Annotated in this window: 97 protein-coding genes and 3 pseudogenes (2 of these 100 cut by a window edge); 42 read left to right on the top strand and 58 right to left on the bottom strand. The window is 72.4% G+C overall.

The window, feature by feature from the left end; translation table 11 throughout:
• Positions 1-311: the beginning of a class I SAM-dependent methyltransferase gene (locus tag SCAB_RS24855; RefSeq protein ID WP_037729404.1), read on the bottom strand. 430 nt of this gene lie to the left of the window's left edge; the window shows 311 of its 741 coding nt (coding positions 1-311); the start codon lies at positions 309-311; the stop codon falls past the left edge of the window.
• 192 nt (positions 312-503) lie between these two features.
• Between SCAB_RS24855 and SCAB_RS24850 the strand changes: the two genes are divergently transcribed.
• Positions 504-1,427, top strand: coding sequence for a Vgb family protein (locus tag SCAB_RS24850; protein WP_041669600.1), 924 nt, complete (start codon positions 504-506; stop codon positions 1,425-1,427).
• 192 nt (positions 1,428-1,619) lie between these two features.
• A complete protein-coding gene (locus tag SCAB_RS24845; RefSeq protein ID WP_231885117.1) occupies positions 1,620-2,177 on the top strand; it encodes a hypothetical protein in 558 nt (185 codons plus the stop codon).
• Positions 2,178-2,191: 14 nt separating this feature from the next.
• On the opposite strand, the gene SCAB_RS24840 is transcribed toward SCAB_RS24845, so the two are convergent.
• The 5 genes from SCAB_RS24840 to SCAB_RS24820 form a co-directional block, all read right to left on the bottom strand.
• Positions 2,192-2,827: an HAD domain-containing protein gene (locus SCAB_RS24840; protein ID WP_013002823.1), complete on the bottom strand. Its 636-nt coding sequence runs from the start codon at positions 2,825-2,827 to the stop codon at positions 2,192-2,194.
• A 40-nt stretch (positions 2,828-2,867) separates the two neighbouring features.
• Positions 2,868-4,343 carry an aldehyde dehydrogenase family protein gene (locus SCAB_RS24835; RefSeq protein ID WP_013002822.1) on the bottom strand — a complete coding sequence of 492 codons (1,476 nt, stop codon included), beginning with the start codon at positions 4,341-4,343 and terminating at the stop codon, positions 2,868-2,870.
• Positions 4,340-6,070 (bottom strand): N-acyl-D-amino-acid deacylase family protein, encoded by a 1,731-nt coding sequence (locus SCAB_RS24830; RefSeq protein ID WP_013002821.1) that lies wholly within the window; start codon positions 6,068-6,070, stop codon positions 4,340-4,342. The genes SCAB_RS24835 and SCAB_RS24830 overlap by 4 nt, the downstream gene beginning before the upstream one ends.
• 205 nt (positions 6,071-6,275) lie before the next feature.
• The gene (locus SCAB_RS24825; protein ID WP_078580183.1) at positions 6,276-7,403 is read right to left on the bottom strand and encodes an LLM class flavin-dependent oxidoreductase; all 1,128 of its coding nucleotides are present in this window, start codon (positions 7,401-7,403) and stop codon (positions 6,276-6,278) included.
• A 136-nt stretch (positions 7,404-7,539) separates the two neighbouring features.
• The gene (locus tag SCAB_RS24820) at positions 7,540-8,295 is read right to left on the bottom strand and encodes an SDR family NAD(P)-dependent oxidoreductase (RefSeq protein WP_037729398.1); all 756 of its coding nucleotides are present in this window, start codon (positions 8,293-8,295) and stop codon (positions 7,540-7,542) included.
• Between the two features lie 195 nt (positions 8,296-8,490).
• On the opposite strand from SCAB_RS24820, the gene SCAB_RS24815 reads away from it, so the two are divergent.
• Both SCAB_RS24815 and SCAB_RS24810 read left to right on the top strand, forming a co-directional pair.
• Positions 8,491-9,231 carry a hypothetical protein gene (locus SCAB_RS24815; RefSeq protein ID WP_013002818.1) on the top strand — a complete coding sequence of 247 codons (741 nt, stop codon included), beginning with the start codon at positions 8,491-8,493 and terminating at the stop codon, positions 9,229-9,231.
• A gap of 179 nt (positions 9,232-9,410) precedes the next feature.
• Complete coding sequence (locus tag SCAB_RS24810) at positions 9,411-10,202, top strand: hypothetical protein (RefSeq protein ID WP_013002817.1); 792 nt, start codon at positions 9,411-9,413, stop codon at positions 10,200-10,202.
• A gap of 116 nt (positions 10,203-10,318) precedes the next feature.
• Here SCAB_RS24810 and SCAB_RS24805 read toward each other — a convergent pair whose 3' ends face one another.
• The 5 genes from SCAB_RS24805 to SCAB_RS24785 all read right to left on the bottom strand — a co-directional run bounded on the left by SCAB_RS24805 (position 10,319) and on the right by SCAB_RS24785 (position 14,489).
• Entirely contained in the window at positions 10,319-10,879 is a 561-nt protein-coding gene (locus SCAB_RS24805) for a response regulator transcription factor (RefSeq protein WP_013002816.1), read from the bottom strand.
• 650 nt (positions 10,880-11,529) lie between these two features.
• Positions 11,530-11,922, bottom strand: a complete 393-nt coding sequence (locus tag SCAB_RS24800) for a hypothetical protein (protein WP_013002815.1) — start codon at positions 11,920-11,922, stop codon at positions 11,530-11,532.
• Entirely contained in the window at positions 11,922-12,173 is a 252-nt protein-coding gene (locus tag SCAB_RS24795) for a hypothetical protein (protein WP_013002814.1), read from the bottom strand. The genes SCAB_RS24800 and SCAB_RS24795 overlap by 1 nt, the downstream gene beginning before the upstream one ends.
• Before the next feature lie 61 nt (positions 12,174-12,234).
• Positions 12,235-13,218, bottom strand: a complete 984-nt coding sequence (locus SCAB_RS24790; protein ID WP_013002813.1) for an LLM class F420-dependent oxidoreductase — start codon at positions 13,216-13,218, stop codon at positions 12,235-12,237.
• Positions 13,215-14,489 (bottom strand): amidohydrolase family protein, encoded by a 1,275-nt coding sequence (locus SCAB_RS24785; protein WP_013002812.1) that lies wholly within the window; start codon positions 14,487-14,489, stop codon positions 13,215-13,217. The genes SCAB_RS24790 and SCAB_RS24785 overlap by 4 nt, the downstream gene beginning before the upstream one ends.
• A gap of 165 nt (positions 14,490-14,654) precedes the next feature.
• Here SCAB_RS24785 and SCAB_RS24780 point away from each other — a divergent pair, with 165 nt between their 5' ends.
• The 3 genes from SCAB_RS24780 (at position 14,655) to SCAB_RS24770 (ending at position 18,575) form a co-directional block, all read left to right on the top strand.
• Positions 14,655-17,657, top strand: a complete 3,003-nt coding sequence (locus SCAB_RS24780; RefSeq protein WP_041669599.1) for an AfsR/SARP family transcriptional regulator — start codon at positions 14,655-14,657, stop codon at positions 17,655-17,657.
• A gap of 203 nt (positions 17,658-17,860) precedes the next feature.
• The gene (locus tag SCAB_RS48640) at positions 17,861-18,079 is read left to right on the top strand and encodes a hypothetical protein (protein ID WP_013002810.1); all 219 of its coding nucleotides are present in this window, start codon (positions 17,861-17,863) and stop codon (positions 18,077-18,079) included.
• A gap of 94 nt (positions 18,080-18,173) precedes the next feature.
• A complete protein-coding gene (locus SCAB_RS24770; protein ID WP_013002809.1) occupies positions 18,174-18,575 on the top strand; it encodes a DUF6247 family protein in 402 nt (133 codons plus the stop codon).
• A gap of 62 nt (positions 18,576-18,637) precedes the next feature.
• Here the strand turns inward: SCAB_RS24770 and SCAB_RS24765 are convergent, their stop codons facing one another.
• Positions 18,638-20,302 (bottom strand): fatty acid--CoA ligase family protein, encoded by a 1,665-nt coding sequence (locus tag SCAB_RS24765; RefSeq protein WP_013002808.1) that lies wholly within the window; start codon positions 20,300-20,302, stop codon positions 18,638-18,640.
• 157 nt (positions 20,303-20,459) lie between these two features.
• On the opposite strand from SCAB_RS24765, the gene SCAB_RS24760 reads away from it, so the two are divergent.
• From SCAB_RS24760 to SCAB_RS24750, 3 genes are read left to right on the top strand one after another with little or no spacing between them, the layout of a single operon-like run.
• Positions 20,460-21,608: a lipid-transfer protein gene (locus tag SCAB_RS24760; RefSeq protein ID WP_041669598.1), complete on the top strand. Its 1,149-nt coding sequence runs from the start codon at positions 20,460-20,462 to the stop codon at positions 21,606-21,608.
• Positions 21,609-21,638: 30 nt separating this feature from the next.
• Positions 21,639-22,055, top strand: a complete 417-nt coding sequence (locus SCAB_RS24755; RefSeq protein ID WP_013002806.1) for a Zn-ribbon domain-containing OB-fold protein — start codon at positions 21,639-21,641, stop codon at positions 22,053-22,055.
• On the top strand, positions 22,052-22,831 hold the full coding sequence (locus SCAB_RS24750) for an enoyl-CoA hydratase/isomerase family protein (RefSeq protein WP_013002805.1): 780 nt from the start codon (positions 22,052-22,054) through the stop codon (positions 22,829-22,831). Before SCAB_RS24755 ends, SCAB_RS24750 begins: the two co-directional genes overlap by 4 nt.
• A gap of 23 nt (positions 22,832-22,854) precedes the next feature.
• On the opposite strand, the gene SCAB_RS24745 is transcribed toward SCAB_RS24750, so the two are convergent.
• From SCAB_RS24745 to SCAB_RS24725, 5 genes and pseudogenes are all read right to left on the bottom strand, one after another.
• Positions 22,855-24,225 (bottom strand): hypothetical protein, encoded by a 1,371-nt coding sequence (locus tag SCAB_RS24745; protein ID WP_148274225.1) that lies wholly within the window; start codon positions 24,223-24,225, stop codon positions 22,855-22,857.
• Between the two features lie 103 nt (positions 24,226-24,328).
• Positions 24,329-25,555 (bottom strand): CU044_5270 family protein, encoded by a 1,227-nt coding sequence (locus SCAB_RS24740; protein ID WP_013002803.1) that lies wholly within the window; start codon positions 25,553-25,555, stop codon positions 24,329-24,331.
• A complete protein-coding gene (locus tag SCAB_RS24735; protein WP_013002802.1) occupies positions 25,552-26,220 on the bottom strand; it encodes an RNA polymerase sigma factor in 669 nt (222 codons plus the stop codon). Before SCAB_RS24735 ends, SCAB_RS24740 begins: the two co-directional genes overlap by 4 nt.
• A gap of 141 nt (positions 26,221-26,361) precedes the next feature.
• On the bottom strand, positions 26,362-28,704 hold the full coding sequence (locus tag SCAB_RS24730) for an outer membrane protein assembly factor BamB family protein (RefSeq protein WP_013002801.1): 2,343 nt from the start codon (positions 28,702-28,704) through the stop codon (positions 26,362-26,364).
• Between the two features lie 501 nt (positions 28,705-29,205).
• Positions 29,206-29,886 (bottom strand): annotated as a pseudogene (locus SCAB_RS24725) (VOC family protein); the annotation flags it as partial.
• 438 nt (positions 29,887-30,324) lie between these two features.
• Here SCAB_RS24725 and SCAB_RS24720 point away from each other — a divergent pair.
• Entirely contained in the window at positions 30,325-30,972 is a 648-nt protein-coding gene (locus SCAB_RS24720; RefSeq protein ID WP_078580182.1) for a TetR family transcriptional regulator, read from the top strand.
• Positions 30,973-31,129: 157 nt separating this feature from the next.
• On the opposite strand, the gene SCAB_RS24715 is transcribed toward SCAB_RS24720, so the two are convergent.
• Both SCAB_RS24715 and SCAB_RS24710 read right to left on the bottom strand, forming a co-directional pair.
• Complete coding sequence (locus SCAB_RS24715) at positions 31,130-31,615, bottom strand: nitroreductase/quinone reductase family protein (protein ID WP_037729388.1); 486 nt, start codon at positions 31,613-31,615, stop codon at positions 31,130-31,132.
• A 56-nt stretch (positions 31,616-31,671) separates the two neighbouring features.
• On the bottom strand, positions 31,672-33,000 hold the full coding sequence (locus SCAB_RS24710) for an acyl-CoA dehydrogenase family protein (protein WP_013002797.1): 1,329 nt from the start codon (positions 32,998-33,000) through the stop codon (positions 31,672-31,674).
• A gap of 117 nt (positions 33,001-33,117) precedes the next feature.
• On the opposite strand from SCAB_RS24710, the gene SCAB_RS24705 reads away from it, so the two are divergent.
• Positions 33,118-34,341, top strand: coding sequence for a thiolase C-terminal domain-containing protein (locus SCAB_RS24705; protein ID WP_231885116.1), 1,224 nt, complete (start codon positions 33,118-33,120; stop codon positions 34,339-34,341).
• 299 nt (positions 34,342-34,640) lie between these two features.
• Positions 34,641-35,354: a pyridoxine/pyridoxamine 5'-phosphate oxidase gene (locus SCAB_RS24700; RefSeq protein ID WP_013002795.1), complete on the top strand. Its 714-nt coding sequence runs from the start codon at positions 34,641-34,643 to the stop codon at positions 35,352-35,354.
• Positions 35,355-35,534: 180 nt separating this feature from the next.
• Here the strand turns inward: SCAB_RS24700 and SCAB_RS24695 are convergent, their stop codons facing one another.
• The 6 genes from SCAB_RS24695 to SCAB_RS24670 all read right to left on the bottom strand — a co-directional run bounded on the left by SCAB_RS24695 (position 35,535) and on the right by SCAB_RS24670 (position 39,788).
• Positions 35,535-36,329, bottom strand: a complete 795-nt coding sequence (locus SCAB_RS24695; RefSeq protein WP_049875773.1) for a class I SAM-dependent DNA methyltransferase — start codon at positions 36,327-36,329, stop codon at positions 35,535-35,537.
• Positions 36,329-36,955, bottom strand: coding sequence for a GNAT family N-acetyltransferase (locus SCAB_RS24690; RefSeq protein WP_013002793.1), 627 nt, complete (start codon positions 36,953-36,955; stop codon positions 36,329-36,331). The genes SCAB_RS24695 and SCAB_RS24690 overlap by 1 nt, the downstream gene beginning before the upstream one ends.
• A 24-nt stretch (positions 36,956-36,979) precedes the next feature.
• Entirely contained in the window at positions 36,980-37,435 is a 456-nt protein-coding gene (locus SCAB_RS24685) for a Zn-ribbon domain-containing OB-fold protein (RefSeq protein WP_013002792.1), read from the bottom strand.
• 34 nt (positions 37,436-37,469) lie between these two features.
• A complete protein-coding gene (locus tag SCAB_RS24680; RefSeq protein WP_037729417.1) occupies positions 37,470-37,916 on the bottom strand; it encodes a hypothetical protein in 447 nt (148 codons plus the stop codon).
• Positions 37,917-38,018: 102 nt separating this feature from the next.
• Positions 38,019-39,506 carry an AAA family ATPase gene (locus SCAB_RS24675; RefSeq protein WP_197696212.1) on the bottom strand — a complete coding sequence of 496 codons (1,488 nt, stop codon included), beginning with the start codon at positions 39,504-39,506 and terminating at the stop codon, positions 38,019-38,021.
• A 75-nt stretch (positions 39,507-39,581) separates the two neighbouring features.
• The gene (locus SCAB_RS24670) at positions 39,582-39,788 is read right to left on the bottom strand and encodes a hypothetical protein (RefSeq protein ID WP_037729386.1); all 207 of its coding nucleotides are present in this window, start codon (positions 39,786-39,788) and stop codon (positions 39,582-39,584) included.
• 199 nt (positions 39,789-39,987) lie between these two features.
• On the opposite strand from SCAB_RS24670, the gene pglX reads away from it, so the two are divergent.
• The 5 genes from pglX (at position 39,988) to SCAB_RS24645 (ending at position 49,344) form a co-directional block, all read left to right on the top strand.
• Positions 39,988-43,584, top strand: coding sequence for a BREX-2 system adenine-specific DNA-methyltransferase PglX (pglX, locus tag SCAB_RS24665; protein WP_013002788.1), 3,597 nt, complete (start codon positions 39,988-39,990; stop codon positions 43,582-43,584).
• A 192-nt stretch (positions 43,585-43,776) separates the two neighbouring features.
• The gene (locus SCAB_RS24660; RefSeq protein WP_013002787.1) at positions 43,777-44,991 is read left to right on the top strand and encodes a flavin-containing monooxygenase; all 1,215 of its coding nucleotides are present in this window, start codon (positions 43,777-43,779) and stop codon (positions 44,989-44,991) included.
• A gap of 359 nt (positions 44,992-45,350) precedes the next feature.
• A complete protein-coding gene (locus SCAB_RS24655) occupies positions 45,351-47,603 on the top strand; it encodes an acetate--CoA ligase family protein (RefSeq protein WP_013002786.1) in 2,253 nt (750 codons plus the stop codon).
• 124 nt (positions 47,604-47,727) lie between these two features.
• Positions 47,728-48,552, top strand: coding sequence for an enoyl-CoA hydratase/isomerase family protein (locus tag SCAB_RS24650; protein WP_041669596.1), 825 nt, complete (start codon positions 47,728-47,730; stop codon positions 48,550-48,552).
• A 132-nt stretch (positions 48,553-48,684) separates the two neighbouring features.
• Positions 48,685-49,344: a flavin reductase family protein gene (locus SCAB_RS24645; RefSeq protein WP_173402904.1), complete on the top strand. Its 660-nt coding sequence runs from the start codon at positions 48,685-48,687 to the stop codon at positions 49,342-49,344.
• Here the strand turns inward: SCAB_RS24645 and SCAB_RS24640 are convergent.
• The 4 genes from SCAB_RS24640 to SCAB_RS24625 form a co-directional block, all read right to left on the bottom strand.
• The gene (locus tag SCAB_RS24640) at positions 49,334-49,870 is read right to left on the bottom strand and encodes a hypothetical protein (protein WP_106437301.1); all 537 of its coding nucleotides are present in this window, start codon (positions 49,868-49,870) and stop codon (positions 49,334-49,336) included. The genes SCAB_RS24645 and SCAB_RS24640 overlap by 11 nt on opposite strands.
• 79 nt (positions 49,871-49,949) lie before the next feature.
• Positions 49,950-50,999: a Zn-dependent alcohol dehydrogenase gene (locus SCAB_RS24635; RefSeq protein WP_041669584.1), complete on the bottom strand. Its 1,050-nt coding sequence runs from the start codon at positions 50,997-50,999 to the stop codon at positions 49,950-49,952.
• Between the two features lie 5 nt (positions 51,000-51,004).
• Positions 51,005-52,171, bottom strand: coding sequence for an acyl-CoA dehydrogenase family protein (locus SCAB_RS24630; RefSeq protein ID WP_013002781.1), 1,167 nt, complete (start codon positions 52,169-52,171; stop codon positions 51,005-51,007).
• Positions 52,172-52,239: 68 nt separating this feature from the next.
• Positions 52,240-53,151 carry an SDR family NAD(P)-dependent oxidoreductase gene (locus tag SCAB_RS24625; protein WP_013002780.1) on the bottom strand — a complete coding sequence of 304 codons (912 nt, stop codon included), beginning with the start codon at positions 53,149-53,151 and terminating at the stop codon, positions 52,240-52,242.
• 135 nt (positions 53,152-53,286) lie between these two features.
• Here SCAB_RS24625 and SCAB_RS24620 point away from each other — a divergent pair, with 135 nt between their 5' ends.
• Positions 53,287-54,219, top strand: coding sequence for a cyclase family protein (locus SCAB_RS24620; protein WP_037729379.1), 933 nt, complete (start codon positions 53,287-53,289; stop codon positions 54,217-54,219).
• A gap of 579 nt (positions 54,220-54,798) precedes the next feature.
• On the opposite strand, the gene SCAB_RS24615 is transcribed toward SCAB_RS24620, so the two are convergent.
• From SCAB_RS24615 to SCAB_RS24600, 4 genes are all read right to left on the bottom strand, one after another.
• Entirely contained in the window at positions 54,799-55,392 is a 594-nt protein-coding gene (locus SCAB_RS24615; RefSeq protein ID WP_013002778.1) for an ATP-binding protein, read from the bottom strand.
• 514 nt (positions 55,393-55,906) lie between these two features.
• On the bottom strand, positions 55,907-56,908 hold the full coding sequence (locus SCAB_RS24610) for an acyl-CoA dehydrogenase family protein (protein WP_037722606.1): 1,002 nt from the start codon (positions 56,906-56,908) through the stop codon (positions 55,907-55,909).
• Between the two features lie 71 nt (positions 56,909-56,979).
• Entirely contained in the window at positions 56,980-58,110 is a 1,131-nt protein-coding gene (locus tag SCAB_RS24605; RefSeq protein ID WP_013002776.1) for an acyl-CoA dehydrogenase family protein, read from the bottom strand.
• Positions 58,111-58,121: 11 nt separating this feature from the next.
• Complete coding sequence (locus tag SCAB_RS24600; protein WP_013002775.1) at positions 58,122-59,327, bottom strand: amidohydrolase family protein; 1,206 nt, start codon at positions 59,325-59,327, stop codon at positions 58,122-58,124.
• 144 nt (positions 59,328-59,471) lie between these two features.
• On the opposite strand from SCAB_RS24600, the gene SCAB_RS24595 reads away from it, so the two are divergent.
• A complete protein-coding gene (locus SCAB_RS24595; RefSeq protein ID WP_013002774.1) occupies positions 59,472-60,983 on the top strand; it encodes a class I adenylate-forming enzyme family protein in 1,512 nt (503 codons plus the stop codon).
• Here the strand turns inward: SCAB_RS24595 and SCAB_RS24590 are convergent.
• On the bottom strand, positions 60,962-61,474 hold the full coding sequence (locus SCAB_RS24590) for an EF-hand domain-containing protein (protein ID WP_013002773.1): 513 nt from the start codon (positions 61,472-61,474) through the stop codon (positions 60,962-60,964). The genes SCAB_RS24595 and SCAB_RS24590 overlap by 22 nt on opposite strands.
• Positions 61,475-61,668: 194 nt before the next feature.
• Positions 61,669-62,124, bottom strand: a complete 456-nt coding sequence (locus tag SCAB_RS24585; RefSeq protein ID WP_374194948.1) for an STAS domain-containing protein — start codon at positions 62,122-62,124, stop codon at positions 61,669-61,671.
• A 525-nt stretch (positions 62,125-62,649) separates the two neighbouring features.
• Between SCAB_RS24585 and SCAB_RS24580 the strand changes: the two genes are divergently transcribed.
• Together SCAB_RS24580 and SCAB_RS24575 are read left to right on the top strand one after the other, a co-directional pair.
• Positions 62,650-63,231, top strand: coding sequence for a sigma-70 family RNA polymerase sigma factor (locus tag SCAB_RS24580; protein WP_013002771.1), 582 nt, complete (start codon positions 62,650-62,652; stop codon positions 63,229-63,231).
• Positions 63,228-64,556, top strand: coding sequence for a zf-HC2 domain-containing protein (locus SCAB_RS24575; RefSeq protein WP_013002770.1), 1,329 nt, complete (start codon positions 63,228-63,230; stop codon positions 64,554-64,556). The genes SCAB_RS24580 and SCAB_RS24575 overlap by 4 nt, the downstream gene beginning before the upstream one ends.
• Before the next feature lie 229 nt (positions 64,557-64,785).
• Here the strand turns inward: SCAB_RS24575 and purU are convergent, their stop codons facing one another.
• Positions 64,786-65,667 (bottom strand): formyltetrahydrofolate deformylase, encoded by an 882-nt coding sequence (gene purU, locus SCAB_RS24570; protein WP_013002769.1) that lies wholly within the window; start codon positions 65,665-65,667, stop codon positions 64,786-64,788.
• Between the two features lie 132 nt (positions 65,668-65,799).
• Positions 65,800-66,300 carry an SCO4402 family protein gene (locus tag SCAB_RS24565; protein WP_013002768.1) on the bottom strand — a complete coding sequence of 167 codons (501 nt, stop codon included), beginning with the start codon at positions 66,298-66,300 and terminating at the stop codon, positions 65,800-65,802.
• A 128-nt stretch (positions 66,301-66,428) separates the two neighbouring features.
• Between SCAB_RS24565 and SCAB_RS24560 the strand changes: the two genes are divergently transcribed.
• Positions 66,429-67,733 carry an ABC transporter substrate-binding protein gene (locus tag SCAB_RS24560; protein ID WP_013002767.1) on the top strand — a complete coding sequence of 435 codons (1,305 nt, stop codon included), beginning with the start codon at positions 66,429-66,431 and terminating at the stop codon, positions 67,731-67,733.
• Positions 67,734-67,788: 55 nt separating this feature from the next.
• Here SCAB_RS24560 and SCAB_RS24555 read toward each other — a convergent pair whose 3' ends face one another.
• Together SCAB_RS24555 and SCAB_RS24550 are read right to left on the bottom strand one after the other, a co-directional pair.
• Entirely contained in the window at positions 67,789-69,462 is a 1,674-nt protein-coding gene (locus SCAB_RS24555) for a hypothetical protein (RefSeq protein ID WP_041669580.1), read from the bottom strand.
• A 157-nt stretch (positions 69,463-69,619) separates the two neighbouring features.
• On the bottom strand, positions 69,620-71,002 hold the full coding sequence (locus SCAB_RS24550; protein ID WP_013002765.1) for a hypothetical protein: 1,383 nt from the start codon (positions 71,000-71,002) through the stop codon (positions 69,620-69,622).
• Between the two features lie 304 nt (positions 71,003-71,306).
• Here SCAB_RS24550 and SCAB_RS24545 point away from each other — a divergent pair, with 304 nt between their 5' ends.
• Positions 71,307-71,990 carry a bifunctional DNA primase/polymerase gene (locus SCAB_RS24545; protein ID WP_037722598.1) on the top strand — a complete coding sequence of 228 codons (684 nt, stop codon included), beginning with the start codon at positions 71,307-71,309 and terminating at the stop codon, positions 71,988-71,990.
• Positions 71,991-72,222: 232 nt separating this feature from the next.
• Here SCAB_RS24545 and SCAB_RS24540 read toward each other — a convergent pair whose 3' ends face one another.
• The 3 genes from SCAB_RS24540 to SCAB_RS24530 form a co-directional block, all read right to left on the bottom strand.
• On the bottom strand, positions 72,223-73,497 hold the full coding sequence (locus SCAB_RS24540) for an IS30 family transposase (protein WP_013002763.1): 1,275 nt from the start codon (positions 73,495-73,497) through the stop codon (positions 72,223-72,225).
• A gap of 74 nt (positions 73,498-73,571) precedes the next feature.
• Complete coding sequence (locus tag SCAB_RS24535) at positions 73,572-74,429, bottom strand: alpha/beta fold hydrolase (protein WP_013002762.1); 858 nt, start codon at positions 74,427-74,429, stop codon at positions 73,572-73,574.
• Between the two features lie 2,067 nt (positions 74,430-76,496).
• The gene (locus SCAB_RS24530) at positions 76,497-77,189 is read right to left on the bottom strand and encodes a metal-dependent transcriptional regulator (RefSeq protein ID WP_013002761.1); all 693 of its coding nucleotides are present in this window, start codon (positions 77,187-77,189) and stop codon (positions 76,497-76,499) included.
• A gap of 399 nt (positions 77,190-77,588) precedes the next feature.
• Between SCAB_RS24530 and SCAB_RS24525 the strand changes: the two genes are divergently transcribed.
• The 4 genes from SCAB_RS24525 to SCAB_RS24510 all read left to right on the top strand — a co-directional run bounded on the left by SCAB_RS24525 (position 77,589) and on the right by SCAB_RS24510 (position 82,224).
• A complete protein-coding gene (locus tag SCAB_RS24525; protein WP_013002760.1) occupies positions 77,589-78,350 on the top strand; it encodes an SIS domain-containing protein in 762 nt (253 codons plus the stop codon).
• A 189-nt stretch (positions 78,351-78,539) separates the two neighbouring features.
• Complete coding sequence (locus SCAB_RS24520) at positions 78,540-80,033, top strand: PAS domain-containing protein (protein ID WP_013002759.1); 1,494 nt, start codon at positions 78,540-78,542, stop codon at positions 80,031-80,033.
• Between the two features lie 80 nt (positions 80,034-80,113).
• Positions 80,114-80,755, top strand: a complete 642-nt coding sequence (locus tag SCAB_RS24515; protein ID WP_013002758.1) for a maltokinase N-terminal cap-like domain-containing protein — start codon at positions 80,114-80,116, stop codon at positions 80,753-80,755.
• 440 nt (positions 80,756-81,195) lie between these two features.
• Entirely contained in the window at positions 81,196-82,224 is a 1,029-nt protein-coding gene (locus SCAB_RS24510; protein WP_013002757.1) for an isopenicillin N synthase family dioxygenase, read from the top strand.
• Positions 82,225-82,240: 16 nt separating this feature from the next.
• Here the strand turns inward: SCAB_RS24510 and SCAB_RS24505 are convergent, their stop codons facing one another.
• Positions 82,241-83,344, bottom strand: coding sequence for a citrate synthase 2 (locus SCAB_RS24505; RefSeq protein ID WP_013002756.1), 1,104 nt, complete (start codon positions 83,342-83,344; stop codon positions 82,241-82,243).
• A 155-nt stretch (positions 83,345-83,499) separates the two neighbouring features.
• Here SCAB_RS24505 and pdxH point away from each other — a divergent pair, with 155 nt between their 5' ends.
• Positions 83,500-84,129: a pyridoxamine 5'-phosphate oxidase gene (pdxH, locus tag SCAB_RS24500; protein ID WP_049875882.1), complete on the top strand. Its 630-nt coding sequence runs from the start codon at positions 83,500-83,502 to the stop codon at positions 84,127-84,129.
• A gap of 7 nt (positions 84,130-84,136) precedes the next feature.
• On the opposite strand, the gene SCAB_RS24495 is transcribed toward pdxH, so the two are convergent.
• The 8 genes from SCAB_RS24495 to SCAB_RS24460 form a co-directional block, all read right to left on the bottom strand.
• The gene (locus SCAB_RS24495) at positions 84,137-84,853 is read right to left on the bottom strand and encodes a TetR/AcrR family transcriptional regulator (protein ID WP_013002754.1); all 717 of its coding nucleotides are present in this window, start codon (positions 84,851-84,853) and stop codon (positions 84,137-84,139) included.
• Positions 84,850-85,596: an enoyl-CoA hydratase family protein gene (locus SCAB_RS24490; RefSeq protein ID WP_013002753.1), complete on the bottom strand. Its 747-nt coding sequence runs from the start codon at positions 85,594-85,596 to the stop codon at positions 84,850-84,852. The genes SCAB_RS24495 and SCAB_RS24490 overlap by 4 nt, the downstream gene beginning before the upstream one ends.
• Complete coding sequence (locus tag SCAB_RS24485; protein WP_013002752.1) at positions 85,593-87,161, bottom strand: 4-coumarate--CoA ligase family protein; 1,569 nt, start codon at positions 87,159-87,161, stop codon at positions 85,593-85,595. Before SCAB_RS24485 ends, SCAB_RS24490 begins: the two co-directional genes overlap by 4 nt.
• A 221-nt stretch (positions 87,162-87,382) precedes the next feature.
• The gene (locus SCAB_RS24480; RefSeq protein WP_013002751.1) at positions 87,383-88,546 is read right to left on the bottom strand and encodes an acyl-CoA dehydrogenase family protein; all 1,164 of its coding nucleotides are present in this window, start codon (positions 88,544-88,546) and stop codon (positions 87,383-87,385) included.
• A 110-nt stretch (positions 88,547-88,656) separates the two neighbouring features.
• On the bottom strand, positions 88,657-90,507 hold the full coding sequence (locus tag SCAB_RS24475; RefSeq protein WP_013002750.1) for an acetyl/propionyl/methylcrotonyl-CoA carboxylase subunit alpha: 1,851 nt from the start codon (positions 90,505-90,507) through the stop codon (positions 88,657-88,659).
• A gap of 5 nt (positions 90,508-90,512) precedes the next feature.
• The gene (locus tag SCAB_RS24470; protein ID WP_013002749.1) at positions 90,513-92,111 is read right to left on the bottom strand and encodes an acyl-CoA carboxylase subunit beta; all 1,599 of its coding nucleotides are present in this window, start codon (positions 92,109-92,111) and stop codon (positions 90,513-90,515) included.
• Entirely contained in the window at positions 92,108-93,862 is a 1,755-nt protein-coding gene (locus SCAB_RS24465) for an acyclic terpene utilization AtuA family protein (RefSeq protein WP_193789226.1), read from the bottom strand. Before SCAB_RS24465 ends, SCAB_RS24470 begins: the two co-directional genes overlap by 4 nt.
• Before the next feature lie 68 nt (positions 93,863-93,930).
• A complete protein-coding gene (locus SCAB_RS24460) occupies positions 93,931-94,728 on the bottom strand; it encodes a TIGR03084 family metal-binding protein (RefSeq protein ID WP_037722801.1) in 798 nt (265 codons plus the stop codon).
• A 230-nt stretch (positions 94,729-94,958) separates the two neighbouring features.
• Here SCAB_RS24460 and SCAB_RS24455 point away from each other — a divergent pair, with 230 nt between their 5' ends.
• Complete coding sequence (locus tag SCAB_RS24455; protein ID WP_013002746.1) at positions 94,959-95,939, top strand: EamA family transporter; 981 nt, start codon at positions 94,959-94,961, stop codon at positions 95,937-95,939.
• A gap of 64 nt (positions 95,940-96,003) precedes the next feature.
• Here the strand turns inward: SCAB_RS24455 and SCAB_RS24450 are convergent, their stop codons facing one another.
• Positions 96,004-96,777, bottom strand: a complete 774-nt coding sequence (locus SCAB_RS24450) for a GntR family transcriptional regulator (protein WP_013002745.1) — start codon at positions 96,775-96,777, stop codon at positions 96,004-96,006.
• A 2-nt stretch (positions 96,778-96,779) separates the two neighbouring features.
• Positions 96,780-97,334, bottom strand: coding sequence for a GntR family transcriptional regulator (locus tag SCAB_RS24445; protein WP_041670907.1), 555 nt, complete (start codon positions 97,332-97,334; stop codon positions 96,780-96,782).
• A gap of 452 nt (positions 97,335-97,786) precedes the next feature.
• On the opposite strand from SCAB_RS24445, the gene SCAB_RS24440 reads away from it, so the two are divergent.
• From SCAB_RS24440 to SCAB_RS45215, 5 genes are all read left to right on the top strand, one after another.
• Positions 97,787-98,053: a hypothetical protein gene (locus SCAB_RS24440; protein WP_013002743.1), complete on the top strand. Its 267-nt coding sequence runs from the start codon at positions 97,787-97,789 to the stop codon at positions 98,051-98,053.
• Complete coding sequence (locus tag SCAB_RS24435) at positions 98,050-98,367, top strand: hypothetical protein (protein WP_013002742.1); 318 nt, start codon at positions 98,050-98,052, stop codon at positions 98,365-98,367. Before SCAB_RS24440 ends, SCAB_RS24435 begins: the two co-directional genes overlap by 4 nt.
• 86 nt (positions 98,368-98,453) lie before the next feature.
• Positions 98,454-98,813 (top strand): DUF952 domain-containing protein, encoded by a 360-nt coding sequence (locus SCAB_RS24430; RefSeq protein WP_013002741.1) that lies wholly within the window; start codon positions 98,454-98,456, stop codon positions 98,811-98,813.
• 81 nt (positions 98,814-98,894) lie between these two features.
• Positions 98,895-99,476 (top strand): hypothetical protein, encoded by a 582-nt coding sequence (locus SCAB_RS24425; RefSeq protein WP_013002740.1) that lies wholly within the window; start codon positions 98,895-98,897, stop codon positions 99,474-99,476.
• A 116-nt stretch (positions 99,477-99,592) separates the two neighbouring features.
• Positions 99,593-99,802, top strand: a complete 210-nt coding sequence (locus tag SCAB_RS45215) for a DUF397 domain-containing protein (protein ID WP_078580345.1) — start codon at positions 99,593-99,595, stop codon at positions 99,800-99,802.
• Between the two features lie 130 nt (positions 99,803-99,932).
• On the opposite strand, the gene SCAB_RS24420 is transcribed toward SCAB_RS45215, so the two are convergent.
• A complete protein-coding gene (locus SCAB_RS24420; protein ID WP_041669576.1) occupies positions 99,933-103,061 on the bottom strand; it encodes an FAD-binding and (Fe-S)-binding domain-containing protein in 3,129 nt (1,042 codons plus the stop codon).
• A 260-nt stretch (positions 103,062-103,321) separates the two neighbouring features.
• On the opposite strand from SCAB_RS24420, the gene SCAB_RS24415 reads away from it, so the two are divergent.
• The 5 genes from SCAB_RS24415 to serC all read left to right on the top strand — a co-directional run bounded on the left by SCAB_RS24415 (position 103,322) and on the right by serC (position 109,082).
• On the top strand, positions 103,322-105,616 hold the full coding sequence (locus tag SCAB_RS24415; RefSeq protein ID WP_037722764.1) for an ATP-binding protein: 2,295 nt from the start codon (positions 103,322-103,324) through the stop codon (positions 105,614-105,616).
• A complete protein-coding gene (locus tag SCAB_RS24410; protein WP_013002736.1) occupies positions 105,613-106,107 on the top strand; it encodes a roadblock/LC7 domain-containing protein in 495 nt (164 codons plus the stop codon). The genes SCAB_RS24415 and SCAB_RS24410 overlap by 4 nt, the downstream gene beginning before the upstream one ends.
• Positions 106,104-106,451 carry a DUF742 domain-containing protein gene (locus SCAB_RS24405; RefSeq protein WP_013002735.1) on the top strand — a complete coding sequence of 116 codons (348 nt, stop codon included), beginning with the start codon at positions 106,104-106,106 and terminating at the stop codon, positions 106,449-106,451. The genes SCAB_RS24410 and SCAB_RS24405 overlap by 4 nt, the downstream gene beginning before the upstream one ends.
• The gene (locus SCAB_RS24400) at positions 106,432-107,715 is read left to right on the top strand and encodes a cytochrome P450 (protein ID WP_013002734.1); all 1,284 of its coding nucleotides are present in this window, start codon (positions 106,432-106,434) and stop codon (positions 107,713-107,715) included. The genes SCAB_RS24405 and SCAB_RS24400 overlap by 20 nt, the downstream gene beginning before the upstream one ends.
• A gap of 248 nt (positions 107,716-107,963) precedes the next feature.
• Positions 107,964-109,082, top strand: coding sequence for a phosphoserine transaminase (serC, locus tag SCAB_RS24395; protein ID WP_013002733.1), 1,119 nt, complete (start codon positions 107,964-107,966; stop codon positions 109,080-109,082).
• Positions 109,083-109,153: 71 nt separating this feature from the next.
• Here serC and SCAB_RS24390 read toward each other — a convergent pair whose 3' ends face one another.
• The 3 genes and pseudogenes from SCAB_RS24390 to SCAB_RS24380 all read right to left on the bottom strand — a co-directional run.
• Positions 109,154-110,773, bottom strand: coding sequence for an alpha/beta hydrolase (locus tag SCAB_RS24390; RefSeq protein ID WP_041669574.1), 1,620 nt, complete (start codon positions 110,771-110,773; stop codon positions 109,154-109,156).
• Between the two features lie 273 nt (positions 110,774-111,046).
• Positions 111,047-112,597: a cellulase family glycosylhydrolase gene (locus tag SCAB_RS24385; protein WP_013002731.1), complete on the bottom strand. Its 1,551-nt coding sequence runs from the start codon at positions 112,595-112,597 to the stop codon at positions 111,047-111,049.
• Positions 112,598-112,776: 179 nt separating this feature from the next.
• Positions 112,777-113,064 (bottom strand): annotated as a pseudogene (locus SCAB_RS24380) (ABC transporter permease); the annotation flags it as partial.
• Here SCAB_RS24380 and SCAB_RS24375 point away from each other — a divergent pair.
• Positions 113,058-113,597: pseudogene (locus SCAB_RS24375) on the top strand (TetR/AcrR family transcriptional regulator C-terminal domain-containing protein); the annotation flags it as partial. The pseudogenes SCAB_RS24380 and SCAB_RS24375 sit on opposite strands and share 7 nt — an antisense overlap.
• 61 nt (positions 113,598-113,658) lie before the next feature.
• Here SCAB_RS24375 and SCAB_RS24370 read toward each other — a convergent pair.
• Positions 113,659-114,708: a membrane protein gene (locus SCAB_RS24370; RefSeq protein WP_013002728.1), complete on the bottom strand. Its 1,050-nt coding sequence runs from the start codon at positions 114,706-114,708 to the stop codon at positions 113,659-113,661.
• 200 nt (positions 114,709-114,908) lie between these two features.
• Here SCAB_RS24370 and SCAB_RS24365 point away from each other — a divergent pair, with 200 nt between their 5' ends.
• Positions 114,909-115,066, top strand: partial view of a GDSL-type esterase/lipase family protein gene (locus tag SCAB_RS24365; protein WP_037722768.1) — the 5' portion only. It continues 526 nt past the right edge of the window; the window shows 158 of its 684 coding nt (coding positions 1-158); its start codon is at positions 114,909-114,911; the stop codon falls past the right edge of the window.

Genomic DNA, 115,066 nt, shown 5'->3' with positions numbered 1-115,066 from the left:
GTCATCGTGACGAGGTCGACCCGCAGCGGGGGAAGGGCCGTGACGTCGCCGTGGACCCACCGGACCCGGTCGGCCCCCGGTTTGGCCCGCGCGACGTCGAGGGAGGCACCGGCCGGGTCCAGCCCGACGACCTCCACCCCGCGCTCCGCGAGCAGCAGCGCGAAGACGCCCGTACCGCAGCCGATGTCCAGCACCCTCCGCGCGCCGGACTCCCGCGCGCACGCGAGGTAGGCGTCCAGGTCGCCGCGATCGGGGTCGAGCGGGTCGTACAGTTCGGCCAGCCACCGGTCCCGGAAGATCTCGTCAGCCATGCGGCCACCGTAGGGGACGGGGCGCACGCGTTACTCCAACGGGCTCCGCTCCTACGGCAATTCGGGCGACAGGGCGCGGCCCGCTCTGGAACGCTGGGCGTCGACCGCCGTTCCCCGACCCGTGACTCTTCGACGACTTCTCGACTCTTCGGCTCTCCGACTCTTCGACTCTCCGACTGAGGCTTCGCATCCATGACTTCTCGCCGCCCGGCCGTGTCCATCCAGGAGTTCCCCGTCTCCGACGTCGAGGCAGGGCCGTACGGAATCGCCGCCGGGCCGGACGGCGCGCTGTGGTTCACGCTGGTCCACGCCGGACGTGTCGGCAGGCTCACGCCCGACGGAGAGACCACGTCGTACGCCCTCCCCTCGGCGTCGGGCGGGCCCTCGGTCATCACGGCCGGGCCGGACGGCGCGCTGTGGTTCACGGAGTTCAAGGGGCATCGGATCGGTCGCATCACCACGGCCGGGGAGGTCACGTCCTTCGCCCTGCCGACGCCCGACGCCGGGCCGTTCGGGATCGCGGCCGGGCCCGACGACGCGCTGTGGTTCACGGAGGCGGGGGCAGGCCGGATCGGGCGGATCACGACCGAGGGGGAGGTCGTCGAGTTCCCGCTCCCGGTCGCCGGGGCGTTCCCGTCGGCCATCGCCGCCGGGCCGGACGGCAGGCTGTGGTTCACGATGAACCAGGCGAACGCGATCGGTGCCGTCACGCCGGAGGGTGAGGTGACCGTCCACCCGCTGCCGACGCCGGGCGCCGCCCCCGTGGGCATCGCCGCCGGTGGCGACGGGGCCCTGTGGTTCGTCGAGATCGGGGCCGGGCAGATCGGGCGGATCACTCCGGACGGGAAGACCGACGAGTTCCCCCTGCCGGACCGCGGGTCCCGCCCGCACGCCATCGTCGCCGACACCGACGGCGGTTGCTGGTTCACCGAGTGGGGCGCGAACCGCGTGGGCCGGATCACTTACGACGGCCACCACCACGAGATCCAGGAACACACACTGCCGACCCCCGCCTCGGAACCCCACGGCATCGCTCTCGGCCCGGACGGCTCGGTGTGGACGGCCCTGGAGACCGGCTCGGTGGCCCGCCTGCGGGCCGTCGCGGACGCGGGCTGACGTACGGTCGTCCGGCGCGGACCCGCACCCGTCGTCGGCGGGTCCGAGGTGGGGAGCGGGTGCCCGGCGCGTGGGCGCCGCCAACCTCAGATCATCCTCTGAACCCTCGCTTTCGCCTTGCTGCCGTGTTCGGCCCAGTGCCACGATCACCGCCTCGCCCGCCACCAACGGGCTGACAGACGGGGGCCGTTCATGTCACGCACTACACGTATGCCGCGCCGCGCACTCACCGCCCTGGCGCTGTTGTCGGGGGCCGTCCTCCTCGCCGCCACCGCTTGCTCGGCGGACGCCGAGACCGGTTCGCAGCGGCCGCCGGTACGGACGGCCGAGGCGAGCCCCGCGAGGACGACATCGGCGGCGGACTCCGGCGAGGGGGACGAGGCCGCCGTGTCCGAGGTGTCCGTGGACGCCGCCCCGGACCTGGAGATGGCCGACCGGATCGTCCTGCGGCGGGACGGCACCAGGGGCAGCGCGTCGATGGAGTTCGGCAAGGCGAAGAAGGGCGACGGCAAGGCGCTGTCCGTCGGGGCGCAGTGCGAGGGCAAGGGGGAGATCGAGGTCTCGCTGCGTCCCATGGGCGCCTCTTTCACGGTGGCCTGCCGCGACGGTGAAGTGAGCGGTGAGTACAACCAGTTCGCCGTCGAGGACGCCGACCGTGGGGGCACCGTCACCGTCGACGCCCCCTCCACCGTGCGCTGGTCCCTGTCCGTCGGCCGCGGCGAACCGGCCGAGCATGACCTCGACGACTAGGTCGTCACCCTCCTTCAGCCCGTCGTGCGGGCGAACGCCGCGAGCGTGGTGAAGTCCGGGTCCCGCAGGCCGAGGCGGGGGTCCACGCGGTGCAGCAGGGCGGAGCCGTGGTGGTGGGCGGCGACGAACTCCCGGTCGGCGGGGCCGATCTCGTCGTCGACCCAGGCGAAGGGGCGCCCGGCCGCGTGCTCGACGAGGCGCCGCGTCTTCCAGAAGATCCCGGGGTTCGCGGCCGTCCCGGACACCCGGGGCGGCCCGGACGGGCCCGGACCGGCGGGCCACTCCACCACGGGCAGTTCCGGCAGCCCGAGGACCGGCGCGATGCAGGTGTTCGCCTCGCCGGCCCATGTCGTCGCCCAGGTGACGTCGAACAGGGCTGCCAGCTGCAGGAGTTGCCGGCCGTGCTCGGGGTTGAGCCAGACCCGGAGCGGCTTGACGTACGCCTCGGGCTGTCCCGGGTGCTGGGCGAGCCAGCCCCGCGGTTTCATCCGGTGGGTGGTGTATCCGGCGGGCCGCCGCTCCGGCTTCGCGGCGTACGGGTTCAGCGGCCCGTCGACGTCGAGATAGAGGAGCGGCCGGTCCGTCCCCCGACGCTCACCCCGCTCGCCGCCCTCGTCCCGCTCACCCGGCTCGTCCGGCTCACGCAGCATGCGGACATCATCGCGTCCGGCAGGAACGGAGGGGAAGCCCTCACCCCGGCCAGACGATCGCCTGCGTCTCGCTGTACGCGTGCAGCGCGTACGACCCCACGTCGCGCCCCACCCCGCTCTTCCTGAACCCGCCGAACGGGGCCTCCATGTTGCGGCCGACGGTGTTCACGCCCACGCCTCCCGCCCGCAGGCACCGGGCCACCCGGAAGGCGCGGGCCACGTCCCCGGACCAGACGTAGTCGATGAGGCCGTAGTCGCTGTCGTCGGCGAGGGCGACGGCCTCGTCCTCGTCGTCGAAGGGGAGGACGACGACGACCGGGCCGAAGATCTCCTCCCGGACGACGCGCATGTCCGGGGTGCAGTCCGAGAGGACCGTGGGAGCGACGTAGAAACCCCGTTCGTACGGCGGCCGTTGCCCTCCGGTCACCACCCGGGCGCCCTCCTTGCGGCCCAGCTCGACATAGGTCTCGACGCGGTCCCGGTGGGCCGCCGAGATCACCGGGCCGACCACCGTGCCCGCCTCGCGCGGGTCCCCCACCGGCAACCGGGACGCGTACGCGGCCAGTTGGGTCACCAGGCGGTCGTAGACGCCCCGTTGGGCGATCACCCGTGTCGGTGCCGTGCAGATCTGCCCGCTGTAGAAGGTGAAGGTGGTCGCGATGCCGGCGACCGCCGCGCCCAGGTCGGCGTCGTCGAAGACGATCGCCGCGCCCTTCCCGCCCAGCTCCATCAGCTGGCGCTTCATCCCGCGCCCGCACACCTCCGCGATCCGCTGTCCGACCGCCGTCGAGCCGGTGAAACTCACCATGTCGACGTCCGGGGAGTCCACGGCGGCCTCGCCCGCCTCCGCGCCGGAGCCGCTCACCACGTTCACCACGCCCGGCGGGACACCGGCGGCCTCCAGGGCCTCCGCCATGCGGTAGACGGAGAGCGGGTCCTGCGGGGCCGGCTTCACGACCACCGTGTTGCCCATGGCGAGGGCGGGGGCGATCTTCCCGGCCGGGTTGGCCCAGGGGTTGTTGTACGAGGTGATGCAGGTGACCACGCCCACGGGGTGCCGTACGGCGAGGGCGCCCATCACGGCCGCCCGGCCGAAGGGACCCGCCTCGTTGATCTGCGGCGCGATGGGCTCCTCCACCGGCTCGACGCGGGAGTACCGCTGGAACCGGGCCGCCCCCACCCCGACCTGCATGGCTCGTGCCGTGCCGGTCGTCGCACCGCTCTCGGCCTGCGCGAGTTCGGCGTACGGGACGAGATGGCGCCGTATGTGGTCCGCCGTACGGGCGAGGATCGCGGCCCGCTCGGCGGCCGGCACCCGCGACCACGGCCCGAACGCCTCGCGGGCGGCGGCGGCCGCCGCGTGCACCTGCTCCCGCGACGCCTCCGGCGCCCACCCGACGACCTCCTCCGTCGCCGGGTCGACGACCTCGTGGTGCCCGCCGTCGGGCTCCACCCAGGAGCCGCCGACGAACAACCGCTGCCGCTGGGTGGACCCCGCGGACCCCGTCGGACTCACTTCGTACTCACCGTCCGGGTGTCCCGGCCGCTCCGCAGCACCTTGCCCGGCACGGCCCCGGTCACCACGTCGTCGCGGATCGCCTCGACGCCGTTGACCCAGACCGCCCGTACGCCGATCGCCCGGGAGTCGAGGCGGGGGCTGTCGCCCGGCAGGTCGTGCACCAGGGTGGCCTTGCCGGCGTCGACGCGCTCCGGGTCGAACAGGACGAGGTCCGCATGCCAGCCCTCCCGCACCTGCCCCCGTTCACGCAGCCCGAAGAGGCGCGCCGGGTCGTCGGTGAGCATCTTGACCGCCTGTTCCAGGCCGACCAGTCTCCGGCCGCGCAGACAGTCCCCGATGAACCGGGTGGTGTACGGGGCGCCGCACATCCGGTCCAGGTGGGCGCCCGCGTCCGAGCCGCCGAGCAGCACGTCCTCGTGCCGCCAGGTCTCGGCGCGCAGGGCCCAGGAGCCGGGGTCGTTGTCGGTGGGCATGGGCCACAGGACCGTACGGAGGTCGTCGGCGGCGCAGATCTCCACCAGGCACTCGAACGGTTCCTGGCCCCGCTCCGCCGCGATGTCCTTGACGACGCGGCCGGTCAGGCCCTCGTTCGCCTCGCTGTAGGTGTCGCCGATGACGTACCGCGCGAAGTGGGCGAGCCGGCGGAAGACGCCGGCCTCCTTGGAGTCCGCGCGCCGCAGCATCTCCGCCCGGACCTCGGGGTCGCGCAGGCGCGCGATCCGCTCGGGCACCGGGAGGCTCAGGACCGGGCCCCAGCCGGGGATCAGGTTGAGCGCGCAGAACGTGCCCAGGGACATGTTCATCGGGGTGAGGATGGGCATCGTCAGGGCCACCACCCGGCCGCCGGCCTTGCGCGCCCGTTCGCTGGCCTCCAGCTGGCGCGGCACGCGTTCGGGGATGGCGGCGTCGATGGTGAGGACGTTCCAGTTGAGGGGCCGCCCGGCCACCGCGCTCATCTCCACGAAGAGATCGATCTCGTCGTCGCTGAACTGGTCCAGGCAGCCCGCCACGATCGCCTCGATCTGGGTGCCCTCGTGCTCGCCCACGGCCCTCGACAGGGCGATCAGTTCGGCGGGCTTCGCGTGCCGCGAGGCGACCGGCCGGCCGTCGCCGTCGCTGTGCGTCGAGGACTGCGTGGTCGACAGCCCCCACGCCCCGGCGTCCATCGCCTCGTGGAACAGCCGGAGCATCGCGTCCAGTTGCCCGTCGGTCGGCTGTCCGCCGACGGCGTCCGGCCCCATCACGTAGCGCCGCAGCGCGCAGTGCCCGACCATGAAGCCCGCGTTGACGGCGATCCGCCCTTCTAGGGCGTCCAGGTACTCCCCGAAGCCGTTCCAGTTCCAGGGCGCGCCTTCCTCCAGCGCGACCAGGGACATCCCCTCGACCTTGGACATCATCCGCCGCGTGTAGTCCGCGTCCTCGGGGCGGGCGGGGTTCAGGGGCGCCAGCGTGAACCCGCAGTTGCCGCCCGCGACGGTCGTCACCCCGTGGTTGAGGGACGGCGTCGCGTACGGGTCCCAGAACAGCTGGGCGTCGTAGTGGGTGTGGGGGTCGACGAAGCCGGGGGCGAGGACGAGCCCGCGCGCGTCCTCCGAGGTACGGGACTCCTCCGTCACCTCCCCGATGACGGCGATACGGCCGTCGCGCATCCCGACGTCGGCGGTGTACGCGGGGGCGCCCGTTCCGTCCACGACGGTCGCGCCTCTGATCACATGGTCGAGCACGGCTACGCCCCTTCCACACAGGCGACAAGCACGGGAAACGAAGGCTGTGCTGCCGCGCCCCGAAGAGGCGCGGGGAACTGCGCGGGCCACCACGACGGGCCCGCAGCCGACGGACGAACGGCCGACCGCCGACGGGCCGACCGCCGACGCAAGACCTCGGCCTGCCGCCGAGGGCGCACCGCGGCCCGCCGGCGCCGGGCGCCCCTCAGCCGGCGCTCGCCGCGGAGCGGAACCGCGAGGTGCGGTGCACCGGATCCGTGTCGATCTTCGGGATCACGTGCTCCCCGACCAGCCGGATCGTCTGCAGCGTCGCCTCCTTGGGCACCCCCACCGGCAGTCCGAAGCTCAGCTGGTCGGCCCCGGCCTGCTCCCACCGCTTGCACTGCCGGAACACCTCGTCGGGGTCGCCGCAGATCAACAGCTCTTCCGCGATGAGGAGTTCGATGAACTCCTCGTTGTACTCGGGGAGCGTCTCCGGCCACACGGGGAAGCCGTCGGGCCGGGGGAAGGTGTCGTGGTACCGGAAGACGAGCGAGGGCAGATAGTGCAGCCCGCCGTTCACGGCGATCCGTACCGCCTCGTCGTGGGTGGGTGCGCAGATCGCGGTCGTCGTCACCATGACGTTGTCGTTGACGAAGTCACCGATGGGCTCGGCGTCGACGATCGCGCTCTTGTACTTCTCCAGCACCCACTCCATGTCGGAGACCTTCTGCACGCTGAAGCCGAGCACGCCGAGCCCCTTGCGCGCGGCCATGGAGTACGAGGGCGGCGACCCGGCGGCGTACCACATCGCGGGGTGCGACTTCCCGTACGGCTTGGGCAGGATCTTGCGCGGCGGCAGCGACCAGTGCTTGCCCTGGAAGCCGACGTACTCGTCCTGGAGCCACATCTTGGGGAACTCGGCGATGGTCTCTTCCCAGATCTCCTTGGTGTAGTTCATGTCGGTCACCCCGGGGATGAACCCGAGGATCTCGTGCGAGCCGGCCCCGCGTCCGCTGCCGAACTCGAAGCGGCCCTCGGTGAGGTGGTCGAGCATGGTGACCTTCTCGGCCACCTTCACGGGGTGGTTGACCTGGGCGAGCGGGTTGAAGATGCCGGAGCCGAGGTGGATGCGGTCGGTCGCGTGGGCCAGGTAGCCGAGAAAGACGTCGTTGGCGGAGAGATGCGAGTACTCCTCCAGGAAGTGGTGCTCGGACGCCCACGCGTACTTGAAGCCCGACCTGTCCGCCTGGATGACGTACTCGGTCTCCTCCATCAGCGCCTTGTGCTCGGCGAGGGGGTCCGTCTCGGCCCGCTTGCCCACGTATCCCTGTACAAAGAGCCCGAATTCCAAGGAGGTTCACCGTCCTCAGCGATACCCGGCGGCCTTATCTGACTGAACGTCAGATCTCGTCACGGCCGACTGTTCCACCGGCCCCGTGGAGCGTCAATAGCTGACGTGCCGTCAGATACGCCTCTGGAGCCCGCCGTCAGACCAGGCTGACCCCGGCCAGCCAGCCGCCGTCGATCACGAACGGCTGCCCGGTGATGTAGGACGAGTCCTCGCAGGAGAGGAACAGCGCCAGGCGGGCCACCTCGTCGGGGCGGCCGATCCGGCCGAGCGGGACGCGCTTGCGGTAGAGCCTGGCGACCGTCTCGGCGGACGCCTCGTCGCCCGGGTCGGTCATCGGGGTGTCGACGGACCCGGGGCAGACCGCGTTGACCCGGATGCCCTTGCGGGCCAGCTCCAGCGCGGCGACCCGCGTGAGACCGACGATCGCGTGCTTGGTCGCGGCGTACGCGCCGACGTACGCCATCCCTGTCAGCCCCGTGTACGAGGCGGTGTTGACGATCGTGCCGCCGCCGGCCGCCTCGATCTCGGGGGCCAGGGTCTTGATACCGAGGAAGACACCGACCTGGTTGACCCGTACGACCTGCATGAACTCGTCGAGCGGGGTGTCGACGAGGGAGTTGAAGCGCAGGACGCCGGCGTTGTTGACGAGGCCGTCGACACGGCCGTAGGCACTCTTGGTGGCGGCCACGGCCGCCGCCCAGTCGTCCTCGCGGCCGACGTCGAGGTGGGCGTAGAGCGCGCCGATCTCCTTGGCGAGGGCCTCCCCCCGGTCGTCGAGGACGTCGGCGACGACCACCTCGGCCCCCTCGGCCCGGAACAGCCGGGCCTCCTGCTCGCCCTGGCCGCGTGCGGCGCCTGTGACGAGGACGACACGTCCGTCGAGCTTGCCCATGTGGACTCCCTTCGCGGTGCGTTGGCCGAGGTCAGGGTATCGCGTGAGCTGACGTAGCGTCAGATACGTGCACGGCGCTTGCGTTTGCGATGCGAAGTGACCCGGGAGTAGGGACATTTGACTCTGTCCCCTGTCTGTATACGGCCCCAATAATCCTCCATCGGAAGGTAAAGCAACCCTCAAGGAGAGACAGCCATGGCAGCCAAGAGGCGCTTCAAGAACAAGAAGGTCCGGTACCTGGCGATCGGTGCCTCACTTGTGACCGGTACAGCTGTCGCGGCCGTTCTGCTGCCGTCGGCCAGCGCGGCCGAGGAGAAGACGCCGGACCAGATCATGCGAATGTGCGAGAGGACCGCCAAGCTCAACGGAAAGCAGCAGGAGACACGTGATTTCGGGGGCGGCCTCGGGGACGGCTTCGAATCCGACACCTGTGATTTCGTCGAGACGAACTTCGAGACCTTCGACGGTCCCACGGAGAAGGTCACCGTCGACTTCCCGAACTGCGAGCCGAACGCCACCGAACCGTCGAAGGTGACCACCACGTTCTCGAAGGCGGTGGGTCAGGGCGAGGGCAAGTACACCGCGACCCAGCAGGGCGCCCTCGGCGGCCTCTTCGGCGCGCTGAGCGGCGGCTGGGTGAAGCACAAGGGCACGCTGGACATGACGGTCAAGACGGCGACCGCCAGCGAGTCGGAACAGCGGGAGGTCCCCGTCGGCAAGGTGATGCACGTGACGTTCACGCCGAAGATGCAGCGCATGACCGGCGAGTGGCGCGTGCACCTGGACGCCGATCCCGGCAGCTTCGCCGTGAACCCCAGCCCCGAGCAGAACTTCGTCGCGCCGGAGGTCGTCGAGGGTCCGGTCATCCTGGAGAGCGCCGCGGGCACGCCCGGACTCGCGGACGGCACCAGCAAGGTCGTCCTGGAGGACTGCTGACCGGGGCCGGCCCCCGACGCACCCTGATCGACCCGCCTCCTCCCGCAGGCCGCTCCCCGCGCCGCACCCTCCCCACCCCTCCCGGGGCACCCCTCCCCTCCCGGGACACCTCTTCTCGGGGCAGCCCTCCAGGGCCCCCACCAGCACTCATCCCCCCTTCACCCTCGCAGGAGACCCACATGACACGCACCGGGCGCAGCGGCAACCACCGCAGCAAGAAGAAGCGCATCACCCTCATGCTGGCGCCGGTCGCCGCCCTCGGACTGGCCGGCACGCTGATGTACAGCGCGGGGGCCGCCACCCCGAACGAGGTGGCCGCGGACTGCCGTACGGACTCGGACAAGCTGGCGAACTGCGAGTTCGTCGACGTCCAGGCCAAGCGCGACAGCCTCGGCCCCAACGAGCGGGTCACCTCGGTGACCGACAACTGCGGGGTCACCACCGCGGCGACGAAGACCTTCAGCGGCACGGCGTCCGTGACCCGCGTCATCCAGCTGGAGGACGGCTTCAACACGGACGGCAGCACGAAGCTGGCCAGTTCCGTCTTCGAGATCGGCGTCAAGTTCGCCACCCAGGAGTTCAACATCAAGCGCGACGACACCACGTCGTCGTTCTCGTTCTCCCGTTCCGACACGGTGAAGGCCGACCACATCGCCTTCTTCATGTGGTCCCACAAGCGCACCGACGTGAGCGGCTTCCTCAAGGCCACCTACAAGGAGGCCCAGGACGGCCAGACGGTGTTCTTCTCGCCCAGTGAGGGGGCGACGAGCGTGCACGTCTTCTATCCGCAGCTGCTGGCCAGCGGAACTCCGGACGGCCGCCTCTGGCTGCGCAATGTGCAGTGCGGTACGCCTCAGGCCAATGGGATCATCAACAGCGAGGGAAGTGTGCGCGCCGAACCCGGATTCGAGCAGGGCGGCGAGAACGTGACCGACATCGAGATCCCGCTCTCCGAAGTGACCATTCAATAGCGTCCGGAGAAACCCGAGTAATCCCCCGTGCTCTGCGCGGGGGATTTTTTATGCGGTCTCCGATAAACGCGTCCGTACGTATCGAAGTCTTCTCCAGGACCCTCAGCCGAGTGTTCTCATACGCGAACTCCCGGTGCCGCTCCCAGCCATCTCAGCACGGCCTCCGTGCCCCCTCGGGCATCCAGCTTGGCGTAGATGTTGCTGAGGTTGTTGCGCACGGTCTTCTCGCTCAGCGACAGACGCAGGCCGATCTCCTGGGCGCCGAGGCCGGTGGAGAGCAGTTCCATGATCTGCCGCTCGCGGGGCGAGAGCAGGGAGCGCAGCCGCTCCCTCTCCTCCCCGTGCCCGGGCAGGTGCCGGGCCGCGTCCCGGATGGCGGCGCAGGCGACGGGCGAGAAGTACGTGTGGCCCACGGTGGCGGCCACGACCGCGGAGGAGAGCATGCAGGTGCAGTAGTCGCCGTCGACCAGATAGCCGGCCCCGCCCCGGAACACCTCCACGACCGTCTCGGCGTCCCGGCGGGGGCTGACGACGATCACCGGGGCGCTCATGGGCCCCATGGCCTTCAGCAGCACCGCGAAGGACTCCGCCGGGTCCTCGCAGCGCAGCACGACGACGTCGGCCCCGGTCCCGCGGAGTTCGCGGTAGGGGGGCGGGACGAGCAGCGCGCTGCTCACGTACCGGTCGTCGGGGGCCGGCCAGCCCTCGTGCGGCCACTGGCCCGGGGCACAGGCCAGGGCGACGGACAGGCCGGGGGGCGACGGTGCCGCCGGGCGGGGTGGGCGTGCCGGGACTCGGGTGGGTTGTGCGGGAACAGCCGAAACGGGGGTGCCTGCGTGCTGGGACGTTCTGACGTGCCGGGGGGATCGCACCTCGCGTGTCCTTCCGCCGAAGCCATGACTCCCCTACATACGTGACTCCGGGGTCAGTTGTTCGAAATTTCAAGAACGAAAAGCGAAGCTGTCTGACAGGTTCACCGGCCCCGCCAACGGGACGGCCGAAACCCCTCTGTCCTGAACTCCCCTGCTCAGCAGCCGAGTTCAGGTGCGGGGCGGTCTGGGTCGCGGGCAGGACGGGTTCGTGCGGAGCGGACGGGCGGTAGGGTCCGGGCGTGCGTTGATCCGCCGGGCGGCGGCCGAGTGCCGCCGCAGAGGACGCGGGCGACACCGGCGACTCCGGCGAGTCCCGTGGCCGCCCGGTTCGGCATACCCACACGACTGATGCGGCCACGGTAGGGGGGCCGGCGCGATGGCCGGAGCCGCACCCGGCCGGGCAGGTCCAGGCAGGCCCTTTGCCGCGCGGGCCGGGCGGCGCCGAGACCGCGAGGTCAGACCTTGACGATCTCGATGGCCTGCCCGCAGAGCAGACCGATGTCCTCGGGGTCGGAGGTGAGGACGGTGACCGGTCCCGGCACGGAGCGTGCGACGGCGGAGAGGACGGCATCGATGGCGTACTTGTGCCCACCGAGCCCGCGCTCGCGCAACAGTGCCGCAGCACGGTCGGTGACATCCTTGGTGACATCATGGACGTCGATCCGCGAGAGGACCCAGCGGATCCGGGCCGGATGGATGGGTTCGTAGTCCGCCTCAAGCGTTGTCATGGCAGTCGTGGCGACCCTGACACCTTCCTCCAGGGCCGCCTGGACAAGAGCCATGACCGTCCGGTCCTTGAGGTAGAGCTTGGACAAGCCCTCGCTGTCCAGAAGAAGCGTGCCGGGCATCAGGCGGCGGCACCGCCCGTGTCACGCCGATCATGGCGCAGCACAGCCCGAGCCGATTCGACTTCTTCCCGCGACAGCGGGTCATTGTCGGTCTCGAAGTCGGTGACGATGTCATGCAGCTTGTCCATGGCCACACGCTGCTCCAGCGCTTCGGCCACATAGGCCGAGAAGCCCCCGGGACCCACCTGTGCGCGCACAGCCTCGGCCAGACCCTCGGGAAGACTGACAGAATATTTCTTGCTACCACTCATACGCCACATGCTACCAGAGGTAGCAAGTTACCCCTGTCTCGCCGATCACCATCGGCAGACCTCACGAGGTCCTCGCAGAGTCCTCCTGTAGCAACGGCCCCACCTCGGCCCCGAACACCCCCACCTGGTCCACGAGTTCACTCACCCCCCGGCTCCGGAAGCGCACCTGGATCTGGTTCACCCCCATCGCCCCGTACGCGCGCAGGGAGTCGGCGAGGGCGGCCGGGCCGCCCGTGAGGGTGCGGCGGCCGACCTCCCAGGACGGGGTGCCCATGTACAGCGGCTCGGTGATCGCGCCGATGGTGAGCGGGGTGGTGACGCCGGCCTCCTCCCGCAGGCGGCGCAGGCGGGCGATCTGGGCCGGGAGGCGGTCGCGGGGGTCGCCCTGGGGGAGCCAGCCGTCGCCCCGTACGGCGGCCCGGCGGACGGCGGCGGGGGACGAACCGCCGACCCACACCGGGACGCGGGCCTGGGCGGGTCGCGGGCGCTGGCCCAGGTCCTCGAAGTCGTAGAGCTTGCCGTGGTGGGAGGGGAACTCGTCCGGGCCGAGGGCCGCGCGCAGGGCGTCCACGCACTCGTCCAGGACCGCGCCCCGGCGTTCGAAGTCCACTCCCAGCGCCTCGAACTCCTCGCGTACGTGACCGGCGCCCACGCCGAGGACCAGCCGGCCTCCGGAGAGGTGGTCGAGAGTGGCGTACTGCTTGGCCGTCAGGAGCGGGTGGCGCAGGCCGACCACCGCGACATGGCTGAGCAGCCGGACCCGTTCGGTGACGGCGGCCAGGTAGGCGAGCGTGGCGACGGGGTCGTACCAGACCGTGCTCATCGCGGGCGCGAGGCGGCGCGGTACGGCCACGTGGTCGCAGGCGGCGATGTACGCGAACCCGGCCCGGTCGGCGGCGCGCGCGATCTCCGCCAGGTCCTCCGGTCCGGCGTCCGCCTCCCAGGGCTCGGCGTAGAGGGTGCTCTGCGACTGGACCGGCAGCTGCAACCCGTAGGCGAGCCCGGCGCCGGACCCGTCCGGCCGCCCTTCCCCGGCGGCGCTCACCTCGCGCTCCCCGGCCCCGCCCACAGCCCCTCCTTCGTCAGGCCCAGCAGTTCGATCGCGTTCCGGCGCACGATGCGGTCCACGACGTCGGGGTCCAGGTGGCCCATCTGCGCCTCGCCGACCTGCCGCGACTCGGGCCAGGTGGAGTCGGAGTGGGGGTAGTCGGTCTCGTACAGCACGTTGCCGACGCCTATCGCGTCGATGTTCTTCAGCCCGAACGCGTCGTCGAAGAAGCAGCCGTAGACGTGGTCGGCGAAGAGTTCCGACGGCGGCCGGTGGACCTTGTCGGCCACCCCGCCCCAGCCCCGGTTCTCCTCCCACACCACGTCGGCGCGCTCCAGGATGTAGGGGATCCAGCCGATCTGGCCCTCGGCGTACATCACCCGGAGGTTGGGGAAGCGTTCGAACTTGCCGCTCATCAGCCAGTCGACCATCGAGAAGCAGCAGTTGGCGAAGGTGATCGTGGAGCCGACGGCGGGCGGCGCGTCGGCGGAGGTCGACGGCATCCGGCTCGACGAGCCGATGTGCATCGCCACGACCGTGCCGGTCTCGTCGCAGGCGGCGAGGAAGGGGTCCCAGTCGTCGGTGTGGACGGAGGGCAGACCGAGGTGCGGGGGTATCTCGGAGAAGGCCACGGCCCGCACGCCGCGCGCCGCGTTCCGGCGCACCTCCGCCGCCGCCAGCTCCGCGTCCCACAGCGGGATGAGGGTCAGCGGGATCAGCCGGCCCCGGGCGTCGGGGCCGCACCACTCCTCCACCATCCAGTCGTTGTAGGCCCGCACGCCCAGCAGCCCCAGTTCGCGGTCGGCCGCCTCGGTGAACGTCTGGCCGCAGAAGCGCGGGAAGGTCGGGAAGCAGAGGGCCGACTGGACGTGGTTGACGTCCATGTCCGCGAGGCGCTGCGGGACGTCGTACGAGCCGGGGCGCATCTGCTCGTAGGTGATGATCTCCAGCTTGATCTCGTCCCTGGAGTAGCCGACGGCGGTGTCGAGGCGGGTCAGCGGGCGGTGCAGGTCCTCGTAGACCCACCAGTCGCCGATCGGGCCGTCGTCTCCGGGAGCGCCCATCACGGGCTTGAAGCGGCCGCCGAGGAACGTCATCTCCTTCAGCGGCGCGCGGACGATCCGGGGGGCCGTGTCCAGGTACTTCTTCGGGAGCCTGTCCTGCCAGACGTTCGGCGGCTCCACCGTGTGGTCGTCGACGGAGATGATCTTCGGGAACGGGGCGGGGGCGGTGGCGGGATCCGTGGCGCTCGTCTCCAAGGTGTCCATGTCCGCCACGGTAGCGCTGATCTGACGACCCGTCAGTAACTCGTTCGCCCGCGTGGAGCTGGTGACACGCCGGTGGCTCCCTGTGATCGAGCCCTCCCACGGCTGACGGATCCGCCATGGGCAAGGCAAACTGGCTCGTGCACCAAGGAGGCTTGGGAGACGTCGATGGGTGGTGAACCGGGAGTGCCGCAGAGCGGTGTGCCGCGCGTGCCGGAGCAGAGGGCTGCCGTGGACGCAACGGTTCCGGAACCGGCCCCCCAGCCGCCGGCCGACCTGCGCTTCGCCGTGCTCGGACCCGTACGGGCCTGGCGCGGCACCGAATCCCTCGCCACCGGTTCGCCCCAGCAACGGGCCCTGCTGGCCGCACTGTTGCTGCGCGAGGGCCGCACGGCCACCGCGCACGAGCTGATCGACGCCCTGTGGGGCGACGACCCGCCCTCGCAGGCGCTGGCGGCGGTGCGGACGTACGCCTCGCGGCTGCGCAAGGTGCTGCCCGGGGTGCTGGTCAGCGAGTCCGGCGGCTACGCGGTCCGCGGGCTGCCCGGCGGCGCGCTGGACCTGGCCGCGGCCCAGGAACTGGCCGCCGACGCCGAGAAGGCCCGGAGCTCCGGCGATCTGCTCCGGGCCCGCGAGCTGCTGAACAGGGCGCTGGGACTGTGGGACGGCGAAGTCCTGGCGAGCGTGCCGGGACCGTACGCGGAGACCCAGCGCGCCCGTCTGGAGGAGTGGCGTCTCCAACTCGCCGAGTCCCGCCTCGACATGGACCTGGAGCAGGGCTGCCACGCGGAGGCGGTCTCCGAGCTGACCGCCCTCACCGCTGCCCATCCTTTGCGCGAGCGACTGCGCGAACTGCTGATGCTGGCGCTGTACCGCAGCGGACGGCAGGCCGAGGCCCTCGCGGTGTACGCCGACACCCGCCGCCTGCTCGCCGACGAACTGGGCGTGGACCCCCGCCCGGGTCTGCGGGAGCTGCAGCAGCGCATCCTCCAGGCGGACCCGGGCCTCGCGGAGCCCTCCGCGCCTCTCGCGGCCGAGACCTCCGCGACCCCGGTCCGGCCCGCCCAACTGCCCGCCACCGTGCCCGACTTCACCGGCCGCGCCGCGTTCGTGAAGGATCTGAGCGAGGTGCTGGCGGAGGCGTCCGGCGCCGAGGGCCAGGTGATGTCGGTGTCCGCGCTGGCGGGTATCGGCGGCGTCGGCAAGACGACACTCGCCGTGCACGTGGCCCACCAGGCCCGGTCGTCCTTCCCCGACGGGCAGCTGTACGTCGACCTCCAGGGCGCCGGCGCCCGGCCCGCCGAGCCGGAGACGGTCCTCGGCTCGTTCCTGCGCGCGCTCGGCACGGCCGACTCCGCGATCCCGGACTCCCTGGAGGAGCGGGCCGCGCTGTACCGGTCGGTCCTGGACGGCCGCCGGGTCCTGGTGCTGCTCGACAACGCGCGGGACGCGGCCCAGGTACGGCCGCTGCTGCCCGGCACGGCGGGCTGCGCGGCCCTGGTCACCGCCCGGGTGCGGATGGTGGACCTGGCCGGCGCCCACCTCGTCGACCTCGACGTGATGTCGCCGGACGAGGCCCTGCAGCTCTTCACGAGGATCGTCGGCGAGGAGCGCGTCGCGGCGGAGCGCAAGGCCGCGCTCGACGTCGTCGCGGCCTGCGGCTTCCTGCCGCTCGCCATCCGTATCGCCGCGTCACGGCTGGCGGCGCGCAGAACGTGGACGGTGTCCGTCCTCGCCGCCAAACTCGCCGACGAGCGGCGCCGGCTGGACGAGCTTCAGGCCGGTGACCTGGCGGTGAAGGCCACCTTCGAGCTGGGCTACGGCCAGCTGGAGCCCGCCCAGGCCCGCGCCTTCCGCCTCCTCGGCCTCGCGGACGGCCCGGACATCTCGCTGGCCGCGGCGGCCGCCGTGCTGGACCTGCCGCCGGAGGAGACCGAGGACCTGCTGGAGATCCTCGTCGACACGTCCCTCCTGGAATCCGCCGCCCCCGGCCGCTACCGCTTCCACGACCTCGTCCGCCTCTACGCGCGTGCATGCGCCGAACGCGACGAACAGCCGCCGAGCGTGGGGAGCGCGGCGATGTCCCGGCTGCTGGACTTCTATCTGGCGACGGCGACGCGGGTGTACGCGATCGAGCGGCCGGGGGACCGGACGGTGGACCACCTGGAGGCGACGGAGCGGGCGGGCCACGAGTTCAGTGACGACATGAAGGCACTCGACTGGCTGCATTCGGAAGCGGCCTCCATCCTGGCGTGCGTCCAGCAGTCGCTGGGCTCCGACACCCTGCGCCGCAGTGTCGATCTCCTTCTGGCGTCGAAGGATCTGGCGGAGTCGGGGGCGAGTTCGCTCCGCTACGAAACGGCGACCGTCGCCGCGCGGGACGCGGCGGCCGCGTTGGGGGACGCCCATGCGGAGGGGCGCGCCCGTACGACCCTGGCCCAGGTTCTCAGCCGCGCCGGGCGGTTCGACGAGGCGCATCCGGAAGCGGAGCGCGCGATCGAACTGGGACGGCGGACAGGTGACCCCTGGACGTGCGGCAACGCCCAGAACGAGCAGGGGATCATCGCCAACTGCCGTAATCAGCGCACCGTCAGCGAGGCGCATCTTCTCGAAGCGATCAAGGCGTTCCGTGCCGACGGCAACCGGCCGGGCGAGGCCAGCGCGCTGTGCAACCTCTCGCGCGTGCTCGTCTCGCTCGGCCGTACGGCCGTGGCCATCGACCTGGTCCGCCAGGGCATCGCCATCTACGACGAGCTGGGGCTCACCTTCCGGCTGGCCAACGCGCGGTACGCCCTCGGCATCGCGCTGAGTCATGCCGACCGCAAGGGCGAGGCCCTGGAGCAACTCGCACAGGCGCTCGGTATGTTCGTGCAGAATCGCCAGCGATTGTGGGAAGGCGCGACCCACTTCCGTATCGCCCAGGTACACCTCTCTGCCCGTAGGCCGGCCCAGGCCGCGCAGCACGCCGAGCAGGCGCTGACGACCGGGTGCATCGGCGGTGAATGGATGCGCGCCAACATCCTGACCCTGCTCGGCCGTTCACTCGACAGCCTCGGGCAGGCCGACCGCGCGCGAGCGTGCTGGCGGGAGGCTCTGGCGATCTACGAAGCGTCCCGTGCGCCCGAGGCTGCGGAACTGAGGGCGCTCCTGCGTCCGTTCGCGGCGGCCTGATCGTGATCGTCCGCGCGTTCATCGAACGTTTATGAGCAGCTGCCACTCTTCGATTCATCGATCCGTCGCGTCGGGGGGCAGGCGGGTCTCGTGGGCCTCACCCATAGGGTGAGCGCCCCGGGAACGCCCGTTCGGCGACCCTCGGGGGAGTTACCGAACGGGCGTTCCGCCCAATGCTTGACAATCTCATGGGGGTACCAGCAATGAGCACCAAGAAGACGAAGCAGGACGCGAGCACGGCGGGCACGGCGGCCGAGGAGATCAGGACCCTCGACAGCCACATGCCCGCCCCGCCGAAGGAGGGTGGCGGCCTCGCCACCCCGCAGGACAGCCACATGCCCGCCCCGCCCGCCGACGACACCATCACCACCAAGGACAGCCACATGCCCGCCCCGCCGGCTCTGGACCTGGGCGGCAAGTAGACCTTCTCCTGACGGGGGATCGGCCGCGGTGGCGCGGAGGGGGAGCCACCGCGGCCGAGGTGTGTCCGGGGGCGGTGCTCAGGGAGGGACGAGGATGATCACAGCGCCTGCCGGGCCGGGCACGCCCGTCGTGCCCCGGCCGGAGAGGACCCCGCCCGCGCTGCGCGCGGCCCTGGCGCGGGTCGCGCCGCACCGCCTGGGCGAGATGGACCGGCAGAAGGACGAGGCCATCACCCTGGCCGCCCGCACGGGCAGCCTGGGCCCGATCACGCGCTTCCTCGAAACCTGGGCCGTCACCGTCGAGATCGCCCGGCACCCCGCCACGGCCGCCCGCCTGCACACCGCGGAGCACACGGCCCGCACCGTCGGCCACGACGACCCTGCCTGGCGCGAGGCGATGCACGAGATCCGCGACCTGCACGCGACGGCCCTGAGATCGCTCGATCAGGAACCGCCCGGCCAGGAGCCGACCGAACGGACGGCGGCCGACCGGTAGCAGGCCGGCCGCGTACGGGCGCAGGCGCGGGCGCAGGCGGACGATCCCGCGCCGCCCACCCCTCACCGCCCCCGCAGCTCCCCCTTCACCACCTTCCCGCTCGCGTTCCGCGGCAGTTCCCTCATGAACTCCACCGATCTCGGCACCTTGTAGTTGGCCATCTCGCGCCGGGACCAGGCGATGAGGTCGTCGGCGGTGACGTGGGAGCCGGGGCGGCGTACGACGTAGGCCCTGCCGACCTCGCCGAGGCGGGTGTCGGGGACGCCGACGACCGCCACGTCGGCCACGTCCGGGTGGAGGCCGAGGAGCTGCTCGATCTCCGCCGGGTACGCGTTGAAGCCGCCGACGATGAACATGTCCTTGATGCGGTCGGTGATCCGGAGGTTGCCCGCCTCGTCGAGGACACCTACGTCACCGGTGCGGAGCCAGCCGTCGGAGGTGACCGCACGGGCGGTCTCGGCCGGGTCCTCGAAGTAGCCACGCATGACGTTGAAGCCGCGGACGAGCACCTCGCCCGGCGAGCCCGCGGGCAGGGCGGACCCCAGCGGGTCCACGACCCGCACCTCCGTCCCCGGTATCGCCCGCCCGGACGTCGAGGCGATCACCGACGGCTCGTCGCCACGCCGGCACATCGTGACGATGCCGGACGCCTCGGACAGGCCGTACGCCGTCAGGACGGTGTCCACGCGCAGCTCCGCCCGCAGCCGTTCGACCAGACGCAGCGGCACCACCGCGGCGCCGGTCACCACGAGGCGCAGGGAGCCGAGGTCGTAGTCGTCGCGGGCGGGGTGGTCCAGGAGGGACTGGTGGAGGGTGGGCGGGCCGGGCAGGACGGTGACGCGTTCCGCCGCCACGTTGGCCATCGCCGTCTCCACGTTGAACACCGGCTGCGGGATCATCGTCGCGCCCCGCATGAGGCAGGCGATCACGCCCGCCTTGTAGCCGAAGGTGTGGAAGAAGGGGTTCACGATGAGGTAGCGGTCGCCGCGGCGCAGCCCGGCCAGCTCGCTCCACACCTCGTACGCCCGCAGGGTCTGCGCGTGGCTGATCACCACGCCCTTGGACCGGCCCGTGGTGCCGGAGGTGAAGACGATGTCGGACGGGGAGTCCCCGGTCAGTGCCTCCGCCCGCTCCCGCACCGCCCGCTCCCCCACCCCGTCGCCGCTCGCGAGGAAGTCCTTCCAGGTGCGGAAGTCGGCGGGCGCGTCGTCGGCCAGCACCACCACCTGTTCCAGGTGCGGGAGTGCGGGCAGCGGTCCCGGCCGCTCGCACACGCTCCCGGCGCCCCGCGCCCGCAGCCGCCCGCCGTCCGCGCCGGCGGCCCGCCGCAGCGAGGCCACGTACGACGTCCCGAGGAACGTCCCGGTGACGAACAGCAGCCTTGCCCGGCTGCGCGCCAGCACGTCCGCCGCCTCGCCGCCCTTGAAGCGGGTGTTCAGCGGGACGAGCACCGCGCCCGCCGAGACCGCGCCGAGCGCGGAGACGATCCAGTCGAGGGAGTTCGGCGCCCAGAGGGCGACCCGGTCGCCGGTCCGGACGCCGTTCGCGACGCACGCGGCCGCCGCGCGTTCCACCCGCGCGCCGAGCTCCGCGTACGTCACCCGCGTACGCCCGTCGACGACGGCCTCGTCCCCGCCGAACCGCCGGGCCGCCGAGCGGACCAGCCCGGGGACGGTCCCCCACGCCTCCCGTCCCAGGTCCGCGCGTCCCTCCACCTCACCGATCACAGCAGCCTCCGTAGCGAGAAACCAGTGTCCAAGTGCTGCCCGGGCATGAGCTGACTACCCGTCAGATTAGCTGTACCCTGACGGACTGTCAGCAGCCGACAGCCCCTGTGCGGAGGTGTGCTCCGCAGCCTGTGCGGAGGTGTGCCCCATGGCTCCCATGGCCGTGCTCAAGGACGCGACGGCGATCGTCGGCATCGGCCAGACCGCCTTCGCCAGGCAACTGCCGGAGACGGAACGGACCTTGGCGTGCCGGGCGATCCTCGCCGCACTCGACGACGCGGGAATAGCCCCGGACGAGGTCGACGCGCTCGCCTCGTACACGATGGAGGAGACGGACGAGGTCGAGGTCGCCAAGGCGCTCGGTCTCGGTGACCTCACCTTCTTCAGCAAGGTCGGCTACGGGGGCGGCGGTTCGTGCGCCACGGTCGCGCATCTGGCCGCCGCGATCGCGACCGGCCAGGCCACGGTCGGCGTCGCCTGGCGGTCCCGCAAACGCGGCTCGGGCCCCCGCCCGTGGAAGAACACCACGGTCCAGCTCCCCACCCCCGCGCAGTGGACCCGCCCCTACGGTCTGCTCCGCCCCGCCGACGAGATCGCCATGCTCGCCCGCCGCCACATGCACGAGTACGGCACCACCCGCGACCACCTCTTCAACGTCGCCCTGGCCTGCCGCAACCGGGCGAACCAGAACCCGGCCGCGATCATGTACGAGCGCCCCCTGACCCGCGAGATGTACATGAACTCCCGCTGGATCAGCGAACCCCTCTGCCTCTTCGACAACTGCCTGGAGACGGACGGGGCGTTGGCCTGCGTCGTGGTCTCCGCCGAGCGCGCCCGAGACTGCCGCCGCACCCCCGTCTATGTCCACTCCGCCGCCCAGGGCCTGCCCGCCCAGCACCACGGCATGGTCAACTACTGGAACGACGACCCCCTGACCGGCCCCGCCTGGACCGCCGCCCGGCACCTGTGGAAACACGCGGACATCACCCCGGACGACATCGACGTGGCCCAGATCTACGACGCGTTCACCGCGCTGATCCCCCTCTCCCTGGAGGGCTACGGCTTCTGCGGCCGGGGCGAGGGCGGCGCGTTCACGGAGGGCGGCGCCCTGGAGAGCGGCGGCCGGCTGCCCCTCAACACCTCCGGGGGCGGCCTCAGCGAGGCGTACGTCCACGGGTTCAACCTGATCAACGAGGGCGTGCGGCAGCTGCGCGGCACGAGCACCGCCCAGGTACCGGGGGCGGCGGCCTGCCTGGTGACGGCGGGCGAGGGCGTCCCGACGTCGGCCCTGCTGCTGAGGAACTGAACACCGTTCGGAGTTGAAGGAGTTGAGCACATGCTGACCCCAGCCGTGGACGAGGACGGTGCCCCCTTCTGGGAGTACGCCGCCCGGGGCGAACTGCGCATCCAGGCGTGTGCCGACTGCGGCGAACTCCGCTTCCCGCCCCGGCCCTGCTGCCCCCACTGCCGCTCGTTCGCGACGACGTGGCGCCGGGTCGGCGGCCGGGGGCGCATCTGGTCGTACGTACTGCCCCACCCGCCCCTCCTCCCCGACTACGCCGAGCAGGCCCCGTACAACGTCGTCCTCGTCGAACTCGCCGACGCCCCCCGCATCCGCCTCGTCGGCAACCTGGTGAGCGCGCCGGGCGCCCGCCTCGACTCCGTCCCCGTCGACCGTCTGCGGATCGGCGCCCGGGTCCAGGTGGTCTTCACCGCCGACGGCCTCCCCCAGTGGGTACTGGAGCGGCCGTGACCCTGCGCACCACGACGGACAAGGACACGGGCGTCACCCTGCTCACCCTGGACCGCCCGGAGCGGCACAACGCCCTCGACCTGGCCACGGTCGGGCAACTGACCCTGACCTGGCAGGAGTTGCGGCACGACGACACCGTACGGGCGGTCGTCGTGACCGGCGCCGGCGACCGCGCCTTCTGCACGGGCCTCGACCGGGAGGCGGCGTCCTCCGTCCCCCAGCCGCACTCCCCCTTCACGATCGAGGACCCCCTCCTCCGGGTCGGCCCGAAATCCAACGACCTCTGGAAACCGGTGATCGCGGCGGTCAACGGCATGGCCTGCGGCGGCGCCTTCTACCTCCTCGGCGAAGCGGAGTTCCTCGTCGCGGACCCCGCGGCCACCTTCTTCGACCCCCACACCACGTACGGCATGGTCAGCGCCTTCGAGTCGATCCTCATGTCCCAGCGCATGCCGTACGGAGAGGCCACGCGCATGGCCCTGACGGGCACCGCCGAGCGGATGTCGGCCCGCAGGGCGTACGAGGTGGGCCTGGTCTCGGAGGTGACCGAACCCGGCGGATCCGTCACCGCCGCCCTCCGCTGCGCCGAGGTGATCGCCGGGTACCCGCCGGAGGCCGTCCAGGGCACGGTCCGCGCCTGCTGGGCCGCCCGGGAGACGGCACGGGCACACGCCCTCGCGTACGCCCCGCACCTCGTCTCGCTGGGCAACCTGCCGACGGACCGGCAGACGGAGCTGTTCACGGGCCGCCGGCCGGGTGGGTACCGGGTGCGGTGAACCCCGCACAGCGGTGGGGGACGTCAGCCCAGCCCGCGGGAGACCACCAGGCCGCAGGAGTCCATGGCGCTCTCGCACCCGGCGATGCCGGCGGCCAGGACGGCGCGCGTGCCGGGGACGCCCTCGATGTCGAAGACCGTGCTGCCCCAGCTCGTCGAGGTGAGTTCCGCCGGGAGCTCCTCGCCGGTCCAGGCGGTGCCGTCCCAGCGGGAGAACACGGTGTGGGGACCGCCCCCGGGCAGCCAGCCCGCGACCCACACGTTCCCCGAGGCGTCCACGCCCGACGCGTTCACCTCGTCGACGGTGGGAGTGGGCAGCTGACGCCACCCGCGGCCGTCCCAGCGGGCGGAGAGCAGGCCGCTCGGCACCTGGGGATCGTTGGTCTTGCCGAGCACGTGCACCGTTCCGCGCCGCGTCGACACGACGTGGTTGGCCACCCAGCCGGGGGCGTACGCGTACGGGGCGGGGACGGGCCGTACGGTCCAGCGGCGGCCGTCGTAGTGGAGGAGCAGGGGCTTGGCGACACCGTCCTTCTCGCTGTGCGCGCTGACCCACACGTCGTCCGGTCCCGTACCGGCGATGGACGAGGGTTCCACCGGGCCGCCGTCCGGCGCCTGGGGCAGTGCCGTACGGCTCCACGTGCGGCCGTTCCAGTGCTCCAGGTGCCCGGCGTACGCCTGGGCGGGATCCGTCGCCGTCGGGTTCCAGTCCAGGGTGGTCAGCCACACGGAGTTCGCGCCCAGCGACTTCATGTTCAGGACGAAGCGGATCGAGCCCTCGGCCGGCCCCGGACGCGACACCGGCTTCCAGCGGGTGCCGTCCCAGTGCTGGAGCACGATCGGACTGGCCGCGCCGGGGGGCTCGGCGCCCTCGCGCAGCCGGTTCGCCACGGCGTCGGGGAGCCGGTCCAGGAGGGCGTCGGGGAGCCGTTCGGCCTCGCGAGCGCCCTGTGCGGCGGCGACCTCGACGTCCGTGTAGGTACCGGCCGCCCAGACGTCCTCCGGCCCCGAGGCGGCCACCGCCTCCATCTGCGCGGGTCTGCCGCCGGTCCCGGCGAGCGGGACGTCGCTCCACGTGCGGCCGTCCCAGTGCTTGGCCGACGGAGCCCAGGCCCAGGAGTCGTCCAGGATGCGGCCGACCGCCCACGCGTCGTTCCGGCCCGTCGCGGCGACGTCGTAGAAGTCGGTCGACTCCGGCCCGGCCGGCCGTAGCGACAGCTTCCAGGGCGTCTTGGCGAGGGCGGCCCGCTGCTGGGCCGGTGCCTGCGGCTGCGGTCGCGGCTGCGCCTGCGCCTGCGCCTGCGCGGCGTACGGGGTGAGCGCGAGGGCGCAGACCGCGAGGACGGTGGCCACGCGGGTGGCCGGTAAGGCCGGGCGTCGTAAGGGAGTTGTCATCTTCTTCGGTGCTCCTGCTGTCCGTGGGTTCCGTGGGTTCCGTGGTCCTGTCACTGCCGCTCCTCCGTCGCCGGGTGCTTCGAAGGAGCGACCGCGGCCCCGCTCAGCGCCGGGCGTTCGCCGGCACCTCGATCTGGCTGTCGGACCAGCCCGTCCGGGTCGACGCCGTGTAGTTCACCGTCGTGCCGGCGTCGAGACCCGCCTCGCGGGCCCGGGCCGACGGTTCGACCAGCACGAGCAGTTCGGCGAGCAGCCCGCCGGTCGACGGGTCCACGACGACCCGCTGCTCCACACTCCCCAGCGATGTCGCGTACGTGCCCGGGAAGGCGATGCCGGTGCCCTTTCGCCCCAGCGGATCGGTGACCCGCCCGAGCCCGCGGACGCCCGGCTGTTCCGCCATCACCCGGTACGCGGCGGCCCGGACGGCGGGCTTCACCGGCATCGTGATCAGGTCGGCGGCCTGACGCAGGACGTAGGCCGTGCGGTCGCTGATCTCGGCGCCCTCGTCCTGCCCGTGCCGGCGCTCCAGCTCCCGCCGCAACTCCGCGGTGTCGGAGGGGAGTTCGAGCAGGTCCTGGTAGGAGGCGTTGCGCGGGCCGAGCGCGTAGATCTTCTCGTCGGCGTCCGTGCGCATGACCATCGGCGGCCGGGGCCCCATCGTGTACCCGAGCGTGCCGCCCGCCTCGTTGCCGGGGACCTCCGCCTGCATCGTCCGAGGGGAGCCGGCCGCCCGCCAGCGTGCCGCGTCCTCCTTGGTCCGGGGGGCGATCTCGGCGTCCAGACCGGAGACCAGCAGGCTCCGGGTCCCCGGACGCACCCCCACCGACCACTGGGAGGTCGCCGTGTCGCGCACGGCGAGGAACGGTCCCTCGCCTCCCTCCGCTCCGACGACGTTCACGTCCTGCGAGCGGGTGGTGGTCTGCCAGTACGTTCCCTCGCCGTCCGCCGTGCCGACCTTCCTGGCCGCGCTGAGCAGTTCGAGGCGGCCGTCCGGCGCGGACGCGTCCGGCCCCTCGGCGGAGGAGGAGTGCGGGGGCGCGCCCGGCCTCGTGCCGAGCGGGTCGCGGTCGAGGGTGCTCACGACCACCGCCGACGCGGCGACGGCCGCGAGGGCGGCCACGGTCCCGAACGGCCGGATGCCGCCCCGCAGTCGCTCCGGGAGGCGGAAACGTGCCGCGCGGCCGTCCGTCGACCGGGCGAGGATGCGGGCCAGGTCCGCGTGCTGCCGCGGGGAGTCCGCGAGCTTCGCCGGGTCCAGTTCCTCGGGGCGCGCGTCCGCGAGCACCTGCATGACGTCGGGCCGCCCGGACCGTCCGTGGGTGTCCTTCACGTGAGTGCTCCTCTGCGATCGGTGCGGCCAGGGGCCTGGGGCGCGTGGGGTGTGGGCGGTACGGGCGGTGTGGGGGATGCGGGTGGGACGGGCGGCGTGGAGTGCGCCTTCCGTACGGGGGCCGCCGGGGCCGGGTGCGCCGGGTGCGCCGGGTGCGCCGGGTGTGCCGGGTGTGCCGGATCCAGGGCCTTCTCCAGACGGCGGCGGGCCCGGTGCAGCCGGACGGTCAGCGTCGCGGTGGTGCAGCCCAGGACCCGGGCGGCCTGCCGGGCGCTCAGCCCGTGCCAGGCGATGAGTGTCAGCAGCTCACGGTCGGCCTCGGACAGGCTCGCCAGCGCCTGCAGCGCGGCGTCCCGTTCGGTCACGTCCGCCGCGACGTCACCGGTCTCGCCGCGGGCACCGCGGCCGATCTGCTGTGCCTCCGCGGCGGCGAGGGCGTACTGGTGGGCGTCGCGGCGGCGCAGTTCGCGCACCAGGTTGCGGGCGACCCCCAGGAGCCAGGGCAGCGGGGGGCGCGGGATGTCCCGTACCCGCCGCCAGGCCACGGTGAAGGTCTCGCTGGTGATGTCCTCCCCCACCTGCCGTCCCACCAGGCTGGTGGCGTAGGCGAGGACGCGTGGATAGCACTCCTCGTAGATGTCCCTGAAGCGTTGCGCATGAGTCACGCGCCATCCCCTCGTATCGGCTGTCTCACCGAGCAATGCGCGGGGCGGCCGACTTCTTACAGGAGGAGCGGAGATTCACGGCCTGTGGCCCACGTCACGTCCGGTGCGTGCGTGGGCCGGGGGGAGATGGCTTTGGCGGTGCTAGGAGGTCCGGGCCGTCCCCGTCCCCTTCTCCGCGTCCAGCGCGTACACGCACCGGTCCTTGCTGCACGCGTACACGACGCCGTCCTTGACGACGGGCGACCCGGTGATCTCCCCGCCCGTGGCGAGCTTCCACCGCAGGCGGCCGTCGTCGGCCTTCAGCGTGTACAGCAGGTGGTCCGTCGAACCGAAGTGGATGCGGCCCTCCGCCACCGACGGCGCGCCGACGATCTCGCCGCCCGCCTGGAAGCGCCACTTCGGTGTGCCCGTGACCGCGTCGAGGGTGTAGAGCCCCTTGCCGCTGCCGACGTGGACGTGTCCGGCGGCGACGAGGACCGGCTCCAGCGAGGAGCGGGACTCCGTGGCGATGCGCCAGCGGTCGCGGCCGTCGGTCGCGTCGAGGGCGTAGACCGTGCCGAGGTAGTCGGCGAGGTAGACGCCGCCGCCCGTGACGGCGGGGCCGGGCGCGAACGTGGGCGCCGAGAGGAACACGGCCGGTGCCTCGAAGTGCCAGCGGACATGACCGCTGGCGATGTCCACGGCGAGGACGCGGCTGCCGGCGGAGATGTACACATAGCCGTCGGCGGCCGGTGCGAGCCGGACCGGGACGCCGCCGCAGGAGGCCGCATCGCCGATGGGGTACGACCAGCGCTCGTCTCCGGTGCGGGCCTCCAGCGCGCGCAGCCGGGCGTCCTTCCAGACGTAGACCGTGCCGTCCTGGACGACCGGACCGGCCTCGGGGGTCTCGAAGTCGGTCTGGGCGCCGGTCAGCTCCCAGAGCTTCTGCCCGTTGGACGCCTCCCAGCCCTGGACGCCGCCGCCGCGGGTGGCGGTGACCACCGTGCCCCGGTCGGCCTTCAGGGAGTAGACCCAGGCGTCCGTCGACAGCCGCCACAGGTCCCCGCCCTCACGGGCGTCGAGCGCGAAGAGGGTGGGTCCGTCGGAGGCGTGGATACGGCCGTCCGCGACCGCCATCGACCAGGCGACGTCACGGGTCTTGAAGCGGCGCCGGCCGGTCGCCACGTCCAGGGCGTGCACCTCGAAGGAGGTGACGTAGACGAGGTCGTCGGCGACGGACGGGGTGCCCCACACATCGTTCGACATGCGGAAACGCCAGGGGCGCCAGCCGGAGGGCGCCGACTCGGGGGTGGCGGGCGGGGCGGCGACGGGCGCGGGGTCGGCGCCGTTCACGCCGGCGCGCGGCCGCGACCAGGACGCGGCCAGGCCCGCCTCGGGCGGGGGCGCCTTCACGGCGGCCGCACGGGCGTCCGCGACGCGGGGCCCGGGCCCGATGGGCACCTGGCCGCCGGCGAGCCGCACCGGCCCGGTGTCGGGGGCGCCGACGGGGACGGGCGCGGGGTCGTACGGCGGCGGGGGCGGGGGGGCCGGGGCGGTGGGGCGGCCGCCCCCGCTGCGGCCGGAGGAGGTCTGCGGCTTGGGCGCCGGGCGACCGCCCCGACGGGTCTCGATCATGGTGACGGCCTTCTCCGGCAGCCACGCCGACGCCGTACCGCTGTCGTCCGAGCCGGAGCCGAAGAGGTGCGGGGCGAGCTGGGCCTGGAGGTCGGCCGGGTTGGGGCGAGCGGTCGGGTCCATCTGCATACAGGACTCGATCAGCGGGCGCAGGTCATCCGGCAGTCCGGAGAGGTCGGGGCCCTCGCGCAGCAGCATGAAGACGGTCTCGACGGGGTTGGCGCCGTGGAACGGGGCGTGCCCGGTGGCGGCGAACACGAGCATCGAGCCGAGCGAGAAGACGTCGCTCGCGCCGGTCACGCTGCGCGAGTCCTTGGCCTGCTCGGGCGACATGTACGCGGGCGTCCCGACGGCGACGTTCGTCATCGCCAAACGCGTGTTCGAGACGCCGGACGCGATGCCGAAGTCGATCACGCGGGGCCCGTCCTCGACGACGAGCACGTTGGAGGGCTTCAGGTCGCGGTGGACGAGCCCGGCGCCGTGGATGGACTGCAGGGCCTCGGCCACGCCCGCGGCGAACCAGCGGACGGCCTGGACCGGCATGGGTCCGCAGTCGTTCACTATCTCTTCGAGGGAGGGCGCGGGAACGTACGCGGTCGCCAGCCACGGCACGGCGGCACGCGGGTCGGCGTCGACCACCGCCGCCGTGTAGAAGCCGGACACCGCGCGGGCCGCCTCGACCTCGCGCGTGAAACGGACCCGGAAGAGCTGGTCCTCGGCCAGTTCCGTCCGCACCGTCTTGATCGCCACACGCCGGCCCGACGCCGAGCGCGCCAGATAGACCAGCCCCATGCCGCCGGCACCCAGCCGTCCCAGCACCTCGAACGGCCCGATCCGCCGCGGATCGTGCTGCGTCAGCTGATCCACCACTTGCCCTGCCACCTCCCCGTACGGACCGCGTCACCCGTATTGTGCGCGCGACCCCGTGCAGCGTCTCACCACCGCACCGCCCTGGCGGCACGCACCCCGATTCTTCCTGTAGCGGGGGCAGGTTGCGAACCCGGGGGCGAGTCGGGGTGTCTCAGGACAAAACCACGTGGGTCCGCCTCTCGGGAAGCGGGAGCCCGGATGGTGGGACACCGGGGCGAGCCACGTACCACCGGCGCACAACCCCGGCCGTCTGCCCGCGCAGCGCCCCCGTCACGCCCCCGGAGCGCCCGCGCGCACCAGGCGCCGGGCACCCGTTCACACGCCTGCCGGTCGCCGTCTTCCCGCTGGTCAGCCGTCGTCCTCCGGGGCGTTCCCGTCGCGTGCGCCCCGCGCCGGGGGGTCGTCCGTGCGCCGGTCGTCGCCCTCCTGCCGCAGCTCGTCCGGATGCTGTTCGGTCTGGTCCGCCTCCTGCGGTGCCTCCCGCCAGGCGTTTCCGTTCTTCCGCTGCAGCAGCGCGAACGACGCGCCCTGGTTGTCCGTGACGACCGCCACATTCCCGTACGAGGTGTCGAACGGCGGCACCTGCACGCGCCCCCCGAGCCGGCCGACGGCCGCGACCGCCTCCTCGCAGTCCTTCGTCCCGAAGTGGACCAGGAAGTGCGGCGGCATCTCGGCCGGGAAGACGTCCGTGAGTGCGGCCCGGCCGAAGTCCGGGACCGCGTCCGGGCCGAAGAGGGCGTCGTGGAAGAGGTGCGCGTAGAAGGAGTTGGCCGCCTTGGTGTCCCGGGTGTACAGCTCGGCCCACGCGAACGTGCCGGGCTCGTGGCGCCGTCCGAAGCCGGTGTGCGTGCCGGGCTGCCAGAGGCCGAAGACGGCGCTCTCGGGGTCGGTGGCCAGCGCGGCGGCGCCGAGCGTGCCGACCGGGGTCGGCGGGGTGATCACCTGACCGCCGGCCGCGGTGATCCGGGCGGTGAGGGCGGCCGCGTCCGGCGTGGCGAAGTGCACGGTCCACACGGTGGGGAGGCGGCCGTCGGGCTTGGGGGCGAGGGCGGCCACGGGGGCGCCCTCGACGTACGCCCACACCTCGTGCGCGCCGTCCCCGGGGGCCACCGCGAAGGTCCACCCGAAGAGTTCGCCGTAGAACCGCTTGCCCGCTTCCACGTCGGGCAACTGGGCGTCCACCCAGCAGGGGACGCCCTCGGGGTACGGGGCGCCTCCCGCCCCGGCTTCGGCGGCTCCCGTCCCGGCGGCGGCTCCCGGCCCGGCGGCGCCTTCCGCTCCGGCAGCGGCTCCCGCTCCGGCAGCGGCTCCCGCTCCGGCAGCGGCTCCCGCTCCGGCGGCGGCTGACGCTCCGGCGGCGGCTCCCGTCTCATCGGCCATAGGGCCAAGCTAAGGGCGGCGCACACGGAGCGCGCGTCGGGCGCGTCCGTACCGGGGGAGCCGGGGGCCGCGCCCCGCGCGTCCCGGGCCCCGCGGAACCCTGTCGGCCGGGCCCCGCTCACCCGAAACAAACGCGCCACCACACTGCGTGATCAGCGCACGAACCCCTAGGTGACGCCCCTGCTCCCCATTTGCAGTCGGCCGAATCGCGCTCCGATCGCCCCTCGGTAAGCTGACGGCATGACAGGACAAGTGCGTACCGTCGACGGCCGCGTGGCCGGCCGGCGAGGGCAGGCGACCCGGCAGAAGCTGCTCGACTGCCTCAGCGAGATGCTCAGCTCGTCGCCCTACCGGGACGTCAAAGTCATTGATGTCGCCCGGAAGGCGGGGACTTCACCCGCGACCTTCTACCAGTACTTCCCGGACGTCGAGGGCGCCGTCCTGGAGATCGCCGAGCAAATGGCCGCCGAGGGCGCCACCTTGACGCGCCTGCTCGAAGGCCGCTCCTGGGTCGGCAAGGCCGGCTGGCAGACCGCACAGGAACTCGTCGACGGCTTCCTGGACTTCTGGCGCAAGAACGACGCCATCCTCCGCGTCGTCGACCTGGGCGCCGCCGAGGGCGACAAACGCTTCTACAAGATCCGCATGAAGATCCTGAACTCGGTCACCAACTCCCTGTCGGAGACGGTCTCCGAGCTGCAGGCCAAGGGCCGCGTCGACAAGGACGTGAACCCGGCGGCCCTCGCCGGTTCCCTCGTCGCGATGCTCGCCTCGGTCTCCGGGCACCAGAAGGGCTTCCAGACCTGGGGCGTCAAGCAGGCCGAACTGCGCCCCAACCTGGCGCTGCTGGTCCACCTGGGCATCACCGGCAAGAAACCCATGAAGTAACCAGGAGCACCCGGGCACGCCCCCGGACGCGATTCCTGTCACGCAGACGGCACCCTCGGCCGAGGAGTGCCGCCTGCCGCGTTCTGGGGACTGTTCAGGGGGCCGGTTCAGAGGGACTCGAGGACCGGGGAATGCGGGGAAACCGCCGGGGCACGCTTCACCGTCGTACGAGCCGGAACACCCGTATCTCGCGGTCCACCCGCGCCTGATACGTCGAGTACGGCGGCCAGAAGCGCAGCAACTCCTTCCAGACGGACGCCCGTTCCTCCCCCGCCAGCAGGTGCGCGGTGACGGGGATGTCCTGCCCCTTCCAGTTGATCACGGCGTCGGGATGGGCCAGCAGGTTCGCGCTCCAGGCCGGGTGGCCGGGGCGGCCGAAGTTCGACCCGATGAGCACCCAGCCGTCCCGCCCCTCCTCGGGCATGCAGGCCAGCGGCGTACGGCGCGGCTCCCCGCTGCGCGCACCCGTCGCGGTCAGGACGACACCGGGCAGCAGCTGCGCGCTGAGCAGCACCCGCCCCCGGGTGGCCCGGTGCACGGCCCGGTCCAGCGCCGGTATGACGTGCGGCGCTATCCGGGCGAACGCCGGGGCCGAGGAGACCTTCTGCACCAGCCGCACGCCCATGTCCTTCACGGCCGTCATGCCTTTCCCGCCCTTCGCCGCCCCTGCCGTCGACCCGGCCGCCCTCTTCGAAGTCATCAGCCCCGCACCACCCTTCGCTCGTCCGGCCCGTCGGCCGTGAGGACCCCCGTCCCGTCGGCCGTGAAGATACCCGCCCGGCCGGCCGGGAAGATCCCCGCCGTCTCGGCCGCCCGCCCCCGCAGCCGGTGCACCGGCCCGAAGAGCGCCTCGTCCCCCGCCGCCCGCTTGAAGTACAGCTGCGCCTCGTGTTCCCAGGTGAACCCGATGCCCCCGTGCAGCTGGATCGCTTCCCCCGCCGCCACCCGCAACGCCTCCAGCGCCTGCGCGAGCGCCAGCCCGCCGACCCGCTCCCCGCCGCCCGCTCCGCCCGGCCCGCCAGGCCGCGCGGCGGCGGCCCAGGCGGCGTAGTACGCCGCCGACCGGGCCGCCCGCACGCGCACGTACACATCGGCGAGCCGGTGCTTCACCGCCTGGAACGACCCGATCGGCCGCCCGAACTGCTCCCGCTGCCGCGCGTGGGCGACCGTCCGCTCCAGCGCCCGGTCGGCGGCTCCCACGGCCTCCGCCGCGAGCACGGCGGCGGCCGCGTCCCCGGCCCCGGCCAGGGCCGACAGCACGCGGACATCGGCGCCCGCACCGGCCCCGGCCTCCTCACCGAGCAACTCGGCCTGTACATCGCGCAGTTCGAGCCGGGCCACCGGCCGTGTCTCGTCGATGGAGGTCTGCCGCACCCGTACGAGACCCTCGCCGGATCCTGCCTCCCCCGTCTCACTGCGCGGCGCCCGCACGAGGAACAGCAGCGTCCGCGACCGGGCGTAGCCCCCGGTGTGCGCGGCCACGAGCAGCAGCCCCGCGCTGTGCCCGTCGAGGACCTGCCCGGCCTCCCCGTAGAGCCGCCACCCGTCCCCGACGCGTCGCGCCTGGATGCCGCCGGCCCGGCCGCCACCGGCCCACGATCCTCCGTTGTCGCAGGTCAGGGCCAGGGCGGCGGCGAGTGCGGTGCCCGGTACGGCGAGGGCCGCGGTGAGCCTGCCCGTGGCGAGGCGGGGCAGCAGTGCGGCGCGCTGCGGCTCCGTGCCGAGGGCGAGGATCAGGGGAGCGACGAGAACGGCGGTGGACAGCAGCGGGGAGGGCGCGAGGGCACGTCCCAACTCCTCGCTCGTCAGAGCGAGTTCGGTCGCGGAGCAGCCGACACCGCCGTACGCCTCGGGGAGTGCGAGCCCCGGCAGCCCGAGCTGTTCGGAGAAGGCGAGCCAGAGGCCGGGGTCGTACCCCTCTTCCGTCCGCACAGCGGACCGGACCTCCTCCGGGCCGCAGCGCTTGAGCAGCAACTCCCGTACCGTGCGCCGGATCTCCTCCTGCTCGGCGGTGAAGCGGGCGTCCATGGCGGTCCCCCTTCCACTCCCCCATCGTCAACCTGATCTGACGGTCCGTCATATTAGGGCGGAAGACCGCCGAAGCACAGGGTTGCCGACCCGCCCATCTGATGTACCGTCAGATCCATGACCGCTGCGCCCGCTCCTTCCGGATCCGGTGGCCCTCATGACACGGCACGGCGAGGCGGCGGCCGGAAGGTCGCGATCGTCGGTGCCGCGCTGTCCGACTGCGGCCGGGTGGACGACGCCACCCCGTACGCGCTCCACGCACAGGCCGCCCGCCGGGCCCTCGCCGACGCGGGACTGGAGCACACGGCCGTCGACGGCCTCGCCTCCGCCGGCCTCGGCACGCTGGCCCCGGTGGAGGTGGCCGAGTACCTGGGCCTGCGGCCCACCTGGGTGGACTCCACCTCGGTCGGCGGCGCGACCTGGGAGGTCATGGCCGCGCACGCGGCGGACGCGATCGCCGCCGGGCACGCGAACGTCGTCCTCCTCGTCTACGGCTCCACCGCCCGCGCGGACATCCGGGCGGGCCGCCGCACCGGCAACCTCTCCTTCGGGGCGCGCGGCCCCCTGCAGTTCGAGGTCCCGTACGGGCACACCCTGATCTCCAAGTACGCCATGGCCGCGCGCCGCCATATGCACGAGTACGGGACGACCCTGGAACAGCTGGCCTCCGTCGCCGTACAGGCCCGGTCGAACGCTGCGGCCAACCCCGAGGCCATGTTCCGCACGCCGATCACCGTCGACGACGTGCTGTCCTCCACCCCGATCGCGGACCCGTTCACCAAGCTCCACTGCTGCATACGTTCCGACGGCGGCGCGGCTGTCCTGCTGGCGGCCGAGGAGTACGTACGGGACTGCCGGCCGGCCACGCCCGTCTGGATCCTCGGCACCGGCGAGTACACCTCCCACACGACCATGTCCGAGTGGCCGGACTTCACGGTCTCCCCGGCGGCGGTCAGCGGCCGCCTCGCCTTCGAACGAGCGGGCGTGCGCCCCGCCGAGATCGACTTCGCCGAGATCTACGACGCCTTCACCTACATGACCCTCGTGACCCTGGAGGACCTCGGGTTCTGCGCGAAGGGCGAGGGCGGGGCCTTCGTGGAGAAGGGCCGCCTGACCCTGACCGGTGACCTGCCGGTCAACACCGACGGCGGCGGCCTCTCCGCCCAGCACCCCGGCATGCGCGGCCTGTTCCTGCTCGTGGAGGCCGTACGCCAGCTGCGCGGCGAGGCGGGCCCCCACCAGATCCCCACCTCCGACGGCACCCCGCCCCGCCTGGCCGTCGCGTCGGGGACGGGCGGCTGGTTCTGCTCGTCGGGGACGGTGGTGCTGGGGCGGGGGTGAGGGCGGGCCGGCGTTCCCGCCCGGTGCCACAGGTGAAGCCGCTGGGCGCGTAGGCGCGTGCGCCCCGGGTGACGGGTCTCATGCGCTCGGGGTGACGGGTCTCGTGCACCCCGGGTAACGGATCACGTCCGCCCCGCGCGACGGATCACGTCCGCCCCGGGTAACGGGTCTCGTCCGCCCCGCGCGACGGATCACGTCCGCCCCGCGCGACGGGTCTCGTCCGCCCCGCGCGACGGATCACGTGCACCCCGGGCGACGGGTCTCGTCCGCCCCGGGCACGGTGTGAGACCGTCCCACCCATGATCGAACCTCCCGCCCCGTCGGGGCCCGCGTCCCCGGCCCCCGCCCCGCCGTCCGATCTCGTCCAGGCCCTGCGGGGTCTGCGGGTCTGGGATCCGCAGGTCAGTGCGCTGCCGTTGTTCGACCCGGCGGCGGCCCCGGCCGAACCCGTGGCGCTCTTCGCCGCCTGGTTCGGCGAGGTCGTGGGGGCCGGGGAGGTGGAGCCGCACACGATGTCGCTGGCCACGGCGGACGCGGAGGGCCGACCGGACGTCCGTACGGTGATGCTGCACGACGTGGACGCGCACGGCTGGCACTTCGCCTCCCACGCCGGCAGCCGCAAGGGACGCCACCTCGCGGCCCGCCCGTACGCCTCCCTCGGCTTCTACTGGCCCCTCCTCGGCCGTCAGGTCCGGGTGCGGGGCGGCGTCACGGTCCAGCCCGCCGAGGTCGCCCACGCCGACCTGCACGCCCGCTCGACGGGCGCGCTGGCCGCCGCCCTCGTGGGCCACCAGAGCGAGGTGCTGCCCGCGTACGAGGAGCTGGAACGCGCCTCCCAGGCCGCCTGGGAACGCGCCGAGCGCGAGCCGGACGTCGCCGTGCCCTCCTGGACGGCGTACGTCGTGGAGCCGGACGAGGTGGAGTTCTTCCAGGGCGACGCCCGACGGCGGCACGTACGCCTGAACTACCGGCGGGAGGGCGACGGCTGGGTCACGGAGCTGCTCTGGCCGTGACGGACGGGGTGGCCGTGACGGACGGGGTGGCCGTGACGGACGGGGTGGCCGGGGTGGCCGTGACGGACGGGGTGGCCGGGGTGGCCGTGACGGACGGGGTGGCCGGGGTGGCCGTGACGGACGGGGTGGCCTTGGCGCAGTGGGCCGCGGGGGCGCGCGGAGGGCACCCCCGCGGACCGCTCAGACCTTCTCCCACACGGACACGTGCCCTGTGCTGTCGTTCGTGAACGGCTCGCCCTTCCATCCCTCCCAGCGGTTGCGCAGCCGCAGGCCGGCCAGCCGGGCCATCAGATCGAGTTCGGCCGGCCAGACGTACCGGAAGGGGATCGAGCGGTACACCGGCCGCCCCTCTACGACGACCATGTGGTGCGACCGCATCCCCTGCGTCGCCACGTCGTACGTGTCGAACCCCAGCCGCGTCGGCCCGACATGGAACGGCACCGCGTTCTGCCCGGGCGGCAGCCGCCGCAGGTCCGGCACCCCGACCTCGATCACGAAGCGGCCGCCGGGCAGGAGATGCGCGGCGGCGTTGCGGAAGCAGTCCACCTGGGCGTCCTGCGTGGTGAGGTTGTTGATCGTGTTGAAGACGAGGTAGGCGACGGTGAAGCCGGGACCGTCCACCCGGGTCGTGGCGAAGTCCCCGAGGGTGACGCCGATGTCCGCGCCGCCCGGCTTGGCCCGCATCCGCTCCACCATGGCCCGGGACAGGTCGATGCCGTGCACCGGCACACCGCGCCGGGCGAGCGGCAGCGCGATCCGCCCGGTGCCGATCCCGAACTCCAGCGCCCGCGCGTCCCCGCCGGGCCCGCCCGCGAGCCCGGCGATCAGCTCCACGGCCGGGTCGACCGCCTCCGCCCCGAACACGGGGGAGGACGGGTCGTCGTAGTGCGCGGCGACGGCCTCGCCGAAGTAGCCGTCGGGGTCGTCGATGTTCTCGTACGCCAACTCGTGGGCGGAGTGGTCGTCCGTGCTCATCACAGTCCTTCCGGTGCCGGGTCGGTGGCCAGCCGTGCGTGCAGATGGGCGTCCCGGAAGGCGTCGTGGCGCTCCTCTTCGAACGACGCCCCGCGCATGGTCCCCTCGTACGGGAACCCGCACAGCTCGGCGACCCGGCAGGACGCGGCATGGCCGACGACATGGTCGAGTTCGAGCCGGTGGATGCCGAAGTCGGTGAGGGTCCAGCGGGCGGCGAGGTCGAGGGCGCGGGTGGCGACCCGGCGGCCGCGGGCCTCGGGCAGCACCCAGTAGCCGACGACGGCCCTGCGCAGGGACATGTCGATCCCGCTCAACCCGACCTGCCCCAGCGTCACACCACTCTCCGCGTCCGCGACCCGGAAGGACACGGTCTTCCCCTCCGCGTCGGACTCGGTCCGCAGCCGGAGGGACTCCCGGGCGCCGTCGAGATCCTCGTCCAGCGCCAGGGGGGTGTTCCACCGCCGGAAGTCGGGGTCGGCCCGCCCGCGGAACCACGCCTCCACGTCCGCGTCGGACTCCGGGTCCCACGCGCACAGCCGCAGGCCGTGCCCGTGCGGCAGCTCGCCGGAGGACGGCGGGGGAGGGTCGGGGTACGGACCGGCGGATCGCTCATCAGTACGGCTCACGCACCCATTGAAACGCGCACCCCCTCACGGACGCGCGCGAAATACGGGCACCACGACACCCCCGCCCTCCCGGAAGACGACCTCCAACGCCATCCCCATCCGCAGCCCCCTTTCCGGAACCCCCTCCTCCGGCACCACCTCGGTCATCATCCGCGGCCCCTCGGCGAGTTCGACGACCGCGGGGACGTACGGCGTCCGCTCCCCGAAGGGCGGCAGGTCGTTCCGGTGCACGACGGACCAGGTGTAGAGCGTGGCGCGCCCGGACGCCTCCTCCCACCGCACGTCCTCGCTCCAGCAGTACGGGCAGAACTCCCGCGGATAGTGATGAGCGCGCCCGCACGCCGCCGCCCCGCAGCGCCGCAGCAGCAGGCGCCCGCCGGCAGCGGCGTCCCAGTACGTACGCGTGAAGCCGTCCACCTCGGGCAGATCGAACCGCGCGCCACCGCCCCCGCCCTCGCCGCTCCCACCGCCGCCACTCATCCGTCGCCCCTTCCCTCGCACCCCTCCCGGGAACTCAGAACAACCCCAGCGCGCTGTCGACCGACCACGTCTGCCAGGACATCCCGAACAGCCCCACCACCGAGATGAGCGCCATCATCGAGTTCTGCCCCTGCTCGGCCCAGTCGTGGATCATCAGCACGAGATAGAGGAGGTTGAGCAGCAGCCCGCCCACGAGCGCGACCGGCGTGAGGAACCCGAGGATCAGCCCCAGCCCGAGGGCGAGTTCGGCGTAGGCGACGACGTACGCCATCGCCTTGGCCCGCGGCTTGACGACCACGTCGAACCCGCCGCGCACCGCACCCCACCGGTGCTTCTCCGCCACCCCCGCGGCCCACTCGATCCCGGCGCCCTCGAACCACGTCTTCTTGTCCTTGTGCCGCCAGCTCTCCAGCCACCACAGCCCGAGCCCGATACGCAGCACGGCCAGCCACTCGGCACCGCCGAGCCAGATCGTCTCCACGCACATCGCCACCCTTCCGCGCCCGCGCGGGATTTCTGACGGTACGTCAGTTCAGCGGATGGGGGGAAAATACACAAGAGACTCGGGCGGACCGACGGCACCCTAGGGCAGGAACCCGATCGGCACGGCCCGTCCGTAGAGTTCATCGAGGCCGACCAGCAGCACGCCGCCTTCCTCGGCCTTGGTACGCAACGCGTCACTGAATCCGGCCGCGCTGAAGAAGGCCAGCCCGCAGCGACTCGTGTCGAAGCCCCTCTGGGCAAGCAGATGACGGGCCCGGTCCAGTCGCTCCAGATGGCCGACTCCGAGGACAGTGCCCCATTTCGCTTCTCCCAGAAGGCCGACCGAGGGCCGCCGCCCCCCGGAACCCGGCTCGACGACGGCCACATCGACCTGCAACTGCCGTCGCTCCGCAGAGTCGGTCACGACGCCGCTGCCGACCTCTCCCAGAGAAGTACTGAGCAACGACCGCCCCGGCCCGATCACATACTCACGACAGACCGCCTCGAAGTGCGGTCCGGCCACCTGCGCCGCGAACCGCTCGGCCGCCTGCTCCCACACCTCCGCCGCCTGGCCGCTCTCCAGCCGGGCCCAGGCAGGACGCATCACGGCTTCGTAGAAGTTGATCAGAGGTTCGGTGATGCGGTACTGCGATTTGCCCGCCCGGAAGATGTCGGACTCCCGCACCAGGAGATGGCTGTCTTCCAGGACGTTGAGCGGATGCGAGATGTCGACGGACTTACGGCCGATGTATCCCGCGATGCCGCCACGCGTCGAGTTGCCCTGCGCCACGGCGGCGAGGACCGAGTGATAGAGCGCCGTGTCCCTGATGTCGGCCTCCTCGGCGAGCAGATAACGCGCCTCACGGAAAAGGGGGCTGAACGGAGAGAGGACGGTACGGCAGACCCAGTCGTCGAAGGCGGGCAGGCCCTCGGGAACGTCGTCCGCCAGGAACTGGCGGCGATACGCGGGCGTACCGCCGACGACAGCGTGCAGTCGGGCTGCGAGGGCGGGGTCCTCGGCCACGCCCCAGAACTCCGCGGCGGCCCGATACCCGAAGGGCCTGACGACCAGTTCGAGCTGCGCCCGGCCCCGGAGGGGGGCCGTACTCGCCAGCAGCCCACCCATGACCGACATCGCCGAACCGCAAAGGAGTAGCCGCATTCGGCTCACCCGCGTCTGATGCCGATCGATCTCGCGCTGGATGAGAGAGGGAAGTTCGGGGGCGACCTTCACCAGATAGGGGAATTCGTCGATGACGACGAGACGCGGGCGCGCCTCGCCCTCTCCTTCTTCGCCCTCGGCCGCGAGCCCGAAGAGGTAGGAGATGGCGTCGTCCCACGTCGCGAAGGAGAAGGACGCGGGAGAACCCACGTGTTCGGCCAAGGCTGCGCTGAACTGGCGAAGCGACTCCGTGGCCGTACCCGCCGTGGCCCCGAAGTAGAAGCCCCCGTGCTGTTCGACCAGGGCCCTCAGCAGATACGTCTTGCCCATCCGGCGCCGACCGCTGACGACCCCGAGCATGGCCTGCGGCAGGGGGCGGTGCGCGAAGGCCACGAGCGCCTCCCACTCGGGCCCTCGGTCGAACACATGAGGAGGTTTGACCGACCTCGTCTGACGCCCCACACTTCCTCCTTAGGAGTACATCCCTAAGAAGTATACTCCTTACCGACTGGGTCCTGCGAGGAACACTCGGGCCGCGAGTCCCAGCGTTGCCAGGCCCAGGAACGCACCCCCTCCCGTCGTCAGAACCGTCACCATCTCGCCGCCGGCCGCCCGGACGACTACGGCGGCGAGGCCCGCGCACACCAGGGATCCCAGCAGGATGAGCGCCAGCCAGATCCCTCTGAACGCCCTGTCGTTCCCCTCCATGGGGCACACCTCTTCCACAGCACCGGATCGCGTCGAGCCGACCGCCGGTCAACGGCCGTACGAGTGAACAGCCTAGCCTAGGGAACGCTCCAACACTCTCCACTATTTACGACACTCTCGCGGTGATAACCTCAGCGTCAGATGCAATGCTGGACCGACCGGCCATGAATGCCCGTCCGTCCCAGAAGGAGGAAGGGCCATGTCGTCTCGCGTCGGCCTGCTCACGGACCTGCGGCGGATCAGGTCGGAGATCGCGCGCGATCTGACCACGCGCGCCCCCTCCGACCCCGCCACCGACAGGATGCGCGAGGAGTACAGGGCCGCCCGGGAGCAGATGCTGACCGCGTCGACGTGGCAGGCCTGGCTGGAGGAGCAGCTCTCGCAGATCGCGACCGGGTGGGTCCTGGCCACCGTGTTGGTCCGGTTCTGCGAGGACAACGGACTGCTCGACCTTTCCTTCGCCACGCGGCGGGCCGACGAGCCCGATGCCGAGCCGGGTGCCGCGCCTGGTGCCGACGATCCGATCAGCTCCGCCGTGAACCGTCTCTCTTCCCACCCCGCCATGGCGGCGGTCTTCAGCAGAAGCAGTCACCCCATGTGGCGGATGCGACCGAGCCACGAGGCGCGGCGGGCACTCGTCGACTTCTGGCGTCTTCGGACCCCGGACGGGCTCCTTGTCCACGATTTCGAGGACGCGTCACGGGACACGCGGTTCCTCGCCGATCTCTACGGGCACCTGAGTGACCAGGACCGGAAGTCTTCCGGGCAGGTCAGCACTCCGGACTTCGTGGTCGAGCTGATCCACGATCTGACCCTGGAGCCGGCACTGGAGGCCCACGGATCGACAGCCGGGCCGGCCGGATTCCGGATGATCGACCCCGCGTGTGGCTCCGGTGGGTTCCTGCTCGACGCGTACGCCCGCCTGTGCCGTCGCTGGTCCGACGCCCGCCCCGACATGAGCCCATGGCAGCGCGCCGCCCGGGCTCTCGCCTCGGTTCACGGGTGCGACATCGATCCCTGTGCCGTCAGCATCTCGCGCTTCCGGCTGCTGATGGCCGCGATGGACGTCGCCCGGGCACGGAGACTGGACGACGTTCCGGACATCCCCTTGCTGGTCGCGACCGGGGACGCGCTTCTGCACGACCGTGCCGGTGCCTCCCTCGGCCCCGAGTTCACCGACTTCCCCACCGGGCCGGGACTCACCGGCTCCGGATCTCCGGCCGACATCGACGAGTACGCGGAGCGCCACAGCCTTCTGCGCCCCTCCTCCTACCATGCGGTCACGAGCAATCCCCCGTACGTCACCGTCAAGGACAAGGCTCTCTTCGCGGCCTACCGCGACACGTACGAGAGCTGCGAGGGGCCCTACGCCCTGTCGGTGCCCTTCACGGAGCTCGCCTTCCGTCTGGCACTGCCGGGTGCCTCGGCCGGGCGGGTCGGCCTGCTGGTGGCCAACTCCTTCATGAAGCGCGATTTCGGCCGCAAGCTCATCGAGCGCGTCTTGCCACGCGTGCTGCTCTCGCACGTCATCGACACCTCCGGGGCCTACATCCCCGGTCACGGCACGCCCACCGTCATCCTCGTCGGTCAGAACCGCGTTCCCCCGCCCGAGGTTCCCATCCACGTCGTCGTCAGCCTCCGTGGCGAGACCCGCGGTGGTGAACTCCTGCCGGCGGTACCCGCTGACGCACCCGCCTGGCAGTCGCTGCGCCGACTGGCGTTCGCCCCCGGTGTCATGGACCACTGGGCCGAGTCCTACCTCCTGAAACGCGCACAGCTGAACGTGTTCCCCTGGAGCCTCACTCCCTCGGCCGCTCGTCATGTGCTGCGTCTCATGGAGAACGGGAAGCGCCTTCGCGAACGCGTCGCCCGCATCGGATACGCGGCCAACACCGGTTCCGACGACCTGTTCTGTTCCACCCCCGCCGCCTTCCGCCGCTACGGTGTCGAGGACGCTGCCACGGTCCCGGTACTGACGGGGTCCGAGGTCCGCGACTGGTCCTCGGACGCGCCCGGGAGGGCGTTCTTCCCTCGCACCGGGAACGGCAGAGAGGTCATCGACCTGGACCTCTTCCCACGGCATCGGCGACGGCTGTGGCCCTACCGCACCGTGCTGCGACAGCGCCGGGGGGCCAGCAAGTCGTCCCCCTGGTACGACTGGCACCAGTTCGCGCTGGACTGGGACGCTCACCCGTGGTCGATCGTCTTCCCCTGGGTCGCCACCCACCCCCACTTCACGGTTCTCCGCGGCGGTGCCGTACCCCTGAATTCGGCACCGGTGATCAAACTCCCGCCGAACGCGACGGAGTCGTCCCATCTGGGACTCCTCGGGGTGCTCAACAGTTCGGCCGTGTGCTTCTGGCTGAAGCAGGTGAGTCAGAGCAAGGGGCAGGCCCATATCGGCACGCTCCGAGGCGGCGAGGCCTGGGAGAAGATCTACGAGTTCACGGCCGGCCGTCTGCTCGACCTCCCGCTCCCTGGCACCCTCCCACCGGCGATGGCGGAGGAAATCGACGCGCTGGCCACCGAGTCGGCCGTCTGTCTGTCCGAAATCTCCGCCCCGGATGCGCCTCTCACCGCCCGGACGCTGGACTCGGCCAGGGAGCGCTGGTTCTCGCTCCGGGCGCGGATGATCGGGCTCCAGGAGGAGCTGGACTGGCAGGTGTACGCGGCGTACGGGATCGTCGACGACACCGAGGAACTGACTGCCGTGTTCGAGCCCCCTCCTCTGCAGGTCGGTGAGCGGGCGTTCGAGATCACGCTCGCCAGGAGGATCGCCGTAGGCGAGACGGGAACGTCGTGGTTCACCGACGATCCAGAGGGCAAGTGGTTCACACGCCATGAGGCCACCCCGGTGACCGAGATTCCCGAGCTATGGCCGTCCGAGTACAGGAATCTCGTACGGCGCCGAGCGGAGGCCATCTCCCGGAACGCGTTCCTGGCGCTGCTGGAGCGGCCCGAGTACAAGCACCGCTGGATCGCTCCCGACTGGGATGCCATCGTCCAGGACATCCTCCGGGAGCGTCTGCTCGACCACTGTGAAGCGGAACGGCTGTGGTTCGAGAGCACGCCGAACGGTCGGCGCCCGGTCGCTCGGACGGTGTGGGAGCTGAGTGACCTGCTCGCGGAGGACGAGGAGTTCATGTCCCTGCTCTCGCTCTACGCCGACCCGGCTCACGCGGTCGGCACAGGCATCCCGCGTGTGCTGTTGGACCTGCTCACCACCGAACACGTGCCGCAAGCGGCGCCGCTCCGGTATCGACCGTCGGGCCTCGCAAAGCGGCGCACGTGGGAAGAGCTGTGGCAGGCGCAGGCGAGGGAGGACGAGCGAGGTCTTGTCGACGCCCGGGACCTGCCGGAGCCGCCTCGGTTCACCACCGCGGACTTCCTCAAGTCCTCCTACTGGAAACAACGCGGGAAGTTCGACCTGCCGAACGAGCGTCTCGTCTCGTTCGGTTCCTCCATCGCCCCTCTGTCCTCCACGACCTTGCTCGGCTGGGCCGGCTGGGACGCCCGCGAGCGGGCGCAGGTACTGCTTGACACCCTGGAGACGGAGTCCCACGCCCACGCGCACCGGCCCGAGTCCGCCCTGCCGCTGCTTTCCGCACTCGCGGAGGTGCTGCCCTGGGTCACCGCCGTCGACCGGGGCCTCGGCCCGGTCACGGCATCCGACGGGGACGAGCAGTATCGGAGGAGCTACGAGCACCACCTCGACCGCCTGGGCCTGTCCGCCGAGGACGTGACGTCATGGCGGCCCGCCGCTCCCCGGCGGGGACGGCCGCGCAAAGGGGTGTAGGCGATGCGGCGGGGAGCACGGAACCGCGGCCGGACCGCGCGCCGTCACCCCGCACCCCGCCACCCCACCCCCACATTCCGAGAGACCTACGCCACAGACCCCACCCACTCCTCCCCCACCCGTGATCAATCCGCAACCAATTCCGGTCTTGACCGAGACCCAACAAATGAGGGCGTGAATACGCTCAGGCGCATGGCCGACTCCAGAGCTTCCGTGACTCCCGCCTCACCCGACCGCCCCGTCTACGTGATCGGCGGCGGCCCCGGTGGGCTGGCCGTCGCGTACGCGTTGCGGGCTCGGGGGATACGGGCCGTGGTGCTGGAGAAGGCCGACGGGGTCGGGGCGTCCTGGCGGCGGCACTACGACCGGCTGCATCTGCACACCACCCGCCGCCTGTCGGCGCTGCCCGGCCTGCCCATGCCGCGCCGGTTCGGGCGCTGGGTGTCGCGGGACAACGTGGTGCGCTACCTGGAGAAGTACACCGAGGTGCACCAGCTGGAGATCGTGACCGGCGTCGAGGTGTCCCGCGTCGAGCGGACCGCCGACGGCACCGGCTGGCTGCTGCACGCCACCGGGGGCCGTGAGCTGACCGGCGGCGCGGTCGTCGTCGCCACCGGCTACAACCACACGCCCCACGTCCCCGACTGGCCCGGCCGCGACACGTTCACCGGCGACCTCGTGCACGCCTCCGGGTACCGCAACCCCGAGTCCTACGCCGGCCGTGACGTCCTCGTCGTCGGCATCGGCAACACCGGCGCCGAGATCGCCGTCGACCTCGTCGAGGGCGGCGCACGGCGCGTACGGCTCGCGGTGCGCACGGCCCCGCACATCGTGCGCCGGTCGACCGCCGGATGGGCGGCCCAGTACACGGGCGTCCTCGTACGGCGGCTGCCCGTCGCCCTCGTGGACCGGCTCGCCAGGCCGATGGCGAAGCTGAGCGTCCCCGACCTGTCCGCGCACGGCCTGGCCCGGCCCGACACCGGTCTCTACTCCCGCGTGCAGGAGGGCGCCGTCCCCGTGCAGGACGTCGGACTCATCGACGCCGTGCGGAAGGGCAAGGTCGAGATCGTCGGCCCGGTCGAGGGGTTCGAGGACGGCAAGGTCGCCCTCGGCGACGGCACCCGGATCGAGACCGACGCCGTGATCGCCGCGACCGGCTACCGCCGCGGTCTCGAAGGACTCGTCGGACACCTCGACGTCCTCGACGGACGCGGGAAGCCGGTGGTGCACGGGGCCCGCTCCCCGGGCAACGCCCCCGGCCTCTACTTCACCGGCTTCACCAACCCCATCAGCGGCATGTTCCGCGAACTCGCCCTCGACGCCGAGAAGATCGCCAGGACGATCACGAAGACGGGCGGCGTCACCACGCGCGACGCGGTCACCGTACAGATCCGCACCACCAACTGACCGATCGTCGGGCCAACTGACCGACCGTCGGGCCGACCTCCGACCTCCGACCGCCGACCGCCGACCGCCGACCGCCACCGGAACGACTGCTCGGCGACAGCGGGGGTCGGGCGGCGCACGGACGACCAGACGCAGGACGAGCGCGTCCACCCCCGCACCCCCTCCCGCCCCAGACCCACCCCCTCCCCCACGTCTGACCGCCCCCTCGTACGGGTACAACCTCCTTACTGCCGCGTAGCTTTGCCCGCACAACCATTCCTGACGGAGCGTCAGTTCAGTAGTCTGATATCTGACGTGTCGTCAGAAACGTGAATGCGTCACGTCACTGAATTGGCTGTCACACAGGAGCGGGCGGACCGATGCTTGGATCAACCCACGGCACCCTCACCACCGACTCCCGCCGGGCCCGGGCCATCGCGTGCGGGGAGCACCCCGCGCAGGTCGTGCACGGCAGGCCCGCCGAGGCCGGCGACCTGGACGTCAGCGGGCGTCCGCTGTACGCCGACGTCCCCGATCTCGACCGGCTGTTCCGCCCGGAGTCCGTGGCCGTCGTCGGCGCCTCGGACACCGAAGGGCGACCGAACACCGGGATCACCCGGCAGCTGCTCGCCTGGTCCGAACGCGTCGGCGCCCGGCTGCACCCCGTGCACCCCACGCGGGAGTCGGTCTTCGGCATCCCCTGCGTCCCCTCCGTCGCCGACCTTCCCGAACAGGTCGACCTCGCCGCACTGCTCCTCTCCGACCCCCTCCCCGTGATCGGCGAACTGGCCGAGGCCAAGGTGAAGTTCGCCGTCGCCTTCGCCTCCGGTTTCGCCGAGACCGGCGCGGAGGGCGCCGCCGCGCAGGAGCGGCTGGCCGCGGCCGTGGCCCGCGCCGGCGGTCTGCGGCTGCTCGGCCCCAACACCAACCTCAACGCCTTCGAGCGCTTCCGGGACGACCTCGACGGCCCCGCGATCGCCCTGATCACCCAGTCCGGCCACCAGGGCCGCCCCGTCTTCTCCCTCCAGGAACTCGGCATCCGCCTCTCCCACTGGGCCCCCACCGGCAACGAGGCCGATCTGGAGACCGCCGACTTCATCTCCTACTTCGCCGAGCGCCCCGAGGTCGGCGCCATCGCCGCCTATGTCGAGGGCCTCAAGGACGGCCGCGCCTTCCTGCTCGCCGCCGACCGGGCCGCCCGGCGCGGTGTGCCCGTCGTCGCCGTCAAGGTCGGCCGCACGGAGACCGGCGCCCGCACCGCCGCCTCCCACACCGGCAAGCTGACCGGCGCGGACGCGGTGGTCGACGCGGCGATGCGGCAGTACGGCGTGATCCGCGTCGACGGTCTCGACGAACTGCAGGACACGGCCACCCTCCTGGCGCGGGCCCGGCGCCCGCGCGCCACCGGAGCGGCCGAACCCCGGCCCGAGGGTGTCGTCGTCTATTCGATCTCGGGCGGCACGGGCGCCCACTTCGCCGACCTGGCCACCGAGGCCGGACTCCCCCTCCCCACCCTCTCCGCCGCCAAGCAGGCCGAACTGCACCAGTGGATCCCGGACTATCTGAGCGTGGCCAACCCCGTCGACAACGGCGGCCACCCCGTGGGCGACTGGCGCGGGCCCCGCATCCTCGACGCGATCCTCGACGACCCCGCGGTGGGCGTGCTGATCTGTCCCATCACGGGCCCCTTCCCGCCGATGAGCGACAAGCTGGCCCAGGACCTGGTGGCCGCCGCCGAGCGGACGGACAAGCTGGTGTGCGTGGTGTGGGGGTCGCCGGTGGGCACCGAGGCCGCGTACCGCGAGACGCTGCTCGGCTCGTCCCGGGTGGCGACCTTCCGCACCTTCGCGAACTGCATCACGGCCGTCCGCGCCCATCTCGACCACTCCCGCTTCACCGGCGCCTACCGCTCCCCCTTCGACGAGGCCCCGCGCTCCCCCTCCCCCTCCTTCCGCAAGGCGAAGGCGCTGATGCGGCCGGGGCAGCAGCTGAGCGAGCACGCGGCCAAGCAGCTGCTGCGCGCGTACGGGATACGCGTGCCGCGCGAGCAGTTGGTGACCAGCGCGGCGGCGGCCGTACGCGCGGCGAGCCTCGTGGGCTACCCGGTGGTGATGAAGGCGTCCGGCGCCCGCATCGCCCACAAGACGGAACTCGGCCTGGTGAAGGTCGGGCTGACCTCCGCGAGCCAGATCCGGGACGCCTATCGCGAGCTGACCGACATCGCCCGCTACGAGGACGTCTCCCTCGACGGGGTGCTGGTGTGCCAGATGGTCGAGCGGGGTGTGGAGATGGTCGTGGGCGTCACCCACGACGACCTCTTCGGGCCCACCGTCACGGTCGGTCTCGGCGGTGTCCTCGTGGAGGTCCTGCGCGACTCCGCCGTACGCGTGCCCCCCTTCGCCGAGGACCAGGCGCACGCCATGCTCGCCGAACTGCGCGGGCGGGCTCTGCTGGACGGGGTGCGCGGGGCTCCCCCGGCCGACGTGGACGCCCTCGTGGAGGTCGTGCTCCGCGTGCAGCGCATGGCGCTGGAACTCGGGGACGAGATAGCGGAGCTGGACATCAACCCGCTGATGGTGCTGCCGAGGGGACAGGGGGCCGTGGCGCTCGACGCGCTGGCGGTGTGCCGCTGAGCGCCGGCGCGGGAGCACACCCGGGCGGGCCGGAACGGCCAGGACAGCCACGACAGCCGCGACAGCTGCGACAGTCCGGCCACCCACATCTGCCGCCACTCTGCGTAGGAACAGGAGCACCCACATGTCCGCTTCCCCCCAGGAACATCCCGAAAAATCCCGTGACTCATTGATACTGCACGCCACTGACAACGCCGTCTCGTGGATCACTCTCAACCGCCCCGAGGCGATGAACGCCCTCACTCCCGACCAGCGCGACCACCTCATCCGGCTCCTCTCCGACGCCTCCGCCGACCCCGCCGTGCGCGCGGTCGTCGTCACCGCGACGGGCCGGGGCTTCTGCACGGGGGCGGACCTGCGTGGCGCGTCGGCCGGCGGGGAACGGGTGGCCGGTGACGTGGCGCGCACCATCCGGCTCGGCGCACAGCGCCTCGTCGCGGCGGTCCTCGACTGCGAGAAGCCGGTGATCGCGGCGGTGAACGGCACCGCGGCCGGCCTCGGGGCGCATCTCGCCCTCGCCTGCGACCTGGTGCTGGCGGCCGAGGAGGCCCGCTTCATCGAGGTGTTCGTGCGGCGCGGCCTGGTTCCCGACGGGGGCGGCGCGTATCTGCTGCCCCGGCTCGTCGGGCTGCACCGGGCGAAGGAGCTGATGTTCTTCGGGGACGCCCTGTCCGCCGCCGACGCGGAACGCCTCGGTCTCGTCAACCGCGTCGTGCCCGCGGCGGACCTGGAGAAGACGGCCCGCGAGTGGGCCGAACGCCTCGCCGCAGGCCCGACCCGCGCCCTGGCGCTGACCAAACACCTGGTCAACATCTCCCTCGACGCCGACCGCGCCACCGCCTTCGCCGCCGAGGCCGCCGCACAGGAGATCAACATGACGTCGGCCGACGCCCGGGAGGGCGTGAAGAGCTTCGTGGAGCGACGGACGCCGCGCTACGAGGGCCGCTGAGCCCCCGCCACACCCCGCCACGCCACCGCCACGGAGGAACACCTCCGGAGGAACCGCCACCGAGGAACCGGTGCGGGACTTTACCCAACCCCCCTTCACTTCTGACGGACCGTCAGTTTCAATGAGGGAGTGATGGGACATGCGGGAATGGCGGCCGCCGCCGTCCGCTACCTGAGGGCGGACCCGGCGGACAGCAGGGGCGGGACGACGCGTCCGGAACCGGTCGTCGAGGCGCTGCCGCGCCCCGAGCTGCGCTGCGTGGGCGAGAACGAGCGCGCACCGGTCGACCAGACGCAGTTCCGCCGCGTCCTGGGCGCCTTCGCGACGGGCGTCACGGTGATCACCGCCCCGGCCCCCGGGCCGTCGGCGCAAGACGGTGCCCGGGCCCTCGCCGAGCCCCCCGCGGGCTTCGCCTGCCAGTCGTTCTCGTCCCTCTCGCTCGATCCGCCGCTGGTGGCGTTCATGGTCGGCCGTACGTCGACGACCTGGCCCCGCATCGCCCGCGCGGGCGTCTTCTGCGTGAACGTACTCGGCGCGGACCAGGGCGAGTTGTGCCGACGGTTCGCGGTCAGCGGGGCGGACAAGTTCGCCGGTGTCGCCCACACCCCGGCCCCCGTCACGGGCTCACCTCGCCTCGCCGGCGCCGCCGCCTGGATCGACTGCGTGATCCACGCCGTGCACACCGGCGGCGACCATCTGATCGTGGTGGGCCGGGTGGAGGCGCTGGACACGGACGACGGGACGCCGCCGCTACTGTTCCACCGGGGACGCTTCGGGCAGCTCAGGACCTGACGAACAGCATCGCGCCGACGGCCGCCACCCCCAGCACGACCAGCGTCCCCCATCCGAGGATCGCCGCGCAGGGCTGGACGGGGCGGCCCTCCTCGGCGCGTACGACGGTGTGGTGGGTGGTCAGGGCCGGGGGCAGGACCGCCGCGTAGAGGACGAAGCCGGTGAGCTGCCACGACGGCACGGCCAGGGCGGGGAGCACCCACAGCGTGCAGGCGGGCGGAATCCACCACCAGGCGATACGGCCGGTCAGCTGCCGTGCGGTCCAGTGGGCGAGCAGGACGGCCGGGAGCACGTACGCAACGGTCAGCACGGTCGCGGCGAACAGGACGAGCACGAGCAGCAGCGGGGCGACGGCGAACGCCGTACCGGCCCCGGGACCCGGCAGCGCGCCGACCCCCAGGACGAACAGCACAGCGCCCAGCAGCGCGCCCTCCACCCCCAGTACGGCCATGGACACCGCCGACGGCGCGGCCCCCTCGCGGACCGCGCCCTCCCCTGTCACCCCCGCCGCCGCCATGCGCGTCATCACCGGCCCCCCTCCCCGTCCGTAGGGAGTGTTCCCCGGCCGAAACGGTTGCCCCACCAGGGGCCCACGAACCCGTGGCCTAGAAGGTGAGCACCGCCCGCGCCACCCGCCCCTCCTCCGCGTCCTGCGCCGCCTTCGCGAACTCCTCCACCGGGTAGGTGGCCGTGACCAGTTCGTCCAGGAGCAGGCGACCCTCGCGGTAGAGGTCGGCGTAGAGCGCGATGTCCCGTTGCGGGCGGGAGGAGCCGTACCGGCAGCCGAGGATCGACTTGTCCAGGTAGAGGGAGGAGACGAGGAAGGACGCCTCGGCGGTCGCGGCCGGCACGCCGAGCAGGACGGCCTGGCCGTGCCGGTCCAGCAGGTCGATCGCCTGGCGGACGAGCTGCACGCGGCCGACGCACTCGAAGGCGTGGTCCGCGCCCGTGGGGAGGATGTCCCGCACGCCGGCCGTGGAGGTCAGGAAGTGCGTGGCCCCGAACAGCCGCGCCGCCGCCTCCTTCTCCGGGTTGGCGTCCACGGCGACGATCCGGGTCGCCCCCGCGATCCGCGCGCCCTGGACGACGTTGAGCCCGATGCCCCCGACGCCGATGACGACGACGGCGTCCCCGCGGTCGACGCGGGCCCGGTTGAGCACCGCGCCGACACCGGTCAGCACTCCGCAGCCGATCAGCGCGGCGGAGGTGAGCGGGATGTCGTCCGGTATCCGCACGGCCTGCACGGCCTTGACCACGGTCCGCTCGGCGAAGGCGGAGTTCGCGGCGAACTGGAACACGTCGCGCCCGGCGCGCGAGAACGGCCGGGTGGGCCGTCCGATCGCGCTGCGGCACATGGTGGGCCGCCCCCGGTCGCAGTCGGCGCAGGCCCCGCAGTTGGCGAGGGTGGACAGGGCCACGTGGTCCCCGGGCCGGACGTGCCGGACGCCCGCCCCCACCGCCTCGACGACCCCCGCCCCCTCGTGCCCCAGCACCACCGGGACCGGGAACGGGATCGTCCCGTCCACCACCGACAGATCGCTGTGGCAGAGCCCGGCGGCCGAGACGGCCACCAGCACCTCCCCGGGCCCCGGATCCCGCACGGCCAGATCGTCGACGACCTCGGCCCGCTTCCCGTCGAACACCACTCCGCGCATGGCCCTCACCCCTCAGCTCGGCCTCTCGGCTCCCTCGGCAGACCGAGCACCCGCTCGGCGATGATCGTGCGCTGCACCTCGTCCGAACCGCCGTAGACGGTGTCGGCCCGGCTGAACAGGAACAGGTACTGGAAGGGGTCCAGGGCGTACGGCTCCGGCGCCGACCAGTCCCGCGGCCCCAGGACCGCCCCCGCGCCCCGCACCTCCATCGCCAGCTCGCCGAGGCGCTGGTGCCACCGCCCCCACAGCAGCTTGGCCACACTCGGCGCGCCCGGCTCCGCGCCGCCCTCCGCGCCGCCGAGCGTGCGCAGGGCGTTCCACCGCATCACCCGCAACTCGGCCCACTGCCGCACCAGCCGGTCACGCACGACCGGATCGTCCGCCGCCCCGCTCGCCACGGCGGCCCGTACGACATCACCCAGCTCCCGCTCGAAGCCGATCTGCTGGGCGAGGGTGGACACCCCGCGCTCGAAGCCGAGGAGGCCCATGGCGACCCGCCAGCCGTTCCCCTCGCCCCCGACGACGTGTTCCGCGCGGGCGTGCGCCCCGTCGAAGAACACCTCGTTGAACTCGCTCGTCCCGGTCATCTGCCGGATGGGCCGCACCTCGATCCGGCCCGGCTGGTCCATGGGCACGAGCAGCAGCGACAGCCCGTGGTGGCGCTCGGAGCCGGGCTCGGTACGGGCCAGCACGAAGCACCAGTCGGCCTCGTGGGCGAGCGAGGTCCAGATCTTCTGCCCGGTGATCCGGTACGCCCCGTCGTCCGCGCGCTCCGCCCTGGTCCGCACCCCGGCGAGATCCGATCCGGCGCCCGGTTCGCTGTATCCCTGGCACCAGAGTTCCTCGCCGCGCGCGACCGGCGGCAGGAACCGCCGCTTCTGCTCCTCGCTGCCGAACGCGATCAGCGTCGGCGCGAGCAGCTTCTCCCCGATGTGCCCGGACCGGGCGGGCGCGTCGGCCCGCGCGTACTCCTCGGCCCACACCACCTGTTGGACGAGCGTGGCCGTCCGGTTCCCGAAGCCGCCCTCGCTCCAGCCGAGCCCGATCCACCCGGCGGCGCCCAGCGTCCGTTCCCAGGCCCGCCGGTCCTCGCCCGCTCCGGCGTGCGCCGCCAGCCAGGCCCGCACCTCCGCCCGGAACGCCTCGTCCTCGTCACTGAACCCGAAGTCCATGCCACCTCCCGTTCGCCGACTGCGGTGAGAGGGGCCGAACACCAAGGGCCCCGCCCCTCAGGCGCCTCTCAGGCGTTCGGCCGCTCCCCGGCAGCGGCCGCCCGGGCCATCGCCTCCACCCGCTCCAGCAGCGGCATCGGGTCCGTGCCCACCGTCCCCGGCAGCACCTCGGCGATCCGTTCGGGGGTCCATCCCTGCTCCGCGTACGCCGAGCGCAGCTCCCGCGGCTGTGCCCACACCGCGATCTTCGGCCCGGCGACCGTGTAGACCTGTCCGGTGATCCGTTCCTCCCGGGCCCGGTCCGACAGCAGGTACACCACGAACGCGGCCACGTCCTCGGGCTCACCGATCTCGGTCAGTTCCGTCGGCACACCCGCGGACATCCGCGTACGCGCCACCGGCGCCACCGCGTTGGCGGTCACCCCGTACCGGTGCAGGCCCAGGGCCGCGCTGCGGACCAGGGAGATGATCCCGCCCTTGGCCGCGCTGTAGTTGGCCTGCGACACGGACCCCTGGTGGTTGCCGCTCGTGAACCCGACGAGGGTGCCGGACCGTTGCTTGCGCATGACGGCGGACGCGGCCCGGAACACCGTGAACGTGCCCTTCAGATGGGTGGCGATCACCGGGTCCCACTCGTCCTCGGCCATGTTGAACAGCATCCGCTCGCGCAGGATCCCGGCGACGCAGACGACGCCGTCGATACGCCCGTACGTCCGCACCGCCGTGTCCACGAGGCGTTGTCCGCCGGCCATCGTGGAGATGTCGTCGGCGACGGCGACGGCCTCGCCGCCTGCCGCCTCGATCTCCTTGACGACCGTCTCGGCGACGGAGCTGGTGGGTTCGGAGCCGTCGACGGAGACGCCGTAGTCGTTGACGACGACCCGCGCGCCCTCGGCGGCGGCGCCGAGGGCGACCGCCCGGCCGATCCCCCGCCCCGCTCCGGTGACGGCGACGACCTTGCCTGCCAAGAAGTTTCCCACCCCGGCCCCTTCCCCTCATCGCGGTTCCTGACGGACCGTTACCTGACGCACCATTACCTGACGTGCCGTCAGATCTGCTCGTACGGCGATTCTACGGCCCGCCGGACACACCCACACAAGCCCCGGGGAGGGCCGATGTCATTGCCCGTGGAGTTCCACGACATCGCCAAGCGCGTGAACAACTGGGGGCGTTGGGGGGTGGACGACGAGATCGGCACTCTCAACCTGATCACCGACGAGGTGGTCCGGGCGGCCGCCGCCTCGGTCCGTTCCGGGCGCCGGGTGCCGCTCGCACTGCCCCTCCAGCAGGACGGGGTGCAGACGGGGATGATGCCGGGCCGCGTGAACCCGCTGCACGCGATGGTGCAGATCAACCAGGAGATCTTCGGGCCGGGCACGGTCGCCTGCAGCGACGACGCCGTGACCATGGGGCTCCAGGCGGCGACGCACTGGGACGCGCTCACCCATGTCTCGCACTCGGGCCGGATCTACAACGGCCGCCCGGCGGACACCATCACCCCGCACGGCGGCGCGGCCTTCGCCGGCATCGACAAGGCCCGGCACATCGTCTCGCGCGGGGTGCTCCTGGACGTCCCGCGCGCCCTCGGCCTGGGCGACGACCGGCTGCCCGGCAACCACGCGGTCACCCCCGAAGACCTGGACGCCGCCGAGGAGTTGGCGGGCACCCGGGTCCGCGCGGGGGACATCGTGCTGGTCCGCACCGGGCAGATCCGGGCCTACCTCGGCGGCGACAAGCACGCGTACGCGTTCCCCTCACCGGGGCTCTCCCTGCGTACTCCGGAGTGGTTCCACGCGCGTGATGTCGCCGCCGTCGCCAACGACACGCTGACGTTCGAGATCTTCCCGCCCGAGATCGAGGATCTGTGGCTGCCGGTGCACGCGCTCGACCTGGTGGAGATGGGCATGCCGCAGGGGCAGAACTGGAATCTGGAAGAGTTGTCCACAGCCTGTGGACAAGCTGAGCGGTACGCGTTCCTGCTCTCGGCGATGCCCGAGCCCTTCGTCGGCGCCACGGGTACGCCGGTGGCACCGATCGCCATCCTGTAGCCCTGTGGGCACACCGCGCACCGCGCCCGGAGACCGGGACCGAGGCCCGGAACCCGGGACCTCCAGGCCCCTGAGCCGGCTGGCGGCGCGCCGCTGCCCGCCCCGAGCACGGCACCGCGCGCCGCCATCCGGCTTCGGCGGGCCCGCTCCGCACCCAGACCCAGGACCTTGGGCACGATCGCGGGCGGGCGGACGGGTGGGTGGGTGGGTGGGCGGGCGGGCGGACGAGCGGACGAGCGGACGGGCGAGTGGATGGGTGTGCCGAGTCGGGGGTGCTGTGCGGGTGCGGGTGCGGGTGCGTCGTGGTTGCTCGCGCGGTTTCCCGCGCCCCTGAGGACCCGGGCCCGCCCCGGCGTCAGAGGTGTGCGGCCAGGCAGCCAGGAGTGGCCGACCGACCCCGGCCTAGGGCGTGTTGCGAAAGTCCCGTCGTTCGCCCGAAGGGCGGGCCTCGCGGCGTCAGGTGCGTGCTCTCGGCGTGCCGGGCGGAAGCCCTCGTACTGGATGTACTTGGGCTTTCGCCCGGTGCGGCGAGAGTGCGTGCATGGCGTCGCGAGGCAGGCGCGACTTTCGCAACACGCCCTAGACCGCCTCGTACGCCATTCCCTCGCGCGCCCGGCTCTCCCGGGTCACCGCCGCGACCCCGGTCACCGCACCGCACGCCGGATAGACCGCCGGCGCCAGGACGCCACCGCCCACCGCCGGCGCACCACCCGACGCACCCGACGCACCCGACGCACCCGAGAAGCCGACCGCCCCGGCGACCCCCGGCACCACCCGGTCCAGCTCGCACCAGATGCGTTTGCCGACACCCTCGTAGGACCAGCCCCAGCGGTCCGCGAGGACCTCGACGAGGGCGAGGCCGCGTCCGCCCGTCTCGTCGCCGTCGGCGCACCGCGGGGCCGGCGGACACGCGCTGGTGTCGGCGACCTCCAGGCGGACCTTGCCGACCGCGCCGTCACGCAGACCGGACAGCAGCAGCCGCAGCACGGCCGGACGGCCGGTGTGCACCACCGCGTTGGTGACCAGCTCGGAGACGAGGAGGATCAGCGTCTCGGCGAGCGGCTCGTCGTCCCCTATCCCGGACCCGGCGAGCCGTGAACGGGCCCATCTCCGTGCACGACCCACCTCTGCGGGGTCGGGCCGGATCTCCAGCTGCACTTGAAGCACCTGCACCGCTCACACCATCCGAACCGGCGGACACATCGCCGCACGCCCCTCAGGGGCCACGATCGTGGTCATCTGCTGCCTGGCCGACGCCACCGTCATCGACACCGTCGACACCGGGATCACGGAACGTGATCCCCTTACAGGACAGCATGGTTGACGTACAGTCACCCCAACAAGCGCTTCGGGCATATTCCAGCGCGAAGGAGTACGCGTACGGCATACTGTGCGACGCTCGTCGCGGGGAGTCGAACAGACCGGGGCCGCGAGACTGCGGCCCACTTCACGGGTACCGCGCACCGCCGGATCCGGGGCCGCCACAGGGGCAACACCGGCTCGGCTCGACCTCGGAACCACTCGCATCCACCAGAAGGTACCGGAGCGGGACTCCGACTCCAGGCCGTGACAAGTCACACCTAGGACACAACCCGGTATCAACGCTCGGTAATTCCGGTATGCCACGTTCCGCGACATTCGCGGATTACGGTGCCACACCTTTCCGCTCCGTGCCTGGTCAGCGCGGTTACACCGCCTCGCTCAGCAGTTCCTTCGCCAACAACTCCTCACTCTCCGTGATCAATCCACCACGTTCCGCCCGTACCCATGCCCGCTTCAGACACAGGTGTACGTCGGCCTCCCAGGTGAACCCCATGCCGCCGTGCACCTGGAGACAGTCGCGCGCACCGCGCACCGCGGCCTCGTCGGCCAGCAGCCGGGCCACCGCGACGTCCACCGGATCGGCGGTCACGGCCGCCGCGTACACCGCCGTCCGCGCCACCTCCACCCGCACCAGCAGTTCGGCGCAGAGATGCTTGACCGCCTGGAACGCCCCGACCGGCCGCCCGAACTGCTCCCGCGTCCGGGCGTGTTGCACGGCGGCCTCGCAGGCCCGGACCGCCGTCCCCACCTGCTCGGCGGCGGTGAGCAGGACGAACAGATCATCGGGGCGGGGGGCCGAACCGCCCCCCGGCACCCGGTGCAGCGGCGTCAACGGATCGACCGACCGCACCTCCACGGCCTCCCGCACCTCCCCGGCCCCGTGAAGACCCCCGGCCGCCCGAAGCACTCCGGCCTCCCGCGGGCCCTCGGCCTCCCGGCGCGCCGCGGTCTCCCGCGCATCTCCGGCTCCCCGCACGCGCCCCGCCGTGTCCACGACGGCGTCCGCCTCCGCCAGCCACTCCACCAGTCCTCCGCCCCCGACGGCGGTCACCACGGCCTCCCCGGTCGCCGCCCCCGGCACCGTGCCCGCCGCGAGGTGCGTGGCCACGAGGGGCCCCGGCAACAGGGCCCGCCCCGCCTCCTCGAACACCAACACGGCCTCCGGCAGCCCCAGACCGACCCCGCCCTCCGCCTCCGGCAGCCGCAACGCGAAGAACCCGGCCGCCCCCAGCTCCCGCCAGAGCCCCCGGTCCAGCCCGGGCCGCTCGACGGCCGCCCGGAGCGCCTCCTGTCCGAACCGCCGCGCCAGCAGCTCCCGAACGCCGTCGCGCAACGCCCGTTGATCCTCCGTGAGCCGAAACCGCACAGCCGACCGCCCCTCATCGACACCGAGTACGAGACCGAGTACGACACCGAGTACGAGACCGCATGCGCCCGTCATCCCTTGGGCAGCCCCAGGATCCGTTCGCCCACGATGTTCCGCTGGATCTCGGAGGTCCCCGCGGCGATGGTGTACGACAGCGAGCCGAGCCGGTCGAGGACCCACGGCCGCCCGAGGTCGACGGCCCCCGCCCCCAGCACCTCCCCCGCCGCGTCGAACAGCTCCTGCCGCGCGCGCGAGTACCTGAGTTTGAAGACCGACCCGCCCACCCCCGGCACCCCTCCGGACGCCTCCGCCGCGCTCACGTTCCACTGCGTGAGCCGCCACAGGGCCCGGAACTCCGCGTTCAGCCGTCCCAGCCGCCGCCGCACCGAGCAGTCGTCCCAGCGTCCGTTCTCCCGCGCCTCCCGCGCGATCTCCCCCAACACCCTCCGGCAGGCGACCACTTCGCCGACGAAGGCCGTTCCGCGCTCGAACGACAGCGTCACCATCGTCACGCGCCACCCGTCGTTCTCCTCGCCCACCCGGTTGGCGACCGGCACCCGTACCTCGTCGAGGAAGACCTCGGCGAACTCGGTGGAGCCGGCGAGGGTGCGCAGCGGCCGTACGGTCACCCCGGGCGCGTCCATGGGCATCGCCAGCCAGGTGATGCCCCGGTGCTTCGGCGCCCCGGGGTCCGTGCGCACCAACAGTTCGCACCAGTCGGCGACTTCGGCGTGCGAGGTCCAGATCTTCGACCCGCTCACCACGTAGTGGTCGCCGTCCCGGTGCGCGCGGGTGCGCAGGGCCGCGAGGTCGGACCCGGCGTCCGGTTCGCTGAACCCCTGGCACCAGACCTCCTCGCCGCGCAGGATCGGCGGCAGCCAGCGCGCCCGCTGCCCGGCCGTCCCCTCGGCGGCGATGGTGGGCCCGGCGTGCAGCAGCCCGACGAACCCCGCGCCCACGTACGGGGCGCCCGCCTTCTCCGTCTCCTCCAGGAAGATCAGCCGCGTGGTCGGCGAGGCGTCCCAGTGGACGTCGGCGTACCCGGCGTCGTACAGGGTCCGCTGCCAGCCGAGGTCGTAGGCGCGCCGCCCGGGCCAGTCGTCGGGGGACGGCTTCGGCGGCAGCGCGGGGAGCGTCTTGGCCAGCCACTCCCGCAGCCGTGCCCGGAACTCCTCCTCCGCCGGGCTGTACGCGAGATCCACGGCCCGAGCCCCTATGTACCCAGGCCGCGGTCGAAGTCGAGGCCGAGCATGCGGATCGCGTTGCCGCGCATGAGCTTGTAGACGGTCTCGTCGTCGAGGCCCTTCACATGGTCGAGGGCGACCTCCTTGGTGTGCGGGAAGGTCGAGTCGACGTGCGGGTAGTCGGTCTCGAAGGTGGCGTTGTCCCGTCCCACGACGTCCAGCGAGGCGACCCCGTGCTTGTCGCGGAAGAAGCAGCAGAACATCTGCCGGTAGTAGTACGTCGACGGCGGCTCGGGGATCAGGTCGCGTACGCCGCCCCAGGCGCGGTGTTCCTCCCAGACGTCGTCGGCGCGTTCCAGGGCGTAGGGGATCCAGCCCATCTGCCCCTCGCTGTAGGCGAGTTTGAGGGTCGGGAACTTCACCAGGACCCCGCTGAAGAGGAAGTCCATCATCGAGGCCATCGCGTTGTTGAAGGAGAGCGAGGCCTGGACGGCGGGGGGTGCGTCGGGTGAGGCGGCCGGCATCTGGGAGCTGGAGCCGATGTGCATGTTGACGACCGTGCCGGTCTCCTGGCAGGCCGCGAAGAAGGGGTCCCAGTAGCCGGAGTGGATGGAGGGCAGGCCGAGGTAGGTGGGGATCTCGGAGAAGGTGACGGCCCGGACGCCCCGGGCGGCGTTCCGCCGGATCTCCTCGACCGCGAGGCCGACGTCCCACAGGGGGATCAGGCAGAGCGGGATGAGCCGGCCGCCGCTGTCACCGCACCACTCCTCGACCATCCAGTCGTTGTAGGCGCGCACGCAGGCGAGGGCGACCTCCTTGTCGTGCGCCTCGGCGAAGGTCTGGCCGCAGAAGCGCGGGAAGGTCGGGAAGCAGAGGGATGCCTCGACGTGGTTGAGGTCCATGTCCGCCAGCCGGGCCTTCGGGTCCCAGCAGCCGCGCCGCATCTCCTCGCGGGTGATGCCCTCCAGGGTCATCTCGTCCCGGTCGAAGCCGACGGCCGCGATGTTCCGCTTGTACGGGAACTTCAGGTCCTCGTAGATCCACCAGTCCGTCGGCTGCCCCTCCGGGTCCATGGTGATCTGGTACTTGCCGGCGACGTACGCCAGCTCGCCGATCCCGGCGGTGAGGGGCTTCGGACCCCGGTCGCGGTACTTCTCCGGCAGCCAGGTGTCGAAGAGGTGCGCGGGCTCGATCACATGGTCGTCGACGCTGATGATGCGGGGCAGTTCGGTCATGGATCCCCCACTCAGTTATCTGATGGACCGTCAGATCCTGTGGAGCAGGTTAGTGGCACACCCCTGGACCGACAAGGCGCCCCGGCCTACGCTCTGGCCACGATCTGACAGTTCGTCAGCTTCTCTCGGCAGGGGGCCCGCGCTGTGAATGACACCGCCCACGCACTCGGCACGTCCCGCACCCTGTGGGAACTCCTCGACCGCCGCGCCGGCCTCACCCCCGACCGGCCCGTCCTGCTCCAGGACGACCGCACCCTGAGCTTCGGCGAACTGCGCGCCCGCGCCGAGCGGGTGGCGGCCGGGCTGTACGACAGGGGCGTACGCCCGGGCACCGTCGTCGCCTGGCAGCTGCCCACCCGGATCGAGACGGTCCTGCTCTCCCTGGCCCTGGCACGCCTCGGCGCCGTCCAGTCCCCGGTCATCCCCTTCTACCGCGACCGCGAGGTCGGCTTCGCGCTGCGGGAGTCGAAGGCGGAGTTCTTCGCGGTGCCGGGCGAGTGGCGGGGCTTCGACCACACGGAGATGGCCCGGCGGCTGGGGGCGCGCGGCGTCTTCGAGGCGTACGACCGGCTCCCGGAGGGCGACCCCTCGGCGCTCCCCGCCCCGCCGGCCGACGGCACCACCGTCCGCTGGATCTACTGGACCTCGGGCACCACCTCCGACCCCAAGGGCGTCCTGCACACGGACCGTTCACTGATCGCGGGCGGCTCCTGCCTCGCCCATGCGCTGCGCCTCACCCGGGACGACGTCGGCTCGGTCGCCTTCCCGTACGCGCACATAGGCGGCCCGGACTACCTGGTGATGCTGCTGCTGTACGGCTTCCCGGCGGTGCTGTTCGAGCACTTCGCGCTGCCGGACGCGCTGGAGGGCTACCGCAAGCACGGGGTGACCGTGGCGGGCGGCTCGACGGCGTTCTACTCGATGTTCCTGGCCGAGCAGCGCAAGCAGCCGGGCGTGCCCGTCGTGCCCACCCTGCGGCTGCTCGCGGGCGGCGGGGCGCCGAAGCCGCCCGAGGTCTACCACGCGGTCGTCCGGGAGATGGGCGTGCAGCTCACCCACGGGTACGGCATGACCGAGGTGCCGATGATCACGATGGGGGCGCCGGACGACTCGGCGGAGAACCTGGCGACGACGGAGGGACGGCCCCCGGCCGGGATGGAGATCCGGATCGCGGCGGACGGGGAGGTGCGGTTGCGGGGGGAGGCGGTCTGCCGGGGCTATCTGGACCCGGCGCAGTCGGCGGCGGCCTTCGACGCGGACGGGTTCTTCGTGACGGGCGACCTCGGGCACCTCACCGGCAGCGGCCATCTGGTGCTGACGGGCCGTGCGAAGGACGTCATCATCCGCAAGGGCGAGAACATCTCGGCCAAGGAGATCGAGGACCTGCTGCACGGCCACCCGGCGGTCCGGGACGTGGCGGTGATCGGACTCCCGGACGCCGAACGCGGCGAACGGGTCTGCGCGGTGCTGGAACAGCCGCCGTCGGCCGAGCCGCTGACGCTGGAGGCGGTGGTGGCGTACCTGCGCGCGGAAGGGCTGTCGGTCCACAAGCTGCCGGAGCAGGTGGAGGTGGTGGACACCCTTCCGCGCAACGAGACCCTGCGGAAGGTCCTCAAGTACAAGCTGCGGGAGCGTTACTCGGGGACGGTGAAGTAGCGGGCGAACGCGTTCACGACCTCCACCTCGTCCACCTTGCCGTCGGCGTCGGTGTCGAGCGTGGCGGCGGCCGCGGCGGCCACCTCCTCCGGGGCGCCGAGGGCCTTGAGGACGCGGGCGGCCTCCTCGACCGTCGCCCTGCCGTCCCCGTCGGCGTCCGCGACGGCCAGGGCCGCGTGCAGGAAGGGGCGGGCGATCTCGGCGAAGCGGTCGGGGTTGTCCCGCAGCCGCTTCACCGCGCCGTTCACGAACTCGTCCCGGGTGATGCGCTGGTCGCCGTCCCGGTCCGCTATGCCGGCCATGCCCTGCCAGAAGGCCTCGGCGCCGCCGTACAGGGCCTGGCCCTTGTCCGAACGGGCGGTGGTGCCGAACTCGTTGAGAACCGCCTTGCTCGCCGCGCTGAAGTCCTCGCGGTCGATCCAGCCGTTGCCGTCCTGGTCGAAGGTGGCGAACCGGGCGGCGATCCTGCGCTCGTACTCGCTGCTGACCATGTTTCCTCGGGCCCGCCTTACGTCAAGTGGGGTGCTTCTCGGACGGAGCGTACGACGTCAGAGGCCCTGACGGTGCGGGAAAGCGTCGCTTGTACCAAGACTGCGGGAATTCCGGGACATCTGTGTGGCCGCCGGGACACCACGTGTGCGAACGCCTCCTGCGCGCGTGCCGCTCCTCGGGAGGATGCGGGAGGTCAGGCCGACAGCGGGCCGGCCTCGTCGTCGGGCTCCGGGGCGACCGCCGAGGCGACGTCCGGGTGGACGTCGAAGAGGCGGCGGACGCCGAGGGCGGCGAGGACGCGGTTGACGTGCGCGCCCTCGGACGGGCCGCCGCCCGCGTGGCCGTCGGCGGGCAGGATCAGCCGCAGCCGTCCCCGGCACGACCGCATGAGCCGGCGGGTGGCGACGAGGACCCCGACACCGCTGGAGTCGCAGAAGACGACGTCGGTGAGGTCGAGGACGAGGCTGCGGCGGCCGTCGGCCACCGCCTCGTGCACGCGCTGGCGCAACTGGGGCGAGGTGAGCAGGTCCATCTCACCGGACACGTGCAGGACGGCCCACTCGCTCCGTACGCCTTCACCCCGTACGTCGTCGCCCGGTACGCCTTGCCCGTCCTGATCGCCGTCGGTCACCTGAAACGTCACCGCGATGCCTCTCAGTCGCCGAACCGGAAGCCACTGCACCGCTTCCTGCTGCGCGGCTGCCCCGCCGTCGCTCCATGAAACACCCCCCGCCCGCCGAAAGCGCGGGGTAAGCGAGCCAATTCAGGGGCCTTTCCGGTGCGATTTCTGTCGAGTACGGTCACATGCGATCGACTATTGCTCGTGAATGGATGCGGATCGGACATCCATCGGTCGAAGTCAGGCAGATCCGGCCGTACACCAGTCACATGGAGTCACACAGGCAGTCGTACAAGCATACGAAGAGTGGGCTGCCGCCCACGTGGGCGGCATGGAAACGGCTTGCGCCGGCGGTCATACCACCTCCGACCCCAGGAGGGGCGCACATTGCCATAAAGGGGCGTGCGCGGTCAGCGGTGCCGACTACATTCGGGACGGCAGTGCACGGAGGCTGGAAACAGGACCGGGGACGGGACGGGCGGACACCGGGTCCGCGGTCCCGCGGTCCGGCGGCCATCAGGAACGGCGCAGGTACGAGCAGGGTGAGGGGGCCGTATGGCGACGCAGGACGCACCGCCCCGCTGGGACCGCAGGATGCAGCAGCGGCTGGCCCGGGGCGAGGCGGCGGCGCTCGGTGAGCTGTACGACCGGTTCGCGTCCCTCGTGCACGGGCTCGCCCACCGCGTCCTCGGCGACGAGCGGGGCGCCGACGGCATCACCCGCGAGGTGTTCCTCCAGCTCTGGGAGAACCCCGAGGCGTACGACCCCCGGCACGGTCCCCTGCGCTCCTGGGTGGCGGCGCTGACCCACCGCCTGGCGGTGCAGCGGCTGCGCGCCACCGAGACCGCCGCGCTCGCCCGGGGTGACGGCGGCACCGCGGAGGACCTGGAGCGCAAGGTCCACCACGCCTCGGTCGCCGCCCGCGCCGACTACATAGTGCAGGCGATGCCCAGCCCCTTGCGGGCCGCCCTGGAGCTGGCGTACTTCCAGCGCCGCGACTACCGCCAGACCGCCGCCGACCTCGGCGTCACCGAGGACGAGGCCCGCCGCCGCCTCCGCCTCGGCCTCCAGCTCCTGTCCACCGCCCACGACACCCGCCCCTCCGGCACCCCGCCCGAACCCGGGGCCACGGCGTGACGGGCGGACCGACCCCGTTCGAGGGGCCCGGCGGCCGGGGGAACGGCTCCGGCGGACCGTCCGGACCCGACGGCCCCCGCGACGGCGACGGCAGCGAGCCGGTCGGACCGCCGCGCATACCGCTGCCGCGCTCCTCCGTGGAGGACACCGGGCTGCCACTGCCGGACCCCACCCCGCCGGCGGCGCCCCCGGCGGTCCTCGTGCTGGAGCACCACGTGCTCAAGGCCCTGCTCGGCGCCTGGGCGCTGGCCGCGTGCTCGGCGGAGGAGGCGCTGGCCGTCGAGGAGCACCTGGGTACGTGCGGGACGTGCGCGGACGAGGCCCGGCGGCTGCGGGAGGCCGTGGGCCTGCTGCATCCCCCGGAGAGCCTCGACCTGGACCCGGCGCTGCGCACCCAGGTGCTGGGCGTCTGTCTCGGCCGCCGCCCGCCGCGCATCCCCGTTCCGCGCTGGGCCGCCCCGTACGACGCGGAGACGGCCCGCCTCGACGCCCTGCTGCAGGACATCTGCACCGCCGACTGGCACGCGCCCGTACGGCTGCGCTGGTTCCAGGGCGCCGGGCCGGTGAGCCGGCGGACGACCGTCGCCGGGGTCATCGCGCATCTGCTCAGCGTCGACGGGCTGGTCGCGGCGGCGCTCGGGCTGGACGACCCGCTCGGCCGGCCGGCCGCCGAGGACGACGGGCCGGTCGACCGTACGCCCGCGGGGCGCACCGAGGCGTACTGGAAGGCGTCCCGCTTCCCGCCCGGCCGCGCCCTGCGCGCGCCCTGGCGGCAGCAGAGCCACGACATCGTCCGCACGACGTCGTTCACGGGCGACGGCGGACGGGACGGCTCCGACGCCTCGGGGCGCCTGGCGGTCTCGTACGGCGGCTTCGAACTGCCCCTGCGGGACGCGATGCTGGACCGGGCCTTCGAGTGCTGGATCCACGCGGAGGACATCGCGGAGGCCGTGGACTACCCGTACGAGCCGCCCTCCGGCCGCCATCTGCACGGCATGATCGACCTGGCGGCGCGCATGCTGCCGCTGTCCCTGGCCGAGCGCCGCCGGACCGGGCTGGCGTCCCCGCCCGCCGGCACGCCCGGCCGCAGCCTCCGCCTGGAGATCGAGGGCGCCGGCGGCGGCGAGTGGCTCATCCCGCTGGACTCCCCCGCGGCCGCCGCCTCCGCCGGCCACGAGGTCGCCCACGTGGCCCTGGACGGCGTCGAGTTCTGCCGCCTCGCCGCCGGCCACGTCCCCCCGGAGGAAGCGGCCGCGGGCCAGTCCGGCGACCGAGAGGCCATCAAGGACGTCCTGTTCGCAGCAGCGGCCCTGAGCCGCATGTAAAGGAAGACGAAGAAAGCCGGGCCGCGCCCCGTCAGGGGGGCGCCCCGTCAGGGGCGCGGGGAACTGCGCGAGCAACCCCACACAACCCGCACCCGAAGACAGCCTGAATCGGGCGCAGCCCATTCAGGGGCGCGGGGAACTGCGCGACCAGCCTCTACGCACCCGCACACGCACACGCAGAACCGCAGTCACCCCCGAGCGACAAGGCGCCCCCCGCCCGGCGGAGCCTCTACGCGAAGACGACCGTCCGCCGCCCGTTCATCAGGATCCGCCGCTCCGCGTGCCACTTGACCGCCCGCGCCAGCGCCTGGCACTCCACGTCCCGCCCGACCGCGACCAGTCCCTCGGGCGTCACCCCGTGCCCCACCCGCTCGACCTCCTGCTCGATGATCGGCCCCTCGTCGAGGTCGGCGGTGACATAGTGCGCCGTCGCCCCGATCAGCTTCACACCCCGCGCGTGCGCCTGGTGGTACGGCTTCGCGCCCTTGAAGCTCGGCAGGAAGGAGTGGTGGATGTTGATGATGCGGCCGCTGAGCTGCTTGCAGAGGTCGTCGGAGAGGACCTGCATGTAGCGGGCCAGCACGACCAGCTCGACGTTCTCCTCGCGCACGATCTCCAGTATCCGGGCCTCGGCCTGCGCCTTGGTGTCCTTGGTGACCGGAACGTGGTGGAACGGGATGTCGTACGACCTCACCAACTCGGCGAAGTCGGTGTGGTTGGAGACCACGGCCGCGATCTCCACCGGCAGCGCCCCGATGCTGGCCCGGAAGAGCAGGTCGTTCAGGCAGTGCCCGAACCTGCTGACCATCAGGACGACGCGCATCTTCTCGTCGGCCCGGTTGATCTGCCAGTCCATCCGGAAGGAGTCACCGATCGCCGCGAAGCTGGCCCGCAGCTTCTCCACGTTCACCGGCGCCTCCGCCGAGAAGTGGACGCGCATGAAGAACAGTCCCGTGTCGTGGTCGCCGAACTGCTGGCTGTCCTCGATGTTGCCGCCGGTCATGAAGAGGTAGCTCGACACGGCGTGCACGATGCCCGGCTTGTCGGGGCAGGCGAGGGTGAGGACGTACTGGTCGGCGGGGGCCGCGGCTCGGGTGGACTGCTCGTTCATGCCCGACAGGGTCCCATATGGCGTACCCGTACCGGCAACCGTCCCGAGGACCGGACCCCGCCCACGACACCCGCCCGCGAGACCCGTTCCGGCGCCCCGTTCGCGGCACCCGCCGACGACGTCCCGCCGGTCCTACGCCGCCCGCGTCATGATCCGCAGCACCTCGAGGGTGCGCGGCGCCGTGTCCGGGTCCTCGCCGTCGCTCGCCGAGAGGCGTACGTGGGCCTCACGGGCGGCCCGCACGGCCTCGGGCCAGGCGTCGTGGTCGAGGTAGGCGGAGACGGGCGCGTCCGGGCCGACCTGGTGCATGATCCGCAGCACGCGCAGCACGGCGGTGTCGACGAGGGCCGCCTCCTGGGCGTCACGGAAGATCGTGCCGACGTACTTCTCGGCGGACCAGTTGTCCAGCCAGGTGTCCTCCACCAGGCGGTACACGGCGTCGGTGACGTCCCCGTACCCGTCGACGCCGGCCAGCCAGACGTCTCGCTGGAACCCGGGGTCGGAGAGCATGTGCAGCGCGGAGCGCACATTGCTGCGCCAGCGCCACCACGGCATGTCGTTCAGTGGCATGTCGCCCATGGTGGATGAGCGACGCCCGCGACGGGAAGGGGTCTCCGAGCCTTGGACGGTCATCGATCCTGCGTTCCTCTCTGCGACCTCAGGAAAATACGATCGTAGCTCTTCGCAATTCACCTCCCGGTCACCTCATGTTGCCCCTCCGTGACGCCCGGGTTGGCGATGTGACGGAATCGTGCGGAGTCATGACTGGCTTCCGGGCACGACGGATCCCTCTGCTGACCCACCTCCCTCCAGGGCTCGCCACACTCCTGGTCAGGGCCACCACGCTGGCGGCGTGCGCGTCGCTCGTCGCCGGGTGCGGGGTCGTCCCTGGTACCACGGGGGGTACCGGGGACGGCCCCGTCACCGTCATGACCTGGGCCCCCGAGAAGACGGCCGCCACCAACAAGCCCGGCATGCCCGCGATGGCGAAGGCGTACGCCCGCTGGGTCAACGCCAACGGCGGCATCAACGGCCGCGAGCTGAGGGTCCTCACCTGCAACGACCACAACGAGACCGTGACCGCCGCGAAGTGCGCCCGCCGCGCCGCCGACGCGAACGTCGTCGCCGTCGTCGGGTCCTACAGCCAGCACGGCCGTTCCTACCTCGCCCCGCTGGAGTCCGCGGGCATCCCCTACATCGGCGGCTACGGCGTCACCGACGACGAGTTCGCCAGCGCGCTGTCCTACCCGGTCAACGGCGGCCAGGCCGCGCTGATGGCGGGCCTCGGCGAGCAGCTCGCCAAGACGTGCGGCCCGGTCGCCCTCGTACGCCCCGACTCGATCGCCGGTGACCAGCTGCCCCTGCTGCTGGACTCGGGGCTGCGCTCCGGGGGTCACAAGGGGTCCGAGGACCAGCTGGCGGCCGAGGACGCCACCGAGTACGGCGGGCACGCACGGGAGGCGCTGCGGCGGGCCGCCGCCGATCCGGCCGCGCGGGGGTGTGTGGTCCCGGCCCTCGGCGACCGCACCTTCACCTTCATGGACTCCTTCCGCCGGGACCGCGCGGACTACCCGTCCGTCCGCACCGGGACCGTGCTCGGCAGCGTCGACCAGACGGTGATCGACGCGACCGGTGGCAGGTCGGGGCCGTACGAGGGGGCGTACGTCACCGGCTGGTACCCGGTGGAGACCGACAAGCGGTGGGAACGGATGAAGCGCGTGATCCGGGAGCACGCCTTCGACGACAACCGGATCGACCCGGCGGACCCGGGCGTGCAGACCACGTGGATCGCGTACACCGTCCTGCGGACCGTCCTGGAGAAGATCGGCGACGGCGAGGTCACCGCCCAGACGGTCCGTCACGTCCTCGACGACGGTCTGGAGGTCGGCACGGGCGGTCTCACGCCGCCCCTGCGATGGCGCTTCGAGGACCTCATCGCCTCCGCCGGCTTCCCCCGCCTCGTCAACCCCGACGTCACCTTCCAGGTGGTCCGCAAGGGCCGGCTGGTCGCCGCCCGCCAGGACTTCGTGAACGTGGAGAAGACCCTGGTGGAGGCGGAGGGCTGAGCGGACCGGCCGGTTCGGGCCGGCGAACGGACCGCCGGCCGGCCGGGGCGCGTCGTTACAGCTGGACCGCCTGGCGCTGGGTCAGGCCGTACTTCGTGGCGATCGTGTTCCAGAGCTTCGCGGCCTTGGCCTTCTCCGCGCTGGCGGTACCGCTGGCCACGTTGCCGGCCTGGGTCTGGCCGGTGGGGCGGGCCTGGCCCTTGCGGCAGCCCTTCTTGCCGGCGGTCTGGTCGGCCCACGCGGCGTAGTGGTCGTCGGCGGAGGCGGACGCCTGCCATGCCTTGGTGAGCGAGGCGGTGAGGGCCTCGTGGTCGGGCAGCTTGTCGACGGACAGTTCGCCGAGCCGGGTGACCAGCTCGTTGCGCTGCCCGGCCGCGTCCCGCAGGTCGGTGGCGGCCTGCCCCAGGTTCGTGCAGGTCCTGATGTTCCCGACGGCCTTGATCACGCTGTTGCGGCTGTTGCCGCTGTCCGCCAGCAGCTTGTCCAGCGCGACCGCCTGTGCCTTCGCCGGGTCGGCCGGCGCCTTCGACTCCTCGGGCTCCCCGGTCGCCGCCACCGGCGTGTTGGCGCTCGGCGACTCCTTGTCCCCCGAGCCGGCCATCAGCGCGCCCGCGCCTATGCCGAGCACCGCGATCCCCACCCCGACGAGCGCGATGAGCGGCGCCCTGGACTTCGTCCGGCCGCCCCCCGCGCCGCCGCTCTCCCGTCTCGCGGAGGACGACCGCCCGGTGTGGCCGCCGTGGCCGCCGTGACCGCTCGGGCCCTGCGGCGGCTGCGCGGGGTCGATCTTCGGCAACTGCTGGGTGGCCCCGGAGACACCCGCGGTCCCCGCGTCGCTGCGGAAGAGACTGTCGAACACGTCGGGCTGCTGCGGGGGCTGCCGGCGCTGTTGCGCCCGCTGCTGCCCCGGCGCGCCGTACGACTGCGGCGGGGCGGGCGTCTGCGCGGCGACCGGCGGTATGAACTGCGTCGGCTGGGCGTCCGGATTCCCGCCGGGCATCGCGTGCGGGGGCTGTCCGGGGTGGCCGGCGGGCGGCATCGGCCCGGCGCCGTGGTCCGGGACCCGGCCGAGGTACGCCGTCGCGTCGGCCGACGCCTCCGGGGGCAGCGCGCCCGGCCCGACCGGGGGCAGGAACTGCGTGGCGGCCTCCGCGGCGGGCGGGTGCGCGGCCACCGGCGGTATGTACTGCGTGGCCCTCTCGTCCATCGGCACGGCGCCGGCGGCCGGCACGGGCGGCAGGTACTGGGTGGCCCCCTCGTCCATGGGTGCCTGCGGCATCGCCACCTCACCGGCGACCGGCGGCAGGGGCGCGCCCGAGCCCACTCCGTCGTACCCCCCGAGGCCGTACGCGTGCCCCTGGGGACCCTCGGGCGGCAGCGGCGTCCCGCCCTGGGTGCCGTACGCGGTCTGGGCCCCGTACGCGCCGTACGCGTCGTACGCGCTCTGGCTCCCCTGGCCGCCCCACTCCGGAGCGGCCGGCGCCGACGGCGCGCCGCTGTAGGGGTCGGCGGGCGCGGCGGGCTCCCCGGAGCCCCATGGCTCGCGCTGGTCCCATGGCTCGCGCTGGTCCCACGGCTCGCGGTGGTCCCACGGCCGGGGCGGGGACGGCGGCAGCGGCGCCGGTGGCAGATCGCTCGGATGGAGCGGGGCCCCACCGTCCGAGGGCAGCACGATGCCTTCGCGCGCGGTACGCGCCGAGGGCTCCTCGCCCTGTCCACTCTGCGTCACCGGGACTCCTACGAATGGGGGACTTGCGGAATCGTCGGCTCACGCTACCGGTTCCGGATGACAGCCCTTGCACCACCCGCGCCCCGACGAGGGGCCGCAGCCTCCGCCGGGGCGCGGTAAACCGCGCGAGCCGTCCCAGTACCCCGTCCGCGGCGCTCTACGCCGCCTGCAGGTCCATCCGCGCCCCGAACTCCCTGACCACCGCCTCCTCCCGGAACGGCTCCAGCCGCTGCTGGAACTCGTCCAGGTACTCCGCCCCGCGGTTCGAGCGCAGCGACCCCAGCAGTTCCACGGCCTTCATCCCCGTGTGACAGGCCTGTTCGATCTCCCGCTGCTGCACCTGCGCCGTGGCGAGGAGCACATAGCCGATCGCCCGCCGCCGGGCCCGTGACTCCGGATGTCTGGCCAACGACTCCTCGGCCCGCCGGGCGGCCGCCTCCGGCTGCCCCAGATCCCGGTGGCAGTGCGCCAACTCGTCGGCGAGATAAGCCTCGTCGAAGTGCCTGATCCACACCGGGTCGTCCCCGGCGGAGGGGTCCGCGCCCTCCAGTGCCTCGACGGCGCGCCCCGCCGCGGCCTGCGCGGCGCGCGCCTCGCCCATCAGCGCGTGCCCGCGCGCCTCCGCGGCGTGGAACATCGACTCCGCACGCGGAGTGGCCCGCCCCCGCGCCCCCTCCTGCGCCGCGCGCGCCAACTGCGCGATCTCCCGCGGGTTTCCGAGCTGCGCGGCGAGGTGGCTCATGGAGGCGGCCAGGACGTAACCGCCGTAGGCCCGGTCGCCGGCGGCCTGGGCGAGGCGGAGCGCCTGGATGTAGTACCGCTGGGCGAGGCCGGGTTGACCGGTGTCGACCGCCATGTACCCGGCGAGTTCGGTCAGTCGGGCGACCGCGGCGAACAGCTCCCGCCCCACCGCCTCCCGGTAGGAGCCGGCGAGCAACCCCGAGACGACGCTGTTCAGATAGTGCACGACGACCGGCCGTACGTGCCCGCTGCCGTACTGGTGGTCGAGGTCGACGAGCGCCTGTGTCATCGCGCGCACGGCGTCCACGTCGGCCGACCCCACGCGGGGGCCCGCCGTGCGGGCGACCTGGGCGTCCGGTGCGGAGATCAGCCAGTCCCGGCTGGGCTCGACGAGCGCGGAGGCGGCGACGGACGAGCCGGAGAGGAAGTCCCGCCGCCCCACGTCACTGCGCCACAACTCGCAGACCTGCTCGATCGCCCCGAGCACCGTCGGCGAGAACTGCAGACCGACCCCGGACGCGAGGTTCTTGCCGTTGGCCATGCCGATCTCGTCGATCGTGACCGTCCGGCCCAGTTTGCGGCCGAGGGCCTCGGCGATGATCGCGGGCGCCCGGCCCCTCGGCTGCTGTCCCCGCAGCCAGCGGGCCACGGACGTCTTGTCGTAACGGAGATCCAGGCCGTGCTCCGCGCCGCACATGTTGACCCGCCGGGCCAGTCCCGCGTTGGAACAGCCCGCTTCCTGGATGAGCGCCTGCAGTCGTTCGTTCGGCTGCCTGGCGACGAGCGGCCTTGCGGCCATGGCGTACCCCCTGTGGCTGTGGTGCCTTGCCCACGCACCGAGTTGACGTGTCCTCAGTGGCCGATTCCTCTCGCATACGTGTACCCATCTGGCGAAAGGATCCGGCCTCGAAGATCAATGCCCCGCCGACATACCGAAGATGCGAGACATACCAGGATTGCCGGGGTAAACACGGATGCTGTACCCCACACGTGGCTACCCGGCTCACTTCGTGATCCCGCCCGCGCGCCCCCGCCCGTGCGCCCATGCGCCCCGGGCCGATCGGCGATGCTCTCCCCCGCGCATGTGATTTCCGTAACCCCTGATGACCGCTAGAGTTGTGTTCATCGTGGAAGAGACCATCGCGGGCCCTGAAGCTGCCCACATCCCGAAGCAGCGCGGCGAATCGCTGCTGGACACCGCCGTTCGATACGCCGAAGAGCGCCACTGGGACGTGTTCCCCGGTACGTGGCTGGAAGCCGTCGACGGGGTGCAGCACTGCTCCTGCGGCAGCACGGTGTGCGCCGCCCCCGGCGCGCACCCGGCGCGCGAGGACTGGGCGACCCAGGCGACCGGCAGTGCGACCGTCGCACGCCGTCTGTGGTCGAAGCAGCCCACCGCGTCGATCCTGATGCCGACCGGCCACACGTTCGACACGATCGACGTGCCCGAGACGGCCGGTCTGCTGGCGCTGGCCCGCATGGAGCGCATGGAGCTGACGCTCGGCCCGGTGACCTGGACGCCGGACCGCCGGATGCACTTCTTCGTGCTGCCCGGCGCCTCCGTCAAGGTCCCCGATCTCGTACGGAAGTTGGGCTGGTCGCCGCTGGCGCTCGACCTCAAGGCGCTGGGCGAGGGCGAGTACGTGGCGGCTCCGCCGACGCGGTACGGGTCGCGGGGGGCCGTGCAGTGGGCCCGGCGCCCCACACCGGCGAACCGGTGGCTGCCGGACGCGGAGGAACTGATCTCGCCGCTCGCCTACGCGTGCGGCAGGGACGGACGTCGCTGACTCTCCACGCCGACGGTGAGATGCGGGGCGTGACGACCGCCTTCGGGATCGGCGCGGGGAGCAAGGGCACGCCCACCGCGGACAGTTGAGGCTTCCGGGAGCCATATGGCTTGCGTGAGAACCCTGTTGGGTCACCCGCTGGGTCACCTGTCGGGTCACCACTACGACGACGAGGAAGGGCCCCGGAGCGATGGCGAATTCCAGGGGTCGATGCAACACCGTGGTGAGTTGATCAAGCCGCGATCAGTTTAGACAGACGCTCGGCTGGGGTTTCCCAGCCGAGCGTCTTGCGTGGGCGGCTGTTGAGTTCGGCGGCGACGGCGTCCAGGTCCTCGCGGGTGTGCCGGGACAGGTCGGTGCCCTTGGGGAAGTACTGCCGCAGCAGGCCGTTGGTGTTCTCGTTCGAGCCGCGCTGCCAGGGGCTGGCCGGGTCACAGAAGTAGACCGGGATGTCAGTCGTGACGGTGAAGTGGCGGTGGTAGGCCATCTCTGTTCCCTGGTCCCAGGTCAGGGACCGCATCAGGTGTGGTGGAAGCGTCTGGACGGTCTGCGCGAGCGCGGCGTTGACGGCGGCGGCTCCGTGCCCTTGGGGTAGATGGACGAGCATCAGGTAGCGGGTGCTGCGTTCGACGAGGGTGGCGATGGCGGAGCGGGAGTTGCTGCCGACGATGAGGTCGCCTTCCCAGTGGCCGGGAACGGCTCGGTCGGCAGCTTCTGCGGGACGTTCGCTGATCATGACCATCGGGTGCGGGAACCGCTGCCTGCGGCTCGCTGCCTGCCGGTGCGGCCGGCGCATCGCGCGTCCCGTCCGCAGCGCGCGGGTCAGTTCCCGCTTCAGCTCACCGCGGCCCTGGACGTAGAGAGCCTGGTAGATCGTCTCGTGGACCACGTGCATCTCCGGCCGGTCGGGGAAGCGCCTGCGCAGAGCGTGGCAGATCTGCTCCGGGCTCCACCGCAGGGTCAGGTGGTCCTGGATGAAGTCACGCAGTTCTGGGTTCTGCCCGATCCTGCCGGGCTTGGGCCGCGGCTTGCGCTTGTTCGCGCGGCGCTGGGCGGCGTGCGGGCGGTAGGACCAGGTGCCGGCCGGGTGGACGGTGCGGTTGCGTCGGATCTCCCGGCTGATGGTGGAGGGGCTGCGGCCCAGCTCGGCCGCGATCGTCCGGATGGATGCCTTTTCCCGCAGCCGGTCGGCGATGTGGATGCGGTCTGACTCGCTCAGATACCGGGACGGGCCGACCGGTTCGAGCGCTTCCGCAGGCAGCGGCGGCACTACTTCACGGGGCTCCCACGGGAGTCCCGTGTCGACGATGGGCGCGTACGCCTTCTTCTTTCCGGATGCCTGCCGGCCGTAGCGCCATCGCGTTCCGGTGCGGCGGTTGATCCCGACGATCCGGCAGGCTTCCGTGTTGCTTTTCCCAAGATCCACGAGCCGAAGGTATTCCTCCCGCTCGCGGGCCAGAGGCTTGCGGCCGTAGTTACCCCGCTCTTCCCGAATCTCGAAGTCCATCGCACCCCTTGAGCTGGGGTGTTGCGACGACCACTAGAACGGAAGGATACGGGGCCATTTCACTTCGTCCGGGGTCAGTCCGCGAAGCCGTCCAGGAACGGCTCTATCGCCGCGCGCCACGCGTCCGGCTGGTCGTAGTGGACGAGATGGCCCGCGTCGGCGACCTCGGCGTACTGGCCGTGGGGCAGCACGCGGACCATCTCCTGGGACTCGGCGCGGCCCAGCTCGCCGTCGAGACCGCGGACGACGAGCGCGGGGCAGCGGACCTGGGTCAGCTCCTCCCAGTGCGCGTCGTACACCCACGTCTCACGGGTCTTCAGCATCTGCTCGGGGTCGAAGACGGGCCGCCAGCCGTCGGGGCCCTCGTGCATGACCTCGGCGTAGAACTCACCGCGGGACGGGCTCGGACGCTCCACCCAGGGGTCGTCCTCGCCGAACCACTTGCGGACGTCGGCGAGCGTGGCGAACGGCAACGGCCATGCCTTGAACCAGTTCTCCCACTCGCGCTGCGAGGCGGCGCCCAGCGCCGAGGCCCGCATGTCGCAGATGATCAGGCCGCGCACCAGGTCCGGGCGGCGGGCGGCCAGCTGCCAGGCGGTCAGGGCGCCCATGGCGTGGCCGATGAGGACGACCGGGCCGAGGCCCAGCTGCTCGACGGCGGCCTCGGCGTCCTCGACGTAGGCCTCCCTGGTGTAGGCGGCCTGTTCCGGCTTCGCGCTCCGGCCGTGGCCGCGCTGGTCCAGTGCGACGGCGCGGTGCCGTTCGGAGAGCCAGCGGGCGGTGGGGGCCCAGTGGGAGGCGCGGCCCATGAGGCCGTGCAGTAACAGCACCCCCGGCCGGGGCTCGTGTTCACCGGACTTGGGCGGTTCGTCGAACTCCCAGGCGGCGAGACTCACGCCGTCCGCTCCCGTCACGTCGATGCGCCGCACCATTGGCACCCCCCAGACTCCCGCCCGGACCGCTCGCTCCCGCCTCGTGTACCCATGTCGAGCCGGTCGGTCCACTCGTCCCACCTGCTGTCGTTCCGCTGTTCCGCTGCTGCCCTTACCGCTGCCCTTACTGCTTCCCCGCCGCATCCGCCGTCGCTCCCGCCGCTGTCACCCTGTGCGCGCCGCCCGGACGACGGGCACTTGTGTTACAGCGTGCATATCGGTTGACACGTTACGTGTGGGGTGTGCGCATCGGTTATGGCACGAGTCACGCGGCGCCACGCCGTACACGTTATCGAATACACGTTCGAGGATGCCGCTCCCGGCGCCAACACCCCTCATTCGAGTGACCTCCCTCAGGGATTGCCCGCCGTCGCCGAGGGGAGATCTTCAACGGGAGGCGGACCGCTCGGGGACAACGGTCCGAGGGGGATGACCCTGGGAGCTCGGGGCTCCGGGTCAGCACAGGGGAGGACAGGCCCCGGCGCCGAGTGGCGCCGGGGCCCTCCTCACGTCCACGGCACATCACGCCCTGCCCCCTCCCCTGCCACCGGAGATCCGCCGTCTCGGGCGGCCAAGAGCCCCTCAGGTCATATGCCTCACGCGCAAGCCTCGCATGCGAACGGGTTGCGCGCTGCGATTCCGCGCACTGAATCTTCGATTCCCCGGCATCCCGAACGCGGACCCCGCCCGTCCACAACTCCCCCTCCAGAAACGGGAGTTGGCAGGTGGCACGGACACCCGCCGACACACCCGGAACAACGACGACCAGAAGCCGCCAGAAACCGGCACCGACGACCGAACTCGGCCGGTACACGACGCCGACGGCCGGAATCCGCCGGTGCGGCACGCGTCGGCACGAGCCCCGGCCCGGCGGCGATCAGGACCAACCGATGAACGGCAGCGGGCACCCGGCGCCCCGGCACCCTCAGCGGCGAGGTCCGCGCGGCACGGCCCCCTCGGCGGCGAGGTCCGCGCGGCACGGCCCCGCGTGACGTGCCGACGGCATCGACCGCCACCGGCCCGGAACCCGCAGTGCACCACACCGGTCGGTACGGTCCCGGCACCGCCGTCGGCCAAGGCGGCGCCCGACGGTTGGGGACAGGCGGTGCACGGCGCCCGGCGGCGCGAGCCCGGCACCTTCGGCCGGCGAGGGCCAGCAGGGCACCGCCCCGCGTGACGTGCCGACGGCATCGGCCGCCACCGGCCCGGAACCCGCGGTACACCGCACCGGCCGGTACGGTCCCGGCACCGCCGTCGGCCAAGGCGGCGCCCGACGGTCGGGGACAGGCGGTGCACGGCGCCCGGCGGCGCGAGCCCGGCACCTTCGGGCGGCGAGGGCCAGCAGGGCGCCGCCAGGCGTGACGTGCCGACGGCATCGACCGCCACCGAGCCCGGAACCCGCGGTACACCGCACCGGCCGGTACGGCACCGCCGTCGGCCAAGGCGGCGCTCGACGCGGCACTCGACGGACGGGGACAGGCGATGCGCGGCGCAAACCCGGCGCCTTCGGCGGCGAGGGCCAGCAGGGCGCCGCCAGGCGTGACGTGGCGACGGCATCGACCGCCACCGGCCCGGAACCCGCAGTGCACCACACCGGTCGGTACGGGCCCGGCACCCCCGACGGCCATGGCGAAGGGCGGCCGGGCTTCGGCGCGGCGGGATCGGCCTACGTCGGCGGCCGGGATCGGTCGGTGCGGGGGACGGCCCTCGGAGGCGGGGCCGGAGGTCGGCGGCGCGCATCGGGTGGGCCGTGCGGCGGTGCGGGACGCGGCATCGGCCTGGGCCGGGGGCGGGATCCGCCGGCGCTCGGTACCGGTCCCGGCGCCCTCTTCCGCCGGGGAGGAAGGAAGCCTGACGGCGCGCGGCGGCGCGGGTCGGCGGCCGGAGGCGGGCAGGGTGTGTGGCGCGGGCGGCGCGGGGTCCCTGCCCCGGCACCCGTCGGCGGCGGGGCAGGGCGCCGCGCGTGCGCACCCGGTGGGGCAGACGGCCGCACCGGTACCGGTGCGGCCGGAGGGCGCCCCTACCGCCGCCGGGACGGTAGGGGCGAGGGCGGTTTCGGTTGGGGGGTCAGCGCTTGGCGACGAACACGTGGGAGGCCACGTCCGCCTCCAGCTCCGCCGCCTCGCCGCCGCTGCCCACGAGGACACCGCCGGCCGCCTCCGTCACGCTCACCACGGAACCGGGCTGCACGCCCGCGCGGCGCAGCGTGTACATCAGCTGGGCGTCCGTCTGGATCGGCTCTCCGATCCGGCGTACGACCACGGTCTTGCCCTCGGTGCCCGGGTCGAGGTCGGCCAGCGACACCATGCCCTCGTCCAGGAAGGGGTCGGCGCCGTCCTTCTCGCCCAGCTCCTCCAGACCCGGGATCGGGTTGCCGTACGGCGACTCGGTGGGGTGGCGCAGCAGCTCCAGGACGCGACGCTCGACCGCCTCGCTCATCACGTGCTCCCAGCGGCACGCCTCCGCGTGCACCTGCTCCCACTCCAGGCCGATCACGTCGACGAGCAGACACTCCGCGAGGCGGTGCTTGCGCATCACGCGCGTGGCCAGCCGACGGCCCTCCTCGGTCAGCTCCAGGTGACGGTCGGCGGCGACGCCCACCAGGCCGTCGCGCTCCATGCGCGCGACCGTCTGGCTCACCGTCGGGCCACTCTGGTCGAGCCGCTCGGCGATCCGGGCACGCATGGGGACCACACCTTCCTCCTCCAGCTCGAGGATGGTGCGGAGATACATCTCCGTCGTATCGATCAGTCCGGACATACGTGCCCCTCGATGAGATCCAGCCGGAGGCTTCGACGGCCATACCGGCTTGCTGCGGCTTGCTGCGCTGGCCCTGGACCCAATTCTTACGCATCCGACCGACAACCGGGTGGTGCCGGGGGAACGACGGCGGTATGACTCGTGCCGAGTGGCCGATTTATGACCTGACGCCCCTTTCCGGCGGACCTTCCGGTCCGAGGGCGAGCGGTTGCGGTCCAGGGGCGTCCGGTTCCGGTCCGGAGGCGGACGCGGATCGCGCACGACCGGTCGGCGGTACCGCTCACCCGCAGCCGTATTGACACCTCACTGGTCCAGACCTTTAACGTGATCCGCGACACCCGGGACCCGGGATCAGGGACTCGGGACTCAGGACTCGGCTGAAGGCGAAGGGGTCGGCGCATGGGGCTGGACGGCGGCACGGCGGGTGGGCGGTTCCTCGACGCGGCGATCGGGCTGCTGGAACGCGTACGGGACGAGGAGGCGGAGACGGTCGTCGCGGCCGGCGAACTGATCGCGGACACCGTCGCCGACGGCGGCCGCCTCTTCGCGTTCGGGGCCGGCCACTCCTCCCTCGCCGCCCAGGACCTCGTCTACCGGGCCGGCGGCCTCGCCCTGATGAACCTGCTGGCCGTCCCCGGCACGCTCGGCGTCGACGTACTGCCCGCGACGCTCGGCTCCGCACTGGAACGGGTCGACGGACTGGCGACCGCCGTCCTCGACAACAGCCCCCTGCGCGCCGGCGACCTGCTGATCGTGATCTCCCTCTCCGGCCGCAACGCCCTGCCCGTGGAGATGGCGGCCCACGCCCGGGAACGCGGGGTGAAGGTCATCGGCCTCACCTCCGTCGCATACGCCACGGCGACGACTTCACGCCACTCCTCCGGCACCTTCCTCAAGGACCACTGCGACCTCGTCCTCGACTCGAAGATCGCGGTCGGCGACGCCGAACTCACCCTCGACACCATCCCCGCCCCCTTCGCCCCGGCCTCCACCGTCGTCACCTCCGCCCTCCTCCAGTCGGTCATGGCCACCGCCGCCGCCTCCCTCGCGGACCGGGGCATCGAGCCGCCCCTCCTCCGCTCCGGGAACGTCGACGGCGGTCTCGACTGGAACGACCGCATCATGCGGGAATACGGAGATCGCATCTTCTACCTGCGCTGACTGAGCAACCGGGTTCGTGGGAACGTTGAGAAGGGTGAGGAGGAAATCCCGCGAACAACGATTTCGTCCAAATCTTGCGTGAACCAGATGTGGGCTGGGTCACGTTCGAGTTGAATGATGGCCAGTGAGCGAACCGACGCGCCGTACACGCCGTACACGCGGACGTAACGCAGCCTGCAGGGGGTTCAGGTGAGTGCTTCCCGGCGTCGTGGGACCACCGACGAGCTCGGACCCGACGAGCCCGAGCGGAACGGTCCCACGGACGAGAACGCGAAGGACGCCGTGGACACCGACGCCGACGGCACCGACGGCACGGTGGACGGCGAGGACACCGACGGCACCGGAAGGACGGACTCCGGTGGCTCGGACCTCCTCGCCGCCCTGCTGGACGGGATGGACGCCGCCCTCTGCGCCTTCGACGCCGACGGCGTCGTCACCCACTGGAACCGCGAGGCCGAACGCATCCTGGGCTGGAGCGCCGAGGAGGCGGTGGGCCGCCGCGGCTTCGCCGGATGGGCCGTACGGACCGCCGACGCCGAGGAGATCGAGGCGCGGCTGATGGCCGCCATGCACGCCGCCGGCCGGCAGGTCCACGAATTCGCCCTGGTCACCAAGGACGGCGGACGCGTCCTCGTCCGCACCCAGTCCGCCGCCGTACGCGGGCCCGACGGCAAGCCCGCCGGCCTGTACTGCGCCTTCAGCGAGGTCCACGCGCAGATCGACCTCGAACGGTCCATCGCCCTCAGCGAGGCCCTCTTCGAGGACGCGTCCTGGGGTGTCGTCCTCGTCGACGCCGACCTGCGCCCCGCCGTCGTCAACGCCCACGCGGCCCGCTCCCTCGGCATCGGCCGCACCTCCGTCCTCGGCCGTCCCCTCGGCGAACTCCTCGCCCAGGGCGTCGAGGAACTGGAGAGCGCCCTCACCCACGTCCTCGCCGAGGGCGCCCCGCCCGCACCCGCCGAGATCTGGGTGGGCGTGCGCACCCCCGAGGGCGAGAAGCGCCGGTGCTGGCGCAGCGGCTTCCTGCGGCTCGCCTCACCGCTGGCCGAGGAACCGGTTCCCCTCGGCGTCGGCTGGCTCTTCCAGGACATCACCGAGTCCAAACACGGCGAACAGGAAGCCGCGCAGCTCCGCTTCCGCGTCAACCAGCTGCACCGGGCCGCGCGCGCCGCCGCCGAGTGCGAGGACCCCGGCGAGGCCGCCACCGTCCACCTCGACTTCGCCCTCGCCGGCTTCGCCGACCACGCCCTCATCGACCGGGTCTCCGGCGGCTCCCTCACCGACGGCGAAGGCCCCGCCCGCCTCGTGCGCGCCGCCGCCACCCCCTCCGGCCGGCCCGGCCCCAGCCACCTCGCCGGCCACGCCGGCATCCCCGTCCGCTACAGCCCCGGCCACCCGGCCCTGCAAAGCGTCGACCGGGCCGGCTCCGTCCGCGCCAGCGCCGGCACGGCCGCCCCGGAAGCGGCCCGCGAGTGGGCCACCGGACGCCAGTGGCCCCCGGAGACCGTGCACGCCCTCTGCGCGGTCCTGCGCAGCCGGGGCCGCACCCTCGGCGTGGTCACCTTCCTGCGCACCGCCGGCCGCACCCCCTTCGAACGCTCCGACGCGACCTACGCCGAGGCAGTCGCCCTGCGCATCGCCTCCGCCCTGGACCTGGAAGCCCTGGAGAGGTCGTCGCAGTAGGAGCAGCAGCAGATGTGCGGGTCCCCGTCAGAAGAAGTAAGGGCTCGCGCCCGCTGATCGTCCCGGCGGAGAATCCCCGCATGGCTGTCATCCACCACACCACCCTGAAGCCCACCAAGCTCGAACTGCTGACCTCCTGGCTGCCCACCCGCCCCTGGTACACCGGCGGCCCGGACGCCCCGGTACTGTCCCGGGCCGGCGGCTTCCGGCTCGACGACCCCGAGGGCGAGGTCGGCATCGAGTTCATGGTCGCCACCGACACCTCCGGCCCGGCCCCGGTCCACTACCTGGTCCCCCTCACCTACCGCGGCGCCGAACTCCCCGACGCGGCCCACGCCCTCGTCGGCACCATGGACCACGGCGTCCTGGGCAAACGCTGGGCCTACGACGGCTGCCACGACCCGGTGCTGATCACCCAGCTCCTCGCCCTCTTCGAGGGCCGCACCGAACCCCAGGCCCAGAGCCTCACCGACACCCCTGACCACGAGGTCACGCGGTCCTGCGAGGGGGACGGCCCCCTGCCCGCGCCCGCCTCGTCGGCCACCGACACCGCCGAGGGCACCGAACTGAAGCTCGGCCCCGGCGCCCTCGTCCTGCATCTGAACCGCGTCCTCCAGGCGGGCCCTTCCGGCCTGCCGTCCTCCGTGAAGGGCCAGGTCACCGGCCATTGGACGCTGCCGGACGGCACCCGGGCACACGGGGTCTTCGCCGTCCTGCGGTAATTCCTCGGCAATCCCCTCGGAAAATCACTTGAGCGTCCTCGGAGCGCTTCCTAGGGTGTGCGGTACACGAGAGAGGAGGTGGTTCGGCAGATGTATTGCAACCGGACGCGTGAGGTGGCTGCGGGCTAGCGGCCCTGCACCACACACAGTGCGGTGCCGGACCAGCACGCGTCGAACGTGCAGCCGGCCCAATCTCAAGCAGTCACCCGACCCGCAGGCTCGCCGGTACGTCCGGCCGGCTTCTTCGCCCTTGGGCGGAGGGACCCAGAGTCTGCGGGTCGTCTGCGTTTCTTAGGGCGCAGTATGCTTTCACCATGCTTCCGATACTCGTTCGACGCCGGCACGTGGACTTCGTGCGCGTCACGAGCATGGGCTGTCGGCCTTCCGTCTGACCTCGGAACCCGGCCCCCAGCACGCTTCTCCCACCTCGGACGCATCTCATGACGAACTCAGCGACGGCATCGTCGTCCCTCCAGCTGCCCCTCATCGATCTCTCCGCCGCCGATCGCGGGCCCGAGGCGCGGGCGCTGCTGCACGCGCAGTTGCACAGTGCCGCGCACGACGTGGGGTTCTTCCAGCTCGTCGGCCATGGGGTGAGCGAGGAGGAGACCCGGCGGCTCACCGGCGCCATGCGGCGGTTCTTCGCCCTGCCCGAGGCCGAGCGGCTCGCCCTCGACAACGTCAACTCGCCGCATTTCCGAGGGTACACGCGCACCGGCGACGAGCGGACGGGCGGCAGCCGGGACTGGCGGGACCAGCTGGACATCGGGGCCGAGCGGGCCGCGCGTCCGCCGGGCGACGGCGAGCCCGCCTACTGGTGGCTGCAGGGGCCCAACCAGTGGCCCGCCGCCCTGCCGGAGCTGCGGGAGGCCGCTCTCGCGTGGATCGACCGGCTCGGTTCCGTGGCGCAGCGGCTGCTGCGTGAGCTGCTGGTGTCCATCGGGGCGCCCGCCGATTTCTACGACCCGGTCTTCGGGGAGCGGGCCCATCCGCATCTGAAGCTGGTGCGGTATCCGGGGAGCTCGGGGGACGGCGCCGGTCAGGGGGTGGGGACCCACAAGGACTACGGGTTCCTGACGCTGCTGCTGCAGGACCAGGTCGGCGGGCTGCAGGTGGAGCGTGCGGACGGGCTGTTCCACGACGTGCCGCCCGTTCCGGGGGCGTTCGTGGTGAACCTCGGGGAGTTGCTGGAGGTGGCGACGAACGGCTATCTGCTCGCCACCCGGCACCGGGTGGTGAGTCCGGCCGGGGCGACCGAGCGTTTCTCGGTGCCGTTCTTCTACAACCCGCGGCTCGACGCGCGGGTCGAGCCGCTGGTCTTCCCGTACGCGTCCGTCGCGCCCGGGGTGACCGACGATCCGGGCAATCCGCTGTTCGCGGAGTACGGGTTCAACGAGCTGAAGGGGAAGCTGCGGGCGCATCCGCTGGTCGCGGAGCGGCATCACGCGGGGCTGCTCAGCCCCGCGTGACGGTAGGGCCCGTGTTCTAGTGCGCGGCGATGTCGGCGTAGCCCGCGATCTCCTGGGGGCTGCGCGCGGGCGGGCCCACGTAGCGGGCGGAGGGGCGGACGAGGCGGCCGGTGCGCTTCTGTTCGAGGATGTGCGCGGACCAGCCGGCGGTGCGGGCGCAGGTGAACATCGAGGTGAACATGTGGGCCGGGACCTCGGCGAAGTCGAGGACGATCGCGGCCCAGAACTCGACGTTCGTGGCGAGGACCCGGTCGGGGCGGCGGGCGTGGAGTTCGGCGAGTGCGGCCTTCTCCAGGGCCTCGGCGACCTCGAAGCGGGGGGCGCCGAGGTCGCGGGCGGTGCGGCGCAGGACGCGGGCGCGGGGGTCCTCGGCGCGGTAGACGCGGTGGCCGAAGCCCATGAGGCGTTCGCCCTTGTCGAGGGCCTGTTTGACGTAGGCGTCGGCGTCGCCGGTGCGTTCGATCTCCTCGATCATGCCGAGGACGCGGGAGGGGGCGCCGCCGTGCAGGGGGCCGGACATGGCGCCCACGGCTCCGGAGAGGGCCGCCGCGACGTCGGCGCCGGTGGAGGCGATGACGCGGGCGGTGAAGGTGGAGGCGTTCATGCCGTGTTCGGCCGCGGAGGTCCAGTAGGCGTCGACCGCCGCGACGTGCTTGGGGTCGGGTTCGCCGCGCCAGCGGATCATGAAGCGTTCGACGACGGACTGGGCCTTGTCGATCTCGCGCTGCGGGACCATGGGGTGGCCCTGGCCGCGGGCGGACTGGGCGACGTAGGAGAGGGCCATGACGGCGGCGCGGGCGAGGTCGGCGCGGGCCTGCTCCTCGTCGATGTCCAGGAGGGGTTTGAGGCCCCAGACCGGGGCGAGCATGGCCAGTGCGGACTGGACGTCGACGCGGATGTCGCCCGAGTGCACGGGGATGGGGAACGGCTCGGCGGGCGGCAGGCCGGGGCGGAAGGCGCCGTCGACGAGCAGGCCCCAGACGTTGCCGAAGGAGACGTGGCCGACCAGGTCCTCGATGTCGACGCCGCGGTAGCGGAGCGCGCCGCCCTCCTTGTCCGGTTCGGCGATCTCCGTCTCGAACGCGACGACTCCTTCGAGCCCGGGTACGAAGTCGGACATCAGGCGGCTCCTCTTGATGTGTGCGACAGGGGGTTCCAAAACCATACGCCTGAGTGCCAGGTTTGGGGAGTGTCTGCGGCACTCAGTGCCACTTCTCTTCCGATGAACCGTCGATACGGCAGGATGACCATGTGAACGATCACGACCCCGCTGTCATGCGCAAGCAGTACCGCGCGGACGGTCTCGACGAGAGCGAGCTGGCCGGCGACCCGATGGAGCAGTTCGCGCGGTGGTTCGGGCAGGCCGCGCGGGAGGGCGCGGTGTTCGAGCCGAACGCCATGGTCGTGTCGACGGCGGACGCCGAGGGGCGCCCGAGTTCCCGTACGGTGCTGATGAAGGCGTACGACGCGCGGGGCTTCGTCTTCTACACGAACTACGGCTCCCGCAAGGCCCGTGACCTGGACGAGAACCCGTATGTCTCGCTGCTCTTCCCCTGGCACGGGATCGCCCGCCAGGTGATCGTGACGGGTACCGCGCAGCGGACCGGGCGGGACGAGACGGCGTCGTACTTCCGGACCCGGCCGCATGGTTCGCAGCTGGGGGCGTGGGCCAGCGCGCAGTCCTCGGTGATCTCCTCGCGGGCCGAGCTGGACGCCGCGTACGAGGAGTTGCACGCCCGCTATCCGGAGGGCGAGCAGGTTCCGGTGCCGCCGGACTGGGGCGGTTTCCGGGTGACGCCGCGGACGGTGGAGTTCTGGCAGGGGCGGGGGAACCGGCTGCACGACCGGCTGCGGTACGCGGCGCAGGCGGACGGGTCGTGGCGGGTGGAGCGGCTGAGTCCGTAGGACCCGGTCACGGGGGCGGCCCCGGGGTCCCTCGGCCCAGGGCGTCGTCCAGCAGGGCCGCCCACTGGGCCACCACCCTGTCCCGGCGGCCGGAGTCGTCGGTGAGGAGGTTGGCGAGGCCGAGGCCGCGGGCCATGTCGAGGAGGCCCTGCACGGTTTCGCGGACGCCGGGGACGGTCTCGTCGGCACGCAGCAGCTCGACGGCGATGCGGTGGGTCTCGCGGCCGACCCGGGCTTCGAGTTCGGTGACGCGGCAGCGGAGCTGCTCCTCGTCGGAGGCGGCGACCCAGAGGTGGAGGGCGGCCCGGAAGAGGGGGCCGGTGAAGAGGTCCACGACGGCGGCGACGACGGCCCGGCGGTCGGCGGTGCCCTCGGGGAAGAGGGCGCGCAGGGCGAGGGAGCGTTCCTCGGCGACGTATTCGACGGCGGCGGTGAACAGGTCCTCGCGGGTGCGGAAGTGGTGCTGGGCGGCGCCCCGGGAGACCCCGGCGCGTTCGGCGACGACGGAGACGGTGGAGCCGGCCCAGCCGTGTTCGGCGAGGCAGGACACGGCGGCTTCCAGCAGCCGCTTGCGGGTGACCCGGCTGCGGTCCTGCTTGGGTCCCCGGTCCGCCACCGGGCCGGCGTCGGTACCCGTGTCGGTCTCGGCGCCGGTCTCGGCGTCGAAGCCGGTGTCGGTCCCGGCGCCGGTCTCGGTCCCGCCGGACGCGCCCACCGCGTTCACAGCACCCATCCCGGTTCCCGTCTTTCGAGGAAGGCCGTCATGCCCTCGCGGGCGTCGGCGGAGGCGAACAGCCGGGACGAGAGCCGGGTCAGTTCGCCCGCGTCCTGGTCGAAGTTCTCCAGCACCTTAGCCGTGAGCAGGTGTTTCGTCTCCGCCAGGGCCCTGGGTGAGGCCCGGCGCAGTCCGTCGAGGACGGGTGCGAGCACGTCGTCGACCTCGGCGCCCGCGTCGGTGATCAGCCCGATGCGGGCGGCTTCGGCGGGGCCGAAGCGCTCGCCGGTGAGGTAGTAGCGCGCGAGGGCGCGCGGGTCGGTGCGGGGGCGCAGGGTGAGCGAGATGACGGCGGGCGCGACCCCGATGCGGACCTCGGTGAGGGCGAAGGTGGCCTCGGGTCCGGCGGCGGCGATGTCGCAGGCCCCGAGCAGGCCGAGGCCGCCCGCGCGGACGTGCCCGGTGACCCGGGCGACGACGGGCTTGGGCAGTTCCAGGAGCAGGCGCAGGAGAGCGACCAGGGCCGCCGGGTCGGGCGGGTCGCGCAGGTCGGCACCGGCGCAGAAGGTGCCGCCGGTGTGGGTGAGGACGACGGCTCGTACGGTGTCGTCCTTGCCGCACGCGTCGAGGGCGTCGCGGAATTCGGCGACGAGGGCGGCCGAGAGCGCGTTGCGGTTGGCCGGGGAGTCGAGGGTGAGGGTGGTGATGCCCCGGTGGTGCGCGGTGCGTACGAGGGGGTGGGGGTCCGTCACAGGCGCTCCCTGAGTTCGCGGCGGAGGATCTTCCCGGAGGTCGCGCGGGGCACGGTGTCGACGAAGGTGACGTGGCGGACGCGTTTGTAGGGGGCGACGCGTTCGGCGACGTACATCATGATCTCGCCCTCGGAGAGTTCGCGGTCCGCGGGGCGGCGGACGACGAAGGCGTGCGGGAGCTCGTTGCCGTTGTCGTCGTAGTGGCCGATGACGGCGGCGTCGGCGATGCCGGGGTGGGTGACGAGGAGTGCTTCGAGTTCGGCGGGGGCGACCTGGAAGCCCTTGTACTTGATCAGTTCCTTGACGCGGTCGACGACGTACAGCCAGCCGTCGGCGTCGGTGTGGCCGATGTCGCCGGTGGAGAGCCAGCCGTCGGCGTCGATCATGTCGGCGGTGGCCTCGGGGCGGCCCAGGTAGCCCTTCATCACCTGAGGGCCGCGGATGACGATCTCGCCGGGTTCGCCGGGGCCGAGGTCCTTGGCGGGATCGTCGAGGGAGACGATCCGCATCTCGGTGCCGGCGATGAGCTTGCCGACGGTGCCGGGGGGCGCCGAGGCGGCCCGGTCGAGGGGCACGATGTGGGAGCAGGGCGAGAGTTCGGTCATGCCGTAGCCCTGGACGACCGGCGGCAGACCGAGGCGGGCGGAGCAGGCGGTGGCCAGCGTCGCGTCCAGGGGCGCGGCGGCGGACAGGATGTGCCGGACCGAGGTGAGGTCGTGGCGTTCGGCCGCCGGGTGCTTGGCGAGGGCGAGGACGATCGGCGGGGCCACGTAGAGGTGGGTGATGCGGTGGCGGGCGATCGCCGCGAGGTAGGTCTCCAGGTCGAAGCGGGGCAGGACGACGACCGTGGCGCCGCGCCGCAGCGGGGCGTTCATCAGGGCCGTGAGGCCGTAGATGTGGAAGAACGGCAGGACGGCGAGGACGCGGTCGCCGGGGCCCACCGGTATCAGGGGTTCGAGCTGGGCGAGGTTGGTGGCGATGGACCGGTGGGTGAGCATGACGCCCTTGGGGACGCCGGTGGTGCCGGAGGAGTACGGCAGGGCCGCCACGTCCGTGGCCGGGTCGAGGGCGACGTCCGGTTCGGGGGCGGTGGAGGCGAGCAGGTCGATCAGCGAGCGGTGCCCGGGGGCACTGTCGCAGACGAAGATCTCCCGTATGCCGCCGACGCGTTCGGCGGCGGCGCGGGCGGTCTCCAGGAGCGGGGAGACGGTGACGATCCAGCTCGCCCCCGAGTCCCGGAGCTGGGTGGCCAGCTCGCCCGGGGTGGCCAGCGGGTGCACGGTGGTGACCGTGGCACCCGCGCGGGTGGCCGCGTAGAACGCCGTCGGGTAGGCGATCGTGTTGGGGCTGTGCAGGGCGAGTACGTCCCCCTTGCGGACGCCCGCCGCGGCGAAGGATGCGGCGAGACGGCGGTGGAAGCGGTCCACCTGCTCGTAGGTGAGGGTGGTGCCGTCGACGCCGTCGATCAGTGCGGGCAGCTCGCCGAACTCGGCGGCCCGGGCCAGTACGGCGTCGTGGATGGGGAGGTCGAGGGGCGGGACGTCTGCGTACTCGCTGCGGAACACGGTTCCTCCAGGGCGACCGGATGCGGGGCCCAGGCCGGTGCGGCCCAGGTCGTGTCCGCAAAGTCCCGTCGTCCGCCCGGAGGGCGGGCCCTGCGGCGTCTGGTGCGTGCTCTCGGCGTGCCGGGCGTAGGCCCTCGTACTGGACGTACTTGGGTCTGCGCCCGGTGCGGCGAGAGTGCGTGCCAGGCGTCGCGGGGCAGACGGGACTTTGCGGACACGGCCTAGTACGACTTGGGCAGGCCCAGGGTCTGGTGGGAGACGTAGTTGAGAATCATCTCCCGGCTCACCGGCGCGATACGGGACACGCGGGCGGCCGTTATCAGCGAGGCAAGACCGAACTCGGCCGTGAGGCCGTTGCCGCCGAGGGTGTGCACGGCCTGGTCGACGGCCCGCACGCACGCCTCGCCCGCCGCGTACTTGGCCATGTTGGCGGCCTCGCCGGCGGCCGCGTCGTCGCCGATGTCGTAGAGGTGGGCCGCCTTCTGCATCATCAGGCGGGCCAGTTCGAGTTCGATGTGGGACTGGGCGAGGGGGTGGGCGATCGCCTGGTGCGCGCCAATGGGCTCGCGCCACACGGTGCGGTCGCGGGCGTACTCGACGGCTTTCGCGAGGGCGTACCGGGCCATGCCGATCGCGAAGGCGGCCGTCATGATCCGCTCGGGGTTGAGGCCGGCGAAGAGCTGGAGCAGTCCGGCGTTCTCGTCGCCGACGAGGGCGTCGGCGGGAAGCCGGATGTCGTCGAAGGTCAGCTCGAACTGCTTCTCCGCGGCCCGGAGTTCCATGTCGATGGGGCGGTACTGGAAGCCCGGGGTGTCCGTGGGGACGATGAAGAGGCAGGGCTTGAGGGTGCCGGTGCGGGCGTCCTCGGTGCGGCCGACGACGAGGACGGCGTCCGCCCGGTCGACGCCGGAGATGAAGACCTTGCGGCCCGTGAGCAGCCAGTCCCCGGTCTCGTCGCGGCGGGCCGTGGTGGTGATGCGGTGGCTGTTGGAGCCGGCGTCGGGTTCGGTGATGCCGAAGGCCATGAGGCGGGTGCCGTTGGCCAGCGCGGGCAGCCAGGTCCGCCGCTGGGCGTCGGTGCCGAAGCGGGCGATGACGGTGCCGCAGATGGCCGGCGACACGATCATCATGAGCAGGGGGCAGCCCGCGGCGCCGAGTTCTTCCAGGACGATGGAGAGTTCGGCTATGCCGCCGCCTCCGCCGTCGTACTCCTCGGGGAGGTTGACGCCCAGGTAGCCGAGTTTGGCGGCCTCGGCCCAGAGTTCGTCGGGGTGGCGGCCTTCTTTGGTGGTCGTGGCGATGTAGTCGCGGCCGTAGCGCTTTCCGAGGGCGGAGACGGCGGCTCGGAGGGCTTTGTGTTCTTCGGTTTCGAGGACCGGGGACATCAAGGGCTCCTAAGGGGGGAAGTCCCATCGTTGTTTGGAGGGTGCGGGTGAGTTGTGGCTTGTCGCGCCCGCGCGGCGGAGCCGCATATCGATACAGCCCCGCGCCCCTTTTAGGTGGGCTGATGCTCGACCAATGCCAGAAGGGCGCCCACCTCTACTTGTTGGCCGGGTACAGCGTGCAGTGCCGTCAGGGTGCCCGTCGCCGGGGCGGTGATCTTGTGTTCCATCTTCATCGCCTCCAGCCAGAGGAGGGGTTGGCCCGCCTCCACCGTCGAGCCCTGCTTCAGGCCCTCGGCCACGCGGACGACCGTGCCCGGCATGGGGGCCAGGAGGGAGCCGGGGGCGTGTGCGGTGGTGGGGTCGGGGAAGCGCGGGAGGACGGTGAGGGTGGTGGCGTCGACGTGGACGCGGTCGCCGTACCGTGCCACCTCGAACGTCCGCCGTACGCCGTCCACTTCGAGGACGACGCGGCAGCCGTCGGCGTGGACGACCCGGACGCCGTCCGCCTCCGGGCCGGTCCGGGTGTGCCGGTAGCGGACCTCGTGCTCCTCCCCCGCCATGAGGTACCGCTTGACCTGCGGCCGGGAGGGCAGGTTGCGCCAGCCGCCGAAGCGGGGGTCGCCGGTGGCGGCGGCGTCGGCCAGGGCGGCGGCCAGCGGGGCGTACGGGTCGGGGGCGGGGTCCGTGAGGCCGGTGAGGTGGCGGTCGTAGAAGCCGGTGTCCATGCGGGCCGAGGTGAACTCCGGGTGGCGCAGGGAGTTCACCAGCAGGGCCCGGTTGGTGGCCGGGCCGTGGATCGTCGCCCGTTCCAGGGCGCCCGCCAGGGCGCGGACCGCCTCCGCGCGGGTGGGGGCGTGGACGACGGCCTTGGCGAGCATGGGGTCGTAGTGGACGCCGATCGTGTCGGCGTCCTCGTAGCCGGTGTCCAGGCGGACCCCGGGCACGGACAGGCGGTGCAGGGTGCCCGTCTGGGGGGCCCAGTCGCGGGCCGGGTCCTCGGCGTACAGGCGGGCCTCGATCGCGTGGCCGCGTGCGGGCGGGGGGTCGGCGGGGAGGGCGTGGCCCTCGGCGACACGGATCTGTTCGGCGACCAAGTCGAGGCCGAAGACGGCCTCCGTGACCGGGTGTTCGACCTGGAGGCGGGTGTTCATCTCCAGGAAGTGGGCGTGGCCGTCGGCGACGAGGAACTCGACCGTGCCCGCGCCGGTGTAGGAGACGGCCCGGGCGGCGCGTACGGCCAGGGTGTGGAGTTCCTCGGTGAGTTCGCCGGAGAGGGCGGGGGCCGGGGCCTCCTCGACGACCTTCTGGTGGCGGCGCTGGAGGGAGCAGTCGCGGGTGCCCAGCGGCCAGATCGTGCCGTGGGTGTCGGCGAGGATCTGGACCTCGACGTGGCGGCCGTTCTCGACGTAGGGCTCGACGAAGACCTCCCCGTCGCCGAAGGCGCTCGCCGCCTCGGCGCGGGCGCTCTCCAGCGCCGCGTCCAGGTCGTCGAGCCGGCGGACCACGCGCATGCCGCGTCCGCCGCCGCCCGCGGCGGCCTTCACCAGGACGGGCAGGTCGTCCTCGGTGACCTTGTGGAGGGGGGCCAGACCCATGAGTTCCTTGGCGCGGGTCTTGGAGGCCATGGCCTCGATCGCCTCGGGAGGCGGGCCGATCCAGGTGAGGCCCGCGTCGAGGACCCGGCGGGCGAAGCCGGGGTTCTCGGAGAGGAAGCCGTAGCCGGGGTGGACGGCGTCGGCGCCGGCCGCGAGGGCCGCCTTCACGACGAGGTCGCCCCGCAGATAGGTGTCGGCGGGGGCCGCGCCCGGCAGTCGTACGGCGGTGTCGGCCGTGCGCGTGTGCAGGGCGGTCCCGTCGGCGTCGGAGTGCACGGCGACCGTCCGGATGCCCAGGTCACGGCAGGTGCGGAAGATCCGGCAGGCGATCTCGCCCCGGTTGGCCACCAGGAGGGAAGTAATCATGGGCCTCACATCCGGAAGACGCCGAAGCCACCGCGCGCGCCCTCGTAGGGCGCGGTGTGGATCGCGGACAGGCACAGGCCGAGCACGGTACGGGTGTCGCGGGGGTCGATGACCCCGTCGTCGTACAGCCGCCCGGACAGGAACATCGGCAGGGACTCGGACTCGATCTGCTGCTCCACCATGGCGCGCAGCGCGGCGTCCGCGTCCTCGTCGTAGGGCTGCCCCTTGGCCGTGGCCGACTGGCGGGCCACGATCGACAGGACGCCGGCGAGCTGCTGCGGGCCCATCACCGCCGACTTGGCGCTGGGCCAGGCGAAGAGGAAGCGGGGGTCGTAGGCGCGCCCGCACATGCCGTAGTGGCCGGCGCCGTAGGAGGCGCCCATCAGGACGGACAGGTGGGGCACCCGGCTGTTGCTGACCGCGTTGATCATCATGGCGCCGTGCTTGATGATGCCGCCCTGTTCGTACTCCCTGCCGACCATGTAGCCGGTGGTGTTGTGCAGGAAGAGCAGCGGGATGTCGCGCTGGTTGGCGAGCTGGATGAACTGGGCCGCTTTCTGCGACTCCTCGCTGAAGAGGACGCCGCGGGCGTTGGCGAGGACACCGACCGGGTAGCCGTGGAGCGCGGCCCAGCCGGTGACGAGGCTGGTGCCGTAGAGGGGCTTGAACTCGTCGAAGTCGGAGGCGTCCACGATCCGGGCGATGACCTCGCGGGGGTCGAAGGGCGTCCGCAGGTCGCCGGGGACGATGCCCAGCAGTTCCTCCGGGTCGTACTTCGGCGGGGCGGCCGGGGCCGGATCGGCGTACGCCTTGCGGTGGTTGAGGCGGGCGACGACCCGGCGGGCCTGGCGCAGGGCGTCCTGCTCGTCGACGGCGAAGTGGTCGGCGAGGCCCGAGGTGCGGGCGTGCATCTCGGCGCCGCCCAGCGACTCGTCGTCGCTCTCCTCGCCGGTGGCCATCTTGACCAGCGGCGGGCCGCCGAGGAAGACCTTCGCCCGCTCCTTGACCATGATCACGTGGTCGGACATTCCGGGGACGTAGGCGCCGCCGGCGGTGGAGTTGCCGAAGACGACGGCGACGGTGGGGATGCCGGCGGCGGACAGCCGGGTGAGGTCGCGGAAGATCGCGCCCCCGGGGATGAAGATCTCCTTCTGGGAGGGGAGGTCGGCCCCGCCGGACTCCACCAGGCTGATGCAGGGCAGACGGTTGGCGAGGGCGATGTCGTTGGCCCGGAGGGCCTTCCTCAGGCTCCACGGGTTGCTCGCGCCGCCGCGCACGGTCGGGTCGTTGGCGGTGATCAGGCACTCGACGCCCTCGACGACGCCGATACCGGTGACGAGGGAGGCGCCGACCGCGTACTCGCTGCCCCAGGCGGCGAGCGGGGACAGCTCCAGGAAGGGGGTGTCCGGGTCGAGGAGCAGTTCGATGCGTTCGCGGGCGAGCAGTTTGCCGCGCCCGCGGTGCCGGGCGGTGTACTTCTCGCCGCCGCCCGCGAGGGCCTTGGCGTGCTCGGCGTCGAGGGCGGCGAGCCGGGCGAGCATGGCCTCGCGGTTCACGGCGTGCTCGGGGGCGCCCGGGTCGAGGGCGGAGCTGAGGACGGTCACGGGTGTACCTCCGCGGGGTCCGGGCGGTCGGCGGCGGGCGCTCGCAGGAGCGTCACCGGGATGTCCAGGTGGCGGGAGCGCAGCCATTCGCCGAGGGCCTTGGCCTGGGGGTCGAAGCGGGCCTGCGCGGCGACGCCCTCGCCGAGGATGCCCTCGACCACGAAGTTGAGGGCGCGGAGGTGCGGGAGGACGTGCCGGGTCACCTCCAGGGTGCCGCTCTCCGGGATCAGCTGCCGGAACCGGTCCACGGTCAGCTCATGGGCGAGCCAGCGCCAGGCCGCGTCCGTCCGGACCCACACGCCGACGTTGGCGTCCCCGCCCTTGTCCCCGCTGCGGGCCCCCGCGACCAGCCCCAGCGGGGCGCGCCGGGCGGGACCGGCGGGCAGCGGTTCCGGCAGGGGCGGCTCGGGCACGTCGTCGAGTACGGCGGTGTCGAGGGCCGGGGGTACGGGGATGCGGCGGCCGTCGTCGAGGACCGCCGTGTGGGCGGCCTCGCCCTGCGGGACGTACGCCGCCTCGAAGACGCCGTAGGGCGTGCCCTTGCCCGGTGGGGCGAGCACGTGGAAGCCGGGGTAGCTGGCGAGCGCCAGTTCCACGGCGGCCGCGCCGAGCGCCCGTCCGGCCTTCTCCGGGTCCTGGTCCCGGACGACCAGCCGCAGCAGCGCGCTCGCGGTCTCCTCGGTCGGGGCGTCGGGCCGGTCGGTGCGGACGAGACTCCAACGGGCCTCGGCGGGCGGGGACTTGGCGAGCGCGTCCGCCATCTGGCGGCGGACGAGGCCGGCCTTGGCGTCGATGTCCAGCCCGGTCAGCACGAAGACGATCTCGTTGCGGAAGCCGCCGAGCCGGTTGACGCCGACCTTGAGGGTGGGGGGCGGGGCCTCGCCGCGGACGCCGTGGACACGGACGCGGTCGGGCCCGTCCTGGGTGAGTCTGACCGTGTCGAGGCGGGCGGTGACGTCCGGTCCCGCGTAGCGCGCGCCGCCGGTCTCGTAGAGGAGCTGGGCGGTGACCGTGCCGACGTCGACGAGGCCGTCGGTGCCGGGGTGCTTGGTGATGACGGCCGAGCCGTCGGCGTGGATCTCGGCGAGCGGGAAGCCGGGGCGGGTGGCGCCGGCCTCGCCGAAGAAGGCGTAGTTGCCGCCGGTGGCCTGCGTGCCGCACTCCAGCACGTGCCCGGCGACGACCGCGCCCGCGAGACGGTCGTACTCGCCGGGGCCCCAGCCGAAGTGGGCGGCGGCGGGCCCGGTGACCAGGGCAGCGTCCGTCACCCGGCCGGTGACCACGATGTCGGCACCCTCGCGCAGACAGGCCGCGATGCCGAAGCCGCCGAGGTAGGCGTGGGCGGCGAGGCTGCCGGGGTGCAGGACGGTACGGTCGTCGCCCTCGACGTGCGCGACGCGGACGGGGACGCCGAGCCGGCCGGCCAGCTCCCGTACGGCGTCGGCGAGTCCGGCGGGGTTGAGCCCGCCGGCGTTGGCGACGATCCGGACGCCCCGCTCCCGCGCCAGGCCCAGGCACTCCTCCAGCTGGCGCAGGAACGTGCGGGCGTACCCGGCGGCGGGGTCCTTCAGGCGGTCGCGGCCGAGGATGAGCATGGTCAGTTCGGCGAGGTAGTCGCCGGTGAGGACATCGAGTTCGCCGCCGGTGAGCATCTCGCGCATGGCGTCGAAACGGTCGCCGTAGAAGCCGGAGGCGTTGCCGATGCGGAGGGGGGTGGCGGGGGTGGCGGGGGCGGCCGGGGTCCGCGCCACCGCCGTCGCTGTCGTCGCCGCCGTCGCTGCCTTCTCTTCTGTCACCTCCGCCACCTCCGTCGCCTCCGTCACCGGGTGGTCCCCTTCGGTTCGCGTCCCGCGCCCGGGGGGCCGGCGAACGCCTGGGCGATGTCCAGCCAGCGGTCGGCGTCGGCACCCTCGGTGTGCAGGGCGAGATCGCCGCGGTGGGCGCGCTGGGTGACCAGGAGGCAGAAGTCGAGGGCGGGACCGCCGACCCGGTCGGTCGCGTCCTCGGGGCCGTACGTCCACAGCTCGCCGCCGGGGCTGGTGAGTTCGACGCGGAACTCCTCGAACGGCGGGGTGAGCCCGTGCACGCCGAAGGCGAAGTCGCGGGTGCGGATGCCGAGCCGGGTGATGTGGCGGAGCCGGTCGCCGGGGGCGATCCGGGGGACTCCGAGCGCGTCGGCGACGTCCAGGCCGTGGGCCCAGGTCTCCATGAGGCGGGCGGTCGCCATGGAGGCGGTGGACATGGGCGGGCCGTACCAGGGGAAGCGCGCGCCCTCGGGTGCCGCGCGCAGGGCGTCCTCCAGGGCCGCGCGCCCGGCCCGCCAGTCCGCGACGAGCCGCTCGGACGGTTTTCCGGCCCCTTCCTCCGCGCCGCGGTCCACGAAGTCGCCGGGTGCCGTCAGCGCGCTCTCGACCTCACGGGCGAAGGCGGCCTGGTCGGTCACGGCCAGCACGGAGGAGTGGTCCGTCCAGGCGAGGTGGGCGATCTGGTGGGCGACGGTCCAGCCGGGTGCGGGCGTCGGGAGCGCCCACTGCTCTGGACTCAACTCGGCGACGAGCAGGTCGAGTTGGCTGCTCTCGGCATGGAGGTCGTCGATCACGGGCGTCGGGTCGGCCATGAGGGGGAGCATGACAGCGACGGAATAAACAATCAAGCATGCTTGCATTTTTGAGGCCAGAAGCGAGGGAAAAGCGAGGCTGGAGGCGCGGGCGTAAGCTGCAAAAACACTTACAGGCATGACTTAGTCCATTGCTTTGCACTCTCAAGTCACTCATACTGAACGAGACGACTTCCCCGGCCCACTCTCGACCCTCCGCTCCACACTCCCGCTCTTCTTGGACGGCCCCCGTGACACTCCCCCGCGCTGACCAGCCCGCGCCCGCCGCCACGCCTGCCGCCACGCCCTCGCCCTCGCCCTCGGCCGGCCTCGCCCCCGGCGACACCCGCGCCGCGCATGCTCCCGGCCGTCTGGGTGCCCTCGGGCCCGTCGGGCTGGTGCTGGCCGGCGGGATCTCCGTGCAGTTCGGCGGGGCGCTGGCGGTGACGCTGATGCCGCGGGCGGGGGCGCTCGGGGTGGTGACGCTGCGGCTCGCGGTGGCCGCGGTGGTGATGCTGGTGGTCTGCCGCCCCCGGCTGCGCGGGCACGCGCGCGCCGACTGGGGCACGGTGGTCGTCTTCGGCGCCACCATGGCCGCGATGAACGGCCTCTTCTACCAGTCCGTCGCCCGCATCCCCCTGGGCCCCGCCGTCACCCTGGAGGTGCTCGGCCCGCTGGCGCTCTCCGTCCTCGCCTCCCGCCGGGCCGTGAACCTCGTGTGGGCCGGGCTCGCCCTCTGCGGCGTCTTCCTCCTGGGCGGCGGAGGGAACTTCGGCGCCCTGGACCCCCTCGGCGTCGCCTTCGCCCTCGCCGCCGGGTTGATGTGGGCCCTGTACATCCTCTTCAGCGCGCGTACGGGCAGGCGGTTCCCGCAGGCCGACGGGCTGGCGCTGGCCATGGCCGTCGCGGCGGTGCTGTTCCTGCCGCTCGGCATCGTCGAGTCGGGGACACGGCTGCTGGACCCGACGACGCTCGCCCTCGGCTCCGCCGTCGCCGTGCTCTCCTCCGTCCTCCCCTACACCCTCGAACTCCTCGCCCTGCGCCGCCTCCCCGCGTCCACCTTCGCGGTCCTGATGAGCCTGGAGCCCGCGATCGCCGCCACCGCCGGCTTCCTGATCCTCGACCAGGCCCTCGCCGCCACCGAGGCCCTCGCGATCGCACTGGTCATCGGGGCGAGCATGGGGGCGGTGCGGACGCAGGTGGGGCGGGGGAAAGCGGGGGTCGTGGGGTGAGGCGGACGCGACCGCACGCCGCACAGGGCTGCCGCGCTGCCGGTTCGAGCCATGCGCGTTCGGGTCACTCGGGCGTGAACTCGTACTCCAGCTCGTAGAGATGTCCCGCCTTCACCATCACGGTCGCCTCGATCGGACGATCATCGTCGCTGAGGACGACCCTGAGGGTACGCAGCACCGGCAGACTGCTCGGCAGGTTCAAGGCCCGGTACTGGTCCTGGGTCGGAATCCTCGCGGAGACACGGTCGACGCTGCGGCGAGGCGGATGCCCCAGTGCCGCGAAAAGGGTGGAAGTACCTCCCTTGATCTTGCGTCGCCCCATCAACTCCGTGCCCTGCGCAATGTCCAACGGGTAGTAGGAACTGACGAGTTCCGCGGGCTCGTCGTCGATCACGAGCAGTTGGCTGCGGAACAGGGCGGGTTCGCCCTCCGCAAGACCGAGGACCGCCCGGACGTCGGCGGGTGGAAGACGCTCCGCGACATCCAAGAGGTCGCTGCGCGCTCTCGTACCGTGCTTGGCCGCCTCATCCAGCCAACGGTAGGGGCTCCCGGGCGCGGTCGGCGCCATGAGAACGGCGGGCCGCACGGCACGCTGCCGATGTTCGCGTACGGTGACCGCCGCTCCGGCCCGTCCCACCGCCAAGCCTTCGTCCTTGAGGAGTTGCAGTGCCTTCTGCACTGTGGCGTTGGAGGCGTCGAAGCGGGTCTTCAAGTGGGTGGTGGAGGGCAGTTTCGCTCCGGGCGGGAACTCACCGCTCATGATGTCGTCACGCAGGTCGGCGGCGATGCGCTCATGAAGGGAGCGGCGGTCGGTGGCGTCGGGTTCGGCCTTGGGCATCGTCAGCCGATTCCGTTGCCGATGGCGATTTCGTAGCGCAGTCGCTGGCTCAGCGCAGGCATGACCATGCGGTCGACCTGGAGCGGTCGGCCTTTCCGGTCGACGGTCACCCTGGTGAGTCGGAGCACCGGTTCGTCCGGTGCGGTCAGGAGTATTTCCCGCTCCTCGTCGTCCGGGTTGTCGGCGATCACGTCCTCGCGGACGACGGCGCCGACGTGGCCCAGCCGGGCGAGCAAGGTGACGGCTCCACCGGGGATCTTGGCTGTCCCGGCGAGACCGGTGCCGCGAGCGATGCCCACCGGATAGTAGGTGTCGGTGAGTTCGTTCGGCCGGTCGTCGAGGAGGATCAGACGGCGGCGTACGACGACCGCCTCACCCTCGGCCAGCCCGAGCAACCGCGCCACCTCGGCGGGCGCCGCAACCTCACCGGCGTGCAGAATCCGCTGGGTACCCCGCCGCCCCTGGGCCGCCGCGTCCGCGCCCCAGGCGTCACCCTGCCCCTCCTCCCGTGGCGTCAGATACGGCATAGATGTGCTGACCCACCTGTCGGTGCCCATCGCGTCCTCCGGATCGACTGACGTGTCACGGACCTTGCCGGTGTACACGGTAAGCGACTCGGTCTGTATGACTTACCGTCGAAACCTCTCTACTATTCCCGAATAGTGCTAAGGCTGTCCGCATGGATGCCCCAGAACAAAGGCAGTGCCCCACCGCCGCCCTGCAACGAAGTCGGGCAGCGACACCCCCCGACGGCACCTCACCGGAGTGCGTCTGCGAGGAACACCGACTGTGCTCCGGCAACCGCGACGTCAGACGTCCTGGCGCCGCCGACTGGGAACACCCCTTGCTGTCCCTGCGCTGTGGCTGCGACTGCCACGCAGGACGATCCGCTTCGGCACAGAAAGCCCCCGCGACGGGTGGAGCCGTCCGGGGGCGCGGTCATCGATGATCCGTGATGGGAGCCAATGACATAACCGACCTTATCGGACTCCTTCTCGCCTGGGCCGGCTTGCTCTCGAAGCCGAGCGGCAGACACCGTGCCGCTCCCGGCCCGCGTTCCCGGCCGATCGCCGCACCCCCCACCCTCGACACCTCACTGCCCACCCACCGCAGCCCCTACGGCCTCCACGAGATCCACGACGGCACCACCACCATCGCCGTACGCCCCTACGTCACCGCCCATGAGCAACGGCAGCGGCGCCGCGAACTCGCCATGGCGGCCATGGGGTTCGACATGCCCGGTCCGTACTGGATCCATGGGACGGAGGTCGCGTGAGGGAGCCGGGAGCGGAAGCCGACGCCGGAGCGTTCCAGCGATCTGAAGGCGAGGTACGACTGCTCCCCTGGACCGGCATCGAAGGCAAACCGTGCTGTCTCGTCGGTGACGGCCGCGGCGGACCGATCTCACGCCTCGCCGACGCCACCGAATCCATCCAGCTCGGCATGGCCTCGGAACTCCTCGCCCATGCGCGCGACATGCTGCCGAACGCCCTGCCCGGTGAACTGGCATTCCTGTCCGCGAGGCTGACCGAGGCTCTCGCCGACGCACTCCGAGTCGCCGAAAGCCGTGGCCACCGCTTGGGCCCTTGAACTCGGGCGACGCGTGCGGATCTGTCGAGTCCGGTGACTGCGGCGCTGTTCGTCCCGGTCACCGGGCACTGTTGTATAACCGCTCTGTGATCTACCACGTCGCCTCCCTCGATGCCTGGAACGCCCACCCCGACCGGCCCTACGCCCCCGCCTCGCTCCCGGAGGACGGGTTCGTGCACTGTTCCCCCGACGAGGCGACGACCCTCGCCGTCGTCAACGCCTTCTACCGGGACGCGCCGAAGCCGCTGCACGTGCTCGTCCTCGACGAGGAACGGCTGTCCGCCCGGGTGGAGTTCGAGGCGGCCGCGCCCGCTCCGCCACCGGGGGTCGGGGCGGACGTGCTGTTTCCCCATGTGTTCGGGCCCCTGGACCGGGACGCCGTCGCACGGGTTCTGGAGATCCAGTGGGACGAAGAGGGCCGGGCGGTGGGCCTCGGGGAAAACTGACGATGCGGGGATTCCAGCCTCACAGAAGCAGCTGAAGCCGAGCCGAACACGGCCGGCACCGGCTGAGCTACATTCCTGGCCATGACTCCTTCCACAAGCTCCTTGATCGTCGCTGTGGTCGGGGTCCTCGGTACCCTCCTGTCCGGCGTCCTGGCCTATCGCAGCGCCCTTCGCTCCACATCGATGGAACTCGACCACGCGGAACGACAGCGGCGTGACGAACAATCGGCGACGGATCGCCGTGCGGCAATGAGCGAGCGGAGGGCGTCCTACACGGCGTTCAACCAGCACTTGCGACAGTTTCACCAAGTGCTGTCGAGGCACTACCTGGCGCTTGAAGCGGGGCAAGCCGGTCCCGAACAGACACGGGAACGTGATGAGTCCAGGCGCGACCTGCGCAACGTGTATGCGGAGGCTCAGATGGTGGTTCCCGACGAAGTGCTCGCTGTCGGCGGCAAGCTCGTCCACCAGCTCCATCGCGTTCATGCTCTCCTCGCTCAGCATGAACTCGGGACAGCCGCTGCTGACGAGGCGCTGGAGGACATCAAGGCACGGCTGGAGAAGGCATCGGAGGGTCTGTACGAGGTGCGGCAGACGATGCGGAAGGATCTCGGCATCACTGAACTGCCGGTCCGCCGGCCTGACGGGTACGGCGCCACCTGACCTGTTCTCGCCCCCGAGCTGCGCGACATCTCCGGATCGCGTAGCGGATCATCAGGGCCTGGGTAGAGAGCTGTTGTCCACGCACCCGTGAAGTTCCAGTGATCGACGGAGAGCCGATGAGCGCAGCCCGATGGACCAGGTCGAGCTACTGCGACTCGGCCGGGCTCGACTGTGTCGAAGTCGCCCTGTGCACCGCCCCCGTGCCCTCGGTCCGGGTGCGGGACAGCAAGTTCCCGGTCGCTGCCACGCTCGCGGTGGCACCAGGAACATGGACGGGGTTCATCGACGGCATCCAGCGACTGCCGTCGGCCGACTCACCTCGATAGGGATACGGCAGTCCGACCCGGACCTCGTGAGCGGACACATGGATCGGCAGTGGGCCCAGCCCTCAGCTCGATGACGGACGCTGGGCAACGCAGCACAGGGCAGTACGAGTTCAGCAGTGCCGACGCCGTCTCACTCGTGTGATCCGTCCGTCCGGTCCAGCCCTCGCGCCAGCACCTCCGCCAGGTGCAGCCCCCGTCTGCCCGCCAGCTGTTCCAGCTGGGTCCGGCAGGAGTAGCCGTCCGCCAGGATCAGCGTGTCGGGGGTCGCGTTGCGTACCGCCGGGAGGAGCTGGTCCTCCGCGCAGGCGACCGAGACCTCGTAGTGGCCCTTCTCGAAGCCGAAGTTGCCGGCGAGGCCGCAGCAGCCTCCGCCGAGGTCGCCGGTGAGGCCGGCGGCGGTGCGCAGGCGGCGGTCGGGGGCGTCGCCCAGGACCGCGTGCTGGTGGCAGTGGGTCTGACCGGTCACCGGGCGGCCGATGACGGGCGGGGCCCAGTGCGGGGCGTGGCGTTCGAGCGCCTCCGCGAAGGTGAGGACCGAGGCGGCGAGCCGGTGGGCCCGGGGGTCGTCGGGGAGCAGTTGGGGCAGGTCGGTGCGGAGCGCCGCCGCGCAGCTCGGTTCGAGGACGACGACGGGCAGGTCGGCAGGCGTGGGTGGGGCGAGGCCCGGGTCCTCGTGCGGGGGCCGCTGCCCGGGCGTGTCGCTCATGGGCGCGTCCGGGGTCTCCAGCAGGTCGAGGGTGCGGCGCAGTACCGTGCGGGCCCGGTCGAGCTGGCCCGTCGAGACGTAGGTCAGGCCACAGCAGAGGCGGGCCCCGCCCGTCGCGAACGGCGCCCGGGGGAGCCGTGGCCGGGTGGGTCCCCGCCTCGCCCACGGCGTCGGCGGCACGATCACCCGCAGACCGGCCGCCTCCAGCACCTTCAGCGCCGCCTGCCCCACGGACGGCGAGAGGTGCTCCGTGAAGGTGTCCGGCCACAGGAACACGGTCGGGGGTGCCTCGTGGGCACCGGCCCGGCCCCCGGCCTCCACCCTCTCCCTCCGCTCCCTCCGCTCCCCTCGCTCTCCCCGCTCTCCCCGCTCTCCCCGCTCTCCCCGCTCTCCGAGCGACCGCGCGTACCACCGCGTGAACGGCACCCGCGCGAGCCGGGGCAGCTCCCGCTCCTCCGCGATCCCGCCCAGCCGTTTCGCGAGCGCGGCCGCGGGGCGGAACCCGGCGAGGAGGTTGACCAGCGCGGCCGTGCGCGTACGGGCGACCAGGCCCAGCCAGAGCGGCAGCCGGCCCATCGTGTGGTGGGCGGCCGGGCGGCGGCGGCCGGCGTAGTGGTGGTGGAGGAACTCCGCCTTGTACGTGGCCATGTCGACGCCGACCGGACAGTCGGAGCGGCAGCCCTTGCAGGACAGACAGAGGTCGAGGGCGTCCCGGACCTCCGGTGAGCGCCAGCCGTCGGTGACCACCTCACCGGCCAGCATCTCGTGCAGCAGGCGGGCCCGGCCCCGGGTGGAGTGCTCCTCCTCCCCCGTCGCGCGGAAGGAGGGGCACATGACGGCCCCGGACGCCGGACTCACCTCGGTGGTCCGGCACTTGGCGACGCCCACGCAGCGCCGGACCGCCGCCGAGAAGTCGCCGCCGTCGTCCGGGTAGGCGAACTCCACCGGCACGGGTGTGCGTGGCAGGACCGCGAAGCGCAGGTTGGCGTCGAGCGGGGCGGGGCGGACGAGCATGCCGGGGTTGAGGAGGTCGTCGGGGTCCCAGATCCCCTTCACCTTCTCGAACAGCCGGACCATCTCGGGCCCGTACATCGTCGGCAGGAGTTCGGCGCGGGCCTGTCCGTCGCCGTGTTCCCCGGAGAGGGAGCCGCCGTGCGAGGTGACCAGTTCGGCCATTTCCTCGGAGAAGCGGCGGAAGCGGGCGATGCCCGCCGGGGTCAGCAGATCGAAGTCGACCCGGACGTGGATGCAGCCGTCGCCGAAGTGGCCGTAGGGCGTGCCCCGCAGGTCGTGGGCGCGCAGCAGGCCCCGGAAGTCCTTCAGGTAGGCGCCGAGCCGGGCCGGTGGCACCGCGCAGTCCTCCCAGCCCGGCCACGCCTCGGTTCCGTCGGGCATCCGGGTCGCCGTACCGCTCGCGTCCTCGCGGACCCGCCACAGCGCGCGCTGGGCGGCGGGGTCGGTCACCACCAGGGAATCCACGAGCGCGCCGTCCGCCCGGGCCGCGCGGACCATCGTGCCGGCGTGCGCCCGCGCCTCGGCGGGCGTGGCACCGCCGGTCTCCACGAACAGCCAGGCCCCGCCCGCCGGGAGGCCGGCCGTCCCCGGCGGGACGAGGTCCGCGGCCATGCCCTCCACCGTGTACGGGCGGTGCGGCAGCAGGCCGGGGGCGGCCTCCGCCGCCGCGCTCTCGTCGGCGTACGCCAGGACGGCGAGGGCACGCGCGCGGGGTGCCTCGACGAGACGGACGACCGCTTCCGTGAGCACCCCGAGCGTGCCCTCGGAGCCGCAGAAGGAACGGGCCACGTCCGAGCCGTTCTCCGGGAGGAGGGCGTCGAGGGCGTAACCGGAGATACGGCGGGGGAGGTCGGGGAAGCCGGTGCGCAGGCGGGCCAGTTCTCGCTCCACGAGCGGGCGGAGGCCGTCCGGCGCGCCCGACCAGCCCGGCCCGAGCCGCCGTGCCTCGCCCCGGGCGTCGGTCACCGACAGTGCGCGCACGTTGTCGGCCGTGGTGCCCCAGGCGACCGAGTGCGCGCCGCAGGAGTTGTTGCCGATCATGCCGCCGAGCGTGCAGCGGCTGTGGGTGGAGGGGTCGGGGCCGAAGCGCAGGCCGTGCGGGGCGGCGGCCTCCTGGAGCCGGTCCAGGACCAGGCCCGGCTGGACGACCGCCGTGCGCGTCCCGGGGTCGAGGGAGACCAGCCGGTTCATGTGGCGGGTGAGGTCCAGCACCACGCCCGTGCCCGTGGCCTGCCCGGCGATCGAGGTGCCGCCGCCGCGTGCGACGACCGGGACGCCGTGCTCCCGGCACACGGACAGGACGGCCGCCACGTCGTCCGCGTCCCGGGGCGCGACCACGCCCAGCGGCACCCGCCGGTAGTTGGACGCGTCCATGGTCGTCAGCGCACGGGCCGTCACGTCGAAGGCCGCCTCGCCGCGCACACCGGCCGCCCGCAGCGCGGCCGGCAGCGCGGCCCGCAGCGCCGCCGCGTCCGCGTCACCTGCCGTGTCCCGCGCGGCCGCGCCTCCACCGCCCGTCGTGCCCCCGAGTTCCGTCATGCGTCCCAGGATGCACCCGACCACTGACAGTGACGACGAGGCGGCGGCGCGACGGGCGGAAAGGCGGCGCGCCGCTCACCGGGGACGTTGGCCTGATTCCGGAGAGCTAACCGGAAACCGGCCAACCCCCGTCACGAACTCCCATATAGTGACGCCCAATTGAGCACCAGACGTCGCTTCTCGTTCAGGGACCGACCGAGTTACCGAATTCAGGAACCGACTGAGTTACCGAGTTCAGAACCGACCGAGGACACCAGCCGATGACCGCGCCCAGCTCACCTCGCTCACCAGGCGAACGCCCCGCCCCGCGCTCAGTCCTTCCCCTTCCCCTGGTGACCGCCCTGCTCTCCGCGACCGCCGCCGGGGCCGCGGTCGCGGTGGCGCCGCAGTCCGTGCGGCTGCCCCTCGCCGGGGGCGCCGGCGCGGCGGCGTTGCTGCTCACGGCCGCCGTCGCGGTCGCCGTGCACGCGCGCGTGTCGGTGCGCCTGCTGCGCCTGCGGCTCGCCGCCGTCTCCCAGGAGGCTGGTCTGCTGCTGCGGGAGCGGGCGCGGACGGCCGAGGAGTACGCGCAGGAACGCGGTCGGCTGACCGAGGAGTTCGTCCAGGAGCGGGCCCGGATCGCGGCCGAGTTCGCCCGGGAACGGGTACGGCTGACGACGGAGTCCGAGCGCGAGCGCGCACGGCTGTCCGACGAACGGGACCGAACGGCGGAGGAGATCATCCAGGAGCGGGTCCTGCTCTCGGAACGCGCCAGACAGGCCGAGACCGAGCGGTCCGCCCTCCTCGCCGTCACCGCCAACGTGGCCGGCCGGATGCAGGCCCTCGCCACCGGCACGCTCGCCGACCTCCGCGCCATGGAGGAACGTCACGCCGACGAGGACGTCCTCGCCGACCTGCTCCACCTCGACCACCGCACCGCCCAGGCGGGCCGTCTCGCCGACTCCGTCGCCGTCCTCGCGGGCGCCCGCTCGGGCCGCCGCTGGGCGCGCCCGATCCCGATGGAGTCGATCCTGCGCGGCGCGATGGGCCGGATCGGCGCCTACCGCCGGGTCCGGCTGCACTCCTCCAGCGAGGCCGCCGTCGCCGGGCACGCCGCCGAGGGCGTCATGCACGCGCTCGCCGAACTCCTCGACAACGCGGCCAACTTCTCGCCGCCGACCGCCGAGGTCCATGTGTACGTCGAGGAGGTCCCGGCCGGCGCGATCATCTCCGTCGAGGACTCCGGCCTGGTCATGGGGGACGTCCAGCTCCGGCGCGCCGAACGGGCCGTGTCGGGCGAGGCGACCGATCTGGCGAGCCTGTCCGGCACCCGTCTCGGCCTCGCCGTCGTCGGCCGCCTCGCCCGCAAGCACGGCCTGCGCATCTCCTTCCGCCCGTCCGCGCGCGGCGGCACGGGCGTCCTGATGCTCATCCCGCAGGACGTCCTGGCGAGCACGGTCCCCACGGCACCGACTACGGCGTCTCCCGCACCGTCCGCGCCCCCGCCCCACGCGGGCGTGCGCGCCCCGCACGACCTGGACGCCGAGCCGACGCCCACGCATGAGTTCCCGGCGGAGGCCCCTGCCGCGCCCGTCGCCGACCCGGTGGCCGACGCCCTGATCGACTCCCTGTCCGGCTACAGGTACGGGACACCGGCGCCCGGTCCGGCCGGTCCCACCTCCGCTTACGACACCCCGGCCGGCCCACCGACGCCCGGTTCCGCGCCGGGGTCGTGGTCCGGTTCGTCGTTCACCTCGTCGCTCAGCTCCGAGTTCGGCACCGGGGAGTACGCGTTCGGCTCCGACGGCACGCCCGGGCCGGGCTCGGCGGACGAGACCCCGGCCCCCTCCGACGGCCTCCCCCGGCGCCGGCGCGGCCAGTCCCTCGCCGACGCGGAAGCCCGTACCCAGGCCGCCTCCGACGCGGCCGCCCGGCCGGGACGGGCCTCCCGGCCCGCCGAGGACGCCGGCAGCGGGGCGGTCCGCTTCAGCAGCTTCCGCCGCGCGGTGCGGGGCACGGGCGGCGGGCTGGACCAGGCGTTCGTCCAGGGAACCGCCGCGGGTGACGAGGGCTCCCCCGACCTGCCCGAGACCTCGGCCCGACCGGAACCGGGCACCGCCCTGGAACCCGTACGGGACACCACCCCGGCCGCCGAGACCGTGCGGCCGCCGGAGCTGGAGCCCGTACGGGAGCCCGAGTGGGGCGCGGTGGCCGGTGCGGCGTGGGAGCCCGGACCCGAACCCGTGGCGGAGGCGGCCTGGGAGCCCGGGCCGCCCGTGCGGGAGACCGGATGGGAGCCCGAGCCCTCGCGCGGACTCGCGTGGGAGCCGGAGGCGGTGAAGGAGGCGGCCTGGCAGGCGGAGGCCGCCGCCGAGCTGCCCTGGGCGCCGGACCCCGCAGCGGAGGCCAGATGGGAGCTGGATCCCGTACGGGAACCGGCCTGGGAACCCGCGCCCCTCCCCTCCCCGTCCTACCCCCACCCCGACCCGGACCCGGCCCCCGACCCGGCCGGGGAGCGGCTGCCCGCCCCGGACCCGCGCACGCACCCCCACCTGGAAGGCGACCACACCCCATGACCGGTACCGGTATCGGCACCACCGCCGACGACAGGCTCACCTGGCTCATGGAGGGACTGCTGGAACGCACGCCGGGTGCCCGGCACGCGCTCGTCCTCTCCCGGGACGGCCTGAGACTGTGCCGTACCCCCGAACTGTCCGTCGACCGGGCCGACCAGCTCTCCGCGATCGCCGCCGGCATCCAGTCGCTCTCCCACGGGGCGTCCATGGAGTTCGGCGACGGCAGCGGAGGCGTCCGGTCGGCGATGGCGGAGTTCCACGGCGGGGTCCTGTTCATCGTGGAGGCGGGCGAGGGCGCGCATCTGGCCCTGGTGACGGACGAGGACGCCGACCCCGGCCTCGTCGGCCACAACATGAGCGAGCTGATCGAACAGCTCGGCGAGCACCTGAGCGCGAAGCCGCGTCACCGGACCGGCGCGACCACCGGCGCGACCACCACCACGACGACGACCCCGACCGCGGCTACGGCTCTGGCGCCCCGTACGTCATGAGCCGGCCCGGCAGGGACGACCTGCCCGACCGGCTCTACACGCTCACCGGGGGACGCAGCCGTTCGGCTCCCGGAACGCCGTTCGACCTGATGACCCTGGTGGTGGCCGAGAGCCAGCCGCTGCCGGGCATGCAGTCGGAGCATGTGGCGATCCTGCGGCTGACGGAGCGGCCGACGGCGGTCGTGGAGATCGCCGCCGAGCTGCGGCTGCCGGTGAGCATCACGAAGGTGCTGCTCTCCGACCTCCTTTCGGCCGGCCGGGTCAGCGCCCGGCATCCGAACCAGGCCGCGTTGATCGATCCGGACATCCTGGAGCAGGTGCTAGTTGGACTTCGCAACCTCTGACGCCGACGGCGACCAGCCGTTCCCCACCTCCGCGCTCCCGCCGTCCGCGTCCGCCCCCGTCCCCCTCCTCGGCGCGCGCTTCCGGGGTGCGCCCGCCCCGCTCTACCGGGATCTGCGGCGGGAACACGGCGAGGTGGCGCCCGTACTCCTCGACGGGGGCGTACCGGCGTGGCTGGTGCTCGGCTACAGCGAGCTGCACCAGGTGACCAGCGATCCGGAGCTGTTCAGCCGGGACTCCGGGCTGTGGAACCAGTGGCGGAACATCCCGGCCGACTGGCCGCTGCTCCCCGTGATCAGTCCGCGGCAGCCCTCGGTGCTCGGCACGACCGGGGAACGGCACCGGCAGCGTGCCGCGCTGATCGAGGAGGCGCTGGAGGCGGTCGAACCGCTCGAACTGCGCGGCCAGGTCGAGCGGTTCGCGGACGAGCTGATCGACGAGGTGTGCGGGGTGGGCGCGGCCGATCTGGTGGGGCAGTTCGCGGCGCTCCTGCCCGTACGGGTGCTGGCGTGCCTCTTCGGTTTCCGCGAGGACCACGGCCCCGGTCTCGTGGCCGCGCTGAACGACATCCTCGACGGGCAGGACCGGGCGATGGCGGCGGAGGGGTTTCTGCGCACGGCGATGGACCGGCTGGTGTCGGAGCGACTGGCGCAGCCCGGTGACGACGTGGTCTCCCGGCTGCTGGCGAGGGCGCGCGCGTACGAGGTGACGGTCGAGGAGGTCACCCACGACGTGATGGTGATGCTGGCGGTGGGGCACCAGCCGACCGCCGACTGGATCGGCAACTCCCTGCACCTGATGCTGACGGACGAGCGTTTCGCGGCGTCGCTGTTCGGCGGGCGCAGCAGTGTGGCCGAGGCCATGAACGAGGTGCTGTGGGAGGACGCGCCCATCCAGAACGCGGCCGGGCGCTGGACCACCCGTGACACCCGGCTCGGCGGCCGGGTGCTGCGGGCGGGCGACCTCGTGCTGCTCGGCCTGCAGGGGGCCAACTCCGACCCGCGGGTGCGGACGCGGGGGGACGCGCTCACCGGCGGCAACAACGCGCACTTCTCCTTCGGCCACGGGGAGCACCGCTGCCCGTTCCCGGCCCAGGAGACCGCCGAGGTCATCGCCCGAACGGGTATAGAAGTGGTCCTGGACCGGCTCCCGGACATGGACCTGACGGTCCCGCCCACGTCCCTGCCCCGACGCGCGTCTCCGTGGCTGCGGGGTCTGGTGGAACTGCCGGTACGGTTCTCGCCCGGGCCCGTGCGGGGGGCTTGACTCCCTGGACGTCCGCCCGGTGGGGGTTGGTCGCGCAGTTCCCCGCGCCCCTGGAAAGCAGGGGCTGCGCCCACTGCCTTCCAGCCCCCGGCACCGGTCTCCTTTCAGGGCCACGGGGGCCTGGGCTTTCAGGGGCGCGGGAACTGCGCGAGAAGCCCCACTCGCCCGCACCCGACCTCGCAGCGCCCCGTCTCACCCGACGGACGACGTTTCGCCCGCGTTTCGTGGAGCCGCTAGGCTCCATGCCCGTGGCTGATATCCAGATCCCCGCTGACATCAAGCCCGCCGACGGACGTTTCGGCGCGGGCCCCTCCAAGGTGCGGACGGAGGCGCTGGACGCGCTGGCCGCGACCGGTACCTCTCTGCTCGGCACCTCCCACCGCCAGGCCCCGGTGAAGAACCTGGTCGGCCAGGTCCGTGAGGGCATCAGCGAGCTGTTCTCGCTGCCCGAGGGCTACGAGGTCGTCCTCGGCAACGGCGGCTCCACGGCCTTCTGGGACATCGCGACCCACGGCCTGATCGAGAACAAGAGCCAGCACCTGACCTTCGGCGAGTTCAGCTCGAAGTTCGCCAAGGCCGCCAAGCTAGCCCCCTGGCTCGCCGAGCCGACGGTCGTCTCCTCCGACCCCGGCACGCACCCGGAGCCGGCCGCCGAGGCGGGCGTCGACGTCTACGCCTTCACCCACAACGAGACGTCCACCGGTGTCGCCGCCCCGATCCAGCGGGTGGCCGGGGCCGACGAGGGCGCCCTCGTCCTGGTCGACGCCACCTCCGGCGCCGGCGGCCTGCCCGTCGACATCGCCGAGACCGACGTCTACTACTTCGCCCCGCAGAAGTCCTTCGCCTCCGACGGCGGTCTGTGGATCGGCGTCTTCTCCCCGGCCGCCGTCGAGCGCGCCGAGCGGATCCACGCCTCCGGCCGTCACATCCCGGAGTTCTTCAGCCTCCCCACGGCGATCGACAACTCCCGCAAGAACCAGACGTACAACACCCCGTCGCTGGCCACCCTCTTCCTGCTCGACCAGCAGCTGAAGTGGATCAACGGCCAGGGCGGTCTGAGCTGGTCCGCGGCCCGGACGAAGGACTCCTCGACCCGCCTGTACACCTGGGCGGAGGAGAGCAAGTACGCGAGCCCGTTCGTCACGGACGCGGCCAAGCGCTCCCAGGTCATCGGCACGATCGACTTCTCGGACGAGGTCGACGCCGCCGCCGTGGCCAAGGTCCTGCGCGCCAACGGGATCGTCGACACCGAGCCCTACCGCAAGCTCGGCCGCAACCAGCTGCGGGTGGCCATGTTCCCGGCCATCGCCCCGGACGACGTCGAGGCCCTCACGAAGTGCGTCGACCACGTGATCGAGAAGCTGTAACACCCCCTCGTACGACGCCGAAGGGCGCCCGGCACATGTGCCGGGCGCCCTTCTCGTTCGTCACCGCGCGGTCAGCCCCGGAAGCCGAGTATGCCGTGCAGGGTCTCGCCGCTCGTCGCGGCGTTCCCCGGTGCCGTGCTGAGCGTCGACTGCGCCGACTGCTCCGCGGCCGACGGCTTCGGGTCGGCCAGCTTCTTGCAGGTGGCGTCGGCCGTGCCCTTGCCGTGCGGCACCTTGCCGTTGGTCAGGTACGTGGCCAGGTACTTGTCGAGGCAGCTGTTGCCGCTCAGCGTGATGCCGTGGTTGCCGCCACCCTGCTCGACCACCAGGCTGGAGTTCTTGAGCAGCTTGTGGACGGTCACACCACCCTGGTACGGGGTGGCCGCGTCGTCCGTCGCCTGGAACAGCAGCGTCGGGGGCAGCTTGGAGTTGGCGATGTTCACCGGCTTCAGCGACTTGGTCGGCCAGAACGCGCACGGCGCGTTGTACCAGGCGTTGTTCCAGGCCATGAAGGGGGCCTTCTTGTAGACCGCCCAGTTGTCCTTGGTCCACTTCTTCCAGTCACGCGGCCAGGACGCGTCACGGCACTGCACCGAGGTGTAGACGCTGTAGCCGTTGTCACCGGAGGAGTCGACGGCGGCGAAGTTCTGGTACGCCTCGACCAGCGGGTCGGAGTTCTTGTCGCCCACGTAGGCGGCGAACGCCTCGGCGAGGAACGGCCAGTAGCCGTTGTAGTACCCGCCGGGGATGAAGGTGTCCTCCAGCTCCGAGGCACCCACCTTCACCGAGCCGCCCACCGGCTTCTTGGCGAGGGCGGCACGCATGGCGTACCACTTGGCCTCGATCTTCTTGGCGTCGGTACCGAGCTTGTAGGTGGCGTTGTTCTTGGCCACCCACTTCATGAAGGCCTTGTGGCGCTTGTCGAAGGCGTAGTCCTGGTCGAGGTTGTCCTGGTACCAGACACCCGTCGGGTCGACGATCGAGTCGAGCACCAGACGCCGCACCTTCGTCGGGTACAGCTTGGCGTAGACCGCGCCGAGGTAGGTGCCGTACGAGTAGCCGAAGTAGTTGATCTTCTTCGCGCCGAGGGACTTACGGATCGAGTCCAGGTCCTTCACGGCGCTGATCGTGTTGATGTACGGCAGGACGTCCTTGTACTTCGTGCCGCAGGCCTTGGCGAAGGACTGGGCGCGCTCGACGTTGGCCTTCTCGAGCGCGGAGGTGCTCGGCACGGAGTCCGGACGCACCGGGTCGAAGTAGCCCGGCTTGCAGTCCAGGGCGGGCTTGCTCGCGCCCACTCCACGCGGGTCGAAGCCGATGACGTCGTACTGCGCGGCCACCTTCTTCGGCAGCGAGGAGGCGACGAATCCGGCCAGCGTCAGACCGCTGCCGCCGGGGCCGCCGGGGTTGACCAGCAGCGGGCCCTGGAACGTCTTCGAGGTGTGCGGCACGCGGGACAGCGCCAGCGTGATCTTCTTCCCGCTCGGCTTCGCGTAGTCGAGCGGCACCTTCACCGAGCCGCACTGCAGCGTCGGGTAGTTGTCGGTGGCGCACTTCTTCCAGGCGACCTTCGCGACGGCGGCCTGGACGGTGTTCGCGGAGGGCGACCCGCTGGCGTTGGCGGGTACGGCGCTGAGCGTCCCGGCCAGAACAACGCCGGCGCCGCACAGCACGGCTGCGCTTCTTCTCATGAAGTTCTCTCTGAACGATGGGGGGTGCAGGTCCGCGAGGTTCGCGGCCCAGGCCGCATGGTTCCCGAAGAGGACACGCCGCGATAACTTATTCGACCAAGACTTGACCGAATTGAGTCATTGCTTACTCGCAAATGACTCACAGAAAGGGGCGGTTGCACCAATCCGGACAGTTCGCCGCGCCGCGCCGCGCCGCCGCTCCGACCCGCCCCGCCGCTCCGCCGGAGAAGGGCGCCCGGCGGCTGCACCGGGCGCCCCGTCACCCCCCGCTCGTCACGTGGCCGTACAGCTCACACTCGGCGCACCCCCGCCCCCGGGCGCGCCCCCGAAGCCGAAGCTCGCCGAACCGCCCGCCGCGACCGTGCCGTTGTGCGCGGCGTTGGCCGCGGTGACCGTCGCGCCGCTCTGGGTGTAGGACGCGTTCCACATGTTCGTCACCCGCTGGGAGCCGGGCCAGGTCCAGGTGACCTTCCAGGAGGAGAGGGCGGTGGTTCCGGTGTTGGTGACCTTCACCTCGGCGTTGAAGCCGCCGCCCCAGTCGCTGCTGACCGTGTACGCGGCCGTGCAGGCGGGCGTGCCGCCGCCCGGGCCGCCGGGATCTCCCGGCCCGCCGGGGCCGGTGCCCCCGCCCGGCGGGAAGCCCGGAGCCTTGACGCTCGCGAGATAGCCGTCCTTGACGGTGTCCACCGTCTGCCAGTCGTCCTTCAGGATGCCGCCGGTGTCACCGGAGTTGGGGTTCCAGGACCAGAAGGTCCAGTGGAAGGAGTCGTTGCCGTGGGCGGAGGTCGAGCGGAGGTAGGTCACCAGGGCGGCCAGCCACTTCTGGTCGGTGGTGGACTGGAGGGTCGTACCGAACTCGCCGACCCACACCGGGGCGATGTTCTGCTTGAAGATGTAGCCCCAGTACTTGTCCCAGATGCCCGGCATGTTGGCGGGGAAGGACGGATCGCTGAACCAGTCCTGCTGGGCGACGCTGGTGGCGTAGTCGTGGGCCGAGTACACCAGCCGGTTCGCCACGTCGAGTTGCACCGGGTACTGGGCCACCCCCATCAGGTTGCCGCCCCACCAGCCCGAGACGCCGTTGAAGGTCTGGACGCCCTCGACGAGGATCAGCAGGTCGGCGTTGACGGAGAGGACCGCGTTGCCGGCGCGCTGGGCGGCCAGGCGCCAGTCCTTGGCCGTGTCGCCGCAGCCCCAGCAGGCGGGGTCGTGGGGCTCGTTGTGGAGGTCGATGCCGACGACCGTCGGGTTCCCCTTGTAACGGGTCGCCAGCGCCTTGAGGTTGGTGATCCAGGTCGTCTCGGGGACGGCCGAGGTGTACCAGAGCGCCGACTGCCCGGCCGCGTCCGGACGGTGACGGTCGAGGATGACCTTCAGTCCGCTCTGACCGGCGTACGCGACGATCTTGTCCAGCACCTGCAGCGAGGTCAGGCCCTGGAGGTCGGCGTTCTTGCCGCCGGAGGTGTTGATGCTGTCGGGCAGGGTGCCGGGCTTGAGGATGTCGTCGCTGTAGGGCATCCGGAGGGTGTTGTAGCCCAGCGACTTCATCTGGTCGATCATGCTCTTGTAGTCGCGGGACCAGAGGCCGTGGGGGACGTGGTTGGCGGTCTCGAAACCGAACCAGTTGATGCCGGCGATCCGGACCGACTGGCCGTTCGCGTCCAGGATCTGCCGGCCGCTGGTGTGCCAGTAGCCGGCCCCGGCCTCGGCGGCGGCGTCCGGCGCGGTGGCCGCCGCGGCCGGGTGCGCGCCGCCGGCCAGGGGCAGCAGCAGGGCGGCGGCCGCGCACAGGGCGCCCAGGGTTCTCCGTAAGCTGCGGAACATGTCGCTGCTTCCTCCTCGGGAGGGTCGGGCCCGTAACCGATGGGAGCGCTCCCATCACCCGTGCCTCCCATTGGAAACAGATCGCATGAACACGTCAAGACGTCCGGCGTCACCTGATACGCCGGACGCCTCGACCGTGCTCCCCCGAGCCCCCGAGCCCCGCCCTCCGGGGCCCCGCCTCACCGGCTCAGGTTCCGGAACCTCCGCACCGCCAGCGGCAGGAAGACCGGCGTGAGCACCATCGGCCACACCCCGGCCATCAGCAGCGCGTGCTGTTCGATCCAGGAGTCACCGCCGCCGACCGGCGTGCCGAACAGGTCGCGGGTCGCGGCGGCCGTGGAGGAGACCGGGTTCCAGGCGGCGATCCAGCCCAGCCAGTCGGGCATGAGCTGCGGGGCGACGAAGATGCTGGAGATCATGGTCAGCGGGAACGCGACCGCGAAGAGTCCGCCCGCCGCCTCCGGGTGAGAACCCCGCCGACCTCGGCGACGGCGGCTGGCGCTCCGCCCTGGAGGCCCTGGGCCGCGCCACGCTGGCGCTCTACCGCCGCCACCCCTGGCTGCTGCAGGTCAACCAGTCCCGCGCCGTCCTCGGGCCGAGCGCGCTCGACGGCATGGAGAAGGTGCTCTCGCGCATCAAGTCCACGGGGCTGACCGACCCCGAACTGGTCAGCGCGATCATCGCCGTGGACAGCTACGTCGTCGGCGCCGCCCGTACCCGGCTCTACGAGCAGGAGGCGGAACACCGCACCGGTCTCACCGACGCGGAGTTCTGGCAGGCCCAGGCGCCGGTCCTCGAACAGCTCATGCTCTCCGGCCGCTACCCCCTTCTCGCCGGCCTCCCCGAGGACGCGTTCGGCGCGGAGTTCGACCACTTCGAGTTCGGGTTGCAGTGCGTCCTGGACGGGCTGGAGACGCTGGTGACCCGGCGGCGCGCGGGGGCGGGGGCAAAGGCAGGGGCGGAGACCGTGGAGTCCGCGGTGACCTCCGCGGACGGGTAGGTGACTCCGCGGACGGGTGGGTCTCCGCGGGCCGGGAGGCGCCCCCGGAGGATCCGCGGGCTCAGGAGGACGGGCGCCGCCGCAGTCGTCTGAAGCCCCAGAGGACGACGACCCCGCCGGCCACGGCGAGCGCGCCGACCTTGAAGGTGGAGCTGGTCCCTTCGCCGTCCGCCCCGGCGGTGCCGGAGTCCTTCCCGCCGGAGGACGACGAGCCGGAGCCACCGCTTCCGGAGCCGCCGCCGGGCACGTCCCTCGCGACGACCGAGCTGCCCGCCCCCTCGCTGCCGTACATGATCTTCGAGCCGTCGGTGTCGAAGGTGACGGACTCGCCCTGCCGTTGCAGGGGCACGTTCAGCCGCTCGGCCTTCTTGATCCTGCCGCCGTTCCAGTCGTAGAGGATGCCGCCGAAGTACGCGCGCAGGGCCAGCTGTTTGCCGTCCGGCGAGAACGCGCCGTCGGTGACCTCCAGGTCGGGGACGGCCGCGACCTTCTTGAACACGTTCGTGCCGGAGGGCGAGAGGTCGGCCGGACCCTCGTACAGCGATCCGCCCTCCTCGTTCTTGTCCGCGATGTAGACCCGCCCGGTCTTCGGATGCACCATCAGCGCCTCCGCGTCCCGCGCCCCGTCCTCGTACTTCACCACGTACTGCGTGGCCTTGATCGTCTGGTCCTTCAGCTCCTTCGGCTCCGGGAGTTCGTAGATCCAGACGTACGCCCAGGTGCCGCCGAGGTTGTCGCCGATGTCACCGACGTAGAGCTTGTCGCCCGGCCCGATGGAGATCGCCTCGACGTCACGCGGGGTGCCGACGCCCGTCATGGTCACCGTGGCGACCGTCTCGCCCGTCCTGCTGTCGACGGCGTAGAGGAACGCCCCGTCGTCGCTGTCGTTGTGGGTCCAGTAGACCCCCGGGTGCTGACGCGACGCGGCGAGACCGCTCGACTCGGTGATCCGCGAGTCCTTCATCGTGAACCCGTCGTCGTCGGCGGACGCGGGCGCGGCCGGGAGGGCGGCGAGCAGGACCGCGGCGAGACCGGCGAAGCCGGCGCGGGCCGCGCGGGGCGCGCGGAACCGGCGGAGGGGGTGAGGGTGGTTGAGGGGGCGACGGCGCATGGGCCCAAGCCTGCCATCTCGCTCCGCTGGGTGGGGTGGGGGAGCGCCGTGGGGGGTGGGTGAGTGGGCGGGTGCGGGTCGGTGGGGCTTCTCGCGCAGTTCCCCGCGCCCCTGGAGGAGGGGCCCACGTGGCGGGGTTCACAGGGGTGTTCTGCGTCGAGAGGTCGTACCGGTCGGTAGCGATCGTTCATGATGTGCGGATGCTCAGGTTCATGCCCGTAGGCGACTCCATGACGATCGGGAGCGCGGGCGAACACACGTGGCGTTACCGGCTCTGGCAGCACCTGCGCACGACGTACGACGGCCCCTTCAAGATCGTCGGACCGCGCGAGACGCTCCACGACAAGGCGACGGACGC

Origin of the sequence: Streptomyces scabiei 87.22 (assembly GCF_000091305.1) — a bacterium.
Taxonomy (GTDB): Bacteria; Actinomycetota; Actinomycetes; order Streptomycetales; family Streptomycetaceae; genus Streptomyces; species Streptomyces scabiei.
The sequence above is the reverse complement of the archived record's forward strand: the minus strand, read 5'-3'. Positions and strand labels throughout refer to the sequence as shown.

Coding starts and splice junctions, on each gene's coding strand:
- SCAB_RS24715 (WP_037729388.1), bottom strand. CDS start 31,615: ATGACGGCCGTGAAGGACATGGGCGTGCGGCTGGTGCAGAAGGTCTCC.
- SCAB_RS24705 (WP_231885116.1), top strand. CDS start 33,118: ATGACCGCTGCGCCCGCTCCTTCCGGATCCGGTGGCCCTCATGACACG.
- purU (WP_013002769.1), bottom strand. CDS start 65,667: ATGAACGAGCAGTCCACCCGAGCCGCGGCCCCCGCCGACCAGTACGTC.
- SCAB_RS24550 (WP_013002765.1), bottom strand. CDS start 71,002: ATGGCCGCAAGGCCGCTCGTCGCCAGGCAGCCGAACGAACGACTGCAG.
- SCAB_RS24760 (WP_041669598.1), top strand. CDS start 20,460: ATGGCCGTGCTCAAGGACGCGACGGCGATCGTCGGCATCGGCCAGACC.
- SCAB_RS45215 (WP_078580345.1), top strand. CDS start 99,593: ATGAGCGCAGCCCGATGGACCAGGTCGAGCTACTGCGACTCGGCCGGG.
- SCAB_RS24515 (WP_013002758.1), top strand. CDS start 80,114: ATGGCTGTCATCCACCACACCACCCTGAAGCCCACCAAGCTCGAACTG.
- SCAB_RS24460 (WP_037722801.1), bottom strand. CDS start 94,728: ATGGCCGACCCGACGCCCGTGATCGACGACCTCCATGCCGAGAGCAGC.
- SCAB_RS24420 (WP_041669576.1), bottom strand. CDS start 103,061: ATGACGGAACTCGGGGGCACGACGGGCGGTGGAGGCGCGGCCGCGCGG.
- SCAB_RS24640 (WP_106437301.1), bottom strand. CDS start 49,870: ATGACGCGCATGGCGGCGGCGGGGGTGACAGGGGAGGGCGCGGTCCGC.
- SCAB_RS24410 (WP_013002736.1), top strand. CDS start 105,613: ATGACCGGTACCGGTATCGGCACCACCGCCGACGACAGGCTCACCTGG.
- SCAB_RS24545 (WP_037722598.1), top strand. CDS start 71,307: ATGACCGCTAGAGTTGTGTTCATCGTGGAAGAGACCATCGCGGGCCCT.
- SCAB_RS24405 (WP_013002735.1), top strand. CDS start 106,104: ATGAGCCGGCCCGGCAGGGACGACCTGCCCGACCGGCTCTACACGCTC.
- SCAB_RS24645 (WP_173402904.1), top strand. CDS start 48,685: ATGGGACATGCGGGAATGGCGGCCGCCGCCGTCCGCTACCTGAGGGCG.
- SCAB_RS24770 (WP_013002809.1), top strand. CDS start 18,174: ATGATCACAGCGCCTGCCGGGCCGGGCACGCCCGTCGTGCCCCGGCCG.
- SCAB_RS24745 (WP_148274225.1), bottom strand. CDS start 24,225: ATGACAACTCCCTTACGACGCCCGGCCTTACCGGCCACCCGCGTGGCC.
- pglX (WP_013002788.1), top strand. CDS start 39,988: ATGTCGTCTCGCGTCGGCCTGCTCACGGACCTGCGGCGGATCAGGTCG.
- SCAB_RS48640 (WP_013002810.1), top strand. CDS start 17,861: ATGAGCACCAAGAAGACGAAGCAGGACGCGAGCACGGCGGGCACGGCG.
- SCAB_RS24695 (WP_049875773.1), bottom strand. CDS start 36,329: ATGAGCACGGACGACCACTCCGCCCACGAGTTGGCGTACGAGAACATC.
- SCAB_RS24780 (WP_041669599.1), top strand. CDS start 14,655: ATGGGTGGTGAACCGGGAGTGCCGCAGAGCGGTGTGCCGCGCGTGCCG.
- SCAB_RS24475 (WP_013002750.1), bottom strand. CDS start 90,507: ATGATTACTTCCCTCCTGGTGGCCAACCGGGGCGAGATCGCCTGCCGG.
- SCAB_RS24720 (WP_078580182.1), top strand. CDS start 30,325: ATGACAGGACAAGTGCGTACCGTCGACGGCCGCGTGGCCGGCCGGCGA.
- SCAB_RS24845 (WP_231885117.1), top strand. CDS start 1,620: ATGTCACGCACTACACGTATGCCGCGCCGCGCACTCACCGCCCTGGCG.
- SCAB_RS24580 (WP_013002771.1), top strand. CDS start 62,650: ATGGCGACGCAGGACGCACCGCCCCGCTGGGACCGCAGGATGCAGCAG.
- SCAB_RS24800 (WP_013002815.1), bottom strand. CDS start 11,922: ATGCCCGGCACGCTTCTTCTGGACAGCGAGGGCTTGTCCAAGCTCTAC.
- SCAB_RS24630 (WP_013002781.1), bottom strand. CDS start 52,171: ATGGACTTCGGGTTCAGTGACGAGGACGAGGCGTTCCGGGCGGAGGTG.
- SCAB_RS24685 (WP_013002792.1), bottom strand. CDS start 37,435: ATGAGTGGCGGCGGTGGGAGCGGCGAGGGCGGGGGCGGTGGCGCGCGG.
- SCAB_RS24785 (WP_013002812.1), bottom strand. CDS start 14,489: ATGGACACCTTGGAGACGAGCGCCACGGATCCCGCCACCGCCCCCGCC.
- SCAB_RS24505 (WP_013002756.1), bottom strand. CDS start 83,344: ATGTCCGACTTCGTACCCGGGCTCGAAGGAGTCGTCGCGTTCGAGACG.
- SCAB_RS24810 (WP_013002817.1), top strand. CDS start 9,411: ATGACACGCACCGGGCGCAGCGGCAACCACCGCAGCAAGAAGAAGCGC.
- SCAB_RS24540 (WP_013002763.1), bottom strand. CDS start 73,497: ATGGACTTCGAGATTCGGGAAGAGCGGGGTAACTACGGCCGCAAGCCT.
- SCAB_RS24795 (WP_013002814.1), bottom strand. CDS start 12,173: ATGAGTGGTAGCAAGAAATATTCTGTCAGTCTTCCCGAGGGTCTGGCC.
- SCAB_RS24635 (WP_041669584.1), bottom strand. CDS start 50,999: ATGCGCGGAGTGGTGTTCGACGGGAAGCGGGCCGAGGTCGTCGACGAT.
- SCAB_RS24445 (WP_041670907.1), bottom strand. CDS start 97,334: ATGGGCACCGACAGGTGGGTCAGCACATCTATGCCGTATCTGACGCCA.
- SCAB_RS24480 (WP_013002751.1), bottom strand. CDS start 88,546: ATGTCCCCGGTCCTCGAAACCGAAGAACACAAAGCCCTCCGAGCCGCC.
- SCAB_RS24850 (WP_041669600.1), top strand. CDS start 504: ATGACTTCTCGCCGCCCGGCCGTGTCCATCCAGGAGTTCCCCGTCTCC.
- SCAB_RS24530 (WP_013002761.1), bottom strand. CDS start 77,189: ATGTCCGGACTGATCGATACGACGGAGATGTATCTCCGCACCATCCTC.
- SCAB_RS24700 (WP_013002795.1), top strand. CDS start 34,641: ATGATCGAACCTCCCGCCCCGTCGGGGCCCGCGTCCCCGGCCCCCGCC.
- SCAB_RS24820 (WP_037729398.1), bottom strand. CDS start 8,295: ATGGGCAAGCTCGACGGACGTGTCGTCCTCGTCACAGGCGCCGCACGC.
- SCAB_RS24425 (WP_013002740.1), top strand. CDS start 98,895: ATGACTCCTTCCACAAGCTCCTTGATCGTCGCTGTGGTCGGGGTCCTC.
- SCAB_RS24525 (WP_013002760.1), top strand. CDS start 77,589: ATGGGGCTGGACGGCGGCACGGCGGGTGGGCGGTTCCTCGACGCGGCG.
- SCAB_RS24510 (WP_013002757.1), top strand. CDS start 81,196: ATGACGAACTCAGCGACGGCATCGTCGTCCCTCCAGCTGCCCCTCATC.
- SCAB_RS24415 (WP_037722764.1), top strand. CDS start 103,322: ATGACCGCGCCCAGCTCACCTCGCTCACCAGGCGAACGCCCCGCCCCG.
- SCAB_RS24560 (WP_013002767.1), top strand. CDS start 66,429: ATGACTGGCTTCCGGGCACGACGGATCCCTCTGCTGACCCACCTCCCT.
- SCAB_RS24535 (WP_013002762.1), bottom strand. CDS start 74,429: ATGGTGCGGCGCATCGACGTGACGGGAGCGGACGGCGTGAGTCTCGCC.
- SCAB_RS24840 (WP_013002823.1), bottom strand. CDS start 2,827: ATGCTGCGTGAGCCGGACGAGCCGGGTGAGCGGGACGAGGGCGGCGAG.
- SCAB_RS24385 (WP_013002731.1), bottom strand. CDS start 112,597: ATGTTCCGCAGCTTACGGAGAACCCTGGGCGCCCTGTGCGCGGCCGCC.
- SCAB_RS24390 (WP_041669574.1), bottom strand. CDS start 110,773: ATGAGAAGAAGCGCAGCCGTGCTGTGCGGCGCCGGCGTTGTTCTGGCC.
- SCAB_RS24655 (WP_013002786.1), top strand. CDS start 45,351: ATGCTTGGATCAACCCACGGCACCCTCACCACCGACTCCCGCCGGGCC.
- SCAB_RS24670 (WP_037729386.1), bottom strand. CDS start 39,788: ATGGAGGGGAACGACAGGGCGTTCAGAGGGATCTGGCTGGCGCTCATC.
- SCAB_RS24815 (WP_013002818.1), top strand. CDS start 8,491: ATGGCAGCCAAGAGGCGCTTCAAGAACAAGAAGGTCCGGTACCTGGCG.
- SCAB_RS24620 (WP_037729379.1), top strand. CDS start 53,287: ATGTCATTGCCCGTGGAGTTCCACGACATCGCCAAGCGCGTGAACAAC.
- SCAB_RS24565 (WP_013002768.1), bottom strand. CDS start 66,300: ATGACCGTCCAAGGCTCGGAGACCCCTTCCCGTCGCGGGCGTCGCTCA.
- SCAB_RS24710 (WP_013002797.1), bottom strand. CDS start 33,000: ATGGACGCCCGCTTCACCGCCGAGCAGGAGGAGATCCGGCGCACGGTA.
- SCAB_RS24660 (WP_013002787.1), top strand. CDS start 43,777: ATGGCCGACTCCAGAGCTTCCGTGACTCCCGCCTCACCCGACCGCCCC.
- SCAB_RS24650 (WP_041669596.1), top strand. CDS start 47,728: ATGTCCGCTTCCCCCCAGGAACATCCCGAAAAATCCCGTGACTCATTG.
- SCAB_RS24600 (WP_013002775.1), bottom strand. CDS start 59,327: ATGACCGAACTGCCCCGCATCATCAGCGTCGACGACCATGTGATCGAG.
- SCAB_RS24590 (WP_013002773.1), bottom strand. CDS start 61,474: ATGGTCAGCAGCGAGTACGAGCGCAGGATCGCCGCCCGGTTCGCCACC.
- SCAB_RS24755 (WP_013002806.1), top strand. CDS start 21,639: ATGCTGACCCCAGCCGTGGACGAGGACGGTGCCCCCTTCTGGGAGTAC.
- SCAB_RS24370 (WP_013002728.1), bottom strand. CDS start 114,708: ATGCGCCGTCGCCCCCTCAACCACCCTCACCCCCTCCGCCGGTTCCGC.
- SCAB_RS24450 (WP_013002745.1), bottom strand. CDS start 96,777: ATGCCCAAGGCCGAACCCGACGCCACCGACCGCCGCTCCCTTCATGAG.
- pdxH (WP_049875882.1), top strand. CDS start 83,500: ATGCGCAAGCAGTACCGCGCGGACGGTCTCGACGAGAGCGAGCTGGCC.